The 111378-nt window shown below is 68.0% G+C and carries 103 protein-coding genes, 2 tRNA genes and 1 pseudogene (2 of these 106 cut by a window edge); 45 read left to right on the top strand and 61 right to left on the bottom strand.

The features are described from left to right. Together A3M1_RS0108625 and lpxK are read left to right on the top strand one after the other, a co-directional pair. On the top strand, positions 1 to 1206 hold the 3' portion of the coding sequence (locus tag A3M1_RS0108625) for a 3-deoxy-D-manno-octulosonic acid transferase (RefSeq protein WP_018388553.1). 90 nt of this gene lie to the left of the window's left edge; 1206 of the gene's 1296 nt are visible here — the last part of the coding sequence; the start codon falls outside the window, past its left edge; its stop codon occupies positions 1204 to 1206. A gap of 5 nt (positions 1207 to 1211) precedes the next feature. Next, positions 1212 to 2231 carry a tetraacyldisaccharide 4'-kinase gene (gene lpxK, locus A3M1_RS0108620; protein ID WP_026221226.1) on the top strand — a complete coding sequence of 340 codons (1020 nt, stop codon included), beginning with the start codon at positions 1212 to 1214 and terminating at the stop codon, positions 2229 to 2231. A 17-nt stretch (positions 2232 to 2248) separates the two neighbouring features. Here lpxK and A3M1_RS0108615 read toward each other — a convergent pair whose 3' ends face one another. Both A3M1_RS0108615 and xseA read right to left on the bottom strand, forming a co-directional pair. Next, positions 2249 to 2473 (bottom strand): DUF2093 domain-containing protein, encoded by a 225-nt coding sequence (locus A3M1_RS0108615; protein WP_018388551.1) that lies wholly within the window; start codon positions 2471 to 2473, stop codon positions 2249 to 2251. Between the two features lie 96 nt (positions 2474 to 2569). Next, positions 2570 to 4183: an exodeoxyribonuclease VII large subunit gene (xseA, locus tag A3M1_RS0108610; RefSeq protein WP_018388550.1), complete on the bottom strand. Its 1614-nt coding sequence runs from the start codon at positions 4181 to 4183 to the stop codon at positions 2570 to 2572. A 173-nt stretch (positions 4184 to 4356) separates the two neighbouring features. Here xseA and A3M1_RS0108605 point away from each other — a divergent pair, with 173 nt between their 5' ends. From A3M1_RS0108605 to A3M1_RS25835, 5 genes are all read left to right on the top strand, one after another. Further along, the gene (locus tag A3M1_RS0108605; RefSeq protein ID WP_018388549.1) at positions 4357 to 4686 is read left to right on the top strand and encodes a hypothetical protein; all 330 of its coding nucleotides are present in this window, start codon (positions 4357 to 4359) and stop codon (positions 4684 to 4686) included. Positions 4687 to 4774: 88 nt separating this feature from the next. Beyond that, positions 4775 to 5719, top strand: coding sequence for a glycine--tRNA ligase subunit alpha (locus A3M1_RS0108600; RefSeq protein WP_018388548.1), 945 nt, complete (start codon positions 4775 to 4777; stop codon positions 5717 to 5719). A gap of 29 nt (positions 5720 to 5748) precedes the next feature. Further along, positions 5749 to 7053 carry an MFS transporter gene (locus A3M1_RS0108595; protein ID WP_018388547.1) on the top strand — a complete coding sequence of 435 codons (1305 nt, stop codon included), beginning with the start codon at positions 5749 to 5751 and terminating at the stop codon, positions 7051 to 7053. 106 nt (positions 7054 to 7159) lie between these two features. Further along, complete coding sequence (glyS, locus tag A3M1_RS0108590) at positions 7160 to 9421, top strand: glycine--tRNA ligase subunit beta (protein WP_018388546.1); 2262 nt, start codon at positions 7160 to 7162, stop codon at positions 9419 to 9421. Between the two features lie 365 nt (positions 9422 to 9786). Further along, the gene (locus A3M1_RS25835; protein WP_018388545.1) at positions 9787 to 9963 is read left to right on the top strand and encodes a DUF3096 domain-containing protein; all 177 of its coding nucleotides are present in this window, start codon (positions 9787 to 9789) and stop codon (positions 9961 to 9963) included. A 121-nt stretch (positions 9964 to 10084) separates the two neighbouring features. On the opposite strand, the gene A3M1_RS0108580 is transcribed toward A3M1_RS25835, so the two are convergent. From A3M1_RS0108580 to A3M1_RS0108540, 9 genes are all read right to left on the bottom strand, one after another. After that, positions 10085 to 10957 carry a Cof-type HAD-IIB family hydrolase gene (locus A3M1_RS0108580; RefSeq protein ID WP_018388544.1) on the bottom strand — a complete coding sequence of 291 codons (873 nt, stop codon included), beginning with the start codon at positions 10955 to 10957 and terminating at the stop codon, positions 10085 to 10087. Continuing rightward, complete coding sequence (gene zwf / locus A3M1_RS0108575) at positions 10954 to 12498, bottom strand: glucose-6-phosphate dehydrogenase (protein ID WP_018388543.1); 1545 nt, start codon at positions 12496 to 12498, stop codon at positions 10954 to 10956. Before zwf ends, A3M1_RS0108580 begins: the two co-directional genes overlap by 4 nt. A 16-nt stretch (positions 12499 to 12514) precedes the next feature. Beyond that, positions 12515 to 13495: a phosphogluconate dehydrogenase (NAD(+)-dependent, decarboxylating) gene (gene gnd / locus A3M1_RS0108570; RefSeq protein WP_018388542.1), complete on the bottom strand. Its 981-nt coding sequence runs from the start codon at positions 13493 to 13495 to the stop codon at positions 12515 to 12517. A 168-nt stretch (positions 13496 to 13663) separates the two neighbouring features. Then, positions 13664 to 15493: a monovalent cation:proton antiporter-2 (CPA2) family protein gene (locus tag A3M1_RS0108565; protein ID WP_018964146.1), complete on the bottom strand. Its 1830-nt coding sequence runs from the start codon at positions 15491 to 15493 to the stop codon at positions 13664 to 13666. 241 nt (positions 15494 to 15734) lie between these two features. Next, a complete protein-coding gene (locus tag A3M1_RS0108560) occupies positions 15735 to 16022 on the bottom strand; it encodes a formate dehydrogenase subunit delta (RefSeq protein ID WP_198291125.1) in 288 nt (95 codons plus the stop codon). Beyond that, positions 16012 to 16860 carry a formate dehydrogenase accessory sulfurtransferase FdhD gene (gene fdhD / locus A3M1_RS0108555; RefSeq protein WP_018388539.1) on the bottom strand — a complete coding sequence of 283 codons (849 nt, stop codon included), beginning with the start codon at positions 16858 to 16860 and terminating at the stop codon, positions 16012 to 16014. Before fdhD ends, A3M1_RS0108560 begins: the two co-directional genes overlap by 11 nt. Before the next feature lie 16 nt (positions 16861 to 16876). Next, positions 16877 to 19732: a formate dehydrogenase subunit alpha gene (fdhF, locus tag A3M1_RS0108550; RefSeq protein WP_018388538.1), complete on the bottom strand. Its 2856-nt coding sequence runs from the start codon at positions 19730 to 19732 to the stop codon at positions 16877 to 16879. Between the two features lie 11 nt (positions 19733 to 19743). Continuing rightward, a complete protein-coding gene (locus tag A3M1_RS0108545) occupies positions 19744 to 21306 on the bottom strand; it encodes an NADH-quinone oxidoreductase subunit NuoF (RefSeq protein WP_026221225.1) in 1563 nt (520 codons plus the stop codon). 11 nt (positions 21307 to 21317) lie between these two features. Next, positions 21318 to 21791, bottom strand: a complete 474-nt coding sequence (locus A3M1_RS0108540; protein WP_018388536.1) for a formate dehydrogenase subunit gamma — start codon at positions 21789 to 21791, stop codon at positions 21318 to 21320. A 252-nt stretch (positions 21792 to 22043) separates the two neighbouring features. Between A3M1_RS0108540 and A3M1_RS0108535 the strand changes: the two genes are divergently transcribed. The 4 genes from A3M1_RS0108535 to A3M1_RS0108520 all read left to right on the top strand — a co-directional run bounded on the left by A3M1_RS0108535 (position 22044) and on the right by A3M1_RS0108520 (position 26955). Beyond that, on the top strand, positions 22044 to 23576 hold the full coding sequence (locus tag A3M1_RS0108535) for a YifB family Mg chelatase-like AAA ATPase (RefSeq protein WP_018388535.1): 1533 nt from the start codon (positions 22044 to 22046) through the stop codon (positions 23574 to 23576). A gap of 1208 nt (positions 23577 to 24784) precedes the next feature. Next, positions 24785 to 25861, top strand: a complete 1077-nt coding sequence (locus A3M1_RS0108530) for a GNAT family N-acetyltransferase (RefSeq protein WP_018388534.1) — start codon at positions 24785 to 24787, stop codon at positions 25859 to 25861. Positions 25862 to 26201: 340 nt separating this feature from the next. Further along, positions 26202 to 26624, top strand: coding sequence for an Hsp20 family protein (locus A3M1_RS0108525; protein ID WP_018388533.1), 423 nt, complete (start codon positions 26202 to 26204; stop codon positions 26622 to 26624). A 46-nt stretch (positions 26625 to 26670) separates the two neighbouring features. After that, positions 26671 to 26955, top strand: coding sequence for a DUF1150 domain-containing protein (locus tag A3M1_RS0108520; RefSeq protein WP_018388532.1), 285 nt, complete (start codon positions 26671 to 26673; stop codon positions 26953 to 26955). A gap of 108 nt (positions 26956 to 27063) precedes the next feature. Here A3M1_RS0108520 and gshB read toward each other — a convergent pair whose 3' ends face one another. The 3 genes from gshB to rsmI all read right to left on the bottom strand — a co-directional run bounded on the left by gshB (position 27064) and on the right by rsmI (position 29465). Then, positions 27064 to 28005 carry a glutathione synthase gene (gene gshB, locus A3M1_RS0108515; protein WP_018388531.1) on the bottom strand — a complete coding sequence of 314 codons (942 nt, stop codon included), beginning with the start codon at positions 28003 to 28005 and terminating at the stop codon, positions 27064 to 27066. 112 nt (positions 28006 to 28117) lie between these two features. Next, positions 28118 to 28525 (bottom strand): YraN family protein, encoded by a 408-nt coding sequence (locus A3M1_RS0108510; RefSeq protein ID WP_018388530.1) that lies wholly within the window; start codon positions 28523 to 28525, stop codon positions 28118 to 28120. Further along, a complete protein-coding gene (gene rsmI, locus A3M1_RS0108505; protein WP_018388529.1) occupies positions 28518 to 29465 on the bottom strand; it encodes a 16S rRNA (cytidine(1402)-2'-O)-methyltransferase in 948 nt (315 codons plus the stop codon). Before rsmI ends, A3M1_RS0108510 begins: the two co-directional genes overlap by 8 nt. 217 nt (positions 29466 to 29682) lie before the next feature. Between rsmI and A3M1_RS0108500 the strand changes: the two genes are divergently transcribed. Beyond that, positions 29683 to 30888, top strand: a complete 1206-nt coding sequence (locus tag A3M1_RS0108500) for a penicillin-binding protein activator (protein ID WP_018388528.1) — start codon at positions 29683 to 29685, stop codon at positions 30886 to 30888. 195 nt (positions 30889 to 31083) lie between these two features. Here the strand turns inward: A3M1_RS0108500 and hemW are convergent, their stop codons facing one another. Genes hemW through rph form a run of 3 tightly spaced genes read right to left on the bottom strand, consistent with a single transcriptional unit; the run spans position 31084 to position 33627 of the window. Continuing rightward, positions 31084 to 32259: a radical SAM family heme chaperone HemW gene (hemW, locus tag A3M1_RS0108495; protein ID WP_018388527.1), complete on the bottom strand. Its 1176-nt coding sequence runs from the start codon at positions 32257 to 32259 to the stop codon at positions 31084 to 31086. Beyond that, positions 32252 to 32917 (bottom strand): non-canonical purine NTP pyrophosphatase, encoded by a 666-nt coding sequence (locus tag A3M1_RS0108490; RefSeq protein WP_018388526.1) that lies wholly within the window; start codon positions 32915 to 32917, stop codon positions 32252 to 32254. The genes hemW and A3M1_RS0108490 overlap by 8 nt, the downstream gene beginning before the upstream one ends. Further along, on the bottom strand, positions 32914 to 33627 hold the full coding sequence (gene rph, locus A3M1_RS0108485) for a ribonuclease PH (RefSeq protein WP_018388525.1): 714 nt from the start codon (positions 33625 to 33627) through the stop codon (positions 32914 to 32916). Before rph ends, A3M1_RS0108490 begins: the two co-directional genes overlap by 4 nt. 215 nt (positions 33628 to 33842) lie before the next feature. Between rph and hrcA the strand changes: the two genes are divergently transcribed. Further along, a complete protein-coding gene (hrcA, locus tag A3M1_RS0108480) occupies positions 33843 to 34943 on the top strand; it encodes a heat-inducible transcriptional repressor HrcA (protein WP_018388524.1) in 1101 nt (366 codons plus the stop codon). Between the two features lie 80 nt (positions 34944 to 35023). After that, the gene (gene grpE, locus A3M1_RS0108475; protein WP_018388523.1) at positions 35024 to 35644 is read left to right on the top strand and encodes a nucleotide exchange factor GrpE; all 621 of its coding nucleotides are present in this window, start codon (positions 35024 to 35026) and stop codon (positions 35642 to 35644) included. Positions 35645 to 35700: 56 nt separating this feature from the next. Here grpE and A3M1_RS0108470 read toward each other — a convergent pair whose 3' ends face one another. The 9 genes from A3M1_RS0108470 to hisB all read right to left on the bottom strand — a co-directional run bounded on the left by A3M1_RS0108470 (position 35701) and on the right by hisB (position 42255). Further along, positions 35701 to 36663 carry a hypothetical protein gene (locus A3M1_RS0108470; RefSeq protein WP_018388522.1) on the bottom strand — a complete coding sequence of 321 codons (963 nt, stop codon included), beginning with the start codon at positions 36661 to 36663 and terminating at the stop codon, positions 35701 to 35703. Between the two features lie 53 nt (positions 36664 to 36716). Next, positions 36717 to 37358 (bottom strand): alpha-ketoglutarate-dependent dioxygenase AlkB, encoded by a 642-nt coding sequence (locus tag A3M1_RS0108465; RefSeq protein ID WP_018388521.1) that lies wholly within the window; start codon positions 37356 to 37358, stop codon positions 36717 to 36719. Positions 37359 to 37495: 137 nt separating this feature from the next. Continuing rightward, on the bottom strand, positions 37496 to 38455 hold the full coding sequence (gene coaA / locus A3M1_RS0108460; RefSeq protein ID WP_018388520.1) for a type I pantothenate kinase: 960 nt from the start codon (positions 38453 to 38455) through the stop codon (positions 37496 to 37498). A gap of 132 nt (positions 38456 to 38587) precedes the next feature. Beyond that, the gene (locus A3M1_RS0108455; protein ID WP_018388519.1) at positions 38588 to 38938 is read right to left on the bottom strand and encodes a phosphoribosyl-ATP diphosphatase; all 351 of its coding nucleotides are present in this window, start codon (positions 38936 to 38938) and stop codon (positions 38588 to 38590) included. After that, positions 38935 to 39735: an imidazole glycerol phosphate synthase subunit HisF gene (gene hisF / locus A3M1_RS0108450; RefSeq protein WP_018388518.1), complete on the bottom strand. Its 801-nt coding sequence runs from the start codon at positions 39733 to 39735 to the stop codon at positions 38935 to 38937. Before hisF ends, A3M1_RS0108455 begins: the two co-directional genes overlap by 4 nt. A gap of 20 nt (positions 39736 to 39755) precedes the next feature. Beyond that, the gene (hisA, locus tag A3M1_RS0108445; protein WP_018388517.1) at positions 39756 to 40490 is read right to left on the bottom strand and encodes a 1-(5-phosphoribosyl)-5-[(5-phosphoribosylamino)methylideneamino]imidazole-4-carboxamide isomerase; all 735 of its coding nucleotides are present in this window, start codon (positions 40488 to 40490) and stop codon (positions 39756 to 39758) included. Then, a complete protein-coding gene (gene hisH / locus A3M1_RS0108440; RefSeq protein WP_018388516.1) occupies positions 40487 to 41149 on the bottom strand; it encodes an imidazole glycerol phosphate synthase subunit HisH in 663 nt (220 codons plus the stop codon). Before hisH ends, hisA begins: the two co-directional genes overlap by 4 nt. Further along, complete coding sequence (locus tag A3M1_RS0108435; protein WP_018388515.1) at positions 41146 to 41643, bottom strand: DUF2628 domain-containing protein; 498 nt, start codon at positions 41641 to 41643, stop codon at positions 41146 to 41148. The genes hisH and A3M1_RS0108435 overlap by 4 nt, the downstream gene beginning before the upstream one ends. Positions 41644 to 41661: 18 nt before the next feature. Then, positions 41662 to 42255, bottom strand: coding sequence for an imidazoleglycerol-phosphate dehydratase HisB (gene hisB, locus A3M1_RS0108430; protein ID WP_018388514.1), 594 nt, complete (start codon positions 42253 to 42255; stop codon positions 41662 to 41664). 143 nt (positions 42256 to 42398) lie between these two features. On the opposite strand from hisB, the gene A3M1_RS0108425 reads away from it, so the two are divergent. From A3M1_RS0108425 to hslU, 4 genes and pseudogenes are all read left to right on the top strand, one after another. Beyond that, entirely contained in the window at positions 42399 to 43622 is a 1224-nt protein-coding gene (locus A3M1_RS0108425) for an MFS transporter (protein WP_018388513.1), read from the top strand. 56 nt (positions 43623 to 43678) lie between these two features. Beyond that, positions 43679 to 44224, top strand: a complete 546-nt coding sequence (hslV, locus tag A3M1_RS0108420) for an ATP-dependent protease subunit HslV (protein WP_018388512.1) — start codon at positions 43679 to 43681, stop codon at positions 44222 to 44224. Next, positions 44221 to 45309, top strand: coding sequence for a hypothetical protein (locus A3M1_RS0108415; protein ID WP_018388511.1), 1089 nt, complete (start codon positions 44221 to 44223; stop codon positions 45307 to 45309). The genes hslV and A3M1_RS0108415 overlap by 4 nt, the downstream gene beginning before the upstream one ends. Continuing rightward, a pseudogene (hslU, locus tag A3M1_RS25010) lies at positions 45306 to 46617 on the top strand (ATP-dependent protease ATPase subunit HslU). The gene A3M1_RS0108415 and the pseudogene hslU overlap by 4 nt, the downstream one beginning before the upstream one ends. Before the next feature lie 145 nt (positions 46618 to 46762). Here hslU and A3M1_RS0108405 read toward each other — a convergent pair. Genes A3M1_RS0108405 through A3M1_RS0108390 form a run of 4 tightly spaced genes read right to left on the bottom strand, consistent with a single transcriptional unit; the run spans position 46763 to position 49754 of the window. Then, the gene (locus tag A3M1_RS0108405) at positions 46763 to 47128 is read right to left on the bottom strand and encodes a helix-turn-helix transcriptional regulator (RefSeq protein ID WP_018388510.1); all 366 of its coding nucleotides are present in this window, start codon (positions 47126 to 47128) and stop codon (positions 46763 to 46765) included. Further along, positions 47125 to 47736, bottom strand: coding sequence for a Smr/MutS family protein (locus A3M1_RS0108400; RefSeq protein ID WP_018388509.1), 612 nt, complete (start codon positions 47734 to 47736; stop codon positions 47125 to 47127). Before A3M1_RS0108400 ends, A3M1_RS0108405 begins: the two co-directional genes overlap by 4 nt. After that, positions 47736 to 49013, bottom strand: a complete 1278-nt coding sequence (locus A3M1_RS0108395) for a murein transglycosylase A (RefSeq protein WP_018388508.1) — start codon at positions 49011 to 49013, stop codon at positions 47736 to 47738. Before A3M1_RS0108395 ends, A3M1_RS0108400 begins: the two co-directional genes overlap by 1 nt. Positions 49014 to 49025: 12 nt before the next feature. Then, complete coding sequence (locus A3M1_RS0108390; protein WP_018388507.1) at positions 49026 to 49754, bottom strand: Tim44/TimA family putative adaptor protein; 729 nt, start codon at positions 49752 to 49754, stop codon at positions 49026 to 49028. 476 nt (positions 49755 to 50230) lie between these two features. Between A3M1_RS0108390 and secB the strand changes: the two genes are divergently transcribed. Beyond that, on the top strand, positions 50231 to 50695 hold the full coding sequence (gene secB, locus A3M1_RS0108385) for a protein-export chaperone SecB (RefSeq protein ID WP_018388506.1): 465 nt from the start codon (positions 50231 to 50233) through the stop codon (positions 50693 to 50695). 43 nt (positions 50696 to 50738) lie between these two features. Here the strand turns inward: secB and dnaQ are convergent, their stop codons facing one another. Genes dnaQ through A3M1_RS0108360 form a run of 5 tightly spaced genes read right to left on the bottom strand, consistent with a single transcriptional unit; the run spans position 50739 to position 54392 of the window. Beyond that, the gene (dnaQ, locus tag A3M1_RS0108380; protein ID WP_018388505.1) at positions 50739 to 51437 is read right to left on the bottom strand and encodes a DNA polymerase III subunit epsilon; all 699 of its coding nucleotides are present in this window, start codon (positions 51435 to 51437) and stop codon (positions 50739 to 50741) included. Then, positions 51430 to 52062: a dephospho-CoA kinase gene (gene coaE / locus A3M1_RS0108375; RefSeq protein WP_018388504.1), complete on the bottom strand. Its 633-nt coding sequence runs from the start codon at positions 52060 to 52062 to the stop codon at positions 51430 to 51432. Before coaE ends, dnaQ begins: the two co-directional genes overlap by 8 nt. Next, the gene (locus A3M1_RS0108370; protein WP_018388503.1) at positions 52059 to 52904 is read right to left on the bottom strand and encodes a shikimate dehydrogenase; all 846 of its coding nucleotides are present in this window, start codon (positions 52902 to 52904) and stop codon (positions 52059 to 52061) included. Before A3M1_RS0108370 ends, coaE begins: the two co-directional genes overlap by 4 nt. After that, the gene (locus A3M1_RS0108365; RefSeq protein WP_018388502.1) at positions 52901 to 53533 is read right to left on the bottom strand and encodes a Maf family protein; all 633 of its coding nucleotides are present in this window, start codon (positions 53531 to 53533) and stop codon (positions 52901 to 52903) included. The genes A3M1_RS0108370 and A3M1_RS0108365 overlap by 4 nt, the downstream gene beginning before the upstream one ends. Beyond that, on the bottom strand, positions 53526 to 54392 hold the full coding sequence (locus A3M1_RS0108360; protein WP_018388501.1) for a pyruvate, water dikinase regulatory protein: 867 nt from the start codon (positions 54390 to 54392) through the stop codon (positions 53526 to 53528). Before A3M1_RS0108360 ends, A3M1_RS0108365 begins: the two co-directional genes overlap by 8 nt. Positions 54393 to 54733: 341 nt before the next feature. Here A3M1_RS0108360 and hemE point away from each other — a divergent pair, with 341 nt between their 5' ends. From hemE to A3M1_RS0108340, 4 genes are all read left to right on the top strand, one after another. Beyond that, positions 54734 to 55795, top strand: a complete 1062-nt coding sequence (gene hemE / locus A3M1_RS0108355) for a uroporphyrinogen decarboxylase (protein ID WP_018388500.1) — start codon at positions 54734 to 54736, stop codon at positions 55793 to 55795. 127 nt (positions 55796 to 55922) lie between these two features. Continuing rightward, the gene (gene hemJ, locus A3M1_RS0108350) at positions 55923 to 56348 is read left to right on the top strand and encodes a protoporphyrinogen oxidase HemJ (RefSeq protein ID WP_018388499.1); all 426 of its coding nucleotides are present in this window, start codon (positions 55923 to 55925) and stop codon (positions 56346 to 56348) included. A 244-nt stretch (positions 56349 to 56592) separates the two neighbouring features. Continuing rightward, positions 56593 to 57858 carry a transcription termination factor Rho gene (gene rho, locus A3M1_RS0108345; protein WP_018388498.1) on the top strand — a complete coding sequence of 422 codons (1266 nt, stop codon included), beginning with the start codon at positions 56593 to 56595 and terminating at the stop codon, positions 57856 to 57858. A 111-nt stretch (positions 57859 to 57969) separates the two neighbouring features. Next, positions 57970 to 58293 carry a hypothetical protein gene (locus A3M1_RS0108340; RefSeq protein ID WP_018388497.1) on the top strand — a complete coding sequence of 108 codons (324 nt, stop codon included), beginning with the start codon at positions 57970 to 57972 and terminating at the stop codon, positions 58291 to 58293. Between the two features lie 352 nt (positions 58294 to 58645). Here the strand turns inward: A3M1_RS0108340 and A3M1_RS0108335 are convergent, their stop codons facing one another. After that, the gene (locus tag A3M1_RS0108335; protein ID WP_018388496.1) at positions 58646 to 60667 is read right to left on the bottom strand and encodes a thioredoxin domain-containing protein; all 2022 of its coding nucleotides are present in this window, start codon (positions 60665 to 60667) and stop codon (positions 58646 to 58648) included. Between the two features lie 92 nt (positions 60668 to 60759). Here A3M1_RS0108335 and mnmE point away from each other — a divergent pair, with 92 nt between their 5' ends. From mnmE to A3M1_RS0108310, 5 genes are all read left to right on the top strand, one after another. Then, positions 60760 to 62157 carry a tRNA uridine-5-carboxymethylaminomethyl(34) synthesis GTPase MnmE gene (mnmE, locus tag A3M1_RS0108330; protein WP_018388495.1) on the top strand — a complete coding sequence of 466 codons (1398 nt, stop codon included), beginning with the start codon at positions 60760 to 60762 and terminating at the stop codon, positions 62155 to 62157. 223 nt (positions 62158 to 62380) lie between these two features. After that, entirely contained in the window at positions 62381 to 64237 is a 1857-nt protein-coding gene (gene mnmG, locus A3M1_RS0108325; protein WP_018388494.1) for a tRNA uridine-5-carboxymethylaminomethyl(34) synthesis enzyme MnmG, read from the top strand. A gap of 100 nt (positions 64238 to 64337) precedes the next feature. Next, positions 64338 to 65084 carry a 16S rRNA (guanine(527)-N(7))-methyltransferase RsmG gene (gene rsmG / locus A3M1_RS0108320; protein WP_018388493.1) on the top strand — a complete coding sequence of 249 codons (747 nt, stop codon included), beginning with the start codon at positions 64338 to 64340 and terminating at the stop codon, positions 65082 to 65084. Further along, the gene (locus tag A3M1_RS0108315; protein WP_198291124.1) at positions 65077 to 65937 is read left to right on the top strand and encodes a ParA family protein; all 861 of its coding nucleotides are present in this window, start codon (positions 65077 to 65079) and stop codon (positions 65935 to 65937) included. The genes rsmG and A3M1_RS0108315 overlap by 8 nt, the downstream gene beginning before the upstream one ends. Before the next feature lie 11 nt (positions 65938 to 65948). After that, complete coding sequence (locus A3M1_RS0108310) at positions 65949 to 66860, top strand: ParB/RepB/Spo0J family partition protein (RefSeq protein ID WP_018388491.1); 912 nt, start codon at positions 65949 to 65951, stop codon at positions 66858 to 66860. An 18-nt stretch (positions 66861 to 66878) separates the two neighbouring features. On the opposite strand, the gene holA is transcribed toward A3M1_RS0108310, so the two are convergent. Genes holA through leuS form a run of 3 tightly spaced genes read right to left on the bottom strand, consistent with a single transcriptional unit; the run spans position 66879 to position 71142 of the window. Next, positions 66879 to 67904 (bottom strand): DNA polymerase III subunit delta, encoded by a 1026-nt coding sequence (gene holA / locus A3M1_RS0108305; RefSeq protein WP_018388490.1) that lies wholly within the window; start codon positions 67902 to 67904, stop codon positions 66879 to 66881. A 6-nt stretch (positions 67905 to 67910) separates the two neighbouring features. Continuing rightward, on the bottom strand, positions 67911 to 68495 hold the full coding sequence (locus A3M1_RS0108300; protein WP_018388489.1) for a hypothetical protein: 585 nt from the start codon (positions 68493 to 68495) through the stop codon (positions 67911 to 67913). A 13-nt stretch (positions 68496 to 68508) separates the two neighbouring features. Continuing rightward, positions 68509 to 71142, bottom strand: coding sequence for a leucine--tRNA ligase (gene leuS, locus A3M1_RS0108295; protein WP_018964150.1), 2634 nt, complete (start codon positions 71140 to 71142; stop codon positions 68509 to 68511). A 232-nt stretch (positions 71143 to 71374) separates the two neighbouring features. Here leuS and A3M1_RS0108290 point away from each other — a divergent pair, with 232 nt between their 5' ends. Beyond that, positions 71375 to 72073 (top strand): YggS family pyridoxal phosphate-dependent enzyme, encoded by a 699-nt coding sequence (locus tag A3M1_RS0108290; RefSeq protein ID WP_018388487.1) that lies wholly within the window; start codon positions 71375 to 71377, stop codon positions 72071 to 72073. Between the two features lie 205 nt (positions 72074 to 72278). On the opposite strand, the gene A3M1_RS0108285 is transcribed toward A3M1_RS0108290, so the two are convergent. From A3M1_RS0108285 to htpX, 4 genes are all read right to left on the bottom strand, one after another. Next, complete coding sequence (locus A3M1_RS0108285) at positions 72279 to 73181, bottom strand: LysR substrate-binding domain-containing protein (RefSeq protein WP_018388486.1); 903 nt, start codon at positions 73179 to 73181, stop codon at positions 72279 to 72281. Between the two features lie 19 nt (positions 73182 to 73200). After that, positions 73201 to 74238, bottom strand: coding sequence for a YeiH family protein (locus A3M1_RS0108280; protein WP_018388485.1), 1038 nt, complete (start codon positions 74236 to 74238; stop codon positions 73201 to 73203). Positions 74239 to 74898: 660 nt separating this feature from the next. Then, positions 74899 to 74974, bottom strand: a tRNA-Thr gene (locus A3M1_RS0108275). Between the two features lie 131 nt (positions 74975 to 75105). Continuing rightward, complete coding sequence (gene htpX / locus A3M1_RS0108270; protein ID WP_026221217.1) at positions 75106 to 76098, bottom strand: zinc metalloprotease HtpX; 993 nt, start codon at positions 76096 to 76098, stop codon at positions 75106 to 75108. Positions 76099 to 76269: 171 nt separating this feature from the next. Between htpX and A3M1_RS0108265 the strand changes: the two genes are divergently transcribed. Beyond that, entirely contained in the window at positions 76270 to 76518 is a 249-nt protein-coding gene (locus A3M1_RS0108265; protein ID WP_018388483.1) for a DUF1674 domain-containing protein, read from the top strand. A 20-nt stretch (positions 76519 to 76538) separates the two neighbouring features. On the opposite strand, the gene arfB is transcribed toward A3M1_RS0108265, so the two are convergent. Genes arfB through A3M1_RS0108250 form a run of 3 tightly spaced genes read right to left on the bottom strand, consistent with a single transcriptional unit; the run spans position 76539 to position 78178 of the window. Continuing rightward, the gene (gene arfB, locus A3M1_RS0108260; RefSeq protein WP_018388482.1) at positions 76539 to 76967 is read right to left on the bottom strand and encodes an alternative ribosome rescue aminoacyl-tRNA hydrolase ArfB; all 429 of its coding nucleotides are present in this window, start codon (positions 76965 to 76967) and stop codon (positions 76539 to 76541) included. Next, positions 76964 to 77449: a cyclic nucleotide-binding domain-containing protein gene (locus A3M1_RS0108255; RefSeq protein ID WP_018388481.1), complete on the bottom strand. Its 486-nt coding sequence runs from the start codon at positions 77447 to 77449 to the stop codon at positions 76964 to 76966. The genes arfB and A3M1_RS0108255 overlap by 4 nt, the downstream gene beginning before the upstream one ends. 42 nt (positions 77450 to 77491) lie before the next feature. Then, positions 77492 to 78178 carry a response regulator transcription factor gene (locus A3M1_RS0108250; RefSeq protein WP_018388480.1) on the bottom strand — a complete coding sequence of 229 codons (687 nt, stop codon included), beginning with the start codon at positions 78176 to 78178 and terminating at the stop codon, positions 77492 to 77494. Positions 78179 to 78359: 181 nt separating this feature from the next. Between A3M1_RS0108250 and A3M1_RS0108245 the strand changes: the two genes are divergently transcribed. From A3M1_RS0108245 to A3M1_RS0108225, 4 genes are all read left to right on the top strand, one after another. Further along, on the top strand, positions 78360 to 78956 hold the full coding sequence (locus A3M1_RS0108245; protein ID WP_018964151.1) for a L,D-transpeptidase family protein: 597 nt from the start codon (positions 78360 to 78362) through the stop codon (positions 78954 to 78956). 581 nt (positions 78957 to 79537) lie between these two features. After that, positions 79538 to 79855, top strand: coding sequence for a hypothetical protein (locus A3M1_RS0108235; protein WP_018388477.1), 318 nt, complete (start codon positions 79538 to 79540; stop codon positions 79853 to 79855). Positions 79856 to 79898: 43 nt separating this feature from the next. Continuing rightward, positions 79899 to 80363 carry a hypothetical protein gene (locus tag A3M1_RS0108230; RefSeq protein ID WP_018388476.1) on the top strand — a complete coding sequence of 155 codons (465 nt, stop codon included), beginning with the start codon at positions 79899 to 79901 and terminating at the stop codon, positions 80361 to 80363. A 137-nt stretch (positions 80364 to 80500) separates the two neighbouring features. After that, positions 80501 to 80586 (top strand) — tRNA-Leu (locus A3M1_RS0108225). A 63-nt stretch (positions 80587 to 80649) separates the two neighbouring features. Here the strand turns inward: A3M1_RS0108225 and cysN are convergent. The 5 genes from cysN to A3M1_RS0108200 form a co-directional block, all read right to left on the bottom strand. Continuing rightward, positions 80650 to 82545, bottom strand: a complete 1896-nt coding sequence (gene cysN / locus A3M1_RS0108220) for a sulfate adenylyltransferase subunit CysN (protein WP_018388475.1) — start codon at positions 82543 to 82545, stop codon at positions 80650 to 80652. Continuing rightward, complete coding sequence (gene cysD / locus A3M1_RS0108215; RefSeq protein WP_026221216.1) at positions 82545 to 83453, bottom strand: sulfate adenylyltransferase subunit CysD; 909 nt, start codon at positions 83451 to 83453, stop codon at positions 82545 to 82547. The genes cysN and cysD overlap by 1 nt, the downstream gene beginning before the upstream one ends. A 414-nt stretch (positions 83454 to 83867) precedes the next feature. Then, positions 83868 to 87737 (bottom strand): autotransporter domain-containing protein, encoded by a 3870-nt coding sequence (locus tag A3M1_RS0108210; RefSeq protein WP_018388473.1) that lies wholly within the window; start codon positions 87735 to 87737, stop codon positions 83868 to 83870. Positions 87738 to 87953: 216 nt separating this feature from the next. Continuing rightward, entirely contained in the window at positions 87954 to 88901 is a 948-nt protein-coding gene (locus tag A3M1_RS0108205; RefSeq protein ID WP_018388472.1) for a GyrI-like domain-containing protein, read from the bottom strand. 391 nt (positions 88902 to 89292) lie between these two features. Then, positions 89293 to 89787, bottom strand: a complete 495-nt coding sequence (locus tag A3M1_RS0108200; protein WP_018964153.1) for a MarR family winged helix-turn-helix transcriptional regulator — start codon at positions 89785 to 89787, stop codon at positions 89293 to 89295. 138 nt (positions 89788 to 89925) lie between these two features. Here A3M1_RS0108200 and A3M1_RS0108195 point away from each other — a divergent pair, with 138 nt between their 5' ends. Continuing rightward, the gene (locus tag A3M1_RS0108195; protein WP_018388470.1) at positions 89926 to 90747 is read left to right on the top strand and encodes an alpha/beta fold hydrolase; all 822 of its coding nucleotides are present in this window, start codon (positions 89926 to 89928) and stop codon (positions 90745 to 90747) included. A gap of 128 nt (positions 90748 to 90875) precedes the next feature. Here A3M1_RS0108195 and A3M1_RS26305 read toward each other — a convergent pair whose 3' ends face one another. Next, on the bottom strand, positions 90876 to 91124 hold the full coding sequence (locus A3M1_RS26305) for a hypothetical protein (protein WP_198291123.1): 249 nt from the start codon (positions 91122 to 91124) through the stop codon (positions 90876 to 90878). 173 nt (positions 91125 to 91297) lie between these two features. On the opposite strand from A3M1_RS26305, the gene A3M1_RS0108185 reads away from it, so the two are divergent. Genes A3M1_RS0108185 through fghA form a run of 3 tightly spaced genes read left to right on the top strand, consistent with a single transcriptional unit; the run spans position 91298 to position 93583 of the window. Next, positions 91298 to 91579: a metal/formaldehyde-sensitive transcriptional repressor gene (locus tag A3M1_RS0108185; protein WP_018388469.1), complete on the top strand. Its 282-nt coding sequence runs from the start codon at positions 91298 to 91300 to the stop codon at positions 91577 to 91579. 28 nt (positions 91580 to 91607) lie between these two features. Then, on the top strand, positions 91608 to 92735 hold the full coding sequence (locus tag A3M1_RS0108180) for an S-(hydroxymethyl)glutathione dehydrogenase/class III alcohol dehydrogenase (protein WP_018388468.1): 1128 nt from the start codon (positions 91608 to 91610) through the stop codon (positions 92733 to 92735). A gap of 11 nt (positions 92736 to 92746) precedes the next feature. Next, complete coding sequence (gene fghA / locus A3M1_RS0108175) at positions 92747 to 93583, top strand: S-formylglutathione hydrolase (RefSeq protein ID WP_026221215.1); 837 nt, start codon at positions 92747 to 92749, stop codon at positions 93581 to 93583. Positions 93584 to 93639: 56 nt separating this feature from the next. Here the strand turns inward: fghA and A3M1_RS0108170 are convergent, their stop codons facing one another. The 4 genes from A3M1_RS0108170 to A3M1_RS25000 form a co-directional block, all read right to left on the bottom strand. Continuing rightward, positions 93640 to 97038 (bottom strand): TonB-dependent receptor domain-containing protein, encoded by a 3399-nt coding sequence (locus tag A3M1_RS0108170; protein ID WP_245261616.1) that lies wholly within the window; start codon positions 97036 to 97038, stop codon positions 93640 to 93642. Between the two features lie 116 nt (positions 97039 to 97154). Continuing rightward, positions 97155 to 98135, bottom strand: coding sequence for a FecR family protein (locus A3M1_RS0108165; protein WP_018388465.1), 981 nt, complete (start codon positions 98133 to 98135; stop codon positions 97155 to 97157). A 97-nt stretch (positions 98136 to 98232) separates the two neighbouring features. Continuing rightward, entirely contained in the window at positions 98233 to 98754 is a 522-nt protein-coding gene (locus tag A3M1_RS0108160) for a sigma-70 family RNA polymerase sigma factor (RefSeq protein WP_245261615.1), read from the bottom strand. A 93-nt stretch (positions 98755 to 98847) separates the two neighbouring features. Beyond that, positions 98848 to 99024, bottom strand: a complete 177-nt coding sequence (locus A3M1_RS25000) for a hypothetical protein (RefSeq protein WP_018964154.1) — start codon at positions 99022 to 99024, stop codon at positions 98848 to 98850. Here A3M1_RS25000 and A3M1_RS26675 point away from each other — a divergent pair. Beyond that, the gene (locus A3M1_RS26675; RefSeq protein ID WP_198291122.1) at positions 99023 to 99262 is read left to right on the top strand and encodes a hypothetical protein; all 240 of its coding nucleotides are present in this window, start codon (positions 99023 to 99025) and stop codon (positions 99260 to 99262) included. The genes A3M1_RS25000 and A3M1_RS26675 overlap by 2 nt on opposite strands. A gap of 309 nt (positions 99263 to 99571) precedes the next feature. Here the strand turns inward: A3M1_RS26675 and A3M1_RS0108145 are convergent, their stop codons facing one another. Together A3M1_RS0108145 and A3M1_RS27080 are read right to left on the bottom strand one after the other, a co-directional pair. Continuing rightward, positions 99572 to 100276: a L,D-transpeptidase gene (locus A3M1_RS0108145; RefSeq protein ID WP_018388461.1), complete on the bottom strand. Its 705-nt coding sequence runs from the start codon at positions 100274 to 100276 to the stop codon at positions 99572 to 99574. A 264-nt stretch (positions 100277 to 100540) separates the two neighbouring features. After that, the gene (locus A3M1_RS27080; RefSeq protein WP_018388460.1) at positions 100541 to 100666 is read right to left on the bottom strand and encodes a hypothetical protein; all 126 of its coding nucleotides are present in this window, start codon (positions 100664 to 100666) and stop codon (positions 100541 to 100543) included. A 321-nt stretch (positions 100667 to 100987) separates the two neighbouring features. Here A3M1_RS27080 and A3M1_RS0108135 point away from each other — a divergent pair, with 321 nt between their 5' ends. From A3M1_RS0108135 to A3M1_RS0108120, 4 genes are all read left to right on the top strand, one after another. Continuing rightward, the gene (locus tag A3M1_RS0108135; protein ID WP_018388459.1) at positions 100988 to 101914 is read left to right on the top strand and encodes a DUF3313 domain-containing protein; all 927 of its coding nucleotides are present in this window, start codon (positions 100988 to 100990) and stop codon (positions 101912 to 101914) included. Positions 101915 to 102868: 954 nt separating this feature from the next. Next, positions 102869 to 104386 (top strand): amidohydrolase, encoded by a 1518-nt coding sequence (locus A3M1_RS0108130; RefSeq protein ID WP_245261614.1) that lies wholly within the window; start codon positions 102869 to 102871, stop codon positions 104384 to 104386. 205 nt (positions 104387 to 104591) lie between these two features. Further along, a complete protein-coding gene (locus A3M1_RS0108125; RefSeq protein ID WP_018388457.1) occupies positions 104592 to 106391 on the top strand; it encodes a sulfatase-like hydrolase/transferase in 1800 nt (599 codons plus the stop codon). 85 nt (positions 106392 to 106476) lie between these two features. Further along, the gene (locus tag A3M1_RS0108120) at positions 106477 to 107388 is read left to right on the top strand and encodes a hypothetical protein (protein ID WP_018388456.1); all 912 of its coding nucleotides are present in this window, start codon (positions 106477 to 106479) and stop codon (positions 107386 to 107388) included. A 19-nt stretch (positions 107389 to 107407) separates the two neighbouring features. Here A3M1_RS0108120 and A3M1_RS0108115 read toward each other — a convergent pair whose 3' ends face one another. Then, the gene (locus A3M1_RS0108115) at positions 107408 to 107890 is read right to left on the bottom strand and encodes a hypothetical protein (protein ID WP_018388455.1); all 483 of its coding nucleotides are present in this window, start codon (positions 107888 to 107890) and stop codon (positions 107408 to 107410) included. A 114-nt stretch (positions 107891 to 108004) separates the two neighbouring features. Here A3M1_RS0108115 and A3M1_RS0108110 point away from each other — a divergent pair, with 114 nt between their 5' ends. Beyond that, positions 108005 to 109336 (top strand): HdeD family acid-resistance protein, encoded by a 1332-nt coding sequence (locus tag A3M1_RS0108110; protein ID WP_018388454.1) that lies wholly within the window; start codon positions 108005 to 108007, stop codon positions 109334 to 109336. Next, positions 109333 to 110490, top strand: coding sequence for an MFS transporter (locus A3M1_RS0108105; RefSeq protein ID WP_018388453.1), 1158 nt, complete (start codon positions 109333 to 109335; stop codon positions 110488 to 110490). The genes A3M1_RS0108110 and A3M1_RS0108105 overlap by 4 nt, the downstream gene beginning before the upstream one ends. A gap of 507 nt (positions 110491 to 110997) precedes the next feature. Here the strand turns inward: A3M1_RS0108105 and A3M1_RS0108100 are convergent. Together A3M1_RS0108100 and A3M1_RS0108095 are read right to left on the bottom strand one after the other, a co-directional pair. Next, positions 110998 to 111324, bottom strand: a complete 327-nt coding sequence (locus A3M1_RS0108100; protein ID WP_018964158.1) for a hypothetical protein — start codon at positions 111322 to 111324, stop codon at positions 110998 to 111000. 11 nt (positions 111325 to 111335) lie between these two features. After that, positions 111336 to 111378: the 3' end of a molybdopterin-dependent oxidoreductase gene (locus A3M1_RS0108095; protein WP_026221213.1), read on the bottom strand. Its footprint extends 1172 nt past the window's final position; the window shows 43 of its 1215 coding nt (coding positions 1173–1215); its start codon lies off the right edge, out of view — the gene reads right to left on this strand; the stop codon is at positions 111336 to 111338.

Below are 111378 nucleotides of genomic sequence, written 5' to 3'. Positions count from 1 at the left end.
CGGCTGAGGCGCGGCAAGGAGGACGGCACGCGGCTCACCGAGCGCTATGGCCGGGCCAGCGCGCCGCGCCCGCGCGGGCCGCTGGTGTGGGTGCATGGCGCCAGCGTCGGCGAGATGATCGCGGTGCTGCCGCTGATCGAGCGGCTGCGCGCGCGTGGCTTTCGCGTGCTGTTCACGTCCGGAACGCTGACCTCGGCGCGGCTCGCCCAGGCGCGGCTGCCGCCCGATGTGCCGCACCAATTCGTGCCGCTGGATTCGCCGCTCTTCCTGCGCCGCTTCCTCAAGCACTGGCGGCCGGACCTCGTCCTCCTGGTGGAATCCGAATTGTGGCCGAACCTCATCCTGGAGGTGAACGCCCGGTCGACGCCGCTGGTGCTGGTCAATGCGCGGATGTCGCCCTCCTCCTTCGCCAATTGGCGGCGTGTTCATGGCAGCGTGTCGGCGCTGCTGGCGCGGGTCGATCTGTGCCTGGCGCAGGGGGCGGAGGATGGCGAGCGGCTGCGCCAGCTCGGCGCGCCGCGCGTCACTGTGACCGGCAACCTCAAATTCGACGCCCCCCCTCCGCCGGTCGACATCGCCGCCTTCGACGCGCTGCGGCTGGCGACGGCGGGGCGGGTGGTGTTCGTCGCCGCCTCCACCCATGCGGGGGAGGAGGAAATCGTCATCGAGGCGCATCAGCGGCTCGTCAAGGAACTGCCGAATCTGCTCACCGTCATCGCCCCGCGCCATCCCGAGCGCGGCACAGCGGTGGTGCAGCTGGCGACGGCGGCGGGCTGCCCGGCGGTGCTGCGCAGCGACGGCTACCGGCCCGACAAGGGCACCGCCATCTATGTCGCCGACACGATCGGCGAACTCGGCCTATTCTACCGCCTCGGCCCGGTGGCGCTGCTCGGCGGCTCGCTGGTGCGCAAGGGCGGGCAGAACCCGATCGAGCCGATCAAGCTCGACACCGCGATCCTGCACGGGCCGCATGTGACCAATTTCAACGCGCTCTATGCCCGGCTCGACGAGGCCGGCGGCGCGGCGCTGGCAACCGATGGTCGCTCGCTGGCGGCCGCCATCTACATGCTGCTCGCCGACGGCGCCTCGCGGCAGAAGATGGTCGCGGCGGCGCAGGTCACGGTGGAGAGCTTCGGCGGCGCGCTGGAGCGCACGCTGGGCGCCATCGATCCCTATCTGGTACAGATCCAGCTGGAGAGGCATTGAATTTCATGCGGGCACCCGCTTTCTGGTGGCGTCGGGAACGCGGGCGGCTGGCACAGCTGCTGGCGCCGCTCGGCGCGCTGGTGGGCGGGGCGACGCTGGCCCGCCTGCGCCGACCCGGCATGGGCGTCGGCGTTCCGGTGATCTGCGTCGGCAACCCGACCGTGGGCGGGGCCGGCAAGACGCCGACCGTGATCGAGATCGCCCGCCGGCTCACCCTGCGCGGCCACAAGCCGGCGGTGCTCACCCGCGGCTATGGCGGCCGGCTGAAGGGCCCGGTGCGGGTCGACCCGCTGCTGCACGGCGCTGACGAGGTGGGCGACGAGCCCCTGCTGCTGGCCCGCAGCGCCCCCACCTTCGTCGCCCGCGACCGGCTGGCCGGCGCCCAGGCGGCGGCGCAGGCGGGGGCGGACGTGCTGATCATGGATGACGGCTTCCAGAGCCCGGCGCTGGCGAAGTCGCTGTCGATCCTCGTCATCGACGCCGGGGTCGGCATCGGCAACGGGCTTTGCCTGCCGGCGGGCCCCCTGCGCGCACCGCTCGCCCCGCAGCTGGAACGGGCGCAGGCGCTGCTCGTCATCGGCGAGGGCGCGCCCGGCGAGCGCGCGGCCCGCGAGGGCTATGCCGCCGGCATCGTGGTGCTGCGCGGCAGGCTGGCGCCGGAGGCGCAGGCGGTGGCGCGGCTGTTCGGCAAGCGCGTTCTCGCCTATGCCGGCATCGGCCGGCCGGCCAAGTTCTTCGAGACGCTGCGCACGCTCGGCGTGCTGCCTGTCGTGACGCGGGCCTTTCCCGATCACCACGTCTACACCGCCTCCGACGTGCAGGAGCTGCGCGCCCAGGCCGAGGCGATGGATCTCCTGCTCGTCACCACCGAGAAGGACGCCATGCGCCTCGCCGGCAGCGAGATCGGCCAGCATCTGATCGAGGTGTCCGACGTGCTGCCGGTGCGGATGGCGCTGGAGCCGCAAAGCGCCAAGGCGCTGGAGCGCATGCTGGGCGGGCTGGAAGCCGGCCCGCGCGAGCATTAGGCCGTTCCGGCCTTGTGTCAGCCCGGCTTGAGCCGGTCCGGATAGAGCCGCGCCAGCACCGCTTCCGGCGTGGCATAGGCTTCCTGCAGGTCCACGCTCCAATAGCGCAGCTCGTCGAGCGGAATGGCTTCGCCGGTCACGGCGCAGCGCACGAAAGTGCCCGGACGCACGACCCGGAAGTCGCCGTCGAGATAACGCACTTCGGCTTCACCCGAGGCGGAGAATCGTTCGAAGCGGTTCATGGTCCCGCTCATCCTGTCGGTTCGGTTGCCGCGACAATAAAGACCCGGCCGGGGGTCCGGCAAGCCCGTTGCCACTACGTATCGGCGGTGCGGCCCTCAGCTGTCAAACAAGGTGGGCTGGCGGGGCTGCTCCGGCAAGGGGGCCGGGCGCGCCTTCGCCGGCTTGCGCGCCGGGCGGGAAGGCGAGGGCGGCGCGTCAGGGGCGCTGGCTGTCGCCTGCACCGCCACGCGGCCGTCGCGGAACTCGATCTCCAGCGCGTCGCCCGCCTTTATGCCGGCCGCCGCGTGCACCGGCGCACCGGAGCCGGCGCGCACCAGCGCGAATCCCCGCGCGAGCACCCCCTTATAGGACAGCGCCGTCAACAGCTTGGCGACGCCATCGAGCCGGCGGGCACGTTCCAGCGCCTGCTGGCGCTGGCAGCGCTGCAGCCGCGTGCGCAGATTTTCCAGCCGCTCGCGGCCGCGGTCGCGACGGTCGCGCTGGGACTGCGCGATCAGGCGCAGCCGCGATTCGGCGCGGGTGAGGTGCAGCCGGTGGCCGGCGGTGGTCGCGCTCAGCCCGCGCGGCAGCCGGGCGGCCACGACGGCAACCCGCTCGCGCCGCCGGGCAAGGGCGGTGGTGAGAGTCGACGGCGTGAGGCGGCTCTCGGCGCGGGTGAGCCGCAGGCGGTGGGCGCCGGCATTGGCCTTCAGCGCCCTCGGCAGGCGCTGGCCGGCAATGTCGAGGCGCTGGCGCGGCACGGCGAGCACCGCATCGGCGCTCGGCAGCAGCCGGGCGAGCCCGCGCAGGTCGCTCCGGCGCCGCTCCAGCCCGCGAGCGAAACTGGCACGCAGCCTTGCGTGCAGCTGCGCCACCTCGGCGACGAGATCGGCCCGCACCGGTACCGCCATCTCAGCCGCCGCCGTCGGGGTGGGCGCGCGCAGATCGGCGGCGAAGTCGATCAGCGTCACGTCGGTCTCATGGCCGACGGCGGAGATCAGCGGGATGGCGCTGTCGGCCGCCGCCCGCACCACGCTCTCCTCGGAAAAGCCGAGCAGGTCTTCCAGCGAGCCGCCACCGCGCGCGACGATGATGACATCGGGACGGGGAATCGGCCCGCCGGGGGCGAGCGCGTTGAAGCCGCGAATGGCCGCGCTCACCTCGGCGCCGCACGTATCCCCCTGCACCCGCACCGGCCACACCAGCACATGGCGGGGAAACCGATCGTTCAGCCGGTGCAGAATGTCGCGGATCACCGCCCCGGTCGGCGAGGTGACGACGCCGATGACACGGGGCAGGAAAGGCGGGCGCCGCTTGCGCTCGGCCGCGAACAGGCCTTCGGCGGCGAGGCGGTTCTTGCGCTCCTCCAGCATCGCCATGATGGCGCCGGCGCCGGCGAATTCCAGCTGCTCGATGACGATCTGGTAGGAGGACTTGCCGGGAAAGGTGGTGATGCGCCCGATGGCGACCACTTCCAGCCCTTCCTCGGGCTTGATCCGCAGCCGGCCGAACACGCCCTTCCACACCACGGCGTCGAGCCGGGCATTGCTGTCCTTCAGGCTGAAATAGGCGTGCCCCGACGAGTGCGGCCCGCGATAGCCCGAGATTTCCCCGCGCACGCGCACATGGCCGAAGGAATCCTCCACCGTGCGCTTGAGCGCGCCGGAAAGTTCCGAGACGGTCCAGTCGGGGGCGTTGGAGACAGGCGATTCGTCGAGCGTGTCGGGCATGGGGAAGTGATAGTCGGATTCGTTCCGGGCGGGAACGGGGCGGCGGGGGCGTCAGATGACGTTAGTCCCGGTACACTTCTCGCTTCAACAACAATAGGTCTGGCGAATCTCTATTTTACGTATCAGAGTGATAAACTTACGTCGGCCGGTATGGCGTTGTGGCGGAGCATCAGATGATAGATATCGAAAAGCTGTTCGATCAGGCTATGTTCGAGGTATATCGCCGTGCCAAGATCGAGGCTGGGTACAATGCAACTATTTTCCTTCAAATGCTCACCGATAATGGCGGTCTTCGTACCGCAAAAACTCTGATTAACTCGCCCAAACCTTCAGATGGCTACACCGCACTCCATCTGCGAGGCCGGCTGGACCTCACGGTTGAGGCAGTCGTGATTGAGGATGAACGGTGGCATTCACTGTTCGATGATAGCGAACTGGCGCGCGCCCGGAAGCGTTTGCATGACTTTCAGTACAAGCCCCGTGCTCGTTCAAACCCAGATTAGGGTACGGCTGATGCGTTGCCGAGCTTGATCGTATGTCTTGCCCGGCCTAGGTTGCGCCGCCTTTTCAAGCCAACCGCCGGCTCATTCCATGATCGATCCCGCCCTGCCGCCGCATATGCGCCCCGACAACTCGTTCCAGGGGCTCATCCTCGCGCTCCATGCCTTCTGGGCGGACAAGGGCTGCGTGGTGCTGCAGCCCTACGACATGGAAGTCGGCGCCGGCACTTTCCACCCCGCCACGACGCTGCGCGCGCTCGGGCCGCTGCCGTGGAAGGCGGCCTATGTGCAGCCCTCGCGCCGGCCCAAGGATGGGCGCTACGGCAAGAACCCGAACCGGCTGCAGCATTATTACCAGTACCAGGTGATCCTGAAGCCCTCGCCCGCCGACCTGCAGGACCTCTACCTCGCCTCGCTGTCGGCCATCGGCATCGACCTCAACCTGCACGATGTGCGCTTCGTCGAGGACGATTGGGAAAGCCCGACGCTCGGCGCCTGGGGGCTGGGCTGGGAGTGCTGGTGCGACGGGATGGAAGTCTCGCAGTTCACCTATTTCCAGCAGGTGGCCGGCTTCGAGTGCGCCCCCGTCGCGGGCGAGCTGACCTATGGGCTGGAGCGCCTCGCCATGTATGTGCAGGGGGTCGAGAACGTCTACGACCTCAATTTCAACGGCCGCGAGGGTGACGAGAAGGTCACCTATGGCGACGTGTTCCTGCAGGCGGAAGAGGAATATTCCCGGCACAATTTCGAGCATGCCGACACCGACATGCTGTTCGAGCAGTTCCGCATGGCCGAGAGCGCGGCGGCGAAATATCTTGAAGCGGGCTGGGAAGACGGCACCAAGGCCCGTCACCTGATGGCGCAGCCGGCCTATGACCAGTGCATCAAGGCCAGCCACGTGTTCAACCTGCTGGACGCGCGCGGGGTGATTTCCGTCACCGAGCGGCAGAGCTACATTCTGCGCGTGCGCGAGCTGGCCAAGGCCTGCGGCGCGGCCTGGCTGGCCACCGCGGCAGGCGGCACTCCCGCGCCCTGATCCTCTCCAATCCGCCGGGAGCCGCGTCCATGTCCAGCCTCGACGTTGCGTCCTATCCCGATACCGGGCCCGCCGATACAGTGCCGGCCGGCCCGCGCGCGCTCCTCGCCGGGGCGCTCGGCAATGCGCTGGAATGGTACGATTTCGCCGCCTATGGCTTCCTCGCCGCCATCTTCGCCAAGAACTTCTTCCCGGACAGCGACGCCTTTGTCGGGCTGATCGCCGCCTTCGGGATTTTCGCCGCCTCCTTCGTCATGCGCCCGGTCGGTGGCATCGTCTTCGGCCATATCGGCGACCGCCATGGCCGGCGGCAGGCGCTGTTCATCTCCGCCGCCACCATGACCGCCTCGACGGTCGCCATCGGCCTGCTGCCGACCTATGCGGCGATCGGCGCGGCGGCGCCGCTGCTGCTGCTGGTGCTGCGGCTCTTGCAAGGCCTCTCCATCGGCGGCGAATACACCACCTCGGCCATCTTCCTCGCGGAGAACGCGGCCGTGCGCCGGCGCGGGCTCATCGCCTCCTTCGCCGGCTGCGGCGCGTCGGGCGGCACGCTGCTCGGCTCCATGGTGGGGGCCGCCACCGCGACATTGATGAGCACGGACGACCTCATCGCCTGGGGCTGGCGCATTCCGTTCCTGCTCGGCGTCCTGCTCGGCGGATTCACCCTTTATCTGCGCGGCTCCTCGCAGGAGCGGGCGGCGCCCGCGCGGCCGCGCCGCCCCGGCCGGCTGCCGCTGGTGGAGGCCCTGCGCGCGGACGGGCGGGAGATGATCCGCGCGGCGGTGCTCAACCTCACGCTCGGCGTCAGCTTCTACATGCTGTTCGTCTATCTCACGACCTATATGCAGCAGGTGGACGGGCTCACCGAGCGGCTGTCGCTGCAGATCAACACCATCAGCATGGTGGTGGTGCTGGGGCTGGCGCCGGTTTTCGCCGCGCTGTCGGACCGAGTGGGGCGCAAGCCGGTGATCTGCGGCGGGCTGATCGGCTTTGTGCTGTTCTCCTGGCCGCTGTTCCTCCTGCTGGATTCGGGCGATGCCTTCTCTGCCCTCGCCGGCCAGCTCGGCTTCGCCGTGCTGATGGCGGCCTATGCCGGGCCGATGCCCTGCGTGCTGGTGGAGATGTTCCGCCCCGCCACACGCTGCACCGCGCTCTCGCTCAGCTACAATCTCGCCCTCGGCCTTGCCGGGGGCACCGCGCCGATGGTGGCGGTGTATCTGGTCAACCGCGAACAGTTCGACATGGGGCCGGCCGCCTATCTCATCGGGGTCGCCGCGCTCTCGCTCATTGCCGCGCTGACGATGAAGGAAGGGCGCGGCCGCGCGCTTTCCTGAACGTGACGCCTCCCCTCGCGGGGCGCGACGTGCTAGGCGTCCCGCGACCTTCCCGCAAGGGCGCGCCCCGCACGGTGCCGCCCGCCAGCCGACGTGACGCAGCGCCATGCCCGATCTTCTGCTCGAACTGTTCTGCGAAGAAATCCCCGCCCGCATGCAGGCCGGCGCGGCGGAAAGCCTGCGCAAGCTCGTCACCGACGCGCTGGTGGAGCGCGGCCTCGTTTATGAGGGCGCCAAGGCGTTCGTCACCCCGCGCCGGCTGGCGCTGGCGGTGCACGGCCTGCCGGCGCAGCAGCCGGACACGCATGAGGAGCGCAAGGGCCCGCGCGTCGGCGCCCCGCAAGGCGCAATCGACGGCTTCCTGAAGGCCGCCGGCCTCGCCTCGATCGACCAGGCCCGCATCGAGAGCGACCCGAGGAAGGGTGAGTTCTATGTCGCCCACCTGCACAAGCATGGCCGCGCCACGCCCGAGGTGATCGCCGAGATCATCCCGCAGGTGATCCGCGCCTTCCCCTGGCCGAAATCGATGCGCTGGGGCAAGGGCTCGTCCAGCCCCACCACGCTGCGCTGGGTACGCCCGCTGCAGTCGATCCTGTGCACCTTCGGCCCCGAGACCGAGGAGCCGGAAGTGGTGGCCTTCGAGGTCGACGGCATCCGCTCCGGCGATGTGACGCGCGGCCACCGTTTCCTGTCCGAGGGCACGATCCGCGTGCGCCGGCTGGAAGACTGGATGGCGAAGCTGGAGGCCGCCTTCGTGGTGGTCGATCGCGAGCGCCGCAAGGACATCATCCTCAACGACGCCAAGGACCTCGCTTTGGCGCAGGGGCTGGAGCTGGTGGAGGATGCCGGCCTGCTGGAGGAGATTTCCGGGCTGGTGGAATGGCCCGTGGTGCTGATGGGGTCGTTCGACCCGGCCTTTCTCGACGTGCCTGACGAGGTGATCCGCGCCACCATCCGCATCAACCAGAAATGCTTCGTGCTGAGGGACCCCACCACGGGGCGCCTCGCCAACAAGTTCGTGCTGGTGTCGAACCTCGCCGCCAGCGATGGCGGCACCGCGATCATCGCCGGCAATGAGCGCGTCATCCGCGCCCGGCTGTCGGACGCCAAGTTCTTCTGGGAGACCGACCAGAAGACCAACGCCACCGTGCCTTTGGCCGAGCGGCTGGAGAAATTCGGCAACGTCACCTTCCACGAAAAGCTCGGCTCGCAGCTGGAGCGCATCCGCCGCATCGCCGCGCTGGCGAAGGCGCTGGCGCCTGTGGTGGGCGCCGACCCGGACCTCACGGAGCAGGCCGCGCTCTACGCCAAGAGCGATCTGCGCACGGAAGTGGTGGGCGAATTCCCTGAGGTGCAGGGGCTGATGGGCCGCTATTACGCCCGGCTTGAAGGTCTGCCCGAGGAAATCGCCGCCGCGGCGGAAGAACACTACAAGCCGCAGGGCCCGACCGACATTGTCCCCACCGCGCCGGTCTCCATCGCCGTGGCGCTGGCCGACAAGCTCGACACGCTGGTCGGCTTCTGGGCCATCGACGAGAAGCCGACGGGGAGCAAGGACCCCTACGCGCTCCGCCGCGCCGCGCTGGGCGTAATTAGGATTATGTTGGAGAACGAAGTAAGGGGCCGTTTGATAATCCCCGTCGCGAGAACAATTGGCATGCATCTGGCTGGAAAGAGATTCAACCAGCTAGCTCAGGCCGATCAGAAAATTAGCGAACTGGAACAGATCAATTTCGATCCTGAAAAAATTCGTGAGCTGAGGGACGTTATCGCAGATAACGTTCAGCCTAGCTCAGCTCTCGATTTCATCGACATGAGTAAGGATTTGGCTTTTGCTATTGGATCTGACCTTCTAGCCTTCTTTGCGGGTCGTCTTAAGGTGAGTCTCCGCGAAGCCGGCGCGCGCCATGACCTCGTCGACGCGGTGTTCGCCCTTCCCGGCCAGGACGACCTTCTCCTCGTGGTGAAGCGCGTCGAAGCCCTTGGCCGTTTCCTCGCCACCGAGGACGGTAAGAACCTGCTCGCCGGCAGCAAGCGCGCGGCGAATATCCTGCGCATCGAGGAGAAGAAGGACGGCGTCGCCTATGAGGGCGGCGTCGATGTGGTGCTGCTGCACGAGCCGGAGGAACGGGCGCTGGCCGACGCCATCGCCGCGCTCGGCCCGCAGATCGAACAGGCGCTGGCGCGTGAGGATTTCGAGGCCGCCATGGCGCTGCTCGCCGGGCTGCGCGCCCCGGTGGATGCGTTCTTCGAGAAGGTGACGGTGAATGCGGAGGACCCGGTGCTGCGGGTCAACCGCCTGCGCCTGCTCGCCGACATCCGCGCCGCCACCCGCTCCATCGCCGATTTCGACCGCATCGAGGGGTAGGGGCGCACACGCCCTCACCTGCGGCCCCTGCGCCCCACGCCGTCATCCCCGGGCTTGACCCGGGGATCCATGGCTTTTCAGCGCATTGCCGGCGCCCAAGATCGAAACCAACGCCTGCCGCACCGAGAACCATCCTGAGGCGCGCTGTGCGCGCACCTCAGGATGACGTCCCGATGGATGACCGCGAAGGGGCCACGCTGCCCCACCACACCGGCATCCCCTGGGCGAGGGGAGGTAGAGGGCACGGTCCTGACGGCCATTGGACGAATGACAACGGCCCCGCCCTGCCCCCGCTTGCGCCGGCGCGGGCGCGGAACCATCCTGCGCGCGGCGGCTTATGTCGCTACCACCCAGCGGAGCGTCCCATGGACATCAACATCATCGCCATTCAGCCGATCGTCGCGCTGATCGCCGGCATTCTCATCCTCATCATGCCGCGCCTGCTCGCCTATATCGTCGCCATCTATTTGATCTTCATCGGCATTTCCGGGCTGCTCGGCACCGGTGGGCTGGAGAATATCGGCCAGCGGCTCGGCATCTAACCCCAACTTCACGCGCGCCGCCGGGCTGACCGCCGCCGTCCGGCGTCGCCCGAGCGGACGGGACCGGGCGCCTGTGCCAGCCGCCCGGTCGATTGTTTGTCACGGTTGAGAGAGACGCGCGCTAGGCGCGCGGGCCGCGCGGCAGAACGAATCGGTCGATGGCGTGGGCGACGCCGTCCTCCTCATTGGTGAGGGTGACGAAATGCGCCTGCTCCTTCACCTCCGGCGCGCCATTGCCCATGGCGATGGCGAGGCCGCCCGTGCTGAACATGGGCAGGTCGTTCGACATGTCGCCGATAACAGCCACCTCGTCGAGCGCCACCCCATAGTGCCGGGCGAAGGCGCGCACCGCATAGCCCTTGTCGGTGCCGGGCGGCGTCATGTCGAGATATTTGGCCTGCGAGCGCCGCGCCGTGGCGCCCGCGCCCGCCAGCGCCTGCAGCTCAGGCTCGCTCGCCGCCAGCATGTCGAAATCGGTCGAGGAGAACACGATCTTGCCGGCGCGGGTGATGTGGTCGCCGAAATCCTCCACCACCGTCGGTGGGAACGCCACGGTGCGGGTCTCCCCGGCGACATAGGTGCTGTCGGGGTCGGTGACGAACCACTCATTGTCGGCGAACACCCAGATCGAGGCGCCGCGCGGCTTCATCAAGGCGATGCCGGCGCGGGCCGCGTCGGCCGCTACGAAGTGCTCTTCCACCACCGAGAAGTCGCGGCGCAGGATGGAGCCGCCATTGAAGCCGCCGAACAGATCGACATTCAGCGCCTCGACCATCAGCTTCATGCCGCGCGGCGGGCGGGCCGAGACGGCGGCGAAGGCGATGCCGGCGGCGTGGAGGCGGCGCACCGCCTCCACCGTGGCCGGCGCCACCTCCTTGGCCTTGTTCACCAGCGTGCCGTCGACATCCGACACCATGAGGCGGATGCGCGAGGAGGGGGCGCTAGCCGCGCCCCCGCGCTCGTCAATTGCCTCAGCGAGGTTCGATACGCTCATCGCGGGCGATCCCTTTCGAGCGGAAGCCACTGGAAGCCGTCCTGCGCCAGCATCACGTCCGACATGGCCGGACCGCTGGAACCGGCGGAATAGAACTGCACCTCGTTCTCGCCGCCGCTGACCGCCTCCAGGATCGGCTCCACCGCCTCCCAGCCGGCCTCGATCGTGTCGGCGCGCTGGAACAGAGTGGGGTCGCCGCACAGGCAGTCATAGATCAGCGTCTCATAGCCAGTGCTGGGCGCCGCCTTGAAGTAGTCGGCATATTTGAAGCTCATCTCGACATCCGAGAGCTTGACCTTGCGGCCGGGCACCTTGGCGGCGAAGCGCAGCGACACGCCCTCGTCCGGCTGGACATGGATGACCATCAGGTTCGGCTTCAGCGCCGTGGGCAAATGGCGGAACAGCACGCCCGGCGCCCGCTTGAACTGGATGGCGATCTCGGTGCGCCGCACCGCCAGCGCCTTGCCGGTGCGGACATAGAACGGCACGCCGTTCCAGCGCCAGGAATCGACGAAGCACTTCAGCGCCACATAGGTCTCGGTGCGGCTGTCGGGATGCACGTCCTTCTCGTCGCGATAGTCCTTCACCGCCTCGCCATTGACGAAGCCGGCGCGGTACTGGCCGCGCACCGCCGCGCCGATCGCCTCGCTCGGGCGCATATGGCGGATGGCTTCGATGACCTTGGTCTTTTCCGAGCGCACCGCGTCGGCATCGAAGGAGTTCGGCGGCTCCATCGCGGTCATGGCGAGCAGCTGGAACATGTGGTTCGGCACCATGTCGCGCAGCGCGCCTGTCGCGTCATAGAAGCCGCCGCGCTGCTCCACCGTCACCGTCTCGGCGGCGGTGATCTGGACATGGTCGATATATTCCTTGCTCCAGATCGGCTCGAAAATGCCGTTGCCGAAGCGCAGCGCCATCATGTTCTGAACCGTTTCCTTGCCGAGGAAATGGTCGATCCGGTAGATCTGGCGCTCGTCGGCCACCGCCAGAAGGCGCCGGTTGAGCGCCTTCGCCGACGGCATGTCGGAGCCGAAGGGCTTTTCCACCACGACATGGCGGAAGGCGCCCTCCGCCTCCTTCAGCAGCCCGGCGGCGCCGAGCTGCTCGGAGATGGTGGCGAAGAAGCGCGGCGCCACGGCGAGATAGAACACCGCATTGCCGGTCTGCGCCTTGCGCTGGTCCAGCCGCTCGCGGATGCGCCCATAGGTGGCGGGGTCCTCGAAATCGCCGGAGACGTAGAAGATCCGGCTGATCAGCCAGCGCCAGGTCTCGCCCTCGGGGTCGACCGAGCCCGGCAGCTCCCGCACCGCGTCGGTGAGGAAGGCGCGATAATCGTCCTCGCTCTGCGCGACATGGTCGACGCCGACAATGGCGAAGTCGTCGACCAGCACGCCCTCATGGGCGAGGTTGTAGAGCGAGGGCAGCAGCAGGCGCTTGGTGAGATCGCCCGAGGCACCGAAGATGAAAAAGGTCGAGGCCGGTGCCGGCGCCGTATCGGGCGCCAGCACCTTCTGGCCGAGAACGACGGACTCGCTTCCCATGGATCGCGTCCGCCGCTTACTTGGACTTGAATTCGGTGTGGCCACCGAACTGGAAGCGCATGGCCGACAGCAGCTTTTCGCCGAAGGTGTGGTCCTGGCGCGAGCGGAAGCGGGTGTAGAGCGCGGCGGAAAGCACTTCGGCGGACACCGCCTCCTCGATCGCCGCCATCACCGTCCAGCGGCCCTCGCCCGAATCGGCGACTTCGCCGGGGAAATCGCTCAGCTGTTCGTCCTTGGTCAGGGCGATGGCGGAGAGATCGAGCAGCCAGGAGGAGACCACGCTGCCGCGGCGCCAGACTTCGGAGACATCGGCGAGGTCGAGCGTGAAGCGCTCATTCTCGGGCAGGGCGGTCGAATCCTTGTGCCGGAGAATCTCGAAGCCTTCGGCATAGGCCTGCATCAGCCCGTATTCGATGCCGTTATGCACCATCTTGACGAAGTGGCCGGAGCCGGCCGGCCCGCAATGCATGTAGCCGCTTTCGACACGCGAATCGCGCCCTTCACGGCCCGGGGTGCGGGGAATGTCGCCAAGGCCGGGGGCGAGGGCGGCGAAGATCGGGTCGAGCCGGTCGACCGCTTCCTTGGTGCCGCCGATCATCATGCAGTAGCCGCGCTCCAGGCCCCACACGCCGCCTGAGGTGCCAACGTCGATATAGTGCAGGCCCTTGGGCTCCAGCTCGGCGGCGCGGCGGATGTCGTCCTTGTAGAAGGTGTTGCCGCCATCGATGATGACATCGCCCGGCGACAGAAGGCCGGCCAGCGTGGCGATGGTGCCCTCGGTCGGCGCGCCGGCCGGCAGCATCACCCAGATGGCGCGCGGCGCGTCGAGCTTGGCGACGAGATCGCCGAGGTCGGCGGCGGGCCGGTTGCCTTCGCCACCCAGCTCCGTCACGGCGGCCTCGTTGCGGTCCCACACCACGCAGTCATGTCCCGCCTTGGTGAGACGGCGCGCGATATTGCCACCCATGCGGCCAAGGCCAACGATTCCGAGCTGCATCTGCTTTTCTCCCCGATACGACGCCAGCGCCCGCGAACCCCGCGGCCCGGGCCGGCGCCCGTTGCATTCAAGCCGAATGTCTAGGCCAAGCCTATGCCGACCATGCGACAATTGGAACGGGTCGGGTGAGAAAGCGCCGCCATCGACCGGTAACGGCGCGATCACAACTCAGGAAGAGAACTCGGTTTCGTGCTTCAGCACGTCCTCGGCCTCGGGATTGAGCGGGCGCGCGGGACGCTCGGGAGCGATCAGCGGCTCGGGTTCCAGCGGCAGCGGCCCGCGATCCTCGCCCTCGGCGAGCTGCCGGCGCAGCCGTTCCAGGTCGCGCTGGCGCACATCGGCCACGGTGGCCTGCGCGGTGGCGGCGTCGATGCCATTGGCGCGCAGGGCGGCTTCACCAAAGGCGAGGGCCGATTCGAAGGTCTCGCGAATCTCGTAATCCACCCCGCGCCCGCGCAGCGCCACCGCATGGGTCCGGTCGAAGGCCCGCGCGTGCAGGCGCACATCGGGCATGTTCTGGCGGATGATCTCGACGATATGGTCGGTGGTCTGGCGCCGGTCGACACAGACGGCGACGACCCGTGCCCGCTCGGCGCCGGCGGCGCGCAGCACGTCGAGCCGGGTGCCGTCGCCGTAATAGATGCGGAAGCCGAAGCGGCCGGCGTTCTGGATCATCTCGACATCATTGTCGATGATCGTCACCTCCATCCCCTGCGCCAGCAGGCATTGCGAGACGATCTGGCCGAAGCGGCCGAAGCCGACGACCAGCACCGAGCCATGGGCGTCGCTGAAATCCTCGCTCGGCAGGGTGCTGGCGCGGCGATCCAGCCGCCGGGCCAGCTGCTCGCCCAGCAGCGCCACCGGCGGACCAAGCAGCATGGTCATGGCAGCGCAGGCGACCAGCATGTCGGACTGGCGCGAATCGATCAGCCCGAGCCCGAGGGCGAGCGGAAACAGCACGAAGGAGAATTCGCCCGCCGGGGTCAGCACCGAGGCGGAGCGCACCGCGTCAGCCCGCGTGCTGTCGGAAAAGCGGAACACCGCCCACACCGACACCGCCTTCACCAGCGTGACCAGCAAGGTGCCGATGATGAGCAGCGGCGCGTTGGCCAACACCACCGCCAGGTTCATAGACATGCCCACGCCCATGAAGAACAGCGCGATCAGCAGGCCGCGAAAGGCGTCGATATTGGCTTCCAGCTCGTGGCGGAAATTCGATTCGGAGAGCATGACACCGGCGAGGAACGCGCCCAGCGCCATCGACATGCCGGCCGCCGCCATCAGCGCCCCGGCCCCCAGCACCACCAGCAGCGCCGCCGCCGTCATCACCTCGCGGGCGCCGGAACGGGCGAGGATGCGGAACAGCGGGGTGAGCAGATAGCGCCCGGCGCCGACGATCAGCAGCATCGCCCCGACGATGATCGCCACATGCCTGGCTGAATCGAGGAAGCTGTGCTCCTCATGCGCGCCCTGCCCGAGAAAGGGCAGCAAGGCGAGCAGCGGCACGATCGCCATGTCCTGGAACAGCAGCACGCCGAAGGCCCGCTGGCCGTAAGGCTGGGCGAGGCCGCCCTTCTCCTCCAGCAGCTGCAGCGCGATCGAGGTGGCCGACAGCGCCAGCGCCATGCCGGCCACCAGCGCGCCGCGCCAGTCGAAGCCGTTGGCGGCATAATGGGTCAGCACCGCAATGGCAGCGCCGCTGAACAGAAGCTGCGCCGTGCCCAGCCCGAAGATCGCCCGCCGCAGCGCCAGCAGCCGCGAGACCTGCAGTTCCAGCCCGATGATGAACAGCAGCAGCACCACGCCGATCTCGGCGACGGTGATGATCCGCTCGGGATCGTCGAACGCCCCGAGGCCGGAAGGGCCTATGGCCACCCCGGCCAGCAGGTAGCCGACGATGGGCGACAGGCCGAGCCGGCGCGCCACCGGAACGGCGATGACGGCGGTGGCGAGAAACACCAGCGCCCCCAGCAGCAATCCGTGTCCGTCTTCATGCATGGACCCGCCATCCTCCGCCCGCTGCCCGGCACCACAGTAGAGGATCGGATGACGCGCGCCGATGGCGGAAGCGTGATGGTGCGGTGAAGAATTCGCGCGGCGGGCGGCAATTGCGTGAAAACGTGCGTTCCGGAAAAACGCTGGCGGCGCATGCCCTTACGGAAGTCGCGGCGCATGACGCCGACATGGAAAGGCCGGCAGCGCCCCGCGGCGTGCCGGCCCCCTGTTTGAATCGGCCGAATCAGTGGTGGTGCGCGGTCGGGCCGGGCACGTCGAGCGTCGGGCGCGGCGCGGGAATGGTGTCGCGGCTCACCTTGGGCAGCGAGCGCAGCGCTTCCAGCACGTCGGGCGCCAGCCCCTCGCCGCCGCCGGCGATATGGTCCTCGATCCGGGCGCGCATGCGCGGGTCCCAGAAATCCTTGATGTGCTTGGCGACGCCGGTGACGGTCTTTTCCCGGCCCTGCGGCTCGAAGAACTTGCCGATCTGGTTCGCCATGTAGACCAGACGTTCCATCGTGTTAGCCGACATGGGCGATACGCTCCTTCTCTGCCCCGTCCAGCACGATGCGATGGGGGTGGGTAAAGACTTCGAATCCGTCGTCGCGGGCGATGGCGACGAGGGTGATGCCCGCCTTCTCCGCCGTCCGCAGCGCCAGCGCCGTGGGGGCGGACACCGCCACCAGCACCGAGGCCCCGAGCATGGCGGTCTTCTGCACCATCTCGATCGACACCCGGCTGGTCAGCAGCACCATGCCGCCGCCCGCCTGATGCCCCTCGCGGACGAGATGGCCGACCAGCTTGTCGAGCGCGTTGTGGCGCCCGACATCCTCGCGCACCGCCACCAACCCGGTGGCGGGCTCCCAGAAGGCGGCCGCATGCACGGCGCGGGTCTGGTGGTTCAGCAGCTGCGCCGGCGGCAGCGAGGCCACGGCGCGGGAAATCTCAGTGGCGGAGAAGCGCGCCCCGTCCGCCACGGTGCGGGCGGGCTTCACCGCCAGCTCCAGGCTTTCCACCCCGCACAGGCCGCAGCCGGTGGGCCCGGCGATCTGCCGGCGGCGCGCCACCATCTGGCCGGCGCGCGCCTCGTCGAGCCACAGCCGCACCTCGACCCCGAGCACGCCGGCTTCGTCCTCGAATTCCAGCGTCTCGATCGACTGCACGTCGGCGAGGCTGTCGATCACGCCTTCGGTCAGGCTGAAGCCATAGCCGAAATCGTCGAGGTCCGCCGGCGTCGCCATCATCACGGCATAGGTGGAGCCGTTATGGACGATGGCGACCGGCGTTTCCTCGGGGATCGCCCGCTCGCCCACCGTCGCCCCCGAGGGGGTGACGGCCAGGCGCGAGACGCGGGCGACCGGCGCGATCATCGACGCAGGGCTCCGCTCACTCCGCCGCGACCGCGATGCGGCGGCTCTGGCGGGTGAACTCGTCATAGTCTTCCTGCCACTCGGACGGGCCGTTCGAGCGGGCGATCTGCACCGCCGTCACCTTGAACTCGGGGCAGTTGGTGGCCCAGTCCGAGAAGTCGGTGGTGACGACATTGGCCTGCGTCGTCGGGTGGTGGAAGGTGGTGTAGACCACGCCCGTCGCCACGCGGTCGGTGATCTGCGCGCGCAGGGTGGTGGAGCCGGCGCGGCTGTCGATCCGCACCCAGTCGCCGTCGCGCACGCCGCGCTGCTCGGCATCATGGGGGTGGATTTCCAGCACGTCCTCGGGATGCCAGGCCACATTCTCGGTGCGGCGGGTCTGCGCGCCGACATTGTAGTGGCTGAGGATGCGGCCGGTGGTGAGCAGCAGCGGGAAGCGCGGGCCGGAGCGCTCATCGGTGGCGACATATTCGGTGAGCACGAACTTGCCCTTGCCGCGCGCGAAGCCGCCAATGTGCATGATCGGCATGCCCTCGGGATTGGCGTCGTTGCAGGGCCACTGCACCGAGCCCATCTCGTCGAGCTTCTTGAACGACACGCCGGCGAAGCTCGGGGTGAGCGCGGCGATCTCATCCATGATCTGCGAGGGGTGGGTGTAGTTCCAGTCCATGCCGATGGCACGGGCCAGCATCTGGGTGACTTCCCAGTCGCCATAACCGTTCTTCGGCGCCATCACCTTGCGCACGAGCTGGATGCGGCGCTCGGCATTGGTGAAGGTGCCGTCCTTCTCGAGGAAGGTGCAACCCGGCAGGAAGACGTGGGCATAGGCGGCGGTCTCGTTCAGGAACAGGTCCTGCACGATCACCAGCTCCATCGCCGCGAGGCCGGAGGCGACATGATGCGTGTCCGGGTCGGACTGCAGGATGTCCTCGCCCTGGATGTAGATCGCCTTGAAGGTGCCGTCGACGGCGGCGTCCAGCATGTTGGGAATGCGCAGGCCGGGCTCGGGGTCGAGCGGGCGGCCCCACATCGCCTCGAAGGTGGCGCGGGTGGCGTCGTCGGAAATGTGGCGATAGCCCGGCAGCTCATGCGGGAACGAGCCCATGTCGCACGAGCCCTGCACGTTGTTCTGGCCGCGCAGCGGGTTCACGCCGACGCCGCGACGACCGATATTGCCGGTCGCCATGGCGAGGTTGGCGATCGCCATCACCGTGGTGGAACCCTGCGAGTGCTCGGTGACGCCGAGGCCGTAATAGATCGCGCCATTGCCGCCGGTGGCGTAGAGCCGGGCCGCGCCGCGGATCTGCTCGGCCGGCACGCCGGAGAGCTTCTCGACTTCCTCGGGCGAGTGGCGCGCATCGGCGACGAACTCGGCCCAGTCCTGGAATTCCTCCCAGTCGCAGAACTGGCGGACATATTCCTCGTTCACCAGACCTTCGGTAACGACGACATGGGCCAGCGCGGTGACGACGGCGACATTGGTGCCCGGCTGCAGCGGCAGATGGTAGTCCGCCGTGACGTGGGGCGAGCGCACGAGGTCGATGCGGCGCGGATCGATGACGATCAGCTTCGCGCCCTCGCGCAGCCGCTTCTTCATGCGCGAGCCGAACACCGGGTGGCCGTCGGTCGGGTTGGCGCCGATCACCAGGATGACGTCGGAATCCTCGACCGAATCGAAGTCTTGCGTGCCCGCCGAGGTGCCGAAGGCCTGGTTCAGGCCATAGCCGGTCGGCGAATGGCAGACGCGGGCGCAGGTGTCGACATTGTTGGTGCCGAAGCCGGCGCGGATGATCTTCTGGACGAGATAGGCCTCCTCATTGGTGCAGCGCGAGGAGGTGATGCCGCCGACCGACTTGCGGCCATAGGTGTCCTGGATGCGCTTCAGCTCGGAGGCGGTGTAGGCGATCGCCTCTTCCCACGACACTTCGCGCCACGGCTCGGTGACCTTGGAGCGGATCATCGGCTTGAGGATGCGGTCCTGGTGCATGGCATAGCCCCAGGCGAAGCGGCCCTTGACGCAGCTATGGCCGCGATTGGCCTTGCCGTCCTTCCACGGCACCATGCGGACCACTTCCTGGCCGCGCATTTCCGCCTTGAAGGTACAGCCGACGCCGCAATAGGCGCAGGTCGTCACCACCGAATGCTCGGGGGTGCCGATGTCGATCAGCCGCTTCTCGGAGAGGGTGGCGGTCGGGCAGGCCTGCACGCAGGCGCCGCAGGACACGCATTCCGAGGTGAGGAAGGCTTCCGACTGGCCGGGCGAGACGCGGCTGTCGAAGCCACGGCCGGAAATCGTCAGCGCGAAGGTGCCCTGCACTTCCTCGCAGGCGCGCACGCAGCGATTGCAGACGATGCACTTGGCCGGGTCATAGGTGAAGTACGGGTTCGACTCGTCCTTCGGCATCACCAGCTCGGAGGAGGGGGCGAAATGGTTGGCGCCCTCCATGCCGTAGCGCACTTCGCGCAGGCCGACCGCGCCGGCCATGTCCTGCAATTCGCAGTCGCCATTGGCGGCGCAGGTCAGGCAGTCCAGCGGGTGGTCGGAGATGTAGAGCTCCATCACCCCCTTGCGCAGCTGGGCGAGGCGCGGGGTCTGGGTGTGGACCTTCAGGCCCGGCGCCACCGGCGTGGTGCAGGAGGCCGGGGTGCCGTTGCGGCCCTCGATCTCGATCAGGCACAGGCGGCAGGAGCCGAAGGCTTCCAACGTGTCGGTGGCGCAGAGCTTGGGGATCTGCGTTCCCATCTCCATCGCCGCGCGCATGATGGAGGTGCCTTCCGGCACCGTCACTTCCATCCCGTCAATGGTGAGCGTCACCATCTTGTCGGTCTTGGGAGCGGGCGTTCCGTAGTCGATCTCATGGACGAGTGACATGGGGCGTCCTCCTATTCGGCGGCTTCGAGGACGACGCGCGGGGGCGCACCGAAATCCTCGGGGAAATGGTTCAGCGCACTCAGCACCGGATACGGGGTAAACCCGCCAAGGGCGCAAAGGGATCCGAGCTTCATCGTCTGGCAGAGGTCGGTAAGCGTCGCCAGGTTGGCGGTGACGCGCTCGCCGGCGATGATCTTGTCCATCAATTCGACGCCGCGCGTCGACCCGATGCGGCAGGGCGTGCACTTGCCGCAGCTTTCCACGGAGCAGAACTCCATGGCGAAGCGGGCCATCTTGGCGAGGTCGGAGCTCTCATCGAACACGACGATGCCGCCATGGCCGATCAGCGCGTCCTTGGCCGCGAACGATTCATAGTCGAAGGGCAGGTCGAACTGCCAGGTCGGCACATAGGCGCCGAGCGGGCCGCCGACCTGCGCGGCCTTGACCGGCTTGCCGGTGGCGGTGCCGCCGCCGATATCGTTCACCAGCTCGCCCAGCGTGATGCCGAAGGCGGTCTCGAACAGGCCGCCAAACTTCACATTGCCGGCGATCTGGATCGGCATCGTGCCGCGCGAGCGACCCATGCCGAAATCGGCGTAGAACTGCCCGCCATCGGCCAGGATATGCGGCACGGCGGTGAGCGAGAGCACGTTGTTGATGACGGTCGGCTTCTGGAACAGGCCCTTATGCGCCGGCAGCGGCGGCTTGGCGCGCACCGTGCCGCGCTTACCTTCCAGGCTGTCGAGCAGGGCGGTTTCCTCGCCGCACACATAGGCGCCGGCGCCCATGCGGACTTCCATGTCGAAGCTGTAGGGCGAGCCGGCGATGTTGGCGCCGAGCATGCCATTGGCCCGCGCCACCTCCACCGCCTTCTCCATCGCCCAGATGGCGTGCGGATATTCCGAGCGGGTGTAGACATAGCCCTTGGTGGCACCCACCGCGATGCCGGCGATGGTCATGCCCTCGATCAGCTCGAAGGGGTCGCCCTCCATGATCATGCGGTCGGCGAAGGTGCCGCTGTCGCCCTCGTCGGCGTTGCAGACGATGTATTTCTGGTCGCCTTTGGCGTCCGCCACCGTCTTCCACTTGATGGCGGTCGGGAAGCCGGCGCCGCCGCGCCCGCGCAGGCCGGAGGTCTTCACTTCCTCGATGATGCCCGCCGGGCCCAGCGTCAGCGCGCGCTCCAGCCCGCGATAGCCGCCATGGGCGCGGTAATCCTCGTAAGAAGCCGGGTCGATGATGCCGCAGCGGGCGAAGGTGAGGCGCGTCTGCTTGGCAAGGAAGGGGTGTTCCTCCGGCTTGCCGATGCGCAGCGCATGGTCGGCGCCGGTGAGGAAGCCGGCCGCGAACAGGCCCTCGACATCGCCGGCCTCGACCGGGCCATAGGCGATGCGGCCCTCATCGGTGACGACCTCGATCATCGGCTCCAGCCAGAGCATGCCGCGCGAACCGTTGCGCACGATCTCGACCGGCTCATTGCGGGCCAGCGACACGGCAGCGATGGCCTCGGCCACCTCGTCGGCGCCGCAGGCGATGGCGCAGGCGTCCTTGGGAACGTAGATGCGAATGGTCATGGAATCGGTGCTCACGACTGCGCCTCCGCGATCAGGGCGTCGAGCCGGCGCTCATTGAGCCGCGCCACGATCTTGCCGTCCAGCATGGCCGACGGCGCCGTGGCGCACAGGCCGAGGCAGTAGATCGGCTCGACGGTGACGCGCCCGTCCGCCGTGGTCTCGCCCAGCTTGCAGCCGAGCTTGTGCTCGGCATGCTCGGCCAGCGCGTCGCCGCCCGCCGCCTGGCAGGCCTCGGCGCGGCAGAGCTTCAGCACATGGCGGCCGGCCGGCTCGTGGCGGAAATCATGGTAGAAGGTGACGACGCCATGGACTTCGGCGCGCGAGACATTGAGCTTCTCGGCCAGCATCGGCACGACGGCGTCGGGAACGTGGCCGAACGTCTCCTGCACCGCGTGGAGCATCGGCATCAGCGGGCCTTCCAGATGAGCGAACTCATCGATGACCGCGCGGGCGCGCTCGTCGCTCCAGGGTTCGTAATGCGGCATTTCTCCCGTAGCCTTCTTTTAGAATTTTCCAAAGGTAAGGATGGTACGCACGGGAAGCGAAATCAATTCAGGTGTTCCGTGCCACGATAGAATTTTTCTATCATAAGGCTGCGCACCCCCTTCCCTAACGTTTTGTTCATCTTTCGCAGGGTTTGTTCCTGTATTGTTCTTGACGTCGGCGGCCGAGCCCGTATCGTGCCACCAGCGCGTTCGCCGGCTGGCGGTGCGCCAGGCTCCGTCAGGAGGGCGTCGATGGTCCAGCGCGTGGCAACGGTGGCGTTCGAGGGCGTCGAGACCCGCCCGGTCGACGTTCAAGTTCAGGTGAGCCCGGGCCTGCCGGCCTTCAATCTCGTCGGTCTGGCCGACAAGGCGGTCACCGAGGCGAAGGAACGGGTGCGCGCCGCCCTCACCGCCTCCGGCCTCGCCCTTCCCGCCCGGCGCATCACCGTCAACCTCGCCCCCGCCGACCTGCCGAAGGAAGGCAGCCATTACGACCTGCCGATCGCCCTCGGCCTGATGGCGGCGATCGGCGCCATCGGCCCCGACGCGCTGGACGGGTTCACCGTGGTGGGCGAACTGGCGCTGGACGGGCGCATCGCCGCCGTCTCCGGCGTCCTGCCGGCCGCCATCGGCGCCAATGCCCGCAATCATGGCCTGATCTGCCCGGAAGCCTGCGGGCCGGAGGCCGCCTGGGCCAGCCCTGACATGGCGGTGCTGGCGCCGCACTCGCTGATCCAGCTGGTCAATCACTTCGCCGGCCGCCAATTGCTCGCCCGCCCGGAGCCGCGCCTGGAGGCCGGCACGGCGCATCTGCCGGATCTGGCGGAGGTGAAGGGCCAGGAAACCGCGCGCCGGGCGCTGGAAATCGCCGCCGCCGGGCGCCACAATCTCCTGCTCAGCGGCCCGCCGGGGGCCGGCAAGTCCATGCTGGCGCAGCGGCTTCCCTCCATCCTGCCGCCGCTCACCCCATCCGAGCTGCTCGAAGTGTCGATGGTCGCCTCGGTCGCCGGCACGCTGCAGGGCGGCGCGCTCACCAGCCGGCGCCCCTTCCGTGCCCCGCACCATTCCGCCAGCATGGCGGCGATGGTGGGCGGCGGCATGCGGGCGCGCCCGGGCGAGGTGTCGCTGGCGCATAATGGCGTGCTGTTCCTCGATGAATTGCCGGAATTCGCCCCCGCCGTACTCGATTCGCTGCGCCAGCCGCTGGAGACCGGCGAGGCGGTGATCGCCCGCGCCAATCACCGCATCTCCTACCCCGCCCGCTTCCAGCTGATCGCGGCGATGAACCCCTGTCGCTGCGGCCGGGCCGGCGAGCCGGGGCAGACCTGCCGGCGCGGGCCGCGCTGCGCGGCGGAGTACCAGGCGCGCCTGTCCGGCCCGTTTCTCGACCGGATCGATCTGCATCTCGACGTGCCGGCGGTCGCGGCGGTCGATCTGGTGCGCCCCGGCCCGTCCGAGCCCAGCGCCGCCGTCGCGCGGCGGGTGGCGCAGGCGCGAATCGTGCAGCGCGAACGCTTCTGCGCGCTCGGCCGGCCGGACCTGTTCACCAATGCCGAAGCCAGCGGGCCGGTGCTGGAAGAGATCGCCACCCCGGACGCCGCCGGGTCGGCCCTGCTGGCGGACGCCGCCAAGCTCATGCGCCTCTCGGCACGCGGCTATCACCGGGTGCTGCGGGTGGCGCGCACCCTGGCCGATCTTGCCGGCGCCGAATCGGTCGGGCGGGCCCATCTCGCCGAAGCGCTCGCCTATCGCGCCGCCGCCGACCGCAACGCCGCGGCGGCCTGAGAGGGGAGATACGCCACGGGGCAGCGTGCCACGGCACACGCCTGGAGCACACCCAGCACGTCGGCGGCCGGGGCAGCGCGGCAGGCCGGCGGCCGCGCGAAAGGGAGTTGCGCCGCTAGGCGGAGCGCGCGGACCGTCGAAGCCTGTCAGGCGTGTGGGCCGATTAGGGAATTTTGAGACGCGGAGGGTCGGGACGTCGAGCGTCGGGACGTGGAAGGTCGGGGCCGGGAGACGCTGAGACCTCAGAAGGGGCCGTTGGAGTGGTCTTGATGGGAGCGTGGGGATCAGGTTCACGCGCATAGGGGACGGGGACGAGAGGACGGGCGTGCCATTCCGCGCCGTGTGGTCAGGGCTTGATGAAGGGCGTCCCACGGCGGCATCGCGGCGGCAAGGAGGCGCGAGGATACGCCTTGTCGCCGCTCGGCAACCGTTCGGAAAATGTCTGGCGGCCGCCCTCTCCGCCGCAGCCGGAGGCGAAGAGCCGGAGTCGTTCGCCGGGATATCTCCCCGCGCACGGACGGGACCCCGCCGCGCTTGCGTGCTGGCGTGACGGAGTAATTTGGAGAAGGGAACTCTCGCCCAGGATCGTTCCGGAAAACCTCGGAGGCCCGTCGCCCCGGCCCTCGCAAGGAGAGGAGAGCCGCGATCATTCGCCGGGTATGTCCCCGCTCACGGACACGACGGCGGCGTGTCGGGACGAGGCGGCGGGAAGCGTTTCCAGAGGGGCGCTCGCCGCGAACCGCGGCGGGTGTTGGGGAGCCGCGCGGCACGAGCAGGAACTGGCAAGCAGGAACTGGCGAGCAGGATTGGGAGAGCTGGACCAGACCAAGAGGACCGAGAGGACCAGACCAATGGAACCGGACCAAGCGGGCCGGGCCAAGAGGACCGGGCGAGCAGGCTTGGCACGCATCCGCCTCGCCCGCACGCCCTGTCCGCACACCCCGTCCGCACACCCCGTCCGCGCGCGACGGCCGGCCACCGGCGGTCACGTCTGCCGCTCAACTTCCCCCTCCTTGCCCCTCGCACCCCATCGAAATCGCTGGCGCGCACGAGCCGTCCGCTCCGCCGCACGGGCGTTGTCACCCCCCCTGCCGGCGGTCCGGCCTCCCCCTGCGGCAGGCCGCTGCGGTCGGGCTGTCACATGGGCGTCCGAGAAATGTGATTCCTGTCACAAAACGCTATAGTGAAGGCAGCGTGGGGGGTCGGTCATGACGCAGCTGTTCGCCGATGGGACTGTCGAGACACCGCCAGCGTCGCGTGTCGCCGCCCTCACCGCCTCGCTCGCCCCCCCCGGGCTGGCGGCCTGGCGCAGCTTCTTCACCCCCAAATTCAACGCCAAGCACGCGACGCCGGGCCCGAAGGGCGCCGCGCCGCTGCGGCTGGTGCCGGCAGCGTTCACCCCCTCCCGCCTGATGCCGGCGCTACGCTCCTATTCCGGCGTGCGCCATCGCGGCAGCCGGGGCGAACCCGGCCCGGCGGCGCTGGGGCGGATCGGCGCGCTGGAAGTGCGCCTGGCGGTGACGGCGGCGGATGTGCGCCGCGCCCAGCGCCTGCGCTACGAGGTGTTCTACGAGGAAATGTCGGCGACGCCCGCCGCCGCCATGCGGCTCACCCGGCGCGATGTCGACGCCTTTGACGGCATTTGCGATCACCTTCTGGTGCTCGACCACGACTCCTGCCGGATGGTGCGTGGCAAGCGCGTGCCGCGCGTCGTCGGCACGTATCGCCTGCTGCGCCAGGAAATCGCCGACCGCCACAATGGCTTCTACACGGCGAGCGAGTTCGACATCGCCCCGTTGCTGGCACGCCATCCGCACCGCCGCTTCCTGGAGCTCGGCCGCTCCTGCGTGCTCGCCTCCTACCGCAACAAGCGCACGGTGGAACTGCTCTGGCACGGCATCTGGGCCTATGTGCGCCGGCACGGCATCGATGTGATGTTCGGCTGCGCCAGCCTCGAGGGCTGCGACCCGCAGGCGCTGGCCCGCCCGCTCGCCTTCCTGCACCATTTCGCGCCGACCGATCCGGAATGGGCGGCGCAGGCGCTGCCCCGCCATGCCGCGCCGATGGACCTCGTCTCGGTCGAAGCGCTGGACGCCAAGGCGGCGCTGGCCGCTCTGCCGCCGCTGATCAAGGGATATCTGCGCCTCGGCGCCCAGATCGGGCGCGGCGCTGTCGTCGATCGCCAGTTCGGCACCACCGATGTGCTTATCGTGCTGCCGGTGGAGAAGATCAGCCCGCGCTATCTCGATCATTTCGGCGTCAATGGCGAACGCCACGCCGCCTGATCGAGGCGGGGGGCTGGCGGCCTTGAAGGCCTTTGCGAACACCTTCCGGTGCGCCGGAAGGTGAGCGGGGGCTCACCCCGGCGCCGCTGCCCGCCGCCAAGCCCCCGTCCCGCTGAGCCAGCTGTCCCCTCTCCCCCCGACAGCTGCCTGCCAGACTCCTGCCGCTCGGCCCGGCGCGCGCGAGCGGCGCCGCTCTGGCGCCCCGCCGCCTCCCTTTGCGTCGCTGATCGCCCGGCCCTCGTCTTGCGCGGAGGCGGGCGCTGTCCCATATCGCTTCCCAACGGGATGCCTGAACGGGGTCCCATCACACAAAGTCGCTTCAGACGAGGACTTTGGGAGCATGTCGCGTATTCCCTCGCTGTCGAGCCCCTTCCTGCTTGGCTTTGACGAGGTCGAGCGGGCGCTCGACCGTGTCATGAAAGGTTCCGACGGGTACCCGCCCTACAATATCGAGCGGGTGGCCACGTCCGAGCAGCCGGAAAAGCTCCGCATCACCCTGGCCGTCGCGGGCTTCACCCGCGAGCAGCTGGAGGTGACGGTGGAGGAGAAGGAACTCGTCATCCGTGGCCGCCAGAGCGAAGAACCCGGGCGGGTCTTCCTTCACCGTGGCATCGCCGCACGCCAGTTCCAGCGCGTCTTCGTGCTGGCCGAGGGCATGCGGGTGATCGGTGCCGAGCTGAAGAACGGCCTGCTCTGCGTCGAGCTGGTGCGGCCGGAACCGGAACGCATCGTCCGGCGTATCACCATAGCGACGGATGAATGACGGAGCCCCAAGCCGGTCTCGACTGTACGCAGAGGAGTAGCCGATCATGACCAACGAATTCCACATCGACCCCGCCTCCGCCGGTTCGGCGCTCGCCGGCGCCCTCACCGCGGAAGATTTCGCCAATCTCGGCGGCGGGCACATCGCCTATCTGCGCACCATCCGTTCCGAAGAGGCGGCGGAAATGTTCCCGCAGGCCCATCTCTCGCCCGGCCTCGTGCTGTTCACCCTGCACGCCGCCGATGGCACGCCGATCATGCTGACCGACAGCCGTGAGGCGGCGATCGCCAACGCGATGCAGAACGAGCTGGTGACGCTCAGCGTCCACTGAACTGCGCCGCGTGCGCGACGCAAAGACGGCACCGTCTCTTGCCGAGGCGGTGCCGTTTTCATGTCTGGCCGGCCGATGTGCGACAGGCGCGCCCGCTTCAGACGCGGGTCAGGCTCGCTTGGCCTCGATCATGTCCCACACGATCGGCGCGATGTCCGGCCCGCCGATCCGCTTGATGGCGCGGATGCCGGTCGGGGCGGTGACGTTGATCTCGGTGAGATGGCCGTCGATCACGTCGATGCCGGTGAGCAGCAGCCCGCGCGCCCGCAGCGCCGGGCCCAGCCGCTCGCAGATCTCGCGCTCGCGCGGCGTCAGGTCGGTTTCCGCCGCCGCCCCGCCGCGCACCATGTTGGAGCGCAGATCGCCCTCGCTCGGCACGCGGTTGACCGCGCCGGCGAACACCCCGTCCACCAGGATGATGCGCTTGTCGCCATGCTTCACCTCGGGGAGGAAGCGCTGCACCACCCAGGGCTCGCGGAAGGTGGTGGCGAACAGATCGTAGAGCGAGCCGAAATTCAGGTCGTCGCGGGTGAGGCGGAACACCGAGGCGCCGCCATGCCCATAGAGCGGCTTCATCACGATGTCGCCGAACTCGTCGCGGAACGCCTTGATCTCGTCGAGGTCGCGGGTGATCAGCGTCGGCGGCATCAAATCGGGAAATTCGGTGACGAAGATCTTTTCCGGCGCGTTGCGCACATGGGCGGGGTCGTTCACCACCAGCGTGCGGGGATGGATGCGCTCCAGCAGATGCGTCGCGGTGATGTAGTTCAGGTCGAAGGGCGGATCCTGCCGCATCAGGATCACGTCGAACGTGTCGAGCCGCACGCGCCTGGGCTCGCCGAGGGTGAAATGGCCGCCCTTCAGGTCGCGCACTTCCAGCGGCTGAACGGTGGCGAACACCTCGCCATCGCGCATCGCCATCCGGTCCGGCGTGTAATAGGCGAGCGCATGGCCGCGGGCCTGCGCTTCCAGCATCAGGGCGAAGGCGGAATCGCCCGCAATATTGATGCGGTCGATCGGGTCCATCTGGACGGCGACGTTGAGGCTCATGAGAGTTCCGTCTGCGACAGGAGGGAGCCGGCCGAAGGCGGGGTCGCCCGGCGGCATTCGCCTTCCTGTTTAATCGCTCGCGCGGCGTCGCGCCACGACCTCGTTTCCCCGCTCATTCCGCCTCGAAGGCGCCCGGCAGGTGCAGCGGCGGCGCGCCCGGCGCCACCAGCACCACGTCGAGCCGCATGTCGAGCTCGGCCAGCTCCGGGTGGCGGGAGAGATAGATTTCCGCCGCGCCGACAATGCGCCGGCGCTGGCGCAGCAAAATCGATTCGGCCGCGAAACGCAGTGAGGCCCGCGCCTTCACCTCGATGAACACCAGCAGCCCGTCGCGCCGCGCCACCAGGTCGATCTCGCCGCGCGGGGTGCGGGCGCGTCGCTCCAGAATGACGAAGCCCTCGGCTTCGAACAGGGCGGCGGCGGCGGCCTCCGCCGCCATGCCACGGGTGAAGGCGGCGCGGCGGCGCTGCTTCTGCGCGCCCTCCGGCGGTGCCCCCTCCGGCCGCGCCTCGTCAGCCATCGCCGCCCTGCAGCGCGAGCGCCCGGGCATAGACGGCGCGGCGCGGCAGGCCGGTCGCGGTCGCCACCGCCGCCGCCGCATCCTTGACCGAAAGGCTGGCGAGCGCCTGCTTCAGCGCCACGTCGAGATCGGCGGCGCTGGATTCCTCCGCCCCCGGCGGGCCGATCACCAGCACGATCTCGCCCCTGGGCGGGCCGGCCTCGGCATAGAAGGCGGCGAGCACGTCCAGCGTGCCGCGCCGCGCCTCCTCGAAGGTCTTGGTCAGCTCGCGGCACACCGCCGCCGGGCGGGGGCCGAGCCCCTCATGGAGGTCGGCGAGGCTTTCCGGCAGGCGCGGGCCGCTCTCATAGAGGATCAGCGTCGCCGGCAGCGTCTTCAGCTCGCTGATGCGGGTGCGGCGGGCGCCACTCTTGGGCGGGAGAAAACCCTCGAAGAAGAAGCGGTCGGTCGGCAGCCCCGCCGCCACCAGCGCGGCAAGGCTGGCCGAGGCGCCGGGCAGCGGAATGACGCGGTGCCCGGCCTCGATCGCCGCCGCCACCAGCTTGTAGCCGGGATCGGAGATCAACGGTGTGCCGGCATCCGACACCTGCGCCACCACGCCGCCTTCGGCCAGCCGTGCCAGCAGCCGGGGGCGCGCCTGCTCGGCATTGTGATCGTGATAGGCCACCAGCTTCGTTTCGATTCCGTAACGCTCCAGCAGCCGCCGTGTGATGCGGGTGTCCTCGCAGGCGATGATGTCGGCACCCGCCAGCGTCTCCAGCGCCCGCAGCGTCACGTCGCCGAGATTGCCGATCGGCGTGGCGACGATGTACAGGCCGGGTTGCGGGCGCGCGGCGGGAAGGCTGTGCGCGCCGATGCGGAAACGGCGGGCGGACGCCGTGTCGGGGGCGGGTTCGGCGGAAAGCGGATCGGGGGAAACGGCATCAATGGGAAGGGTCATGGCGGCGCATTGTAGAGAGCCCCGGCGCTGCCGTCATGCGTCTCGTGGCGCACTGGCGCGGGCTAAAATCGCCGGAAACCGGGCCGAACGGGTGGATATGTCGCGCTTTCGCCGCCCGCGCCCCGGCGGCGAGGTGACAGGGCGAGTCCCGCCGTCCTAAAAAGGGTCAGCGACGTCCGCCAGGGTGGCAGGCGCACAGCCGAGCCGAACGCACCGCATGAACGCGAAGGACACGGCCGCGATCCGCGCACGCCTCGCCCGTACCAGCCGGCGCGGCTTTCTCCTCATGGCCGGCGCGGCGGGACTGGCCGCCTGCTCCTCCGGGCCGGAGATGAGCGCGCCGCAGGCGGCGCTGCCACAGCCGCAACTGCCGCCGGACCCGAATGCCGGCCTTGGCACCGGCACCCCGATCGGCCTCATCCTGCCGCTCGGCGCCTCCGGCAATGCCGGCGCGGTGGCGCTCTCCTTGCGCAACGCGGCGGAGATGGCGCTGTCGGAATTCTCCGGCGCCCGCATCCGGCTGATCGTCAAGGATGATGGCGGCACCGGACCGGGAGCGCAGGCCGCCGCGCAGCAGGCGCTGGACGAGGGCGCGCGCGCCATTATCGGCCCGCTCTTCGCCCATTCCGTTGCCGCCGCCGGCCAGGTGGCGCGCCAGCGCGGCGTGCCGCTCATCGGCTTCTCTACCGATACCAATGTGGCGACGCACGGGGTCTATCTCCTCAGCTTCCTGCCGCAGACCGATGTCGAGCGGGTGATCCGCTACGCCGCCGCCAATGGGCGGCGCTCCTTTGTCGGGCTGGTGCCGGACAATGCCTATGGCTCGGTGGTCGAGGCCGCCTTCCGCGAAACCGTGCCCACCGTCGGCGGGCGCGTGGTCGGGCTGGAGCGCTATGGCGCCGGCCAGGCGGCGGAGGCCGCGCGCCGGCTCGCCGGCTCGGTGGCGCAGGCCGATGCGGTGTTCCTCCCCGACGCCGCCGACACCGTGCCGCAGATCGTGCAGGCGCTGTCGGCCTCGGGCGCCAGCCTCGCCGGCAAGCAGCTGATCGGCACCGGCCTGTGGGACGATGCCAAGCTGTTCGCCAATCCGGCGATGAACGGCGGCATCTTCGCCGCGCCCGACACGGCAGGCTTCCGCGCCTTCGCCGCCCGCTACCGGGCGCGCTTCGGCCGCGAGCCGGTGCGCACCACCACGCTCTCGCATGATGCGGTGTCGCTGATGGCGGCGCTGGTGAACTCCTATGGCGAGGCCGGCATCACCGACGCGGCGATCCAGAACCCCTCGGGCTTTTCCGGCGTCGACGGCATTTTCCGCTTCCGCGCCGATGGCACCAATGAGCGCGGGCTGGCGGTGATGCAGATTTCCGGCGGCACCACCCAGATCGTCAGCCCCGCCCCGCGCAGCTTCGCGCAGGGGATGTGAGGCGGAACGTTTCAGCCGCGCCAACGCGCACCGTCATCCTGAGGTGCGAGCCCAGCGAGAGCACCCGTCATCCCCGGGCTTGGCCCGGGGATCCACGACTGTTTAGCGGCGGCTGAAGAGAAGACGTGGATGGCCGGGCCAAGCCCGGCCATGACGATGTGCCCGGCCCTCACGCGCCAGATCACGCCGCCAGATTCACGCCGCCAGATCGGCGACGATGGCGTCGAGCACCGGCAGGCCGAGATCGGTGGCGCGCAGGCGCTCGTCCGGCAGCGCCTCGATCATGCCGTCTTCCAGCAGCGCCGCCACCCGTGCCGGGTCGAAGGGGCGGCCCGCCAGCCGGGCGAAGCGGCGGGCGTCGATGCCTTCCAGCAGCCGCAGCCCCATCAGCAGATATTCGTCGGCCTGCTCCGCGCGGGTGAGCTTCTCGTCGACGATGACGCCGTGCCCGGCGGCCTCGACCCGCGCCACCCATTCCTCCGGCCCGCGCTCGGTGGAGGTGGCGACCCGCGCCTCCGGTGTGTCGAGCCTTCCATGCGCGCCGGGGCCGATGCCGGCATATTCGCCATAGCGCCAGTACAGAAGATTGTGCCGGCTCTCGGCGCCGGGGCGGGCATGGTTGGAAACTTCATAGGCCGGCAGCCCGGCGGAGCGGGTGGTCTCCTGCGTCACGTCCCACAGCGCGCGGGCGGCCTCGCTGTCGGGCACGATCAGGCGGCCGGCGCGGTGCAGCGCGGCGAAGGGCGTGCCGTCCTCGATGGTGAGCTGGTAGAGCGAGAGATGCTCGCAGCCCTCGTCGATGGCGCGGCCGAGCTCGCGCGCCCAATCCTCCGGCGTCTGGCCGGGGCGGGCATAGATGAGGTCGAAGGAGACGCGCTCGAAGGCGGCGCGCGCCACCGCCACCGCGCCCAGCGCCTCCTGCGCGCTGTGCATGCGCCCCAGCGCCTTCAGCGCGGCATCGTCGAGCGCCTGCACGCCGAGCGAGACGCGGTTGACGCCGGCGGCGCGATAGCCGCGAAACCGCTCCGCCTCGACGCTGGTCGGGTTGGCCTCCAGCGTCACCTCGGCCCGCGCGTCGAGCGGCCAGGCGGCGTTGATGGCGTCGAGAATCGCCCCCACCGTGCCCGGCTCCATCAGCGAAGGGGTGCCGCCGCCGAAGAACACGCTCTGGGTGCGCCGCTGGCCGATGCGGGCGCGAGTGTGGGCGATCTCCGCCTGGAACGCGGCGACGAAGCGCGCCTGGTCCGGCGGGGCATGGCGGACATGCGAGTTGAAGTCGCAATAGGGGCATTTGGCCTTGCAGAACGGCCAGTGCACATAGACGCCGAAGCCGGGATCGAGCGGCGGCGGCGCCGGGGGGCGCTCAGTCAAAGGTCGCCCCGAGGCAGGCCTGCGCCAGCGCCATGAAGGCGCGCGCGCGGTGCGAGAGGCCGCGGCCGAGCGGCGGCAGGCCGTGCTTTTCGGCCCCCGACATCTCACCGAAGGTGAGCGGATTGTCTTCCGGCTGGCCGTCGGGCTGGAACATCGGGTCATAGCCGAAGCCGGCCGGCCCGCGCGGCGGCCAGACCAGTGTGCCGTTGACCACGCCCTCGAAATCCTCGACATGGCCATCCGGCCAGGCGAGGCACAAGGCGGAGATGAAATGCGCCTGGCGCAGATCGGGCAGTTCCGCACCAGCGTCGCGCAGCTCTTCCTCCACGCGGGTCATCGCCGCCATGAAGTCCTTCTCCGGCCCGGCCCAGCGGGCGGTATAGAGCCCCGGCGCGCCGCCCAGCGCATCGACGCACAGGCCGGAATCATCGGCGAAGGCCGGCAGGCCGGCGGCGGTCGCGGCGGCGATCGCCTTGATGCGCGCATTCTCGGTGAAGGTGAGGCCGGTTTCTTCCGGCTCGGGCAGGCCGAGCTCGCCAGCGGAGACGACGTCGACGCCATAGGGCGCGAGCAGGCCCGCCATCTCCTCCAGCTTGCCGGGATTATGGGTGGCGATGATGACGCGGCCTTCGAGCCGGCGGTGCGGGGCGGTGTTCATGCGACAGCCAGCTTCTGCAGGTCGACCAGCTTGGCCACGCCCTTGCGGGCAAGGCCGAGCATGGCGTCGAACTCTTCCTGGGAAAACGGCGTCTTCTCTGCCGTGCCCTGGATTTCGACAAAGCCGCCGGAACCCGTCATGACGAAGTTGACGTCGGTATGGGCGTCGGAATCCTCGGCATAGTCGAGATCGAGCCGCGGCTCGCCATCGACGATGCCGCAGGAGACGGCGGCGAGATGATCGCGCAGCGGGATGGTGGAGAGCATGCCGCGCGACTTCATCCAGCTCAGGCAGTCATGCAGCGCGATCCACGCCCCGGTGACGGAGGCGGTGCGGGTGCCGCCATCGGCCTGGATCACGTCGCAATCGACGGTGATCTGCCGCTCGCCGAGCTTTTCGAGATCGACCACGGCGCGCAGCGAGCGGCCGATCAGGCGCTGGATTTCCTGGGTGCGGCCGGAAGGCTTGCCGGCCGTCACCTCGCGGCGGGTGCGCTCATGGGTGGCGCGCGGCAGCATGCCATATTCCGCCGTCACCCAGCCGCGCCCCTGCCCCTTCAGCCAGGGCGGCAGGCGCTCTTCCAGCGTGGCGGCGACCAGCACATGGGTCTCGCCGAACTTCACCAGGCATGAGCCCTCGGCATGGCGCAGCACGCCGCGCTCGAAGCTCACGGCACGCATCTCGTCGGGAAGGCGGCGGGAAGGGCGCATGCGGCGGGTCTCCTGATCGGCGGGCGGCGGGGCAGTTTAGCCCAGCCCTGTGGCCGGACCTTGTAAGGGTGGCGCGGGCCCGGTGCAATCGCCGGGCGCGGAGTCTTGACCCGGCGCCGGGCGGCACGCGACCGCGCCCGCTTGTACATGGGCGGCGAATACCGAGATAATAGCCACCCCTGAACGGGTAGACGACACAAGGGACCAACGCGGCGATGCCCCTCGACCCATTTCTGGCGGCCACCGCGCCTTCGCTGGCGCGGCTCGACGAGCGTTCGCGCGAGATCTTCCGGCAGATCGTCGAAACCTATCTCGCCACCGGCGAGCCGGCGGGGTCGCGCAACATCTCCCGCCTCATTCCGATGACCCTGTCGCCGGCCTCGGTGCGCAATGTGATGGCGGACCTTGAGGCCGCCGGCCTCATCTTCGCGCCGCATACCAGCGCCGGCCGGCTGCCGACCGAGCGCGGGCTGCGCTTCTTTGTCGATGCGCTGCTGGAAATCGGCGATGTCTCGGAGGATGAGCGCAACTCGATCGAGACGCAGGTGCGCGCCGCCGCCCGCGCCCAGACGGTGGACGGGGTGCTGGCCGAGGCCTCCAACCTGCTCTCCGGCCTGTCGCGCGGCGCCGGCGTCGTCACGACAGGCAAGACCGATGTGCGCCTGAAACATATCGAATTCGTGCCCCTCGACGCCACCCGGGCGCTGCTGATCCTCGTCTCCGACGATGGCGAGGTGGAAAACCGCCTGGTGCCGCTGCCCAAGGGCCTGCCGCCCTCGGCGCTGGTGGAGGCGACCAATTTCCTGTCCTCGCTGACGCGCGGGCGCACCCTGACCGAGCTGCGGGCCGAGGTGGAGCGCACGCTCGCCGCCCGCCGCGCCGAGCTCGACGAAGTGACGGCGCGGGTGGTGGAAAGCGGCATGGCCAGCTGGTCCGGCGGGGAGAAGGCCGACCGGAGGCTGATCGTGCGCGGGCAGACGCGGCTGCTGCAGGATCTGCGCGCGATCGAGGATCTGGAGCGGGTGCGCCTGTTGTTCGACGATCTCGACGCCAAGCAGGAGGTGGTCGACCTGCTCGGCCGGGCCGAGGACGCGCAGGGCCTGCGCATCTTCATCGGCTCGGAGAACAAGCTGTTCTCGCTCTCGGGCTCCTCCACCATCGTCGCGCCCTATCGCGACGGGCAGGGAAGGGTGGTCGGCGTGCTCGGGGTGATCGGCCCGACACGGCTCAACTATGCCCGCATCGTGCCGATGGTCGACTTCACCGCCCGCGTCGTCAGCCGCGTTCTCGGCGGGCCAGGCTCCGACGCGGCTTGATTTTTGCGCCGTCCAACCCGATATGGCGGGCGTCCGGGTGGCCCACCGCCCGGGCAAATCCATTCTTCGACGAGGTATTCATGAGCGACGAGAACCGCACTCCGGCTGACCAGCCCGACATGGCCGATCAGACTGTCGACGCCGAGAACGGCGCTGCGGGCGCGCCGGACGATCTCGCCGCCGCCTTCGCCGCCGAGAAGGAGCGGCTGGAGGCCGAGATCGTCGCGCTCAAGGACAAGTTCCTGCGCGCCTTCGCCGAGGCCGACAATGTGCGCCGCCGCGCCGAGCGCGAAGTGGCGGACGCCAAGATCTATGGCATCACCGGCTTCGCCCGCGACGTGCTCACCGTGGCGGATGATTTCGAGCGCGCGCTGGGCGCCATCGACGCCGAGGCCCGCGCCAAGGCCGAGGGCACGCTGAAGACCCTGCTGGAGGGCATCGACCTCACCGGCCGCGCCCTGATTCAGGCGCTGACCAAGCATGGCGTGGCGCGGATCGAGGCGGAAGGCGCCAAGTTCGACCCGAACATGCATCAGGCGATGTTCGAGGTGCCCAATGCCGAGGTGCCGTCCGGCACCGTCGTGCAGGTCATCCAGCCCGGCTACAAGCTCGGCGAGCGCGTGCTGCGCCCGGCCCTTGTCGGTGTGTCCAAGGGCGGCCCCAAGGCGCCGCCGGCGGAAGCCCCGGCCGCCGAGGGCTGAGAGCCCGACCGTAAAAGGGCCCTTGCGAGGGCCCTTTTTTGTTGCCGCGCCGAAGCTCAGCGCAGGGCGACCCCGTCGCGCAGGGCCCGCATGGCGCCGTAATCGGCGTCGAAATTCTCCGTCGGCGCGACGCCGACCATGCGCAGATAGCCGGTGCGGCCGAAGCTCAGCCATTGCGCCACCTTCACCGGCTGGCCGGTCTGCTGGTCCACCGCATTGGCGATCAGCTCGAAGCCGGGCTGGCCGCCGACGCGCAGCGGGCCGCCGCGCTCGACGCGCAGTTCCTTGATGCCGGGCACGCTGGTGATCGCCCGCTTGGCCGCGGCCTCGCGCTCTTCCTCGCGGATTTCGCCGGGGCCGACGGCGACGATGAAGAAGGACTGGGTCTGCGGCCCGCCTTTATCTGCCGCGCCGGCCGCGCCGGTTTCCGGCTTGGTGAGCAGCACGGCGCTGGAGCCGATCACCTTCATCACCTTGTAGCCCTCGGTCTCGGCGACGGTGAAGGGCAGCTTGGCCAGCATCTCCTCGGTGCTGGGCGGGGCGCGGAAGACCACGGTCTTGAGCGCTTCCTCAACCTTGGCGTCGGGGTAGCGGGCGGCGGAAGCCTCGGGGAACTGCACCGTCACCATGCCGGTCTGCTCCTTGGCGCCGGCGATCAGGATCCACTTCTTCAGCGCCCCGGCGCCGACGGTCTGGAAGCCCTTCAGCAGCACGGCCGGCACGCCGTCGGCCAGCGTCACGTCGCGGCGCTGTTCCACCGTCACGCCCTGCTTCTGCAGTTCCTCCGGCGCGAAATTCGAGGTGATCTCGGCGAAGGCGGGCTTGGGCATCTCGAGAACGAGGATCGAGGCGCTGGCGGCGCGGTCCTGGAAGCCGGGCACGCCCGGCACCGGCACCATGCCCTCCGGCGGCACCATGCCGATCGTGCCGTCATTGGGATAAATCGTCTGGGCGGAGGCGGGGAGGCCGAGCACTGCCAGAGCAAAGGCGGCGGCGGCAAAGCGGGCAACAAGGCGCATTCGCAATCCTTCAAGCTTAAGGAAGCCGTAACTTCGCCCTTTCTGAGGGTTCATCAAGGCCGAATTTCGCCCGCCGGTGCCGCATGGACGCGCCGTAACGTCAGATTGATCCGTCCGGGCTGCTTGAGCAGGGTCGAGCTGCCCGGGTAGATGCGATCAATGCCGTGAAAGGCCAGCCGCGCCGGTCCCGCCAGCAGCAGCGCGTCGCCCGAGGCGAGGCGAAGCGAGCGGGTTGGGTCCTTGCGCGCCGTGCCGCCGATGCGGAACAGCGCGGTGTCGCCCAGCGACAGCGACAGGACGGGCGCGGAAAACTCCTCCTCGTCCCGGTCCTGGTGCAGCCCCATGCGGGCCGTGGGGGCGTACCAGTTGATCAGGCAGGCTTCCGGGGCGGGCGCCGCGCCGGCGAGCGCGTCCCAGGCGCGGGTCAGCGCCGGGGGAAAGGGCGGCCAGGGCCGGCCGGTTTCGGGATGCGTCGGCTGGTAGCGATAGCCCGTCACGTCAGACACCCAGCCCAGCGGCCCGCAATTGGACATGCGGACCGAGAAGGGCTTTGCCGTGCGCGGCATAAGCGGGGTGAACAGCGGGGCCTCGACGAGGATCTGGCGCAGCTCCTCGGCCAGCGCCTCCTGTGCCGCGCGGTCGAGCCAGCCCGGCCAGTAGCGGCAGCCGGGCACGATGTCGACCGCCGCACTCATCTTTCACCCGCCATCCCGGACGGAAGGAGGCCGAGCCGGGATCGACCGCGCCAGAAGGGCCGGCGCAATGCCGGCGATCCCCGCTCTCCGCTTCGCGCCGGCCGGGATGACGGCATGGCGTGGCGTCCGGCCGCCATTCACAGCTTCCTCAGCGAAACCGCCTCGACCTCATGATCGCCGCCCTTGCGCAGGATCAGGTCGGCGCGCTGGCGGGTGGGCAGAATGTTCTCCTGCAGGTTCAGCAGGTTGATCGAGCGCCAGATCGCGCGGGCGGTGGCGTCCGCCTCGGCAGCGGTCAGGCTGGAATAGCGGTGGAAATAGGCCTTGGGATCGAGAAAGGCGGTTCCGCGCAGCCGCATGAAGCGCTCGACATACCAGCGCTCCAGGATGGTCTCGTCGGCGTCGATATAGACCTTGAAGTCGAAGAAGTCGGAGACGAAGGGAATGCCCTTGCCATCCTTGGGCGGGCGGCTGGTTTGCAGCACGTTCAGCCCCTCGACGATGAGGATGTCCGGCTGGTCGACCTCCACCATGAGGTTGGGCGTCACGTCATAGTCGAAATGGCTGTACACCGGCGCCCGCACCGGCCGGCGGCCGGCCTTGATGTCGGTGAGGAAATGCAGCAGCGCCGGCAGGTCGTAGCTCTCGGGAAACCCCTTGCGCCCCATCAGCCCTTCGCGTTCCAGAATCGCGTTCGGCAGCAGAAAGCCATCGGTGGTGACGAGCGCCACTTTCGGCGTGTTGGGCCAGCGGGCCAGCAGCGCCTGCAGCACGCGCGCGGTGGTGGATTTGCCCACCGCCACCGAACCGGCGACGCCGATGATATAGGGCATCTTGCCGTTCTGCTCGGGGCCGAGAAACTTCTGCATCTGGCGGAACAGCTTCTGCGTCGCCCCGACATAGATCGACAGCAGCCGCGACAGCGGCAGGTAGATCTCCTCGATTTCAGGGGTCGACAGCCGGTCGTTGAAACCCTGCAAGCGCTGGATTTCGTCCGCCTTCAGCGGCTGGGGCGTGTCGGCACGCAAAGCCGCCCATTCGGCGCGGCTGAAATTACGGAAGGGCGAGAGCCCCGCCCCGTCGAGCTTCAGGTCCATGGCAGCGTTTCCCGGCTCGCCCGGACATTCAAAGCGCCAGGCGTTGGTCGACCGTATACCACTAAAGGAGGAGACGTGATACCGCCCGCGCAAGGCCCGGGGGCCGCGCCAGAAGCGAGGGTCCCGGCGCCCTTAGCCCTTGGGGCGGGACGCCTTTTCCTCCAGGCCGGACTGGTTCGTCCGGCGGCCGAGCTCCGCATACACGTCATCCAGCGACACGCCGCGTGCCTGAAGCAGCACGGCCAGATGGTAGAGAAGATCGGCGGTTTCGGAAATGACCGCTTTGGTATCGGTGCCGACAGCCGCGAGCGCCGTCTCCACCGCTTCCTCGCCGAGCTTCTGGGCGCATTTGGCGACGCCCTTGGCGATGAGCGTGCGGGTATAGGACGCCTCGCTCTCGCTCGCGGCGCGGGCGGCGACGATGGCGGCGAGGTCTTCGAGCGTCACGCGGGCAGGCATCTCGCGGGCAGGGGAGGCGTTCATCGGCCGGTCTCCTCAATGTCGCCACCGCCGCTCCGGACGGGAAGCCCGGCGGCGCCGAGCGCCTGCTTGGCCGCGCCGATGGTGAAGGTGCCGAAATGGAAGATCGAGGCCGCCAGCACCGCCGAGGCGCCGCCCTCGCGAATGCCGTCGACAAGGTGGTTGAGCGTGCCCACCCCGCCCGAGGCGATCACCGGCACCGTCACCGCATCGGAAATCGCGCGGGTGAGCTTCAGGTCGAAGCCCTCGCCGGTGCCGTCACGGTCCATCGAGGTGAGCAGGATTTCGCCGGCGCCGAGCGCGACGACCTCTTTCGCGTATTCCACCGCGTCGATGCCGGTGCGGTTGCGCCCGCCATGGGTGAAGATCTCCCAGCGGTCCGGCTCGCCCTCGGCGGACACCTTCTTGGCGTCGATGGCGACGACGATGCACTGCTCGCCGAATTTTTCGGCCGCCTCGCGCACGAATTCCCGCCGGTTCACCGCCGCGGTATTGATCGACACCTTGTCGGCGCCGGCGTTCAGCAGCGCGCGGATGTCCTCCACCGTGCGCACGCCGCCGCCCACGGTGAGCGGCATGAAGCACTGTTCGGCGGTGCGGCTCACCACGTCGATCAGCGTGCTGCGGGCCTCGACGCTGGCGGTGATGTCGAGGAAGCACAATTCGTCGGCGCCGGCGGCGTCATAGGCCTTGGCCGCCTCCACCGGATCGCCGGCATCGCGCAGATCGACGAATTTCACGCCCTTGACGACGCGGCCGTCCTTCACGTCGAGGCACGGGATGACGCGGACCTTGAGCATGGACGTCTCGCCTTTCCCGCTCATGCCGGCAGGCCGGCGACCAGCGCCAGCGCCGCGCGGGGATCGAGCCGCCCATCATAGAGCGCGCGGCCGGTGATGGCGCCTTCAAGCTTGGCCGCGCGCGGCTCCAGCAGCGCCGTCACGTCGTCCATCGAGGCCAGCCCGCCCGAGGCGATGACCGGAATGGAGATGGCGTCGGCCAGCGCGATGGTGGCGTCGAGATTGAGCCCCTTCAGCAGGCCGTCGCGGGCGATGTCGGTGTAGATGATGGCGGAAACGCCGGCATCCTCAAAACGCTGCGCCAGTTCCAGCGCCGTGAGGTCTGAGGTCTCCGCCCAGCCTTCCACCGCCACGCGCCCGTCCTTGGCGTCCAGCCCCACCGCGACGCGGCCGGGGAAGCGGCGCGCCGCCTCCTTGACGAAGGCCGGGTCGCGCACCGCCGCCGTGCCGAGGATGACACGGGTGATGCCCTTTTCCAGCCAATCCTCGACCCGGGCGATGTCGCGTATGCCGCCGCCGAGCTGCACCGGCATGCCCACCGCTTCGAGAATGCGCTCCACCGCCGCCGCGTTCACCGGCTGGCCGGCGAAGGCACCGTCGAGATCGACGATGTGCAGGTAGCGGAAGCCCTGTGCCTCGAACTGCGCCGCCTGCTGGGCGGGGTCATGGTTGAAAATGGTGGCGCGTGCCATGTCGCCCTGCTGCAGGCGCACGCATTTGCCGTCCTTGAGATCGATGGCGGGAAAGAGGATCACGGCGCCCACTTCAGGAAATTGGCGAGAAGGGCGAGGCCGAGGCGCTGGCTCTTCTCGGGATGGAACTGCGTTCCGGCGAGGTTGTCGCGGCCGACCATGGCGGTGACGGCACCGCCATAAGAGGTGGTCGCGATCACATCGCCCGCACGCGCGGCGTTGAGGTGATAGGAATGGACGAAATAGGCGTCGAGCCCGTCCTCGCCGGTGGGAATGCCGGCCAGCAGCGGGTGCGGGCGGGCCACGTCGAGCGAATTCCAGCCCATATGCGGGATCTTCAGCGCGGCATCGCCCGGCTCGATCTTGACCACCTCGCCGTCGATCCAGCCGAGGCCGGCGGTGTCGCCATGCTCGCGCCCGCGCGTCGCCATCAATTGCAGCCCGACGCAGATGCCGAGAAAGGGCTGGCCGCGCGTCATCACCGCCTCGGTCAGCGCCTCCACCATGCCCGGCACGGCGTCGAGCCCGCGCCGGCAATCGGCATAGGCGCCCACCCCGGGCAGCACGATGCGGTCGGCCCGGCGCACCACGTCAGGATCGGCCGTCACCAGCACGCTCTTGCCGCTGCCGCCCTCGCGCGCGGCGCGTTCCAGCGCCTTGCCGGCGGAATGGAGATTGCCGGAGCCATAGTCGATGAGGGCGACGGGCGCGGGGGGAATCATCGGGCGGCCTCCGGGAACAGGCCCAGCACGCCGGCCTGCGCCGGCCGCGCCGCAGCGTGGATGCGGGCGCCGCCCATGGGGGGCAGCGGAACACGGGCGGCGGCGACCTCGCCGAGCCGGGCGTCGAAATAGCGCTGCTCGGCCGCCTCCAGCTTCGGGGCCACCACGCAGCCGGCCTCCTCATAGCCCTTGCCGAGCAGCTTGGCACGGCGCAGGCCCGGCAGGCCGACCGCCACCGCGATATTGGCCACCAGCAGCAGGGCGAAGGCGCGGTCGGCAAGGTCGAGCCCGAGAATGGCCGCGATCACCGCGCCCTGCGCCAGCACATAGACGATGAAAGCCAGCCAGAGGCGGTGCCGCAGCAGCACCAGCGGGGCGAAGAGCAGCGCGCTCCAGGACAGGCGTTCGGGCACGAAGACGAAGCCATCCGCCCAGTTGAGGGTGGAGCGCCGCTCGCCGTCTTCCTCGGGCTCAAAAACCGTCCAGACCGTCATGATGTCTCCAGCCCCGGTTCAGCCGCCAAGGCTGCCCTTGGTGGACGGGATTTCCCCCGCTGCCGCCGGGTCGATCGCCACCGCCGCGCGCAGGGCGCGGGCCAGACCCTTGAAGCAGCTCTCCGCAATATGGTGCGCGTTGGCGCCATAGAGAGTCTCGACATGCAGGGTCAGCCCCGCATTCATCGCGAAGGCCTGGAAGAATTCGCGCACCAGCTCGGTGTCGAACTCGCCGATCTTCGCCACGGCGAATTCGGTGCGGAACACCAGGAAGGGCCGGCCTGAGATGTCGAGCGCGACGCGGGTCAGCGTCTCGTCCATCGGCAAATGCAGGCTGGCATAGCGGGTGACGCCGCGCATGTCGCCGAGCGCCGCCTTCACCGCCTGGCCGAGCGCGATGCCGACATCCTCCACCGTGTGGTGGAAATCGATGTGCAGGTCGCCCTTCGCCTCGATCTCCATGTCGATGCGCGAATGGCGCGCCAGCAGGTCGAGCATATGGTCGAAAAAGCCGACGCCGGTCGCGATCATCGCCTTCCCCGTGCCGTCGAGATCGACGGAGAGGCGGATCTGCGTTTCCTTGGTGGCGCGGGTGATGCTGGCCGTGCGCATGGCGAGGGGCTCCCGGAAAGAGCGCGCGTCTTAGCAGCTAAAGTGTGGAGAGGCCATATGCGCAGCCTTTCCCCCCGTGCAAGGCTGGCGCGCGGGGAGAAAGGCCATCATCATCCCGGTCTCCGCGCATGGGAGCTCTTTCGATGGACCTGGCCACGCTGCGCACGCGCGCGCCCCTGTTCCTCGCCGTCTTCATCGACATCTTCTCCTTCGGCCTGATGTATCCGCTGATCGTCGCGCTCTTCGAGAGCCCATGGTTGACGAGCGCCTATGGTCCGGCGACGCGCGACACGCTGCTGTCACTGGCCTTCTCCCTGTTTCCGATCGGCATGTTCTTCGGCTCGTCGCTGCTCGGCGACCTGTCGGACGCGCTGGGCCGCCGGCGCACCCTGATGATCTGCATGGGCGGGCTGGCCGCAAGCTACGCGCTGATGGCGGTGGCGCTCTCCGTCGGGCATCTCTGGCTGTTCTTCCTCGGCCGCCTCTCCTCCGGGCTGATGGCCGGCACCGCGCCTATCGCCCAGGCATCGGTGGTGGACGCCGTGCCGCCGGACCAGCGCAGCGCCGCGATGGCGCAGATCGTGCTGGTCAACACGATCGGCATGGTGGCGGGTCCCGCGATCGGAGGGCTGCTCGGCCATTTCGAGCTGCGCCTGCCGCTCATCGTCGCTCTGCTGCTCTGCGTCGCGACGCTCGTCAGCCTCAACTCGGCGCATTTTGCCAGGGATGAGTCGCGCCGGGCCCTCGTGCTCGACTGGAGGCAGCCCTTCCGCCTGCTGGCGCGGATCGGGGACCGGCCGGCGATCCTCATGCCGGCGACGTCCTTCTTCCTCTTCCAGCTCGGTTTCCTCATCTACTACACCTTCATCCTCATCGAGATGCAGCGCTCCTATGGCTTCACGACGGCCGGGCTTGGCCTGTTCTCCATGGTGATGGGCATCGGCTGCGCGGTCTCTTCCGCCGTCGGATTCGCGCTGGTTCGCGCGCGGCTCGGCAGCGACAAGGCGACCGCCCTGGTCGGCCTCGCCCTGTGCGGCCTCTGTCTCATCGTGAGCGCGCTGCCCCTGCCGGCCTGGGCTCAGGTGGCGCTGGGCTTCCTGTCGACCGCCAGCAACATTCTCGCCTTCATCACCCTGCTCGCCGCCATCTCCTCGGCGGTGGACGAGAGCGAGCGGGGCTGGGCGCTCGGCATCGCCAATGCGGGGGTCGCGCTTTCTGTCCTCATCGCCGGGCTGCTGAGCAGCCTGCTGGTGGTGCTGCCGGCCGATGCGTTCCTCGCGGCCGGGGGCGTCATCGTCCTGATCGCCCTCCTTCCCGGCCTCCGGCTCGCCGGGCCGACGGCCGCCGCCGGTCCCGAGTTGCGCTGACGCGTTGAAGACTTAAGTAAGGGCGCACGTGACGCGCCCTCGATACAGAGCCCTTGATGACCCATTCCCCCGATACGATCTACGGCACCACCATCGTTTCCGTCCGCGCTGACGGGCGCGTCGCCATTGGCGGCGACGGGCAGGTGACGCTCGGCAACACGGTGATGAAATCCAACGCCCGCAAGGTGCGCCGGCTCGGCAAGGGCGATGTGATCGGCGGCTTCGCCGGCGCCACGGCGGATGCCTTCACGCTGTTCGAGCGGCTGGAGGCCAAGCTGGAGCAGTATCCCGGCCAGCTGCAGCGCGCCTGCGTCGAGCTCGCCAAGGACTGGCGCACCGATCGCTATCTGCGCCGGCTGGAGGCGATGATGATTGTCGCCGACGCCAATGTCACTTTGGTGCTCACCGGCACTGGCGACGTGCTGGAGCCGGAAAACGGCATCGCCGCCATCGGCTCGGGCGGCGGCTTCGCGCTCGCGGCGGCCCGCGCCCTCTCCGACAGCGGCCGGGACGCCGAGGCCATCGTGCGCAAAAGCCTCGCCATCGCCGCCGAGATCTGCATCTACACCAACCACAATGTGGTGGTGGAGACGATCGGGTGAGCATTTCCGACAATACCGTCCTCATCGCGACCGAACGCGGCGTCATCACGCCGGAGCAGGCCGAGCGGCTACGCGCGCTGGAGGCGGAGCTGGTTCCCACACGCGACGCCGCCCTCCCGCCGCCGGAGGATGACGAGCGGCTGCGCTTCATCACCGGCTTCGGCGACATCTTCGTCACTATCGGGCTGGCGCTGTTCCTCGGCGCGCTGGGCTATTTCGGCGATAGGCTCGGCGCGGCCGGCATGTGGGCCGCTATCGGCGCGGCCAGCTGGCTGCTGGCGGAGTTCTTCACCCGCGTGCAGCGCATGGCACTGCCCAGCATCGTGCTGCTGGTGGTGTTCTGCGCGTCGGTTTTCATGGCGTCGTCCACCTGGCTCGGCAGCACCATGCCGCTCATCCCGAGCCTCGCGACGCTCGGCGAAGATCCGCTCACCCTGGCGCTGGCCGGTCTGGCGACGCTGGCCGCCGCGATTCTGCATTATTGGCGCTTCCGGGTGCCGATCACCCTGGCCGCCGGCGCCGCCGCGCTGGTCGCGATCGTGGTCGGCCTGGTGGCGGCCGCAACACCCGGCGGCCTCGCGGCGGTGATCAATCCGGTGCTCATGCTCTGCGGCCTCGGCGTCTTCGCGCTCGCCATGCGCTTCGACATGAGCGATCCGCAGCGGCTGACGCGGCGGACCGACATCGCCTTCTGGCTGCATCTTCTGGCGGCGCCGCTGATCGTGCATCCGCTGATTCGCGGCTTCATCTGGCCGGAGGGCGCGCCCGGCGAGGCCAGCGCGCTGCCGATGCTGGCGGTGTTCGCCGGGCTCGGCGTGGTGGCGGTGCTGATCGACCGCCGCGCGCTGCTGGTCTCCGGTCTTGCCTATGCCGGCTTCGCCTTCGCCTCGCTGATCGAGGTCAGCGGCTTTGCCGATAGCTCGACGCCGCTGAGCCTGTTGGTGCTCGGCGCCTTCATCCTGCTGCTCAGCGCCCTGTGGCACCCGCTGCGCCGGGCCGTGCTCGCCCTGCTGCCGGCCCGGCTGGCGCGGCGGCTGCCGCATCCGACCGTCCTTCCCACCCCACATATTGCATCATCATCATGACCAGCTTCTCGCCCCGCGAAATCGTCTCCGAGCTCGACCGCTACATTGTCGGCCAGCACAAGGCCAAGCGCGCGGTCGCCATCGCGCTGCGCAACCGCTGGCGCCGCCAGCAGCTGGAAGGCCAGCTGCGCGAGGAGGTGCTGCCGAAGAACATTTTGATGATCGGCCCCACCGGCGTCGGCAAGACGGAGATCTCCCGCCGCCTCGCCCGGCTCGCCGGCGCGCCCTTCCTCAAGGTGGAGGCGACCAAGTTCACCGAGGTCGGCTATGTCGGGCGCGATGTCGAGCAGATCATCCGCGACCTGGTGGAGATCGGCATCGGCCTGGTGCGCGACGTGCGCCGCAAGGGCGTCGAGGCCAAGGCGCATCTGGCCGCCGAGGAACGGGTGCTCGACGCGCTGGTTGGCGCCACCGCCTCATCAGGCACTCGCGAGAGCTTCCGCAAGAAGCTGCGCGACGGGCTGATGGACGACAAGGAGATCGAGATCGAGCTCACCTCCAGCGGTGGCCAGGGCATGCCGATGTTCGAGATTCCCGGCATGCCGGGGGCGCAGATGGGCGCGGTCTCGCTCGGCGACATGCTGGGCAAGGCCTTTGGCGGCCGCTCCAAGCCCCGCCGCGTCAACGTGAAGGACGCCCATCCGCTGCTGCTCTCGGAGGAAGCCGACAAGCTGATCGACCAGGACGCCATCGTGCAGGAGGCGATCCGCTCGGTGGAGGAAAACGGCATCGTCTTCCTCGACGAGATCGACAAGATCTGCCGGCTCGGAGCGGCGCGGCGGCGCTGATGTCTCCCGCGAGGGCGTGCAGCGCGACCTGCTGCCGCTGATCGAGGGCACCACCGTCTCCACCAAGCACGGGGCGGTGAAGACCGACCATATCCTGTTCATCGCCTCCGGCGCCTTTCACGTCTCCAAGCCCTCGGACCTGCTGCCCGAACTGCAGGGCCGGCTGCCGATCCGGGTTGAGCTGGAAGCGCTGACCCGCGAGGACTTCACCCGCATCCTCACCGAGACCGAGGCGAGCCTCGTCAAGCAGTCGGTGGCGCTGATGGGCACGGAAGGGGTCGAGCTCGTCATCACCGAGGACGCGGTGGCGGCGATCGCCGACATCGCCGTGCAGGTGAATGCGAGCGTGGAGAACATCGGCGCCCGGCGTCTGCAGACGGTGATCGAGCGGGTGCTGGACGATCTGTCCTTCACCGCCCCGGACCGCGCCGGCGACAAGGTGGTGGTGGATGGCGACTATGTGCGCGAGCGCGTCGCCGACCTCGCCGGCAACACGGATCTCAGCCGCTATATTCTTTGATTCGGACCCGGAACGAGACCCGAGCCGGCTGAGGGTTTCACGTGAAACGGGGCAGTCCGGCAATGACGCTGGAAACACCGCCGTCATGCTGAGGAGCGGGGCGCGAGCCCCGTGTCTCGAAGCACGCAGGCCATGTTCCGCCCCGCTACCCCGGGCGCCGCAAGATCTTCAGCCGGCCAAGCAATTCGGCCACCGCTTCGGGCGGCAGGGTGGCGATCTCGCGGGCGAGAAGGTTCGCCAGCTCCGTCGCCTCGGGCGCGAGGCCTGACGTGTCCACCACCACGCGCGGGTCGGAAAGGTCGGCCAGCGCCCGCAGCGCTTCCGCCTCGTCCCAGATGACGTTGAAATAGGCCATGATGCGCTGGAGCATCAGCCAGGTCGGCTGGCCGCGCTTGCCGTGTTCCAGCGCCGAGAGATAGGCGGCGGAGACGCCGATCGTTTCCGCCATCTGGCTCAGCGTCACCCCGCGCTCGGCCCGCAGCTCGCGCAGGCGGCGGCCGAAGGGCGTCACGGCCGGCCTCCGCGCAGCCGCCGCACCCGCACATAAAGCGCGCCTTCACCGCCATGGCCGCGCCCGGCGGTCTCGAAGCCGAGCACCACGGTGCGCAACTCCGGCGCGCCGAGCCATTGCGGCACCAGCCGGCGCAGCACGCCGCGCCCGCCCTCGCCGGCGAGCACGCTCATCGCCTCGCCCTTGCCTGTTATGACAAGCACCAGCCCGTGGCCTGAGCCCTGCGCCGCACGCAGAAAGCCGATCAGCCTTCCATGCGCGGCGGCCTGGGTCATGCCGTGCAGATCGAGCCGCGCATCCACCTCCGCGCCGCGCGACAGGCGGCGGCGCAGCTTCGGCTCCAGCGGGGCGAGCGGCAGCGGCGCGGGGGGCTTCGGTGCGCTCTTGGGAGCGGAGGGTACGGCCTTGGTCAGCCGGGCGGGCTTCTCGGAGGCCGGCTCCGCCGCTGCCTCGACCACGCCGCCGGTCTCCGCCGAGGCGAGAGTGGTGCGCTTCACCGGGCGGATCGGTCGGATCGAGCGCGTCACATGCTCCCACAGCGCCTTTTCCTCGGTGTCGAGAGGACGGCGCCGGCGCGAACGCCCGCCCGAATCAACAGGCCCCGCCATCACGGCGTCTCCGACACGGCGGCGGGAAGCGGCGCCTCGGGCGCGCTCGCCGGCCTCGGCTTCGGCAACGGCACCCGGGCGCGGGCGGGATCGAGCGCGCGCGGCAGCAGCACGGTGAAGCGGCCGGGATGCTGGATGCGCCCAGCCAGCCTGCCCGCCTCGTCGCCGGCACCGAAGAAAATGTCGGCGCGGGCCGGGCCGACAATGGCCGAGCCGGTGTCCTGCGCGATCATCAGCCGCGCGAAGGGTTCGCTGGCCCCTTCCGGCCCGGTGGGCAGCGCTGCGTCGAGATAAAAGGGTGTGCCGTAGACGTGGATCACCTTGTCCACCGCGATCGAGCGCCCCGCCATCAGCGGCAGGCCCTGCGCGCCCACCGCCCCGTCCTCGGCCTTCAGCTCACGAGCGATGCGGAAAAAGATGTAGGAACGGTTTTCCCGCATCAGCGCGCGCCCTTCCTGCGGGTGCGTGGCGATATAGGCGCGGATGGCGTCCATCGACATCTTCTCGCGCGGCACCAGCCCGCGCTCGATCAGCAGCCGGCCGATCGGCGTGTAGGGCTGGCCATTATGGCCGTCATAGTTCAGCCGCAGCACCTCGCCATCGGGCAGGCGCACCCGCACCGAGCCCTGGATATGAGCGAAGAAGGCATCGGCCGGGTCGCGGATCCAGGCGACCACCGCCCCGTCGTCGCCGAGCGCCCCGTCCTCGATGGCGGCGCGGTCGTGATAGGGCACCAGCGCGCCGTCCACCTTGCGGAAAGCGCCGCTCTTATTGCTCGGCGGGCCGCCACCGGGCGGCGATTCGATGACGAGATCGGCCGGACGGGCATAAAGCGGTGTAGCGAACTCGCCCGAGCGCGTGCGCGAGCCCTCGACCTCCGGCTCGTAATAGCCGGTGAGAAAGCCGTTGGCCTGTCCCAGCGCGGTGATGGTGTAGGGGCGGAACTGCGTCTCGAAGAATTTTCGCGCTACCGCGTCGCTCGGTTGCCTCGGCAGCCGCGCCGCCCGGGCGCAAATCGGCCGCAGGGCGGTGAAGACCGGGCGGGGCGGGGTGACGCGATCACCCTTGCGGGCGATCGCACCGCAGCTGCGGCGGAAGGCGGCGAGAGCCTTGGCATGGTCGTCCTGCGCCCAGCCGGGCAGGTCGGCAAAGCGGCTCGGCTCAAGCACCGCCTGCGGAAACAGCGGCGCCGGCGCGGCGCGCGCCGGCCCGGCCCCGAGAAGAAGGGCCCCGGTCAGACTTCCGGAAAGGGAAAGGATGAGAAGAAAAGCGCGCACCGCGCCATCTTCTCACGAAGCCGCTTCGGTGGCGACAAGCTTCCAGTTGGGGTCGCGGGCGCCCAGCTCCCGGGCGAAGGTCCACACATCGGTCACATCGGCGACCTGCTCGGCATCGCCATCGACCACGCCGCCGTGCTTGTCGCGGGTGACGGAAATCAGCTGCGACAGGAAGCGCACGGTGATCTGCGCCGAGCGTCCACGGGCGTCGGCCTCGATGATATCGGCCTTCTCGATGCCGACGAACTGCGTCTCCATCGTCTCGCCGCGCTGCTCGCGCTCGGCGATGGCAGCGGCGAAGCCCTCGAACACGTCGCGCGCCAGCAGGTCCTTGAGCGCGGCGCGGTCGCCATGGGCGAAGGCGACGACGATCATCTCATAGGCGGCGCGGGCACCGGTGAGGAAGTGCTTGGCGTCGAAGTCGCGCTCCTGCGCGGCGATGGCGTCGAGGCCATTGGCCACCGCCGAGCCGACCTCGGCGATTCCGGCCCAGCGCGCCGGCGCGGGTTCGGCATCTTCCAGCGGCTCCACAGGCGCGGGCACGGCCGGCTTGTCATTGGCCGGGCCGGGGAAATTCACCACCTTGTCGGTGGCGCCCACCGGCGCCTTGGCGGCATCGCGGCGCGAATAGGGGTCGTAGGGCGGCCGCTCGCGCCCCGTACGCTGTCCCAGCACGCTCCGCAGCCGTATGAAAATGAACACGGCGAGGGCCAGGAAGATGATCGTATAAATATCGAACACGTCGCAGTTCGCCGCTGTTGGCCCCGCCGGAGCCGTTCCGGCGCGGGACTGTACATCATGTGGTGCCGACGCGGCTTCTTCCAAGGAAGAACCGACCCGTTCACATGACCTATTTACGACGTCTGGCCGATTTCGCCACCCCGTCCCTGCCCCAAGGTCATCACATCGGGCGGAACAGCGGGGCGGAACAGCGGGGCGAAACAGCACGGCCGGACATCCACCCGCACAGTAGAGCAAGCCGGCGGCTTCCGCCAAGCGGCGTGGTTCGCGGTGCCGTTCGCGGCGAGGTTCGTGGCTTGGCCCGCTGGCATGGCAGGACACATGGAAAACGGCGCCGCACCGCGCTTGTGAGCCGCATCCAACCGTGTTAGCGACACCCGCCCCTTGAAAGACCGGCTGCGGCGGGACCACCGACCCAGCGGCACCATCGCCGGCGCCCCGGATGGCGGAACCCGGCGAACCCCACGGAGAAACCTATGGCTGAGACCGACAACGCCCAGATGCCGACGCTGCAGGTGCTGACGCAGTACACGAAAGACCTGTCCTTCGAGAATCCTGGCGCGCCGGAATCGCTGGTCGTGAAGGGCCAGCCGCAGATCGGCATCCAGATCAACGTCAATGCCCGGCCGATGCGCGAAGGTTCGGAATATGAAGTCGAGCTCAAGGTCGAGGCCAAGGCCGAGCTGAACGGCAAGACGCTGTTCGCGCTGGAGCTGGCCTATGCCGGCATCTTCCGCGCCCAGAACGTGGCGCAGGAAACCATCCATCCCTTCATCCTGATCGAATGCCCGCGCATGCTGTTCCCCTTCGCGCGGCAGATCGTCGCCGACACGGTGCGCAATGGCGGCTTCCCGCCGCTGATGATCGATCCGGTCGATTTCGTCACGCTGTATCGCCAGCGCATGGCGCAGCAGGCGCCGAGCAACGTGCTCGCGTCCTGACGCCGGCCTTTCGAGCCTGATCTGAACAGCACGGCCGGCGGCGTCAGCTTCCGGCCGTGTAGTCTTTCCAGATGGCGTTCTCGCCCAGCGTGGCGATGAAGGCGGCATGGGCGGCGGCCTCCGCCTCGTTGCCGCGCGGCGCCAGCGGCCGCGGGCGCTGCATCGGGCTCGTCACCTGGCCCTCGATCACGATGACGGTGGCGTCCGAGGCAGTCAGGCTCAGCGCCGTCTGCTTGCCGCCGCACAGTTCGGCATAAACCTCCGCCAGCAATTCGGAATCCAGCAGCGCCCCGTGCTTGGTGCGGCGCGAGCTGTTGATGCCGTAGCGGTTCATCAGGTCGTCGAGACGATTCGACGCACCCGGATGCCGCCGCCGCGCCAGCGAGAGTGTGTCGACCACCCGGTCGAAGGTCAGCGCCGGCCGGCCGATCTTCGCCAGCTCCGCATTGAGGAAGCCGATATCGAAGGCGGCGTTGTGGATGACCAGCGGGTCGCCGGCGATGAAGGCGAGGAAGTCGTCCGCCACCTGGGCGAAGAGCGGCTTGTCGGCGAGAAATTCGCTCGACAGCCCATGCACGTTGAACGCCTCCACCGGCATGTCGCGCTGGGGGTTCAGATAGACATGGTAGACCTGCCCCGTCGGGATGCGGTTGAAGATCTCGACGCAGCCGATTTCGACCAGCCGGTCGCCGGTGAGCGGGTTGAGGCCGGTGGTCTCGGTGTCGAGCACGATCTCACGCATCGCCGTCTCCTTGTTCTGCGTCCGCGCCGCGCGCCGCCCGCAGCTGGTGCAGCAGCTCTGCCATAGCGGCCCGGGCCGGGTCGAGCCCCTGGCTGGTGTCGAGCACAAAATCGGCGCGCCGGCGCTTCTCGGCATCGGGCATCTGCCGGGCGAGGATGGCGGCGAAGGTTTCTTCGCTCATGCCGGGCCGGGCCATCACCCGGGCGCGCTGCACCTCTTCCGGCGCCGTCACCACAAGCACGGCGTCGACCCGGCCCTGCGCCCCGGTCTCATACAGCAGCGGAATGTCGAGCACGGCGATGGGTTCGCCCGCCGCCGCCGCCTGTTCGAGAAAGGCCTTTTCCCGCGCCCGCACCAGTGGGTGGACGATGGCTTCCAGCCGCTTCATCGCGTCGTCGTCGCCGAACACGCGGGCGCCCAGAAGCGCGCGGTCGACCCGCCCCTCCACCACCACGCCGGGAAACGCCGCACCCACCGGGCCGACGCCTTCCGCGCCATAAAGCGCATGCACCGCCGCATCGGCATCGTGCACCGGCACGCCGAGCGCGCGGAAAATCTGCGCCGTAGTCGATTTGCCCATGCCGATCGAGCCGGTCAGCCCCAGCCGGAAGGGGCGCGCCCTCACGCCAGTTGCCCCTTGGCCTTCAGATCATCGATCGCCAGCGCCCGCAGCTCCGGCGTCACCTCCGGGCGCACGCCGAACCAGCGCGCGAAGCCCGGCACCGCCTGGTGCAGCAGCATGCCGAGCCCGTCCACAGTGGCGAGGCCGCGCGCCTTGGCCGCCCGCAAGAGCGGGGTTTCCAGCGGCACATAGACGATGTCCGTTACCAGCGCGTCCGGCGACAGGGCGGAAAGGTCGATATCGAGCGGCGGCTGGCCCTTCATCCCCAGCGAGGTGGTGTTGACCAGCAGCCGGCAGCCGATCAGCCGCCCGCCAAGGTCGCGCCAGTCGATCGGCAACACCCGCGGGCCGAACTGGTCGCGCAACGCTTCGGCCCGTGCCCGCGTGCGGTTGGCCACCACCACGCGATCGACGCCGCGCTCCAGCAGACCGTAGACAACAGCCCGCGCCGCGCCGCCGGCGCCCAGCACCACCGCCTCGCCGAGCGCCCGCGCCCAGTCCGGCTCGGCGGCGTCGAGATTGGCGAGAAAGCCATGCACATCGGTATTGGCGCCGTGAAGCGCGCCATCCTGCAGCCAGATCGTGTTGACCGCGCCCAGCGCCGCCGCCACCGGATCACGCGCGACACAGGCGCGGAAGGCAGCTTCCTTGTGCGGCACGGTGACATTGCCACCGACGAGGCCAGAGGCGGCGAAATCGGCGAGAAAGCCGTCAATATTCTCAGGCGCGACATCGCGCACGCCATAGGCGCCATCAATGCCGTGCTGGGCCAACCAGTAGCCATGGATCAGCGGCGAGCGCGAATGGCTGACGGGATGGCCGATAATCGCCACGTTGCGGGTCACAGCAGAAGTCCTTCGGAGCGGAGAAAGCCGAGCAGCGGCAGCAGCGGCAGTCCCAGTATCACCGAATGGTCGCCCTCGACACGGGCGAACAGATGAATGCCAAGCCCCTCCAGCTGGTAGCCGCCAACGCTGGAGAGCACCGCATCGCCGGCCGCCTCGAGATAGGCCTCAAGCGCGGCGTCATCGAGCGGGCGCAGGGTGAGATGGGCGCTTTCCACCGTCGCCCACAGCACCGCGCCGTCGCGCGCCACCGCGACCGCCGAATGCAGGGCATGGGTGCGGCCGGCCAGACGGGCGATCTGCGCCTTCGCCGCCGCCCGGTCCGCCGGCTTGTGGAAGGCCTCATCGCCCAGTGCCAGCGTCTGGTCGGCACCAATCACCAGCCGCCCGTGATGCTCGCTTGCCCCCGCCAGCGCCTTGGCGCGGGCAAGCTCCAGCGCGACGGCAGGCGGCGCGGCGCCGCCCTCCACCGCCTGCGCCTCAATCGCCCGCTCATCCACCTCAGCCCTCACCACCGCGAAGGGCAGGCGGGCCGCCTCCAGCAAGGCGCGGCGGGCCGCGCTCTTGGAGGCCAGCAGCAGCGGCGCCGTCCCGCGCCAGAGGCCGTTGTCGCCTTCGGTGTCAGCCATTGGGATTCTCGGTCAGTTTGCGCCGGCGCTCCTGCAGCAGGGCGATGATCGCCGCCGCCGTCTCCTCGATGGAGCGGCGGGTGACATCGATCATCGGCCAGCCATGGCGGGCGCAGAGCCGGCGGGAAAAGGCGATTTCCTCCGCCACCGCCTGGCGGTCGGTATAGGTGTCGGCCGCCTGCGCCGCGTTCAGCCCGAGCAGCCGGTTGCGGCGGATTTCCACCACCCGGTCGGCGCTGGCGAGCAGGCCGACGATCAGCGGCCGCTTGAGATCAGCCAAGCCCGGTGGCACCGGCAGGCTCGGCACCAGCGGGATATTGGCGGTCTTGATGCCGCGATTGGCGAGATAGATGCTGGTCGGCGTCTTGGAGGAGCGGGAAATGCCGAGCAGCACCACATCGGCGGCTTCCAGCCCGTCCACATGCTGGCCGTCATCATGCATGACGGTGAAGTTCATCGCGTCGATGCGGCGGAAATAATCGCCGTCGAGCTGGTGCTGGCCGCCGACGCGCGGTTCCGGCACACCGCCGAGATAGGCCTGGAACAGCTGCACCACAGGCGCCAGTACGGAGAGCACCGGCACGCCATGGTCGCGGCAATAGGTCTTCAGCCGATTGCGCAGTTCCGGATCGGTGAGGGTGTAGAGCACGATGCCGGGGAATTCATCGATCGCCTGCACCACCTTGTCGAGCTGCTTGTGCGAGCGCACCAGCGGGTAAATGTGCTCGATCGGCTTCACATCATACTGCGCCGCCGCCGCCCGGCCGACGCTGATCAGCGTCTCGCCGGTGGAATCCGACACGAGATGGAGGTGGTAGTAGCTCTCCGACGGGCGGGCGGAATCAGTCACCCCGGTCATCCACAGGCCTGTGCATAGGATGGGAACAAGCCATGCCCTTTGCCCGTTCGCAAGGGGAGGGCTGGGGACAGCGGCCGTTTTCCTCCACAGGTGACACCCTGTGCGCTTTATCAAGGCGCATGCGGCGAACTGCGTGGATAACACCGCACGCGGCGGCTAAGCCCTTAAACCGGCTGAATTTTGGATTCATCCGCGGCCGGCGCGCCAGCGCCTAGGCTGGGGGCGTATTGTGGGCGGGGAGGAACATCTCTAATCCCCTGCTCACTACACAGACAACCTTCGATTCAAAGTGCTTAAAGAAGTATGAAGAGGCAGGGGACAAACGGATGGAAAGCGCCGGAATGGAAAGCACCACGGCAGGGGCCAGCGTGAAGAACGAGCCGATCCTGCTGCAGGCGCTGGACGGACAGGTGCCCAGCCGCACGCCGATCTGGATGATGCGCCAGGCCGGGCGCTATCTCCCGGAATACCGGGCGGTGCGCGAGAAGGCCGGCGATTTCCTCACCCTCTGCTACACGCCCGATCTCGCGGTCGAAGTGACGCTGCAGCCGATCCGCCGTTTCGGCTTCGATGCGGCGATCCTGTTCTCCGACATACTCGTCGTGCCGCACGCGCTCGGCTGCCCGCTGACCTTCGAGGCCGGGGAAGGGCCCCGCCTCGTGCCTGTGACGAATGGTGCCGAGCTTGCCGCGCTGCGCGAGACGCTGGACCCGGACAAGATCGACCGGGTGCTGGAAGCGGTCACTCGCATCCGCGCCGAACTTCCCAGCGAGACCGCGCTGCTCGGCTTCTGCGGCGCGCCGTGGACGGTGGCGACCTACATGATCGCCGGGCGCGGCACGCCGGACCAGGCACCGGCGCGGCTCGCCTCCTTGCGCGATCCCGATTTCTTCACCGCGCTGATCGACCGGCTGGTGGAAACCTCGGCGCGTTATCTCATCGGCCAGCTCAAGGCCGGCGCCGATGCGGTGCAGATCTTCGACAGTTGGTCCGGGGTGCTCGATCCCACAAGCTTCCGCCGCTGGTCGATTGAACCGATCGCCCGCATCGTCGCGCTGGTGCGGGCTGAAGTGCCCGGCGCGCGGATCATCGCCTTTCCCAAGGGCGCCACATTGTCCGGCCTCACCGCGATGGTGCAGGCATCAGGCGTCAATGCGGTGGGGCTCGACTGGACGGCCGACCGCCCGGCGACGCGCTATGCGTTGGGGGGCAAATGCGCGCTGCAGGGCAATCTCGATCCACTCACCCTGATCGCCGGCGGCCGGGCACTCGACGCCAGCATCGACGCCATCCTGGCGGATTTCCGCGGCGCCTCGCATGTGTTCAATCTCGGCCACGGCATCCGCCCGGAAACGCCGATCGCCCATGTCGAGCAGATGATCGCCCGGATTCGCGGCGGCTGACGACTTGGACGCCGTCATGGCCGGGCCTGACCCGGCCATCCACGTCTTCGCTATGGGCCGAGGTCGGACAAGTCGTGGATGCCCGGCCCGAGGCCGGGCATGACGTTGTGCAGGGAACGGGGTGTCGATGCTCTACGACTGGATCAAGGCGCTGCATGTGATCGCCATCATCTCCTGGATGGCGGCGCTGCTCTACATGCCCCGGCTGATGGTCTATCACTGCGACGCGCCCCAAGGCTCGCCGCAGTCGGAAACCTTCAAGGTGATGGAACGGCGCCTGCTCAAGGCGATCGCCCGTCCCGCCATGGCGGTGAGCTGGCTGGCCGGGCTGTATCTCGCCTGGCAGGGCGGATGGTTCGTCTCCGGCTGGTTTCACGTGAAACTGGCGCTGGTGCTGGGCATGACCGTCGCGCAGGAATATCAGGCCCGCTGGGTGGCCGATTTCGCCGCCGACCGGAACACGCGGCCGGCGCGCTTTTTCCGGATCATGAACGAGGTGCCGACGCTGCTGATGATCGGCATCGTCATCATGGTCATCGTAAAGCCGTTTTAAGCCGCTCAAAGCTTGTGACGGCGCACTTGCGCCGAATCGTGCCTTTGCCTATGGTGCGCGAACTCCACGAAGCTGGCTGTCGCTCCGTTCAGACGGGCATCTCCCCGATGCCGCACGGTGTGCCGGACAAGAAGCCGATCCCCTCGGCCTGGGTCCGCAGACCAGCGCTTCCCACCTTTTGTCGTTTCGGCGGGTGTTTTCCCGACCGGCTACGTCCACATTAGACATATCGAGGCCCTTTCCCATGGGGGAAATGAAGCTCCAGGACCTCAAGTCCAAGAACCCCGCCGAACTTCTCGTGGTTGCGGAGGAGCTTGAGGTCGAGAACGCCAGCACGCTGCGCAAGCAGGAGCTGATGTTCGCCATTCTCAAGCAGCTCGCCGCCAAGGACACCGACATCATCGGTGAGGGCGTGGTCGAGATCCTTTCCGACGGTTTCGGCTTCCTGCGCTCGCCGGACGCGAATTATCTGCCCGGCCCCGATGACATCTATGTCTCGCCGAGCCAGATCCGCCGCTTCGGCCTGCGCACCGGCGACACGGTCGAAGGCCAGATCCGCTCCCCGAAGGATGGGGAGCGCTACTTCGCCCTCCTCAAGGTCAACACGATCAATTTTGAGGACCCGGACAAGATCCGGCACAAGATCAACTTCGACAACCTGACCCCGCTCTATCCCGACGAGCGGCTGAAGCTGGAAATCGAAGACCCGACGCGCAAGGATTTCTCCGCCCGCGTCATCGATGTCGTGGCGCCGATCGGCAAGGGCCAACGCGGCCTGATCGTCGCCCCGCCGCGCACCGGCAAGACCGTGCTGCTGCAGAACATCGCCCAGTCCATCACCACCAATCATCCCGAGTGCTACCTGATCGTGCTGCTCATCGACGAGCGGCCGGAGGAAGTCACCGACATGCAGCGCTCGGTGAAGGGCGAGGTGGTCTCCTCCACCTTCGACGAGCCGGCCCAGCGCCATGTGCAGGTCGCGGAAATGGTGATCGAGAAGGCCAAGCGCCTCGTCGAGCACAAGCGCGACGTGGTGATCCTGTTGGATTCGATCACCCGCCTCGGCCGCGCCTACAACACCGTCGTGCCGTCGTCGGGCAAGGTGCTGACCGGCGGTGTCGACGCCAACGCGCTGCAGCGCCCCAAGCGCTTCTTCGGCGCGGCGCGTAACATCGAAGAGGGCGGCTCGCTCACCATCATCGCCACCGCGCTGGTCGATACCGGCTCGCGCATGGACGAGGTGATCTTCGAGGAGTTCAAGGGCACCGGCAATTCCGAGGTCATTCTCGACCGCAAGGTGTCGGACAAGCGGGTGTTCCCGGCCATCGACATCACGCGCTCGGGCACCCGCAAGGAAGAGCTGCTTGTGCCGGCCGACGTTTTGAAGAAGATGTACGTCCTGCGCCGCATCCTGAACCCGATGGGGACGGTCGACGCGATCGAGTTCCTGGTCGACAAGCTGCGCCAGACCAAGACCAATGGCGACTTCTTCGACTCGATGAACACGTAAGGCGAAAACACAAGGCAAGCACGCCCACGGCGAAAACGCCGGGGCGAGGCCGCTGGGAGGCGGGGCATGCGGGCAGGGCGGATCACTCGGCTTTCGTTGATATCGCTTCCTGTGGCGCTGCTTCTGGCGCTGCCGGTCCAGGCCGGCGTCGCCGAGCGCGAACCGCCCATGGCCGAGCTGTGGCTCTTCGTCATCGGTATCGCCGCGCTGAGTTGGGTCATGGCCTGCCGGCGCTGGTGGCTGCCCCTTGCTGTGTGGCTGCCCACCGCCCTGTTCGTCGCCAGCCTCATCGCCGATTTCGCCGACCCGGTGATCGGGCCGGCGGTGCGCGAGGAACTCGGCCTCGCCTATGTCCTGCAGGCGGACCTTGCCGGCGCGCTGCTGCTGGTCGTGCCGCTCATGCTGGCCAATATCCGCTTCAGCCGAAAAGACTGACGCCGCCGGCGTCCGGTGCGCCCCGCGGTGTCGGGAGGGCGATCTTTGCGCCGACGCATTTGATCCGACATTTTACGGCGATAAATAGTGCGCCCGTGCACGTTTCGTAGCCGAAACAATACACTCCACAAATGACTCAGGGCGGCCAAACGGGGTCACGTCCGATCCATCCATCGTAAAAGTCCTTTCGCCTGCCAGCGGCCATTTCTGTTGAAATGCGGGCCGGTGGGGGTTTTTGCCCCCAACTTATCCACAGGACTGTCCACAGGCGGGCGCGACGGGCGCAAATCCGCGCCAAGCCCGCGTCCCGGCGCCCATTGCCGGCGCGACCCGAGGCGTCACGCCCTCGCGCTCAGCCGCCACGCACCACTTCCGCCAATCGATTCGATTCCGTAACGGGAAGCGAACACACCGCGCCGGCGCAGACAAAGGCGGCGGCGCCCCCTCCCGCGCCGGCCGCGAGACTTTCCGCCTTGGCGCGGGCCGGATGATCGGCCGGCAGCGCCGCCGGGTCTTCCACCCGCTGCAGGGTGATGTCGACGCGCGGCAGGCGGCGGGCGGTCTCCGCCAGCGCGTCGGCGGCCTCGCCCGCGCCGATAATCACGATCTCCGGCGCCCGCAGCCGGCTGTCGAGCGCGTTGAGCAGGCCGGCATGGCTGTAGAGATTCGGCGCGGCGCGCGGCAGCAGGGCGTCGAACAGAAGGTCGGCGCGGGCGCGATAGGCGTCATCTCCGGTCAGCGCGGCGAGCCGAACGAGGTTGCGGGCGATCAGCGCCTGCGGGTTGGTGACGGCATCGTCAGCGGTCGCTTCGGGCCGCAAAATCAGCCCCTCGGCATCGTCGGCCGTGAGGTAATAGCCGCCTTCCTCGCTCGCATGGTGCGTCTCCAGCTGAGCCTGCCAGGCGACCGCCTGGTCGAGATAGTTCCGCTCGCCGGTCGCCTGGTGCAATGCAAGCGCCGCGCCGATCATCGCGGCATAGTCGCTGGCAAGGCCGGGGAACACCAGCCGCCCCGCGCGCCAGCTATGGCCGAGCCGCCCGTCCTTCACCATCGATTCGGCGATGAAACGGAAGGCGCCGGCGGCCAGCTCCACCCATTCCGGCCGCCCAAAGCGCGGCGCCGCGCCCACCAGAGCTGACATCATCAGCCCGTTCCAGTCGGCCAGCACCTTGTCGTCGCGGCCGGGCGGCACCCGCTTTTCGCGCACGGCCAGCAGCTTGTCGCGCAGCAGGGCGAGGCGCACCTCGTCGGCGCCGGAGCGCTCCATCTCCTTCAGTCGATTCGGGATCGAAACGCCTTCCCAATTGCCGAAGGGCACAATGTCGTAATGCCGGGCGAAGAATTCCGCGTCCTGCGCCCCAAGCGCGTCCAGCACCTGCTTGAGGGTCCAGACGTAATAGCGGCCCTCATGGCCTTCGGAATCGGCGTCGAGGCTGGCGGCGAAGGCGCCGCCTTCGGTCAGCATTTCCCGTTGCAGCCAGCCCACCGTCTCATCGGCGCGGGCGCGGAAAAGCTCGGCCAGCGTCTCGCTATAGGCGAGGCCGAGCAGGTCGAGGATCTGCGCATTGTCGTAGAGCATCTTCTCGAAATGCGGCACCAGCCAGCGCTCGTCGACGCTGTAGCGGGAATAGCCGCCGCCAATATGGTCGTAGATGCCGCCCTCGCTCATGCCATCAAGCGCGTGCAGCGCCGCGTCGCGCAGCTTCGTTCGGCCGGTACGCTCCCAGCCGCGCCACAGCAGCTCAAGGAACGGTGTGTTGGGGAATTTCGGCGAGCCCTGTAGCCCGCCATGCTCGGTATCCATGATGCCGAGGATCCGCCCGGCGATATCGTCCAGCTCATGGGTGCCGATCACCACCTGGCCGGCGGGCCGGGCCTTCTGCCGCAGCCGGTCCAGCAGGGCGGCGCGGTTCTGGGTGATGCGCGGATCGCCCGAGGCATAGGCGCCAGCCATGGTCTTCAGCACCTCGGTAAAGGCGGGCTGGCCATAGCGCGCTTCTTTCGGGAAATAGGTGCCGCCCCAGAAAGGGGCGCCTTCCGGGTCGAGGAACATGGTCATCGGCCAGCCGCCCTGCACGCCGAGCTGCTGCAGCGCGGCCATATAGATCTGGTCGACCTCCGGCCGTTCCTCGCGATCGACCTTGATGTTGACGAACAGCTCGTTCATCACCGCCGCCGTCGCCTCGTCCTCGAAGCTCTCATGCGCCATCACATGGCACCAGTGGCAGGCGGCATAGCCGATGGAGAGCAGGATCGGCCGGTTGCTGCGCCGGGCCTCCGCGAAGGCGTCCGGCGTCCATTCCCACCAGTCGACGGGGTTGTCCTTGTGCTGGAGCAGATAGGGGCTGGCGGCGGCGGCGAGCTGGTTGGGCAAGATGTCGCTCCGGCTGGGGACGGGGTATCGTGGCGCGGCGGCGGGCGCTTCTTGCAAGCGACGCGGCCGATTCAACAGATAGGGCGTAGCGGGTGGACGTGCAGGAAAAAAGCGCAATCGACATAACCGCCACTGACAAAGGCGCCGCCGTCGCCGCTACCGACACCATCGCGGCGGTGTCCTCCGGCAGTGGCGGCGCGGTGGCCGTCATCCGCCTGTCCGGCCCGCAGGCCGGGGCCGTTCTGGTGGCGCTGGCCGGCCGGCTGCCCGAACCGCGCCGGGCGCATCTGGCGCGGCTGCGCCACCCCATCTCCGGCGACGTGCTCGACCAGGGGCTGGCGCTGTGGTTCCCCGGGCCGCGCAGCGCCACCGGCGAGGACATGGCCGAATTGCAGATCCATGGCGGGCGCGCCGTCGTCGCCGCCGTGCTCGGCGCGGTGCTCAGCGTTCCCGGCCTGCGGCCTGCGGAAGCCGGCGAGTTCACCCGCCGCGCGTTCCTCAATGGGCGGATGGACCTGACCGAGGCCGAGGGCCTCGCCGACCTGATCGGGGCGCAGACCGAAGCGCAGCGCCGGCTCGCCTTCGCCCACGCCTTCGGCCATCTCGGCCAGCGCGTGGAGGAGTGGCGCCGCCGCCTCATCCGCGCCATGGCGCTCATTGAGGCCGGCATCGATTTCGCCGACGAGGACGATGTGCCGGCGGGGGCGCGGGCGCTGGCGCGGCCGGAAGTGGAGGCTCTCCACGCCGAACTCACCGCCGCGCTGGCCGACCGGCGCGGCGCGCTGGTGCGGGAAGGCGCGCTCATCGCCATTGCCGGCCTGCCCAATGCCGGCAAGTCGTCGTTGATCAACGCGCTGGCGCAGCGCGACATCGCCATCGTTTCCGACGAGCCGGGCACCACGCGCGACCTGCTGGAAGTCGCGCTCGACCTCGACGGCCACAAGGCGACGCTGGTCGACACCGCCGGCCTGCGTGAGGCGGAAAGCAAGGTGGAAGCGGAGGGCATCCGCCGCGCCCGCGCCCGGATGGCGCAGGCCGATCTCGTGCTGTGGGTGCACGACGTCTCGGTGGGACCCGCGCCCGAGGCCTCTCCCTCCATCGAAACAGAGCGCCCGCTCTGGCTGGTGGCGAACAAGATCGACCGGGCCGGGGATGCGCTGTCGCCGGAAACCGGCTGGGCGGCGCGGGGCTTCAAGGTCTCGGCGGCGAGCGGGGAGGGGCTGGAGGCGCTGACCCGTGCGCTCGGCGGTTTCATCGCAGCGCGGGCGGAAGGCGAGCACCCGGCGCTGATCCGCGCCCGTCATCGCGCCAGCGCGCGGGAAGCGGATGCACATCTCGCTCTCGCGCTGGAGCACTGGGAGCGGCTGGACGACGAGCTTCTGGCCGAGGAGCTTCGCCTCGCCGCCCGGGCGCTCGGCCGCATGACCGGGGCGATCGGGGTCGAGGATCTTCTCGATGTCGTGTTCCGCGAATTCTGCATTGGCAAATAGCCCCCAAGCAGGGGTCGGATTCACGTGAAACAGAGCCGCCGCCGAGGCCGATTCGTAAACGAAATGTTTCACGTGAATCAGGTCGCCGCCTTGTCCCCAGCCGGCCGAAGCATCGGGCTGGCTTGACGGCGGGGCAAATCGCTGGCTGAAGAGGCCATCCCTTCGCCCGCCGAGATGCGCGCGCCCGTTTTCGCGGCGCGACAGAAGCCTGCGAGCCTGCCCTATGACCGCTCCCGCACACTCTTTCGACGTCGTCATCATCGGCGGCGGCCATGCCGGCACCGAGGCCGCCGCCGCCGCCGCGCGGCTGGGCGCCCGCACCGCGCTGGTAACGCACGCCCATGCGACGCTCGGCACCATGTCCTGCAACCCGGCGATTGGCGGGCTCGGCAAGGGGCACCTGGTGCGCGAGATCGATGCGCTGGACGGGCTGATGGGCCGCGTCGCCGACCAGGGCGGCATCCAGTTCCGCCTGCTCAACCGCCGCAAGGGGCCGGCGGTGCGCGGCCCCCGCGCCCAGGCTGACCGCAAGCTCTACGCGCAGGCGATGCAGCGGGCGATCGATTCGCAGCCGAACCTATCGGTGGTCGAGGGCGAAGCCGACAGCCTGATCCTGCAGGAAGGGCGCGTCACCGGCGTGGTGCTGGCGGATGGGCGGCGCCTGATGGCGGGTGCCGTCGTCGTTACCACGGGCACCTTTCTCAACGGGCTGATCCATATTGGCGACCAGCAGATCCCGGCGGGGCGGATGGGGGAGGCGCCGGCGCGCGGCCTCTCCACCTCGCTCGCCGCGCTGGGCCTGCGGCTCGGCCGGCTGAAGACCGGCACCCCGCCGCGCCTCGATGGCCGCAGCATCGACTGGGCCGGGCTGGAGATGCAGGAGGGCGACACGCCCCCCGAGCCGTTTTCCTCGCTCACGCAGGCGATCACCAATCCGCAGGTGAAGTGCGGCATCACCCGCACGACGCCGGAAACCCATGCGGTGATCCGGGCCAATATCGCCCGCTCGGCGATGTACTCCGGCAATATCCAGAGCGTCGGCCCGCGCTACTGCCCCTCGATCGAGGACAAGATCGTCCGCTTCGGCGAGCGGGAAGGGCACCAGATCTTCCTGGAGCCGGAGGGGCTGGACGATCCCACCGTCTATCCCAACGGCATCTCGACCTCGCTGCCGGAGGACGTCCAGCGCCTGCTGCTGGCGACCATTCCGGGGCTGGAACGGGTTCAGCTTTTCCGTCCCGGCTACGCCATCGAATATGACCATGTCGACCCGCGCGAGCTGGAGCCGACGCTGGAAGTGCGCAAGGCGCCCGGCCTATTCCTCGCCGGCCAGATCAACGGCACAACCGGCTATGAGGAGGCGGCGGCGCAGGGGCTGGTCGCCGGGCTGAACGCGGCGCGGCGGGCAGGCGGGCAGGACGGCGTCACCTTCGACCGGGCGGAAGCCTATATCGGGGTGATGATCGACGATCTCGTCACGCGCGGGGTGAGCGAGCCCTACCGCATGTTCACCTCACGGGCGGAGTATCGCCTCTCGCTGCGGGCCGACAATGCCGACCAGCGCCTCACCGGCAAGGGCGATGCGCTCGGCCTGGTCGGCGCGGCGCGGCGGGTGCACTTCGCCGCGCGGCGCGAGGCGCTGGCGCGGGTGTCGGCCTGGAGCCGCTCGGTGTCGATCACCCCGGGGGAGGGCGACGCGCATGGGCTGACCCTGAACCGCGACGGGCAGCGGCGGACGGCGTTCGATCTGCTCTCCTACCCGCATGTGAGCTGGGCCGATATTTGCCGCATCTGGCCACAGGCCGGCGGCGAGGACGCCCGCATTGGCGAGCAGGTGGAGGTCGATGCGAAATACGCCGTCTATCTCCACCGTCAGGAGGCCGACATCGCCTCGTTCCGCCGCGACGAGGCGGCGGAGCTGGCGGAGATGGATTATCGCGGGCTGGCCGGTCTCTCCAACGAGATCAAGGCCAAGCTGGAATCGATTCGCCCCCGTACCATTGGCCAGGCCGGCCGCATCGACGGCATGACCCCGGCGGCGCTGGCGCTGCTGGCGGCGCATGCCCGCCGAGTGTCGTGATCGGCAGTGTCGTGATCGGCGCATGTCGTGACCGGCGGCAATCGCCTTTCCGCACCGTCTCTCCCGCTGATCCGGCGCCGCGACTGCGGTAGAATGCGTCATGTCCAAGAACGATTCGTCCGATCGCACCCGCGCGCTGAGCCTCACCCCTGTTTCACGTGAAACGGAGCAGCGGCTCGACATCATCGTCGCGCTGCTGGAAAAGTGGCAGCGCACCATCAATCTGGTCGCGGCCGCCTCGCTGCCGCAGCTGTGGACCCGCCATGTCGCCGATTCGCTTCAGCTGGTGCCGCTGGCCGGCGAGGCCACGCGCTGGGTTGATCTCGGCTCCGGCGGCGGCTTCCCCGGTCTGGTCGTGGCGGCGGTGCTGGCGGAACGGCGGGACGCCGATGTGACGCTGGTGGAGAGTGACAGCCGCAAGGCCGCCTTTCTGCGCGAGGCGGCCCGGCTGGCCGAGCTGCCCGTTACCGTGCTGCCGTCGCGAATCGAGCAGGTCGCGGCGGTGCTCGCCCCCGGCGTCGAGGTGGTCTCGGCCCGCGCGCTTGCGCCTTTGCCGCGACTGCTGGAACTGACGGCGCCCTTCCTTGCACAGGGGGCGACGGGGCTGTTCCTCAAGGGACAAGATGTTGATAACGAATTGACCCAGGCAGCTAAATCTTGGAGAATCGAGGCTGAGATCAGGGCGAGCCTGACCGATGGCGGCGGGCATGTGCTGATCGTCCGCAACGCGGTCCCGCTGGGGCCGGATACGGCCGGCGGCAATCGTTCGGATCGCAGTTCGGATGACACGGGTTCGGGCGGCAGTTCGGTCGGCAAGGGAATTTCGCAGGGTGGACATCATGGATGAGGCTTCGCTCGCTCCGGCCGCGCCCCGGCCGGTTCCCCGCGTCCTGGCCCTGGCCAACCAGAAGGGCGGGGTCGGCAAGACCACGACGGCGATCAATCTCGGCACCGCCCTCGCGGCGATCGGCGAGACGGTGCTGATCATCGATCTCGACCCGCAGGGCAACGCCTCCACCGGGCTCGGCATCGACCGCCGCAGCCGCCGGGTGTCGACCTATGATGTGCTGACCGGTGAGATCGAGCTGCGCGACGCGGCGCTGGAGACGGCGGTGCCGCGGCTGCACATCGCGCCCTCTACCATGGACCTGTCCGGCCTTGAGCTGGAGTTGGCCGGCCAGCGCGACCGCGCCTATCGCCTGCGCGACGCGATCCGCCGCCTCAACGGCCCGGCCGAGCAGTTTGAACGGGACCGGAACGATATTGATTACACCTACGTTCTGATCGACTGCCCGCCCTCGCTCAATCTCATCACCGTCAACGCCATGGCGGCCTCGAACGCCATTCTGGTGCCGCTGCAATGCGAGTTCTTCGCGCTGGAAGGTCTCTCCCAGTTGCTGAAGACGGTGGAGCAGGTGCGCACCACGCTCAACCCGGAACTGTCCATCCACGGCATCGTGCTGACCATGTTCGATGCGCGCAACAATCTCTCCACCCAGGTGGTGGACGATGTGCGCCAGTTCATGGGCGCCAAGGTCTATGAGACCATCATCCCGCGCAATGTGCGGGTGTCGGAGGCGCCGTCCTATGGCAAGCCGGTGCTGCTCTACGATCTCAAATGCGTCGGGTCGCAGGCCTATCTTCGTCTCGCATCCGAAATAATCCAGCGCGAGCGCAGCCTGCGCCTCGCGGCGGCGTAGGGGAGGGGGCGATGGCCATGGCGGAAGACGGCGGCCGCTCGCGGCTCGGGCGCGGCCTTGCGGCGCTGATTGGCGATATGGGCGAGGACAGTGGCGCGGCCAATGACCGGGGCCGCATCGGCGGCGGCGCGCGCAAAGTGCCGCTCGCCTTCTTGCGGGCCAATCCGCGCAACCCGCGCCGGACCTTCGCGGAGGGCGATCTCGACGATCTCGCCGCCTCGATCCGCGAGCGCGGCATCATCCAGCCCATCGTCGTGCGCCAGGTCGCCGGCGAGCGCGAGGCGTATGAGATTGTCGCCGGCGAGCGCCGCTGGCGCGCCGGCCAGCGCGCCGGCATCCATGAGGTGCCGATCGTCGTCGTCGAAGTGGACGACCGCGAGGCGCTGGAAATCGCCATCATCGAGAATGTCCAGCGGGCCGATCTCAATCCGCTGGAAGAGGCGGCGGGCTATCAGTCGCTGGCCGACCAGTTCGGCTATTCGCAGAGCGATCTCGCCCGGGTCATCGGCAAGAGCCGCAGCCATGTCGCCAACACGATGCGGCTGCTGCGCCTGCCGGAAACGGTGAAGCAGTTCCTCGCCGATGGAAGGCTCTCCGCCGGCCATGCCCGCGCGCTGCTGACCCAGGACGACCCGGAGGCGCTGGCGCAGGCGATCGTCGCCCAGGGGATGAATGTGCGCGCCATCGAGGCGCTGGCGCAGGAGCTCAATGTCGCCAAGGCGGAAGCCGCCGGCAAGCCGCCGAAAAAGCCCAAGCTCCACCCTGCGCTCGACGCCGACACCGCCGCGCTGCAGCGCCGGCTCTCCGACGAGCTGGGCCTTGCGGTGACGCTGAAGCATGATGGCGAGGCGGGTGAGATCCGCATCCGCTATTCCTCGCTCGACCAGCTGGACGAGGTCTGCCGGCGGCTGGCGGGAATCTGAACGCCCGGCCCTGAGGCCTCAGCCGCGTTTCGCCTGCCCGGCCACCTGCAGCAGCGCGCGCTCGGCGATTGCCGGGCCCAGCGCCGCGTTGCGCCGGGCGGCGAGCAGCGCGTCGTCGAGCGCGAACAGCGCCGTCTCCAGCCGGGCCACGCTCCAGCCGCGCAGCGCCTTCTCGACAAACGGCTTGCGGCGGAAATGGATCGCCGGCCGGGCGCCTTCCAGCGCGCGCTCGACACTGCCGCCCGCTTCAATGGCAAGCCGCATCTGGTGCAGCGCCTGCGCCGTGCGGCACACCGCCCCCAGCACGATGTCGGCCCGCATGCCCTCGCCGGTCGCCTTGGCGAAGGCGCTCGCCATGTCAGCCGGCTGACCGGCGAAGGTGGCGTCGGCGATTTCGTCCAGCGCCAGGCTGGAAGCGTCGCCGACAATGGCGCGCACATGGGCGCTTGTTATGCGCGGCTCGCCGGTGGCGTAGAGCAGCAATTTGGCGATTTCGCCGCGCGAGGCCATGCGGTCGCCGCCGAGCAGGGCGAGCAACTCGCCGCGGGCATCGCGGTCCAGCGCCATGCTGGCCTCCGCCATCATGGTGTCGACCAGCCGGGCGAGATCACGCTCGCTATCGGCATAGCAGGCGATCGCCAGCGCATGCGGCGAGGCCTCGCAGAGCGCGCGCAGCCCCATACCGCGCTTGAGGTCGCCGGCCTCGATGACGATGATCGCCTGTTCCGGCGGCGCCGCCAGCAGCGCCTCGACCGCCGGAACGACATTTTTGGAACCGGCCCGCAGCGAGACCACCCGCCTTCCGCCGAACAGCGCCAGCGTGCCGGCCTCATCGACCAGCCGGCCGGGATCGCCTGAAATCTCGTCGCCATCCAGCCGGACCATGCCGAAAGGATCGTTGGAGCCGGCGGAGGCGCGGGCGAGATAGGCGCGGGCGCGCTCGCGCACCAGCCCGCTATCGGGACCGAACAGCAGGACGACAGGGCGCAGCGGATCGAGGCGGCTCAGCGTCGCCTCGACATCACCCGGCCGGACGGCGACCATGACGGCTCAGCTCTTGGGCGCGGTCGTGACAGGTGCGGTGGCGCCCGGGCCGGTGGGGCGGGAACCGGCGGTCAGGAAATAGGAGGCCAACTGGCTCTTGATGGTCTCGGCGACCACCGTGGCGGAGCGGTTCTCGGCGTCGCGAATGGCGCGGTTGCGGGCGAAGCGCTGATAGCCGCTGTCCAGCGAAGCCTTGCCGGAGGCCTGGCCGATACGCAGCGGCGTCTTGGTGTTGCCGGTCTCGAAGAGCTGCCATTTGACGTCGACCGAGACGATTTCCACTTCCGGCAGGCCGGTGAGCGGGCTGACGACGGAGGCCTCCGCCGTGGTGCTGCGCACATCGAGGTTCAGCCGGTAGGGCGCCCCCGCCGGGTTGCCGGCGCCGCCGGTCAGCGCGAAGATCAGGTCGTTGCGCACCTCGTCGCCGACCCGGCCGGCGACGAAGACCACTTCGATATCGTTGAAGCTCCGCTGCAGCGCCGAGCCCTCGCCGGGCGTGGTCTCGGCATACATGGGCTGGAAGCAGCCGGCCGCGGAAAGGGCGAGCAGTCCCGCCCCGGCGAGACCGAGCAGGCGGCTTCGTGCGGGCATCGTGTTCCTCCGGTCAGGCGACGACATTCACAATCCTTTGCGGCACCACGATGATACGCTTCGGGGCGCGCCCGTCGAGTGCCTGCGCGATGAGATCGAGGGCGAGCACCGCCTTCTCCACCTCGGCGGGGCTGGCATCCTTCGGCACCACGATCTCGCCGCGCCGCTTGCCATTGATCTGAATCGGCAGCGTAACGGTGTCGTCGACCAGCAGATCGGCCTCGACCTGCGGCCAGCCGGCCTCGGCCATCAGCCCGGTGCCTGCCAGCACCTGGCCGCATTCCTCGGCGAGGTGCGGCACCATGGGCGCCACCACGGCGGCGAGGAAGGTCGCGGCCTCGCGCAGGGCGAAGGCGAGATCGGGCGCCACCGTGCCGGAAGCCGCGCCGGTGCGGGCGCTGGAGAGCGCCTCGGCGAACACATTGGCGAAGGCGTGCACCCGCGCCACGGCGACATTGAAGCGCAGCCGCTCGATATCCTCCGCCACCTGCGCCGCCAGCCGGTGTGAGGCCCGGCGCAGGGCGATCGATTCGGTGCCGAAATCAGCCGGCCGTGCCACAGGGTCCGGCGCCAGCGCCACCGCGTCGCCCACCAGGCGCCACAGCCGCTGGACAAAGCGCCAGGCGCCCTCGATGCCGGCGCTGGTCCATTCGCTGTCGCGCTCGGGCGGGGTGTCGGCGAGCATGAACCAGCGGGCGCAATCGACGCCATAGGTGTCGGCGACGATCTCCGGCGGCACCACGTTCTTCTTCGACTTCGACATCTTCTCCGGCGCGCCGATGGTGACGGGCTCGCCCGTGCCCACCTTCACCGGCCGGCCCTCGCCGTCGCGCTCGACCTCCTCGGGGAACAGCCAGCGGCCTTCGGCGTCCTTGTAGGTCTCGTGGACGATCATGCCTTGCGTGAACAGCCCGGCGAAGGGTTCGGCCACCGAGACGCGGCCGAGCTTCTTCAGCGTGCGGATGAAGAAGCGGGAATAGAGCAGATGCAGGATCGCGTGCTCGATGCCGCCAATATACTGGTCCACCGCCAGCCACTGGTCGGCGGCGCCCTTCTGCAGCGGCGCGGTGCCGGGCTCGGCGGCGAAGCGGGCGAAATACCAGGACGAATCGACAAAAGTGTCCATGGTGTCGGTCTCGCGCCGGGCCGGCGCGCCGCAGTTCGGGCAGTTCACATGCTTCCATGTGGGGTGCCGGTCCAGCGGGTTGCCCGGCTGGTCGAAGGTCACGTCCTCCGGCAGCTTCACGGGAAGCTGATCCTCGGGCACCGGCACCGGGCCGCAGCTGTCGCAATGGATGATCGGGATCGGGCAGCCCCAGTAGCGCTGGCGCGAAATGCCCCAGTCGCGCAGGCGGTAGTTCACCGCCCGAGCGCCGACGGGCGCGTTGCCGAGAATCTCGTTCTCCAGCCTCAGCGCCACCTTCTCCTTCGCCGCCGGCACGGTGAGCCCGTCGAGGAAGCCGGAATTGAACAGCACGCCCTCGCCCTCATAGGGGCCGTCCGCCACCGAGAAGCTGGCGGGATCGATATCGGGCGGCAGCACGACGGGCGTGATCGGCAGGCCGTATTTGCTGGCGAAATCATGGTCGCGCTGGTCATGCGCCGGGCAGCCGAAAATGGCGCCGGTGCCGTAGTCCATCAGCACGAAATTGGCGACATAGACCGGCAACTCCGGCCCGCCCAGCGGGTGGCGCACCTTCAGCCCGGTGTCGAAGCCCATCTTTTCCTGGGTCTCGATCTCGGCGGTAGAGGTGCCGCCGCGCCGGCATTCCTCGACGAAGCTCGCCAGCGCGGGATTGCTCGCCGCGAGCGTCTCGGTGAGGGGATGGCCGGGCGAGAGCGCCAGGAAGGCGGCGCCGAACAGCGTATCCGGCCGGGTGGTGTAGACCTTGATCTCGGTTGGCAGGCTTTCGGGCAGCCCCGCCGGCGCATCGGCCAGCACGAAGCGCACATGCAGCCCTTCGGAACGGCCGATCCAGTTGCGCTGCATCAGGCGCACCTTGTCGGGCCAGCGCTCCAGCGTGTCGAGCCCGGCGAGGAGTTCCTCGGAGGCATCGGAGATGCGGAAGAACCACTGCGCCAGCTTGCGCCGCTCCACCAGCGCGCCGGAACGCCAGCCACGCCCGTCGATCACCTGCTCATTGGCGAGCACGGTGTTGTCGACCGGGTCCCAATTGACCTCGCTCTCGCGGCGATAGGCGAAGCCGCCCTTGAGGAAATCGAGGAAGATGCGCTGCTGCTCGCCATAATAGGAGACGTCGCAGGTGGCGATCTCGCGCGACCAGTCGAGCGAGAGGCCGAGCAGCTTCAGCTGCTCGCGCATGGTGGCGATGTTCTCGTAGGTCCACTTGCCCGGATGGGTCTTGCGCTCGATCGCGGCGTTCTCCGCCGGCAGGCCGAAGGCATCCCAGCCCATGGGGTGCAGGACATTGAAGCCCTTCATGCGCTTGAAGCGCGCCACCACGTCGCCCATCACATAGTTGCGGCCATGGCCGATATGGATGCGCCCCGAGGGGTAGGGGAACATTTCGAGCACGTAGTATTTGGGACGCGGATCGTCGTTGCGGGTGCGGTAGATCCCGCGTTCGTCCCAGATCTTCTGCCAGCGGGGCTCGGCCTCGCGGGCGTTGTAGCGCTCGGTGCTCATGAACAGGCTTCTTGGATCGGCAAACATCGAAAAAGGGGCGCAAACCTTCACGAAAAGGTTCACGGATGGCGCCGGACTAGGCACCAAACCGCGTTCCCGGTCAACCTTTTCGCTGCGTTGCGGGGGAGGGCGGGCGCGGGCGGGGCGGCCCGGCGCATATTCACGCGCGCGCGCATTCCCGCGACGGTGCGATTGGCGTATCGAGGGCGTCGGGATCAGCAGGAGAGCCAGCATGGAGCCGGACCGGACCGAGGACGTTTTTGCGCGCGAGGTCACCGCACGTCTCAACGAGGTGCGCGCGCGCATCGCCCAGGCCTGCGACGATGCCGGGCGCCCTCCCGCCAGCGTGCAGCTGGTCGCCGTCTCCAAGACCTTCGGGGCCGAGCATATCGCGCCCGTCATCAAAGCCGGCCAGCGCGTGTTCGGCGAGAACCGGGTGCAGGAATCGGCAGCGAAATGGCCGGCGCTGCGCGCGGCCCATCCCGATCTCGAACTGCACCTGATCGGTCCGCTGCAGAGCAACAAGGTGCGCGAGGCGCTCGCCCTTTTCGACGTGATCCAGACGCTGGACCGCCCCTCGCTCGCCGCCGCGCTGGCGAAGGAACTGCGCCGCGAGGGCGCCCCACCGGCGCCGCGCCTGCTGGTGCAAGTCAATACCGGCGAGGAGCCGCAAAAGGCCGGGGTCGCCCCCGGTGAGGTCGATGCGTTTCTGGCCGAATGCCGCGAGGTGCACGGGCTGGTGATCGACGGGCTGATGTGCATTCCCCCGGCCGACGAGCCGGCCGCGCCGCATTTCGCCCTGCTGGCGAAGATCGCCGCCCGCCACGGGCTGAAAACGCTCTCCATGGGCATGAGCGGCGATTTCGAGACCGCCATCACGCTGGGCGCCACCCATGTGCGGGTCGGCAGCGCCATTTTCGGCACCCGCTAGGCGCCGCGCTCAGCAGACGGAGGCCCCGGCGTCCCAGCAGGAAGAAGCTGAGCCCGAACACGCCGGGCGCCCGTTCCAGCAGGTGCCAGAGCGCCGGCAGGCCGGAAAGGCCGCCAGATGCTGCGCAATCGCGGCGTTCGCCGCGCGGCCGCGCCGCCCGTCGATGATCTCAGGAGCCGCGCGTTTCCCGGGCCGGCGCGGCGCCTCAGCCGGCGCTCTCGGGCGTCCCCGGCGTGGCCGCGAGGTCGAGAAAGGCCTGCGCCGCCTTGGTGGCGTAGCGTTCGCGGTGGCGCAGCGAGAGGAAGGGGCGCGAGGGCAGGGGGTAGTCGATCAGCGCCATGGTGCCGGCGCGGATGGCGCCTTCCACCACGCGGCGCGAGATCACCGTCACCCCGCTGCCGGCCTCCACCGCCGCCCGCACCGCTTCATTGGAGGGATAGTCGAGCACGACGCGCAGCGCGCCGGGGGCAAGGCCCGCCTCCTGCAGATAGGATTCGAAGATGGCGCGGGTGCCCGATCCCGGCTCGCGCAGCACCCAGGGGCCATCCGCCAGCTCGGCCGGGGAGGTGGGCGCCCGCCAGTGCCAGGGATGCGTCACCGGCGCCACCAGCACCATCTCGTCCTCGGCCACCGGCGCGGCGAGCAGCACCGGCGCCTCGACCTCCCCCTCGATGAAGCCGAGATCGGCGGCGCCGTCCTGCACCAGGGCGGCGACGAAATCGGTGTTGCCGATGACGAGGCTCACCAGGACGCCGGGATAGCGGCGGCGGTAGCGCTCGATCAGCGGCGGCAGCCAGTAATTGGCGACCGTCTGGCTGCCCGCCAGCGCCAGCGATCCGTGCACCAGCCCGGCGAGGTCGGCCAGCACCTTCTCGGCGGCGCTGGCGCGGGCGAGCACGGCGCGCGCCTCCGGCAGAAACAGCCGCCCCGCCTCGGTGAGCACGATGCCCCTGCCGACCCGGTCGAACAGCCTTGTGGCGTGGCGCGCCTCCAGCGCCGCGATCGCCGCGCTGGTGGCCGAGGGGGTGAGATGGATGTCCCGCGCGCCCTGCGTGATGTGCTCGCGCTCGGCGACGGCAACGAAAATGCGTAGCTGCTCCAGGGTCATCCGCCGTCCTCGGCCTCGCTCAGGCGGTCATCTTTACCAGAGCGAGGGCGAACAGGGCGATGAAGACGAAGCCGGCGAGGCCGAGAAGAAACGGCCGCAGCCCCTTGGCGCGCAGCTTGGCGATGTCGGTTTCCAGCCCCATCGCCGCCAGCGCCATGGAGAGCATGAAGGTGGTGGCCAGCACCAGCGCAGCTTTCATCTCCGCCGGCATCGTCACCACGCTGTTCAGCCCCACCATGGCGAGAAAGCCGAGCACGAACCACGGCATGGGCGGGCGGGCGCGGCTGGCACCATGGCCGAGCCGGGTGGCACGGCGGGCGGCGATGAGCCCGAGCCCGATCACCATCGGCGCCAGCAGCATCACGCGGGAGAGTTTTGCAATGGTGCCGAACTCGCCCGCGGCCGGCCCGCCCTGATAGGCGGCGGCCACCACCTGGGCGATCTCGTGGATCGAGGCGCCGGCCCACAGCCCATAGGCGTGCGGCGACAGGCCGAGCACGACCGGGAGCAGCGGATAAAGGAACATCGCCACCGAGCCGAACACGGTGACGCAGGCCACCGCATAGGCGACATCCTCATCCGGCGCGCGCGTCACCGTATTGGTGGCGATCACCGCCGAGGCGCCGCAGATCGAGGTGCCGGCGGCGATCAGCTCGGCCAGCCCACGCTCGACCCCGATCAGCCGGCCGAACCAGGTGATGAAGAGGAAGGTGGCGACCAGCGTCAGCGCGATCACCGCGATGCCGGTGGCGCCCACTTCGGCGATCTGCGCGGCGGTGAGCTGGAGCCCGAGCAGCACGATGGCGGCGCGCAGGATGCGCCGCATGGCGAAGGCGACGCCGGGCTTGGCCCGCACCGGCGTGCCGATGAGATTGTGGAAGCCGATGCCGATCATGATGGCGAGAATCATCGGGCTCAGCACCCCGACCATGGGCAGCTGGCGCAGGCCGAAGGCGAGGCCGGCAATGCCCGCTGTCAGCGCGAGGCCGGGCAGGATCGCGGTGGGATGCGCCTTCGCCACCCTGTGGCCCTCGGCCCTCTCGACATGCGCGACCATGATGCGTCTCCCCTTGCGGCAACGTCCCTTGATCGCAGGGGAAGATCGTTCGATCCAGCGCATTATATCGCACAAATCGTTCGATAAAATCGGAGAGTTGAACGCATTGCCGCTGTCATCCCATGAGCGACGAAGACCAGGCATGGCACTGACCATTAGCGGCGAGGGCGGTCTGGGGCGCAGACCATGCCCGGCGCTGACCCTCGACTTTCCTCTCCCCCACGGGGAGAGGGAGAAGAACGCCCCACCCCTCCGTCATCCGTCCCGCCTACCATCGTCATCTCCGGGCTTGACCCGGGATCCCCGGCTTGGCGCGGCCGGACGGCTGGATCCCCGGGTCAAGCCCGGGATGACGGCCGGAAGGCGGATATGGGAGCGAGGTGCGCTGGTCCTGCGTGCTCCAGTTTGCCCTCTCCGTCCCAACCGTTCCCCCTCATGGCCGGGCTCGACCCGGCCACCCAGACTTGGGCTGAGAGGGGGCGGGACCGCTGGGTCCCCGGGTCAGGTCCGGGGATGAGGGAGTGCGTGTGGTCCGCCTCGCTCCCTGGAGGGACGAGCCGCGCGTCGCGGAGATGGGCGTGCGGCAGAAAGGGGGGCGTGATGCTTATACGGGGAAGGGTCTTGCGGCCATAAGGCGCCGGAACGGCGCGGAGGCGGAAATGGTGCCGCTTGTCAGACTCGAACTGACGACCTCCGCATTACGAATGCGATGCTCTACCAACTGAGCTAAAGCGGCACGCGCGGCTCTGATAGCCGCGAAGCGCGGCTTTTTCAAGCGGGCGGCGGCCTCAGCCGCGCGCATTGCCGGCGAAAGTGCTTCCGCCGGCCCCTGCGGGGCTTTTCCGCCAAGCCCCGCGCCAGCCCCGATCAGCCCCAGGGCCCGCGACGCTCTCCGCCGCCGGCGTCGCGGCGGCCCCAGGGATTGCCCGACCGGCGGCTCGAGAGCCGCGCCGTGCCGGACCCCGCCCACGGCCCGCTTTGCGGTGCGGTGGTGGAGGCATAGCCGCCGCTCGCGCCCATCTGCTGCGCCAGCGCCTGCAGCGCGGCGATGCGGTTCTCGGTGGCGGGGTGGGTGGAGAACAGGCTGTCCATTCGCTCGCCGGACAGAGGGTTGATGATGAACATGTGCGCGGTGGCCGGGTTGTGCTCGGCCGGCATGTTCGGCACGGCGTGCGCGGCATTGGAAATCTTCGCCAGCGCCGAGGCGAGCCACATCGGCTGGCCGCAGATCTCAGCCCCCAGCTTGTCCGCCTCATATTCGCGCGAGCGCGACACCGCCATCTGCACCACCATGGCGGCGAGCGGGGCGAGGATCATCATCGCGATGGTGCCGATAATGCCGAAGCCGCTATTATTGTTGCGGTTGCCGCCAAAAATCATCGCGAAGTTCGCCAGCATGGAAATGGCGCCCGCCAGCGTGGCGGTGATGGTCATGGTCAGCGTGTCGTAGTTTTTCACATGCGCCAGCTCATGCGCCATGACGCCGGCGACTTCCTCGCGGGAGAGCGAATTGAGCAGGCCGGTGGTGGCGGCCACCGCCGCATTGGCCGGGTTGCGGCCGGTGGCGAAGGCGTTGGGTTGCGGGTTGTCCATGATGTAGACGCGCGGCATCGGCAGCTGCGCCCGGGCGGCCAGCTCCTCCACCATGGAATAGTAATCGGGCGCGCTGGCACGGTCGACCTCGCGGGCGCCGTACATCGACAGCACCATGCGGTCGGAATTCCAGTAGCTGAACACATTCATGCCGGCCGCCACCAGCAGCGCGATCAGCATGCCGCCCTGGCCGCCGATCATGAAGCCGACGCCCATGAACAGCGCCGTCATGCCCGCGAGCAGGATCGCCGTACGGAAATAGTTCATCGTTCCCTCATCCGCCGCAGGGTGCGGCCTGTCGGTCCAGAAAATGGGATGGTCCCGGCGGGCGCGCAAGATTGCCGGCCCGATCGCCGGCAGCATCGCCCGCGCGCATCATGCCGTTGCGGGAGGTCGCCGCCCTTGACGCGGGCCGGGGGGCGGTGGTTCCAATGAGGCATGAGCCAGATTGATCACACTGCACCGACACTCCACCTCACTGGCCTCACTGGTCAGTCCGATGGCGCCGATTCGGCCGCCCCGCGCCGGCCGCTTTCCCCCGCCGCCGAACGGGCGCTGGCCGAGGCCGCCGCCCGCCGCGCCGCCGCCACCCCGGTGGCCGGGCCTAGGGAAATCGATGGCCGAAACGGGCCGGAGCCGGTGCGCTATGGCGACTGGGAAGTGAAGGGAATCGCGACGGATTTCTAGGGGGTTAGGGCGGGTGCGCCCTATTCGTCCGGTCCGCCGGGCCGGTCGCGGCGCAGCGATTTGACCCCCGCCCGCTTGGCCTTGCCCTCCAGCCGGCGGATTTTCGAGCCGAGCGTCGGGCGGGTCGGGCGGCGGGTGATCGGCACGATCGCCGCCTCGCGCACCAATTCGACCAGCCGGGCCAGCGCATCCGCCCGATTCTGCTCCTGCGTCCGGTAGCGCTGGGCCACCAGAACCAGCACGCCCTCCTTGGTCAGGCGTCGCCCGGCGAGGCGGGAGAGGCGCTCTTTCACGTGATCCGCCAAGGTCTTGGAGCCGCGCACGTCGAAGCGCAGCTGCACCGCGCTTGACACTTTGTTGACGTTCTGGCCGCCCGGACCGGAGGCGCGAACGAAGGTTTCCTCGATCTCGTCCTCGTCGAGCCAGACCCGCGGCGTGACCGGAATCATGGCCGCCGCAGGTCCTCGATCGCCTCCAGCCGCTCGCGCACCCGTTCGAGATCGGCAAGGGTGGCGGAGACGCGCTCGCTCAGCCGCTGCGTCAGCTCGCGGGCGGCGTCGGGATAGCTTTCCAGCGTGCGCAGGAACATGTTGCGGGGAATACGCAAAACCTCCGCCGGCTCCAGCGCGGTGGCGGTGGCGGGCCGCCGCGTCTCGGTGAGCAGCGCCATTTCGCCGATCAGCGCCCCTTCGCCGACGCGCGCGCTCTGCCCCGGCCGGGCCGCCAAATGCGGGTCGTCCGGCGCGACCGCCAGGCTGCCCTCCTGCACCACATAGGCGCAATCGGCCGGCTCCCCCTCGTGGAAAAGCACCTGCCCGCGTGTCAGCGCGAAATGCTCGACGCTGATGGCGATAACGCGCAAAGCCTCACGCCCCATCAATGCGAGCGTCGGCACACGTTCCAGAAAGGCGATGTCGTCCTCGATGGACATTCGGCGGGCGAAACTCCAAGGCAGGACGAATCAATCGGCCTGTCAGGGCAGCAATTTGTACCCCCCAGCCTCGGTGGCAAGCAGGCTGGGGTGAGACGGGTCCTTCTCAATCTTCTGGCGCAGGCGATATATATGCGTCTCAAGGGTATGCGTCGTCACGCCTGAATTATAGCCCCAGACTTCTTGCAACAGTATTTCGCGCGCCACCGGCTTCTTTCCCGCCCGATAGAGGTAACGAAGTATGGCGGTTTCTTTTTCGGTGAGGCGAATCTTGGAGTTGCGCTCGGTCACCAGCATCTTGGCGCCGGGCCGGAACGTGTAGGGCCCGATGGTGAACACCGCGTCCTCGCTCGCCTCATGCGAGCGCATCTGAGCCCGGATGCGGGCGAGCAGCACGGCGAAGCGGAACGGCTTGGCGACGTAGTCATTGGCGCCGGCTTCCAGCCCCATGATGGTGTCGCTGTCGGTGTCGTGGCCCGTGAGCATGATCACCGGCGCCTTGAAGCCGTTCTGCCGCATCACGCGCACGGCTTCCCGGCCGTCCTTATCCGGCAGGCCGACATCCATCAGCACCAGATCGACCCGTGTCGATTCGACTTCGCTGATGGCGGCCGTGGCGCTGTCGACCGAGACCACTTCGAATTCGTCATAGAGCGAGAGCTGCTCGACCAGCGCTTCGCGCAGATCCTTGTCGTCATCGACCACCAAAACTCGCAGAGCGTTCGCCATATCGCTTTCCCGAATATCCGCGTTCCCGAGAGGCCGCTGGCCGAAGCCCTTGTCCGTGGCGCCTCGCGCGTCCACTCTCACGCAAGGCTGGAGTGAAATGCCGTATGTCCCGAGTAGGCAGGCGAAACGCATTCGGCAAGCGCCGAGCACTTGCGAGACGAAGGTGCTGCCGGTTCGTGACGTGATCGTGAACGGAAATGGCGTGAAGAAGAAGACCCTTCGCACAGAAACACACGGGAAATCCCGCTTCGCCTCCCGCCTGCGTGTCGCCATGCGCCCGGCCGGTCACGTTCACGGCCGCCAGCGCGGCTGGCTCATTCTCCATGGACGCCCGATTCCCGTCGCCCTCGGCAGGGCCGGAGTTCGTGCCGACAAGCGCGAAGGCGATGGCGCCACGCCACGCGGCATTTGGCATGCGCGTGAGGTGCGCTACCGGGCCGATCGTGGCATGCGGCCGATCACCGGCCTGCCGGTGCTGCGGACCCGCCGCGCGGACGGCTGGTGCGACGAACCTGGCGACGGGCGCTACAACCGCCCAGTATGCTTGCCTGTCAGGGCATCGCATGAAGCGATGTGGCGGGATGACGGGCTCTACGATCTGGTCGTCGTACTCGACCACAACAGCCGTCCCCGCCGCTCCCGGCGCGGTTCCGCCGTGTTCCTGCACATCGCCCGGGGCACTTTCGAGCCGACGGCGGGTTGCGTCGCCTTTCGCCCGGCCGATCTCCGACGCCTTCTGGCGCGTCTCACCCCGGCGACGGCGATCGAGATCATTTAGGCGAACGGCCGCCAGGGGAGCAGCGCTCCCAAGGCGGCCGTCGTCGTCACATCGTCGCGGCTCTGGCTGGATCGGCGCTAGCGGTACACATACCAGCAGCGGCGCACCGGCCGGCCCCACCTGTCGCGCCGAACAGCGCACACCCGCCGCCGCCGGCGCCGGCGGTGGCGTCGACCGGGCGGCACGCCGGGCGGTCCCCACTGCGTCGGCTCCACAGGCGTACCGTCGGGCGTGCGGCCCGCCGGCTCGATCTCAGGCGTGCCCTCGGGGGCGATGTCCTTGAGCTGGTCCAGTACCATAGCCTGTGCAGGCGTGAGGAGCGTCCCGACGGCGACGCCCGCTCCCAGTGCCCCGGCAAGACCGAGTAAAAAGCCCCGTCTGTCCATGTCGTTCTCCACTCTTCCACCCCGCGCGCCTATGGGCCGCTGGCCCGGATCAACGCGGTGCGGGGTAGATGGTTCGCCGACCATGATCAGGATGGACATTAATCACGGCGTTCCGGCGGCGGGCAGCCTGTATCGGCTCTTGCCGGCTGCGGGGGCGCGCGCGATAGTCAGCGCAGCGAATCGCAGAGGTCGGACATGACAGTCTTCGGCACCAAGGTCTTGAAGTGGATGATGCGCGCGGCTCTCGCCGTTGCCATCGCCCTGCCTCTGCTGGCGGTGAGCCCGCCCGCGCAGGCGAGCAATTCGACCGGCGCGCTCATTGGTGGCCTGGTCGCCGGGGCGCTGGTTGGTTCGGTGGTCACGTCCGCCGTGAACCAGCCGAAGACCTATTATTACGCCCCGCCTCCGCCGCCTCCGCCGGCCTATTACCCGCCTCCGCCGCCCCGTCCTGTCTATGGTCCGGGCTATTGCGGCGCGCCGCCCTATCCGCCGTGCCGCACGCCGGTCTACTGAGACGCACCGTTCGTTCCTTCCGGTCACGCACCAGGGCACTCCCATGCTGAAGACGGCCGCTACCGCGCTCTGCCTGATCCTCGGCCTCGCCGCCGCTCACGCGCAGGATTCATCCGGCGCTTCCTCCGGGCCTTCCGCCGCCGTACCCCCAGCTGCCGCGGCGGACGACGCACTGCCGCCCCCGATCGCCTGCACCTTCGAGAAGGTGTTCGTCTGCGAAGCGGCAGGCTGCAATCCCTCTCAGGAACTCGGCACAATCGACCTCCCCGCGCGCTTCCTGATCCATTTCGGCGAGCAGATCATCGCCAGCGTGTCGGACGACGACCTGCCGCATATCAGTTCGATCCAGAGCGTGATCGGCGATGGCGACACGCTGATCCTGGACGGCAATGACAACATGGCCGCCTGGGCGATCGAGCTGTCTCCGTCCAAGCCGGAGGCGACGCTGACGACGCTGGCGGGCGGAAAAGTGCTGACCGCCTTCGGCACCTGCAAGCCGGCATCCTGAAGGCTGACGGCGGCGCTTCATCCGGGCGCCCATGGCGAAGATCGCCAAGGGCCGCTTTCGAAAGCGGCCCTTCCACCTTGAAGAGCCGGCTTTTCACTTGGCGGCGCGGTTCATTTCGTTATAGAGAACCGCACCGCGCGGGCGTGGCGGAATGGTAGACGCGACGGACTCAAAATCCGTTTCTGGTGACAGAGTGTCGGTTCGAGTCCGACCGCCCGCACCAGCCACCGGCCTCGGAACACTGCAGGTCTCGAGATGAAGCCCCTCCTTGCTGTGCAGGGGCCGCTCAGTTGAGATATCCCCTCTCCAGTAGAAACGCGAAGATGTGCTCGGCCGCCGCCTCTGCGGCCAGCGCCCCGCTCTCTATCGTGATCTCTGGGTCGAGCGGCGGCTCATAGGGGCTGTCGATGCCGGTGAAGTTCTGGATCTGTCCGGCCCGGGCCCGCTTGTACAGCCCCTTCACGTCGCGGGCCTCGGCCACGTCCAGCGGCGTGTCGACGAAGATCTCGACGAATTCGCCGGTCTCCAGCAGCTCGCGCGCCATCTGGCGTTCGGCCCGGAAGGGCGAGATGAAGGAGACGAGCACGATCAGCCCGGCGTCCACCATCAGCCGCGCGACCTCCGCCACGCGGCGAATGTTCTCCACCCGGTCGGCATCGGTGAAGCCGAGGTCCTTGTTCAGCCCGTGGCGGACATTGTCGCCGTCGAGCAGATAGGTGTGGCGACCCAGCGCGTTGAGGCGCTTCTCGACAAGGTTGGCGATGGTGGACTTGCCGGCGCCGGAGAGGCCGGTGAACCATAGCACTGCCGGCTTCTGCAGCTTGAGGCCGGAGCGGCTGGCCTTGGACACGTCCAGCGCCTGCCAGTGCACATTGGTTGCCCGCCGCAGGCCGAAATCGACCATGCCGGCACCAACCGTCTGGTTGGTCATGCGGTCGATGACGATGAAGGCGCCGGTCTGCGGAATTTCGGCGAAGGGGTCGAGCGCGATCGGCTCATGGGTGGCGATGTTGACCACCGCGACATCGTTGAGCGCCAGCGTCTTGGCGGCCAGCTTCTGGAAGCTGTTCACGTCGATGCGGTGCTTGATCTCCGTCACTGACATGACGACGGTGCGCGTGCCGATCTTGATGAGATAGGGGCGGCCGGGCAGCAGCACGTCCTCATGCATCCAGATCAGATGGGCGGCGAACTGGTCGGAGACTTCCGGCCGCGCATGCGCCGCCGCGATCACGTCGCCGCGCGAGGCGTCGATCTCATCTTCCAGCGTCAGCGTCACCGCCTGGCCGGCGCCCGCTTCGGGGAGTTCGCCATCGGCGGTGACGATCGCAGCGACCCGCGAGGTCGCGCCGGAGCCCGCGACCACCACCGCCTCGCCGACCCGCACCGTGCCGGAAGCCACCGTGCCGGAGAAGCCGCGAAAGTTCAGGTTCGGCCTGTTGACCCACTGCACCGGCAGGCGGAACGGGCGCGTCTGCGCCACGCTTTCCACATCCAGCGTGTCGAGATGGTCGAGCAGGGAGGGGCCCTGATACCAGGGCGTATTGGCGCTGCGGGCGATGACATTGTCGCCGTGGCGCGCCGAAATCGGAATCGGCACCAGCGTACGGAAGCCGAATTGCGCGGCAAAGGCGCGATACTCGGCGACGATCTGGTCGAAAACCGCCTGCGAATAGTCCATCAGGTCGATCTTGTTGACCGCCAGCACCACGTCCTTCAGGCCCAGCAGCGCGACGATGAAGGAATGCCGCCTTGTCTGGGTGAGAATGCCCTTGCGGGCATCGACGAGAATCACCGCCACGTCCGCATTGGAGGCGCCCGTCGCCATGTTGCGGGTGTACTGCTCATGGCCGGGCGTGTCCGCGACGATGAATTTGCGCCGCTCGGTGGCGAAGAAGCGATAGGCGACATCGATGGTGATGCCCTGCTCGCGCTCGGCCGCCAACCCGTCGACGAGCAGCGCGAAGTCGAGGTCCTCGCCGGCGGTGCCGTGCTTGCGCGAATCGGAGGCGAGCGTCGCCAGCTGGTCCTCGAACAGCAGCTTGGTGTCGTACAGCAGCCGGCCGATGAGGGTGGACTTGCCGTCATCCACGCTGCCGCAGGTGAGGAAGCGCAGCAGGCCCTTGCCCTCATGGCGCGCGAGATAGTCGGCGGTGCTGAGGGACGCGATCGCCTCGTTCATCAGAAATACCCCTCGCGCTTCTTCTTTTCCATCGAGGCGGCCTCGTCATGATCGATCAGGCGGCCGGCCCGCTCGGAGGTGCGGGCGAGCAGCATCTCGCCGACGATGGCCTCCAGCGTGTCGGCGTCGCTCTCGATGGCGGCGGTGAGCGGATAGCAACCGAGCGTGCGGAAGCGCACGCGCTTCATCTGCGGCACCTCGCCCGGCGCCAGCGGCAGGCGCTCGTCATCGACCATGATGAGTTGGCCGTCGCGTTCCACCACGGGCCGCTCGGCTGCGAGGTAGAGCGGTACGATGGGGATGTTCTCGGCGAGGATGTACTGCCAGATGTCGAGCTCGGTCCAGTTGGACAGCGGGAACACGCGGATCGATTCACCCGGGCGGACGCGGGCATTGTAGAGGTTCCAAAGTTCCGGGCGCTGGCTCTTGGGATCCCAGCCATGGCTGGCGGTGCGGAAGGAGAACACCCGCTCCTTGGCGCGGCTCTTCTCCTCGTCGCGCCGGGCGCCGCCAAAGGCGGCGTCGAAGCCGTGCAGCGTCAGCGCCTCCTTCAGTGCCTCCGTCTTCATCACGTGGGTGTAGAGCGAGGAGCCATGGTCGAACGGATTGATGCCCTTGGCGACCCCGTCCTGGTTGGTGTGAACCAGAAGCTTGAAACCGAGCCGAGCCGCCGTGGCATCGCGGAAGGCGATCATCTCGCGAAATTTCCACGTCGTGTCGATGTGCATAAGCGGAAAAGGCGGTGGCGACGGATAGAACGCCTTGGCCGCGAGATGCAGCATGACGGCGGAGTCCTTGCCGATTGAATAGAGCATCACCGGGTTGGCGAACTCCGCCGCCACCTCCCGCATGATGAAGATGGATTCCGCTTCCAGACGCCTCAGGTGCGTCATCCGTTCTGACGACATCAAACCCGCCTATCTCTCGAGACTTCCACCGCCTTGTGCGGTGGGGTGAATGTCGGCTTCCCCGTTCGGCGCGCCGGCGGGGTCGCGCCCATCCGTCGACGAGAACGATGCCTGGGCCGCATCTCGCGGCAAGGCGCAGAACACGTGTCAGATGATCGTGCCGAGACAACTCTCACTCTGTTCTTAGACAGGCAAAGCGGTAGGGTCAATATCCCACAGGGCAGAATTGGTAACCAGAAAAACTCCAGCAAAAAATCGTAATCAAAATCGAAACCCGAATCCGCGCTGCGATACAGGGGGTCGTCTGGCCCCCGTGGAGCCCACGGCCGCAGCGATCAAGCTGAATGGCGGCGGCAGCGCCATGGAGCAGGGCGCTTCAGGTCGCGCGCCCCGACCGCAGGAACGCCTGCGGCTTCAAAAGCGCCAGCTCAGGCCGGCCTCGAAGCCACTGTCGACTAGGCCCGAGCCAAAGGCGCCCGAATAGGACAGGTCGAGCTGCGCCGTCGCCGACAGCGGCAGGGAGAGGCCGCCCTCAAGCACCAGCACATCCTCCGCCACGGGCACACCGAGAACGGAAAACGGCACGGTGCCGGCAAAGCCGAGGGTGGCCTGCGGATCGGTATCGCCGAAGGCGTGGCGCCAGCCGGCCATGCCGGTGAAGCGAGCCTGCACGGCGCCCAGGGCGGCATCGGCGGATGCGCGCAGCCCCAGCGTGGTGAAGGTCACGGCCGCATCGCCGGCCGTCCCCGAAAGCGCTGCCGCTCCTCCGCTCTCGTTGAAATCACCGCTGGAGACGTTGACATAGGCCAGTCCGGCAAAGGGTTCCAGCTCGGCCGACCCGACCGTCAGCCGCCAGCCGGCCTCAAGAAAAGCCTGCGCCGTATGGCTGTCATAGACGCCGCTCAGGCGTTCGGCGAAGCCGGGAAAGGCGATCTGGCGCGTGGTGTCGACTTGCTGATAGGTGTAGGCGGCACCGAGGCGCAGAGCCAGCGCACCGAACTGGCCGCCGCCATAGAGGCCCGCATGCCCATCGTCGCTGTCGGCGGTGGCGCCGCCGGGGTCGAGGCGGTAGCGGCTCTGTCCATAGCCGGCGAAGGCACCGAGGCGAAACGTCTCGCCGATCCTGCGATCGGCGCCGATGACGAAACCGCCAATTGTGCGGTCGAACCCCGAGGCATCGCCGTCGCTGTCGAACGTGCCCCACGAGCCATAGGCTTGGCCCCACATCGTCGCCGCCGGGTCAGCGAAGGCCTGCTGAAGCCGGCCCAACGCGGCGTCGCGCACGAAGCGGCTGTCTTCGAGCGCGGCGCTTTGCGCGCTGGCGTAAATGTCGCCTGAGAGCTGATCGAAGGCGATACGGGCGGCGAAATCGGACAGTTGCGAACCGACCGCTTCATGCAGAAGGCCCCCGCCGGGCAGGCTGTCCAGCGCTGCGGCGGTGGCCCGCTGGTTCGCCGTCCAGGCGGCGGCGGTGAAGGCCCGGTCCTGGAACACATCGAGATACACCGCCGTATCATCGGCGCTGACCTCCACCGCATAGAAGGCCGAGATCGAGGTGTCGCCCACGAGCGTGTAGGCGCCGGTAATGCCGCCGCCGGCGGTGAGCACGGTTAAACGGGTGCCGACCGGCGTGACGCCGCCAAGTCCGTCGACGCTGAGCTGTGCGCCGTCCGCCAGCGTGGCGGTGCCGCCGACCGCGATGAGGTCGGCCCGGCCGCCCGCAACCTCCACGGCATAGAGAGCGCCCGCCGCCTGATTGAAATCGCCGGCAACCGTCACTGTCCCGATGGAGGCACCTGGCGCTACCGTGGCGCCGGAAGCAAGGCTCAGCGCCGCGACCCCTCCCTTCCCCGCCAGCACGGCGCCCTCCGCCACGCTGACGGGCCCGCCGAGCGTTCCCGCCAAGGCCAACGTGCCAGCCTCGATAGTGGTCGTGCCGGTGAAGGCGGTGGCGTCGCCGGCATAGGTCAGCGTGCCGCTACCGGTCTTGAGAAACGTTCCTGTGCCGCTCAGCCTATTGCTGAGGCGGCCGGTTCCGGTCTGGTCGAGCACCAAAGTACCCTCATTGACAATCGCGCCGCTGCCGAAGCTCGTCGCCGATCCGATAAGCGTCCCGGTGTGGATGGTGGTGGTGCCGGTGTGGGCGTTGACGCCGGTAAGGGTGGTGATGCCCGCATAGGCGTCGACCGTCAGCGCCCCGGAGAGATTGGCGTCGATCAGGCTGTCGCTGTTCGTATGGTTCAGCACCAGCTGCGCGCTGGCTCCCTGCTGCACCGAGAGCGTCCCGGCCTGCAGCGTGCCCGCCGCCGTCGCCGCATCCCCGGCAGTGGCGCCGATGACGATGAGGGCCGAAATGCCGGCATTGTCGTCCTGATCGGCATCGCCGACCCAGACACGATCGGCCATCAGGGTTCCGCCGTCGGAAAGGGTCAGTACGCTTGGCGTTACCCCGCCGAGCGCGAGCATGCTGCCAGCCTCCAGCCTCGATTCGCTGCCGGTCACGGTGATCTCGGAGGTGCCGCCGAGGGCATCGAGCAAGGAGGCGACCACCCGCCCGCCATTCTCGACCTGAAGCCTGCCCCGCCCGCCCTCGCTGCCGATGGAGAGCTCGCCGTTGACGGTCCAGCGCGAACCTGTGCCCGCTATACTGACGAAACCGTCTGAACCGGGGCCGGCGCCCAGCGCCGTGGCACCGGTGACGAGCGTGCCGCCGGCCTCGACCACCACCTCGCCGCTGCCGCCGAAGCCGATATAGAAGCTGTCGGCGACGGTGAGTGAGGCGCCGGCGCCGATGCCGATGGCGCCGTGGCTTTGCGCCTCATAGCCGACCACGGCGACATTGGCGCGGACGGAGGCGCCCGCGTCGATGCCGAGTTCACCGTCGCCGCCATCGCCGACATAAAGCACGCCGTCGACGCTCCAGCTGGAGCCGGCGCCGGAGAGATCGACAATGCCGATCGTGCCGAAGGAAGCGCCGATCACGCCGTCGCCGGAACGCAGCGACGCGCCCTCCGCCACGCGCAGCGAGCCATAGCCTTCATAGCCGACCGCGACCGCCTGCGAGGTGGTCCAGCTAGACCCGGGCCCCGTGATCTCGACCCGCGCCGGGTCAAAGAGATCGACGCCGACCAGAAGCTCCGTACTCGTGGCGGTGGCGCCATTAAAGACCGAGACGATGCCGCCGGTTTCGACACGGACCGTGCCGCTGCTGTCCCAGCGTGAGCTCTCGCCCCCAACCTCGACAAGGCCGGTTGAAAATTCGTCGCCGACCACGGCGTTGGCATTGGAGACGCTGCCGCCGTCGCTGATCGCCAGCGTTCCCTGCCCGCCGCCCGTCGCCACTGTGAGATCGCCGGCGATCGTCCAGTGCGAGCCGGTGCCCTGTATGGCGACCTGCCCGTCGCTGTTGGCATTACCGATCAGGGCGGTTGTGGCGGTGACGGCGCCGCCCGAGGCTACCACCAGCGACCCCGCTCCCAGCGCGCCGACGATGAGAACGCCATCGACGTCCCAGCGCGAGTCTGGGCCATCGACGGTGACATTTCCGGTCGCCGCGCTCACGCCGTCGCCGATATTGGCCTGGCCCGAGGTCATAACCGCCCCGTCCAGTACCGATACCGTGCCATTGGTACCAATGGCGAGCGAGCCTTCGACCCGGAACGCCGAGCCTGTCCCACTAACCATGACCTCGCCGCTGGGCGACAGCAGGCCGGCCACCACCGTGTCGCCGGTGGTCATGACGCCGCCATCCGCGATCGTCAGCCGGGCGGATCCCAGTCCGCCCAGCGCGAGGCTGCCGGCATTGTTCCATTGCGAGCCGATGCCTGTGACCTCGACCGAGCCGGTCGCGCTGGAACCGGCCACGCCGAAGCTGGCGTCGGCGGAGGTGAGTATCCCGCCTTGCTCCACCACAAGGCTGCCATTGGCATCGAAGGCCACGGTGAGGGTGCCGGACATGTCCCAGCGGGACCCGGCCCCCGATAGAAGAACTTCCCCCGCCCCGGCCTGTCCCACCGTGCCGGTCGCACCAGAAACCGTGGCGCCGGCCAGGATGTTCAGTGTGCCCGCGCCGCTGGCGCCGACGACGACGGCGCCGCTATTGGACAGCACGGTGCCGGGGTCGGTGACGGTGAGGTTGCCCGTCATCCCTCCAAGCCCGACGCTGGTGTTTTCATAGGAAGGCGTGGCGCCCTGGTCGATCTGGACAGCGCCGGTTACGTTGAGGTCCTGGGCGCGTGCCGCACCTGCGGCGAAGGACAGCGCCGGCAGTGAGAGGGTGGCCATCAGGGCGCATTTCGAGGCGGCGCGAACAGCGTAAAAGCCCGGCCGCAATGGACGTGTGTGCCTCGTCTCGTTCCTGCCCATCAAAGCCCCTCCCTGCGCATTCGGGTGTCAGCCGGCATCGGCCCTCCCGCCTAACAGAAGGAGGCGGGGCCTGTTTGATCGTTCTTGCTCTTTGCCGGCGCTGTGCCGGCCCCGATGCGCGACGACAACAGTCGATCAGGGCGAGCACGGCACCAGGACGCTGGCGTGGATACCCCCGGCCCCCCGCCAGGGCGGAGTGCGGTACATCTCATAGGCGGGAGCCTCGCCGAGCGCCCGCCGATGGCGCGGCAACCACACCGCGCACACGCCGAACACCGCTTCCGGGATCAGCTGATAGGGGCCTTCCACATCCAGCCGGACAAATGAGCCGGCGTGCACGCTCAGACGCCGCAGCGGGGCGCGCAGGGCGGGAAAGGTGGAAACTGTGTCCACCACCGCGCAGTCATAGCGGGTCTGTCCCGGCGCGGTGAAGCCAGGGTCGTCATGGAGAATGCCCATCGCGGTCATCGTCTCTAGCGGCAGTCCGGCCGCCTTCAGAGCCGCCGCAAAGTGCTGCCAATGGGCGGGAACCTGCGTCAGCGGCCCGTGAAAGCGCATGCCGATGAGCGGCAGCGCCCCCAGCCGGACCGGGGCCGCCGGCTCGACGAGATCGACATGCAGCCGCTGCGGCAGCGGCGCCTGAGCCTGCGCCATAGCCCGCAAACGGTTCGGCGCCATGGCGAACTGGCGGGAGAAGGCACGAGTGAACGCCGCCTGGCTGCCATAACCACAGCGCAGTGACGCCTCGATGATCGGGGTGGACGACCGGCAGATCAGTGCAGCTGCATGGGCCAACCGGGTGCGGCGCACATAGGCGCCATACGTTTCCCCCATGAGTTCGGCGAAGCGGCGATGGAAATGGAACGGGCTCAGGCCAACCCGCTCGGCCGCCGCCTCTATGGTGCGTGGTGCGCCCATGTCACTCTCGATCCAGTCGAGCGTCGACAGCAGGAAGCCGGTTTCGACCCGTACCGGCGGCGCGAGGGGCAGCGGATCGGTCCAGAGCTCGGTGAGCGCCAGTGCTTCGCCGGCACGCGGTTGCGCGCACCCAAGCGGCGAGGGCAGACCTCTCAGCCCGTTCATCCGACGAAGGGGTGGGCTGGAGGGCGCAGAACGGCAAGCGGGAGGCTTTGCTTGCGCCGGATCGGGAGCGCCGGCGGGGAGCTCCGCTGCCCGGCAAAGACCGCCTTGTCCATCCCGCACGCGCTCCGTTCGAGCTTTCGACTCGACAGAGCTAAATGAACTTCCAGATGGGCGGAGGTAATAATCGCCCAAATCGACAACGCCGTCCCGTCGACAGCGCTGCCGAGGGCGCATCGCGCCCGCATTATCCGTCGAAGGGCTGCAGCCGCTCCAGCAACGCCGGGGCGTAGCTCGATTTCGTGCACCGCGCTTCTATCGTGGACGCGCGACCGCCGGTTCCGGCTCGGGTCTCGACCTCGCCAATGCCGCCACCTTTCGTCTCGATGCGCGCCTAAGCCTCGCGTTGGGCGTGTAGCCGGTCGCGAATGGCGTCGATGGCGGTCCGCAGGGCGTCGATGGTCTGCCCGTCCTGTCCCACCGCCGCCTCGACGCAGCGCATGATGCCGCCGGCCTCCGCCTTCAGCGCTGTGCCCGCCGGCGTCAGATGCAGCAGCACCTCGCGCTCATCCCGGGGGTTGCGGGTGCGGGTGACCAGCCCGGCCGCGTCCAGCCGTTTCAGCAGCGGGGTGAGGGTGCTGGAATCGAGGAAGAGCGTGCGACCCAGCTCCTTCACATTCTGCCCGTCGCGGTTCCACAGCGTCACCATGACAAGATACTGCGGATAGGTGAGGCCGAGCCGGTCCAGCAGCGGGCGGTAGAGCTGGGTGAAGGCGTGGCCGGCCGCATAGATGGAAAAGCAGAGCATGCCGGTCACGTCCACCGCCGGGGCGGCGGTCGGGTTGTCGGCGCGCTGGGCGCGGTCAGGACTATCGGGCGTGTGGGTCATCAGGATCTCCTGGCTCATCAAATAATTTGTACGCGATGCATTTGCAAGCGATTGACAGTTCGGCGCGGCGCAGCTAGTTATATCGCATCCAAAGGAATCGTTCACAAATCAATCGTGATCAAGTCAAAGGAGAGCGTCATGAGCAGCTTCACCACCACCGACGGCACCCGTCTCTTCTACAAGGATTGGGGCTCGGGCCAGCCCATACTGTTCGCCCATGGCTGGCCGCTCTCGTCCGATGCCTGGGACCAGCAGATGCTGTTCTTTGGCCAGAACGGCTACCGCGTCATCGCCCATGATCGCCGCAGCCATGGCCGTTCCGACCAGACCTGGGACGGCAACAACATGGACCAGTACGCCGACGACCTGGCGGAACTGATCGAGGCGCTGGACCTGCGTGACGTGGTCCTCGTCGGCCATTCCACCGGCGGCGGAGAAGTCGCCCACTATATCGGCCGGCATGGCACGGCTCGGGTGGCCAAGGTGGTGCTGGTCGGCGCGGTACCGCCGCTGATGCTGAAGACCGAGGCCAACCCCGCCGGAACCCCGCTCGCCGTGTTCGATGGCATCCGCGAGAGCACCGCCAAGAATCGTTCGCAGTTCTTCTTCGACCTCACCGTGCCGTTTTACGGCTTCAACCGGGAGGGCGTTCCCGCCAATGACGGCCTGCGCGAGAATTTCCGCCGTATCGGCCTGCAGGGCGGCATCAAGGGGCAGTATGACTGCGTTCATGAATTCTCCGAGGTCGACTACACCGAGGACCTCAAGCGTATCGACCGGCCGACGCTGATCCTCCATGGCGACGACGACCAGATCGTGCCGATCGACGCCTCGGCCCACCTCGCCGCACAGATCGCCCCGCAGGTGACGCTGAAGGTCTATCCCGGCGGCTCGCATGGGCTGGCGGAAATCGAAGCCGACCGCTTCAACGCCGACGTGCTGGCCTTCATCCGCAGCTGAGCGCGCCACCGCGCAAATCGGCGTCTTCGATCACGGCCGCCACCCGCGAGGGTGGCGGCCGATTTGTCGTTGGTGGGGATGGCTCTGGGCGCTTCCTCAGCGCGTCTTCACATTCGTGGCCGGCGCCGTCAGCTCGGCGCGCTCCAGTCGCTAAGCTGGGCATAGAGCGCGTCGCGCAGCTTCCTCATGTCTCGGTTCATGGCGCCGAGATGGGCCGGGCTCTGCCCGGAAGCCTCAAGCAGCGCATCGCCAAGGCACCCCGCCTGACCCCTCAGCGCGCGCCCCTGATCGGTGAGGGCGACGACGACCTGGCGTTCATTGTCTGGGTTGCATGGAGAGCCAGTGCTGCCGCCCGGTGAGGCAGAAGGCGAGCTCACCGAAAGTTCACAGACAACATCCTCGGCAAGCGGCGCCTTGGCTACGCCTGCCGAGCCGTTTCGGGGCCCTTGCCGTGACGCGGGGCTGGGGCCCAATCTCCCTTGCGCCTATACTCCCTCCAGTATAATCAACCTTCCGAACCGTCGCGACCAACAGCATGCAGGGTGCCCGAGTGCCCCATTCGCCGGATGACAAGAAGCGCGCCCTGACGCGGCTGCGCCGCATCAAGGGCCAGGCTGAAGCGCTGGAGCGGGCGATCGAGGCGGAGGCCGAATGCGGCGTTCTGCTGCAGCAGATTGCCGCCCTTCGCGGCGCCGCTGGCGGCCTGATGGCCGAGGTGCTCGACATCCACCTGCGCGAGAGCATCGGTCATGCCATCGGCGCGGCGGGTGCGACGCCCGCGACCGACGAACTCGACGCCATCATGAAGATCCTGCGCACCTATTTGAAATAGCCGCACCAGATCCGAGAGGGAGAAGTCCATGAAATCGCGTGCCGCCGTCGCCTGGGAAGCCAAGAAGCCGCTGACCATCGAGACCATCGAGATCGGGGGCCCAAAGCCCGGCGAGGTGCTGGTCGAGATCATGGCCACCGGCGTGTGCCACACCGATGCCTACACGCTGGACGGGCTGGATTCCGAGGGCAAGTTTCCCGCCATTCTCGGCCATGAGGGCGCGGGCATCGTGCGCGAGGTCGGGGCCGGCGTTACCTCGCTGAAGGTCGGTGATCACGTTATCCCGCTCTACACGCCGGAATGCCGGCAGTGCAAAACCTGTCTGTCGCAGCGCTCGAACCTGTGCACCTCGATCCGCGCCACTCAGGGCCTGGGCCTGATGCCCGACCGCACGACGCGCTTTTCCTGCGAGCGGGTGGGCGCCCAGAGCGGCGAGATCTTCCACTATATGGGCTGCTCAACCTTCTCGAACTTCACCGTACTGCCGGAAATCGCGCTCGCCAAGGTGCGCGAGGACGCCCCCTTCGACAAGATCTGCTACATCGGCTGCGGTGTCACCACAGGCATCGGCGCGGTGGTCTATACCGGCAAGGTATGGCCCGGAGCGAACGTCGTCGTCTTCGGCCTCGGCGGCATCGGCCTCAACGTGATCCAGGGCGCCCGCATGGTCGGTGCCGACAAGATCATCGGCGTCGACATCAACCCGGCCAAGGTCGAGATGGCCCGCAAGTTCGGCATGACCGACTTCATCAACCCGCTCGATGTCGGCAATGACAAGGTGGTCTCGGCGATCCAGGACCTCACCGATGGCGGCGCGGACTTCACCTTCGACTGCACCGGCAATGTAGACGTCATGCGCCAGGCGCTGGAGGCCTGCCATCGCGGCTGGGGCACCTCCATCGTCATCGGCGTGGCGCCGGCGGGGGCTGAGATCGCCACCCGGCCGTTCCAGCTGGTGACCGGCCGCAACTGGCGGGGTTCCGCCTTTGGCGGCGCGCGCGGGCGCACCGACGTGCCGAAAATTGTCGACTGGTACATGGAGGGCAAGATCAACATCGACGACCTGATCACCCACACCATGCCGCTCGACGAGATCAACACCGCCTTCGACCTGATGCACGAAGGCAAGTCGATCCGTTCCGTGGTGATCTACTGATGGGCGCGTTGATGGAAACGATCAGCACCGCGAAGTCGCATGGTGGCGTGCAGGGCGTCTATCGGCACCAGTCGAAGACCACCAGCACGCCGATGACCTTCGCGGTCTTCGTGCCGCCGCCGGCGGCCGATGGCCCCGTGCCGGTGCTGTGGTATCTGTCGGGTCTCACCTGCAGCCATGCCAATGTGATGGAGAAGGGCGAATACCGCGCCGCCGCTGCCGCCCAGGGCGTCATCATTGTCGCGCCGGACACCAGCCCGCGCGGCGAAGAGGTGGCGGATGAGCCCGGCAATTGGCAGTTCGGCTCGGGCGCCGGCTTTTATCTCGACGCCACGCAGGCGCCCTACGCCACGCATTACCGGATGTATTCCTACATCGTCGAGGAGCTTACCGCCCTCATCGCCGCTGAATTCCCGGCGGATATGAGCCGGCAAGGCATTTTCGGCCATTCCATGGGCGGGCACGGCGCGCTCACCATCGCGCTGAAGCATCCGGACCGCTTCAAGAGCTGCTCGGCCTTCGCGCCGATCACCGAGCCGAGCACGGCGGACTGGTCTCGCCCGGCGCTGGAGAAGTATCTCGGCACGGATGCACGCGCTTGGCGCGCCTATGACGCGGTGGCGCTGATCGAGGACGGAAAGCGCTTTCCCGAATTCCTGGTCGACCAGGGCTCGGCCGATCCGTTCCTGGAGACCGGGCTGCGGCCGCAGCTTCTGGCCGCCGCCTGCGCCGCCGCCAGCATCCCCCTCACGCTCAACCTGCGCGAGGGCTATGACCATTCCTATTTCTTCATTTCCACCTTCATGGCCGACCACATCGCCTGGCACGCCGCCCGCCTCGGCCGCTGAGGCTGCCCCGCCCCCCGCTCCGGCCCGATCAGGCCATGGCGGGGGGAACCAGCCTCTCAGAAGCGGTAATTCAGGCCGATCTTGATCGCCTGGAACGACGCCGAGTTGGAGGCGTCGCGGCCGTCGGCGATGGTGGAGGTGCCGGCGTAATTCCTCGTCTCGTAGACCGGCTTCTCGATGATGTCGCAGAACCTTCCGCCCCTCGTGGCGCACCCGAATTCGCTGCGGACGGCCCACACTGTGCCGATCTGAGTCGTGGTTGAGTAGGGCCGGGTGACGCCTGAGCGCGCTTTGTTGAAGGCGAAGCTCTCGGCCCCAAAGCCGGCAAAGGCATACTCGGCCTTGACCGACCAGCGGTCATTGATGGCGTATTCCGCGCCGCCGCCGGCGGAAAAGCCGGTGCGGGTCTGGCTTGCTGATTCCGTGAAGCTCAGATTGGTCCGGCTCCCTCCCGGATTGGAGGCAGTGGCGGAGGCCGAGATGTACTGGGCGCGGTCCTCGGTCTCCTGCAGGAAGGCTACACCGACTGTGCCATAGATCAGCCACTGGTCGTTCAAGGCATAGCCGAGCTTGGCGCGCACCGTGCTCATCCAGTCGAAGGAATAGTCGGTCTGCGCCTCCGGCATGCGGTTGTTGATCAGATTGGGCCCTTCGGTCGCGCCGAGCACGTTGGAACTGCCGATGTCGAGAGAGCTGACATCGGCCTCGATGCCGAACACGACATTGTTGGCGAACTGGTAGTTATAGCCGATCTGCCCGCCCCACAGACCGCCGCTGAAATCTTCATTGGCGGATTCACTGAAAGCCCGCCGCGCGTAGCTGCCATCCGCCAGCGTCGTGGTGCCGCTGATCGAGCCGAAGCCATAGCCGAACGAGCCGCCGGCATAGAGGCCGGTCCAGCGCTCGCCATTCGCCCGCAGGCCGAAGGGGAGCGGTGCGATCGGCTCCTCGCTGCCGAAGGTGCCGGTGAGCGTGGCCATGAAGGTGCGGCCGGGGGCCGGCATGTCGGTGTTGTTCAGCGCGTCGACATAATAAGTGTCGAGCAGGTTCTGCACGCTAACATCAAGGGTCAGGTGGCTATTCAGCTTCCACTGGGCGAAGGCGTCGACGACCGTGTAGGGCTCCCACACCTTTGTCACCCAGGTGAAGAACCCCCCATCCTCGGCCACCGGCACCAGCCGCTCACTCATATAGCTGACGCGGCCGCCCAGCGTCAGCCGATCGTCCATGAACCGGGCGCCGGCCGTCACCGAGGCGGTGAAGCGCGGGGGAATCTGGTTGGTGAGGTAGTCGGCGGAAAGCGTGTAGTCGGTGCAGACGCCGTTCTGCTGGCAGGATTCGAAGTCGGTGTAGTAGTTGAGGCCGAACTCGGTGAAGACGGCGCCGGCATCGTAGCGTCCGGAGAATTCGACGCCCTTAAAGCGGACATAGTCGTAGTTGAACAGCCCCATATTGCCGTCAAACTGACGGCCGATATAGTTGTCTGTGGTGTTGTCAAAATAGGCGAGCTTCAGCCGCAGCTTGTCGCCCGGCAGCAGTACGTCGTCACGCAGTAGGTTGGTGCCGAACTCCCAGTTGCTGGCCTCTTCCGCCTGAAGGTCCGCGTTGAAAATCTGGTCGCTGCGGGTCTGGCTGGTTTCGCGCACGCTCGGCGGGCGGATGCCGCTCTGGTACTGGCCATAGATCTGCCAGCCCGCGACCGGTGTCACCATCACGCTGGCGCTGGGGCTCAGGCCATCACCGGAGTAGCCGGTGAACGGGTCTCCCTGGACATTGTAGGTGGTTACGCCGTTGAAAGAGGTGTTGTAGGTCAGATATTCCAGCCCGGCCGAAAGTTCGAGCCAGGTGGTGGGCTCCCATTTCACCCGGGCGAAAAGCGCGCCGATCTCGCGCTCGCCATTGGCCGGAATGGCCCAGAGCGCCACGTCAGAGAAATCATAGGTCTGCGTCGGCCGCGCGTTCTCATAGACGTAGCTACCGCCATAGCTCAGCGCCACCGGCATGCCCGCCACCGAAAAACGCGAGGTGTTGCTCGCGTTGACGCCGACATTCTGCGACTGCTGGTCCAGCTCCTCCACCTCGCCAAGCGACATGAAGACGTTGGTCTCGTCGGTGTTCGAGACATAGGTGTCGAGCCTGAAGTCGACGAGATCGGTGCTGGTTGGCGTGTAGTGATAGCGCAGCGTGGCCTGATTGATCTCCACCGAGGAGAGTGGCAACTGGTCGGTAACCCCATTGCCCGCCGTGATGACCGAGGGTGACACCTCGCCGAACTCGTTGCCGTAATAGAGATAGCCGATCTGCAGTTCCTGCTCGTCGGTGGGGCGGAATGTAGCCTTCAGTAGCGCCGAGGTCACGTCTTCGGAGGTGTTGTAGACCAGCTGGCCATGGCCGTAATTCGACAGCGGCACCTCGTTGCCGAGATAGTCGGTCGTGGTCAGGGAACCTTGTGTGCCGGCAAAGTAATTGCCGGACTTGCGGCGGACAAAGGCGCCGATGGCGTCAACATTGTTCTCACGCACAGCGAGGGCGAAGCTACCATTGGTGATGTCGGCCCCGTCCGGGTCGCCGAACGCTGGCTCACTCGCCCCTATGACAGGGGTGGCGGAATTGGTGGCGAGACCGGCCCGCGCGCGTACGCCCCAGCGCTCGCCGGCCTTGAGGATGTCCTCGACGTTCAGCGTCTCCATGGCGATGGTGCCGCCAATGGCGCCGGCCACCGCGCCGTCCGGCCCCTTGGTGATGGTGATGCCGGAAATGAGATCGGGATCGACATAGGTGCGGCTGTCGATGCCGGAATAGCCGCGATAGGAAGAGGTCGATTGCTGCGAGCCGTCGATCGTGGTGGCGACGCGGTTCTGGCCCTGCAGGCCGCGAATATTCGGGTCGATCGAGGCGCCGTTATTGCCGCCGCCGGAAATGACGCCGGGCGTGCCCTGGAACAGCGCGCCGGCGGTCTGCGGCGGGAAGCGCTCGATTTCCTCGGAGGAGATGTAGTTGGTGGAGCCGGCCGTCTCGAAGGGCAAGTCGGCCGCCGCGCCGGCGCCGGTGACGTCGATCGTGCCGAGCTCGATCGCGCCGTCAGCGCCCTGCATAGCTTCGCTGAGCGGGGCGTCTTCCCCCGGCACGTGGATCGTCACGGAACGGGGCCCGACGAAGCGCCAGCCTATCCCCGTCCCGGCCAGCATGATGCGCAGCGCCTCTTCCGGCGGGTAAAGCCCGCTCACCGGCCGGGACATGATCTCATAGGCCTTGGAGCCGGAATACAGCACCTGAAGCCCGGCGCGCACCGACAGGTCGGCAAGGGCGCGCGGCACCGGCATGGAGGCGATGGTGAGGGCGACGCTCGGGCCGCCACCTTGCGCATGGGCGTAAGGCGTCCGGGCGGGAAGGGCCGCCAGTGCGGTTCCCGCCAGAAGGCACAGGGTGAGCATACGCAGGCGTCGGGTAGACATCATCCTCATCGTCGGTCCCACATGTTCTGCCAGAGCCGGGTGGACGGCATCGGCGAGATCCCCAGTGGGTATGACGAAGGCGGCGGGCGGACTCCCCCAGTGTGCCGTTCACAAAATCATCCGATGACGATCAGCGCGTTGGTCAGACGCAGCGACGAGACGCCGAGCGTCGCTTCGATCATGTCGATGACGGAAGCGGGATCGCTTGTGTCGAACACACCGGTGACGGGGAGCGCCCGCACCCGCTCGCTGAGGATCAGGATGCGGCCGCGCTGGTAGCGGTTCAGTTCCCCAATCAGCTCGCCGAGCGGGGCGCGGAAGAACACCATCTGCCCCCGGCGCCAGGCGGTCGCTGTGTCTGCCGGGAACGGCCGGACCTGACCGAGGCCACTGGAGGTGAGTACCCCTTCCTCACCGGGGGAAAGGCGCAGCGAGGCGTCGGGATCGGCGGCGGCGGTCAGGCTGACGGCGCCCTCTACCAGGCCGACCTCGGTGACATCGTCCCGCAGCCGCACATTGAAGCTGGTGCCGGTGACGCGCACCTCGCCCTCGCCGGTCGACACCAGGAAAGGTCGCTGCGGATCAGAGGCGACCTGAAAGAACGCCTCGCCGCGGAACAGCCGAACCCGGCGCTGTCCGGGTTTGAGGTCAACGGCGAGAGCGGTGTCGGTGTTGAGTTCGACCACCGAGCCGTCGTCCAGCTGGATCGTCCGGTGTTCGCCGATCGCGGCGATGTGGTCAGCGCGCAGATCATCCAGCCCGCCGCGCCGCACCCATTCAGCTCCCCCCAGCGAGAGACACAGCAACAGGCCGGCCACTAGGCCGCGCCCCAGCCTTCGGCGCGGCGCGGCGCTCTCGACCAGCGCCGTGATGGCGGCCTCGTCGCGTCGCCCACCGGCCGCCCCGCCCATGGCCGCCCATAGCCGTTCCGCCTGCTCATAAGCCTCGAAATGGGCGGGATCGTCGGCGAGCCAGGCCTGGAACGCCGCGTGGGTCTGGGCATTGGCAGCGGGCTCGCGCAGGCGCGCATGCCAGCGGCTGGCCGCTTCGAAGGTGGTGTCGGCATGTGTGTGGGGGCCGGGCCGGGGTGCAGTCATCAAACAACGATCCGGAATCGAGCGGGCGGGCCGACCGTGGCCCACCGATATAGACGAAGCCGCAGCGGCCTGTCCCCCAGTCGCGCCCCGCGCCCGCTCAGATCGCCCGTCCGGCATTGCGCAGGGCCTGACGGCACTGCATCATGGCGCGGGCGATGTGCTTCTCCACCGTCTTGTCGGACAGGCTGAGACGAACGGCGATCTCCTTCATGGTTAGGCCGTGATCGCGCGACAGCAGAAAAACGGCGCGGCATTTCGAGGGCAGTTCATCGATAGTGCGGCGCAGGAGGGCGAGTTCCTGCACACCCTGCAGCGTCTCGTCCGGCAGTGGCACGGTGCAGGCGACCTCGCAATCGGCCAGATCCGTTCCGGAGAAATAGCGCGCCCGCACCCTCTCGCGCCGCAAATGGTCGAGCGCCATATTGGTGGCGCAGCGGGCGAGATAGGCCTGCTTGTTCTCGGCTTCGGCAAAGGCGTTGCCCCGCAGCAGGCCGACGAACACGTCCTGCACCAGATCTTCCGCCGTGCTTGGGCTTCCGACCAGCCGACGCATCGCCCGCATCAAGCGATCATGCTCGGTGCGGAACAAATGGCCAAGGTCGGAGGCGAGAGCCAGCACGGGCAATCCTATGACTCCAGCAAGCGGCGCCCAGCGCGCCGTGAAACACTCTCTACAAAAAGTTATATTGTCTAGCAATATCAACAGTTTAAATCAATTCCAGAGTGGGGCGCGATCTTGCGACATCCGCCTCGGGGTCGCGAGGCAGAAGGGCGTCCCGTCCACCGGATCGTTGATGACCCCCGCCGCAACGCCGAACACGTCGCGGATCGTCGCGGCGTTGACGACCTGGCGTGGCGGCCCCGAGGCTGCGAGGATGCCGTCCTTCATGAACACCATCGTGTCGGGCGGTGGCGCTGGCCGGGTTGATGTCGTGCAGCACCGCCGCCGCGATCTTGCCGTTGGCGCGGACGACACGGTGCATGAGGGGGAGCACGTCCAGCTGGTGGGCGATGTCGAGAGAGGTGGCCATCTCCTTAAGCAGGAGAATGTCGGTCGCCTGAGCCAGCGTCATCGGGATCCGCGACAATCGTCGGCTGTTGCTCGACGTGTTCCACACGGTCAATAGTGGGCTCGACCCGCTGGCGCAGATCCGCGGCCAGGCCGGCGCCAAGGCCAGCGCCATCGGGCCATGTCCCCATCGCCGACCATGCGGGAGGCCGCGAGCCCGGGAGCGCCGGGATTGATTTTCACGAGGTTCGGCGCGCGCCCGCAGAAGTGGGATATGACGACCGAATCGGCTGCGAATACAGCCCGCGCGGCGCGACGGTGGAAGAACTCATATGGCTCGCCCAGGAATCAGCGCAAACACCTGGCGAGGGACCGTTGGCGCTGCACCGCCCGGGACAAGGATGAACAGCCGACCCGCCGGGAACGTTCAGGCCGGCAGGACCACGACCTTGGTCTTGACCGGGGTGTTGTCGTAAAGCTGGATCATGTCCTGGCTCAGCAGGCCGACGCAGCCGCTGGTCACACCGGAGCCGATCGATTCGGGATCGCTGGTCGCGTAGATCGTGTACAGCGTGTAGACGCCGTTCTGATAGAGATGCAGCGTGCGCGCGCCGAGCGGATTGTCGAGGCCGCCCGGCATGCCTCGGGCATATTTTGCCACTTCGGGCTGGCGCTTGATCATTTCCCTGGGCGGCGTCCAGGTCGCCCATTCGCTCTTGCGCCCGACATAAGCGTCGCCGCTCCACAGGAACCCCTGGCGACCGACATTGGCCCCGTAGCGGGTCGCCATGCCGTCTTCCTCGACGCGGTAGACGTAGTAATTCTTGGGGTCGACGATAAGGGTTCCCGGCGCCTCCTCCGTCTCGTAGCGGATGGTGCGGCGGAAATATTTCGGATTGACCTTGCTGACATCGACGGCCGGGATCGGGAATTTCTCCTCCGGAACAGGGCCATAGACCTTCGCCGCCTCGGCGAGGCTCATCCCGTCGGGATTGGCGCAGCCGCCCAGCCCGAGCGCTCCAAGGCTGATCGCCGAGCCGGCCAGAAACGACCGGCGGCTGAGCCGCCCCGCCCGCTGCCGAGCGTGCTCGTCCATCGTGCCGGCATCGGCGGTGCGACCGTGGCTGATCATATATGAGCTTCCCGTGCTGTTCGCGAAAGAGAGGCCGGGGGGGCGGGCCGCCTGCTGTTCGCCGGGATGAGTTAGCTCTTGCAGGGCCTCGCTGGCAAGCGCAGCCCTGCCCTGCGCTTTCGCGCAGGGTCCGGCCATCAGGGCGCCATGATGGCGCAATGCCGCTGCGCTTGCAGCGCTACGCTCCCCTCATAAGCGCGCAGCGCGATGGCGCGACCAGCGCTGCAGCGCCCAGGGACCGACCGCGAAAATGGTCGCGAGCACTCACGGAAGGATCGAGATGTGGCTCTGGAACAGAGTGCCTAGCTCGCCGCCGCTGATGGCCAGCCCGTTACGCAGGTTCACCTCCATCACGTTGCTGAGCACGAAGCCGAGGATGATCGGCGCCATGTCGAAGCCGGAGCTTGCGCAGCAGCCAACCCATGCAGCCGACACCCAGCATGAGCAGGACAGCCGCGAGCGGGTGCAAAGAGCGTCGTGACATCCTTTTCAGCGAATTAAGACGCATGGACGCATTCAGACATCCAATGGCCGATTTTACCCCACAACGTCCTCTATTAGTACTTATGTGCAGTACGCATCGGCACGGTTCGATATCGAGGGCGTTAAATGCGCGGCCATTCTGGTATGGAAGAAGAATACTCCGGTATAATAGAGCTTGTTGGAAGAGCCTCCATAATCTCGGAACGCTCTTTCGCATCTCGGCGTGGCGTGGTCGCGGCGCGCGCGGAATTGATGCGCCGGGCCCGCCCGCACGCCGCGATACGATCGCTTCTTAGCACCGGCTGTGTCGGTCTGCTCGCCATTGCCGGCACCATGGGCGGCTGCGCCCCCGCGCCACTGGTGCAGGGCGTCGGGCTTTCGACCTATGACGCCATGGTGCCCTCCGATGGCGTTCTCACGAAATCGCGCCTCGCGGTGAACAAGGAGCAGGTTCTCGCCGCGAGGACGGTCCGGATCGTGCCGACGAGCTTTCCCTCCCAGATCGCCCCGAAGCTGACCAGCGAGCAGAGGACGTTGGTTGCCAACAGCGTCAACCGCGGGCTTTGCGTCAGCCTGAGCGATCGCTTCAAGGTGGTCCCGCCGGACGAGGCGGCCGATCTCACCGTGCAGGCCCATGTCACCCAGGCGACCGAAACCGACGAGGTCGCGGCCGGTATTTCGGCGGCCACCTCGTTCGGCATGAATTTCGTCGACCTCGGCGTCCCGGTGCCGACGCCGCGCATTCCCATCGGCATGGGCAATCTGTCGATGGAGGCGGCGGCCACTGACCCGTCCGGTCGGCAACAGGCATCCATGCTGTGGGCCCGGGGGGCGAACGCCTTCTTCAGCTCGCCCCGGGCCTCAAAAGCGAGCGACGCCTATGAGCTCGCGGATGCGTTCGGCGAGGATTTCGGCGCTCTTCTGGTCAAGGGCGAGAGCCCGTTCGGCGCTTCGGGGATCGATCTGCCCTCGGCGCAGAAAATCAACTCAGCGATGGGCCTGCCACCCAAATACGACGCCTGCGAGCGCTATGGCCGATACCCCGGCCTCGCCGGCGTGGTCGGCAGCCAGCTTGGCCTGCCACCGGAATGGACCGACAAGGGCGCCAAGCCGGCGGCGCCGGCAGAGCCGGCCGCCGTCGCGGAAGCGCCATGAGCCGGCTAAATTCCGTCCGAGAGTGCTGGTAAGGCGCTGTCTGAAGCTGAACGAAAGCCAGGCTCACGACGGGGGCCGGCCTCCGACATGATGAAAACGGTCGAGCGGGGAAACATCCGCCTCGCCAACAGGGCTCATGACAGTGACGCCTTGCGCGAAGAGAGGGTCGGGCGCGGTGCATGGGCCAATGTCCGCGCCATGCCCAACCGCGCCGTTGCGGCATCGGGTGAGCCGCGAGGCGCGCCGGTTGAGCATTGAGCCGGCATTGGCGTCGCCCTCTTGATCCGGAGCCGACCTCATGAGCCTTGGTCGCGCAAGCTGACAAGTGTGTTTGCAACAGTCAAAGCGCGGAACCGGATACCTAGGCGGTCGGTCAAATCCTATTGCGGCCGCCTATCAGTGATAATAGGTTTGCTTGTTGATTAGGGAGCTATGATGAAAGAATAGCGAACACCTATATCTGAGAATTTTTTTCTCAAATTGAGATATAGTGCAGAATTTGAGCGATGCTAGGCTTTCCACAGTCCAGGGGGTTGCGTGCGACTGGATATGGCCTAACGAGGGGCGCGCCCCTTTTAGGGCGATAATATCGGTCTCCGGCGATGGCCGGGGTGGTTTCGTACGTGCGGTCCATGCGCGTCGGGAGGGGTGAAAATGTGCACTGCATGTGACTGGGCACCGTATTTCGAGGGTTTTGGTCGAGGTCGGGCAATGAGCCGGCGTGCTGTGTTGCGCGGAGGCGCGGCAATCACGGCGGCGACGGCTCTGGCGCCGGTCTTTTTGGCCACCGATGCGCGCGCTGAGGAGCCTAAGGCGGCAACCGACGGGCCTGCGGATTTCGTGTTCCACAACGGCCCGGTCTACACGGTCGCGGGAGCTGCGCCTTGGGCCGATGCGGTCGCCGTTCGTGGCAATACCATCGTGCATGTTGGTGATGCGGATGGGGCGATGGCAATGGCTGGCCCAAAGACGCAGGTGATCGACCTCAAGGGCCGGCTGCTGATGCCCGGCTTCGTCGAAGGCCACACCCACCCCTTCCTCGGCGCCTTTCTCACCTCCGGCCTTGATCTTCAGCTCGCCAATCTCGATGAGGTGCTGGCGGCCATCAAGGCCTACGCCAAGGAGCACCCCACGGGTCCGATCCGTGGCTTCGGCTGGCGTGTCGACATGTTCCCACCCGAAGGGCCGAACCGCGCCGAGCTCGACGCCATCCTGCCGGACCGGCCCGCCTTCTTCTTCGCTATTGACGGGCACAGCCTGTGGGTCAATTCCAAGGCGCTTGAGATGGCCGGCGTCACCCGCGACACGCCTGATCCCATTCCGCGTTTCAGCTATTACGCCCGCGACCAGAAGGGCGACCCGACCGGCTATGTGCTGGAGGTGAACGCCGTGCTCGGCCTCGTGAACGCGGTGGAGCCAATTACCGGCGATTCAATGGGCACGCTGCTGGAAGGCTGGCTGCCGAAGGCCGCTGCGGCGGGCATCACCACTGTCTTCGACGCCGGCGTGCCCCCCATCGGCAGCGACCAGGCCGCCATGTTCGCGCTCTATGTGGATGCCGAGAAGCGCGGCGTGCTGCCGTTCCGTGTATCCGCAGGGTATACGGTGAAGTCACCGCCCATCGACAAGGCCGTGGAGACGCTGACTGACATCCGCCGGCGGATCGGCAGCGAACTGGTCAAGGTCGACACGGTGAAGATCATCGGCGACGGCTCGCAGGCCGGTTACACAGCCTGGCTGATCGAGCCCTATGCCGACAAGCCGGACTCCACCGGCGGCTCGCCCTTCACCGAGGAACAGTGGCACCAGCTCATCGCCATGGTGGATGCAGCCGGCTTTGATGTGCATGTTCATGCCTGCGGCGAGCGCACGACGCGGGTGGTGCTCGATTCGATCGAGAAGGCCGTCGCCGCCAATCCGGCGCGGAACCGGCGCCACACCATCGCGCATCTGGTCTATGTCGAGGATAGCGACATGCCGCGCTTCCCCAAGCTCGGCGTCATCGCCGAGTTTTCGGCCAACTGGTCCTCGGCTGATCCCGACACGCTGGAGAACATGGTGGCGCGCTATGGCCAGCCGCGCGCCAGCAAGATGTACCGCACCCGCAGCATCCTAAAGGCAGGCGGGCGCGTCTCCTTCGGCACCGACTGGCCGGCGGCAGGCTATTTCTCGACCTATGAGCCGTTGAAGTCGATCCAGGTTGGCGTCACCCGCCAACTCATCGGGCTGAAGGATGCGCCGGTGCTGAGCCCGGCGGACGAGCGGCTGACAGTGGAGGAGGCGATCCACGCCAACACGATGGGCGCCGCCTACCAACTGCGCATGGATGATGCGGTCGGATCGATCGAAGTGGGGAAGCGCGCGGACCTTATCGTGCTCGACCAGAACATTCTCGCGATCGAACCGCACGAGATCCACAAGACCAAGGTCGAGCTCGGCATGATGAACGGCACCATCCGGCACAAGGCGTGAGGCCTGAGCCCTCTTCCTGCTGAAACAGCTCAGGCGGGCACAACGTGCCCGCCTCTCGCTCTTCCATCAAAAGTCACCCGGCTGTGCCGGAGAGGTCATCTGAAAGGCCCTCGCATGAAACGTCTTCTTGCTTTGGTGATGCTCTTGCTGCCTGGTAAGCGTGTCTGCGCCTGCCGTTTGCCCTCCTTCCGCTGAGGCCCAGTCGATGTCCCAAGAAGATACACCCGGCCGCATCTCCCGCCGCGACCTACTCGGAAAGGGGACGGCGACAATCCTCGGTGCCAATCTGCTGCCGGGCATCGCGCCCGCCGCAGCCGAGGCCGCGACCGCACCGGCACAGCCTATCGTCGCGCCGGATTCGCCGCCGGGCGGCTACAACATCCTGTTCATTCTCGTCGACCAGGAGCACTTCTTCCCGCAATGGCCGTTTCCCGTGCCGGCGCGCGAGATGCTGAAGCAAAAGGGCGTCACCTTTGCCAACCACCAGGCGGCGTCATGCGTCTGTTCGCCGGCGCGCTCCGTGATCTATACCGGCCAGCATATCCAGCATTCCGGCGTCTTCGACAATCTGAACTATCTCTGGCAACCCGACCTCTCGACGTCGATCAAGACGATCGGCCACCGCATGAGTGAGCTCGGCTATTACGCAAGCTATCAGGGCAAGTGGCACATGAGTGCCAATCTCGACCAGACCAAGGTCGCGGTCGACGCACCGATGGCGGACTACCGCGAAATCATCCAGAGCTACGGCTTCGACGGTTTCTTCGGCGTGGGTGACCTTATCGACAGCGGGCTGGGCGGCTATACGTTCGACGGCTTCACTGCCGACCGCGTCGCGAGCTGGATGCGGCGCGAGGGTGAGGAACTGCGCGCCAAGGGCCAGCCCTGGTTTCTCGCCGTGAACTTCGTCAATCCTCACGACGTGATGTACATCAATTCCGACCTTCCCGGTCAGGTTGTGCAGGGCAAGAGCGCTGCCATCGACATCTTCCCAACGCCTGAGGACAAGCTTTACCAGGAACGCTGGGACGACCTGCCGCTGCCGTTCAACCGCAGCCAGCCTCTCGATGCGCCGGGACGTCCGAAGGCGCACGCCATCTACCAGCAGATCCAGGACATGATGGTTGGCGCGTGGCCCGATGAGGACCGTCGCTGGCATGTTCTGCGTAACTACTACTACAATTGCATCCGTGACTGCGACCGGCAGGTCATGCATGTCCTCAAGGCGCTTGAGGACAACAACATGCACAACAACACCATCGTGGTGTTCAATGCCGATCATGGTGAGCTCGCCGGCCATCACCAGATGCGCGGCAAGGGCAACTGCACCTACAAGGAGCAGAACCATGTGCCGCTCATCGTCTACCACCCCGCCTATCCCGGCGGCGTGACCTGCGAGGCCATCACCTCGCAACTGGACCTCGCCCCCACGCTGATCGCCCTCACCGGCGCCGACCCGACGGCGCAGGCCAAGGCTGCCGACGGGCTCAAGGGGCACGACTTTTCAGGCCTGCTGAAGGCGCCTACAGTGGCAAAGGTCGATGCGATTCGACCAGCCTCGCTGTTCAACTACAACATGCTCTCCTATCAGGACGTGACCTGGGCCGAGCACTTCGTGAAGATGACGTTCTCCGGCGACATCGCGAACAGCCAGAAGATCCAGACTTATCTCAAAAACGACCCGGACTTCGCCGAGCGGGTCGGCATCCGTTCGATCTTCGACGGACGCTACCGCTTCTCGCGCTATTTCGGGCAGACCGACTTTAATACACCGACCACGCTGGAGGACCTCGTCGCCAGGAACGACCTGGAACTCTATGATCTGCAGGAAGACCCCGGCGAGATGAACAACCTCGCCATGGACACCGTCAAGAATGGCGAGCTTCTGCTGGCGTTGAACAAGGTCGCCAACGACCTCATCGCCGCCGAGGTCGGTATCGACGATGGATCGTTCCTGCCGATCAAGGACGGCAAATGGTACTTCCCGTCGAAGAGTGAGCGTTAGCCTCCGCGCCATGCCGCATCGAGTGGGGAAGCGAAGGCAAAAGCGAGGCTGGCAAGGGCCTCCGGCTGGCGCGCTGGCGGCCTGCGTGTGGCTGGTCGCCGGCTTCGAGGCGGTCGCGCAGGAATGCGGCAGCTGCGGCACTGAGGTGGGGAGCGCTTCTTCGGAGGCCGCGCAGGCCTCGCAGCCCATGACGAACTTCTTCGGCAATTCGCGCTACCTGCAGGCGATCAGCGAGCAGGTGAACCTCAGTCGGCAGGGCGGGTCCCTGCCCTTCACCCTGTCGGGAAACGTACAGGCCTGGACCAGCGGCCCTCCGCAGGAAGACCTCTACACCGAGAGCGCCCAGCTTGCCTACAAGATGACCGACGAGTGGACCCTGCTCGGCCAGCAGCTGTACCAGCAGCAGGCCAAGATCGAGCTGTGGAACTTCGTCGGCGGGTTCGGCTATCAGCCCACCGAGAATGTCAGCGTGAACGTGATGGCAGGCTTCGGCGTCCACACGGCCTACACCTATCAGTGGGCGACCTATATCTCGCCGCAATATACGCTGCCGATCACCATCGCCGGGGAGAAGCGCATCGCGCTCGGCGCCAATATCACGGTGGAGAAATACGAGCTCGGCACGTTCTACCAGCTGCAGCCGCGCGTGAGCCTCCGGCCTGCGGCGTGGCTGCCGCAGCTGCAGATCGCTTATGCCTTCGGCGCGTTCGACAATGCCACCGAGGTCACGAAAACCCAGTATTACCAGCCGCAGGCGGTGAGCGGCTGGTCGCTGACCGCCGTCTTCCATCCCTTCGAGCCGATCTATGCGGTGGTCACCTATCTCCCGGAAAACCGCAATTACATTGCCGGCAACTATGTCGTGCAGAACACAATCAGCGCCACGCTGCACCTGAACCTGACCCCGTCCCTGCGCACATCGCTGTTCTATCAGGACACCTGGTATCAGGGCGGCGGCGATGAGGCGTTCGGCGGCAGTGTCAGCGTGGCCTTTTGAAGCTCACCCCGCCAGCACCCTATTTCAGGCCCGCGAGGGAGCGCGCCCTAGCGACGGCCTTCATACAGCCGGCCTCGTCGCCCGCTGCCTGCAGGTTCAACGCCTCGTTCAAGGCGCCGGCGGCCCCGGTTTCAGGCTCCTTCAGGCCGGCCGCCGCCAGAGACGAGGGCGTGGGCTGATGGGAATCCTGCGCGGCGATACTCTGGTCCTGCGTCTTGGGCTGGGCTGGCCCTTCTGTCGACGACGGCTTCAGCTCGCGCTGCGCCTTGGCGATGGCCTCGACACAGGTCTCCCAAGTTTCCGCGCGCGCCGGTTGCGCCAGTCCCACGACGCCGAGAGACAACAAGGTGGCAGCCACGAGACTGCGATGCGCTGCGAAAGTCGACCTGAACGACACGGATGCGATCTCCCGGTGAACGAACACGAGGGAGACTTCCTTACATCGCTCCCGCTTCGCCATCCAGCGGGCGCCGGCCACCTGCCGGCCGGGCGGTGCCCGCAAGCGCGTCCCGTTCGCTGGAACGCACGATCTCGCCTTCCGCCGAACCCGCCGCAGGGCTAAGAAAGTGCACCGCGTGAGCGAACAGAAGCCCCCAGAAGAGACGGCATCCAGGCCATGTTCAAACTGTCCTTCCTGCTGATCGGCACGCGTGCGTTCCGGGCGCAGTGGTATGTATTGTGCGTCATCGGTGCTGTGCTCATGGCCGGCGCCTTCTATCTGGCCTTCCACGCCCCGGCTGGCCTCGTTGTCCTCACCGGACGGGCCATCGGCGTCGTTTTCCTGCTGATGGGGGCCGGCAACCTTCTGCAGTTTTTCAGCCAGATACGCAGCGTGCGGGGCGCCGTGGCGCTCGCCAGGGCGGTCTGCCTCATCGCCGCCGGTGCGTTTGCCATCCATTGGCCGGCCCATGCGGAAGACGTGCTTGCGGCCCTGTTCTGCGTCGTATTCATCGCGGACGGCCTCGGGCGCATCGGGGTGGGGCTGCTCTTGCGGCTGCCCGATCTACGGTGGCGCGTGACCTATGGCTCGGTGCAACTCGCCTTCGCGCTTGTCTTCCTGGCCGGATGGCCATTGCCGCTGGAGCGGAGCGTCGCGCTGTGCGTCGGCTTGATCTTCGCCTTCAGGGGCTGGCTGCTGATGCGGCTCGGTCTGCTGTTTCGGAAGCTGGATGAGGATTCGACGATCCTCCATCTGCCAATGTTCGCCACACGTGGCTGGTATGCCCGCTCGCCGGACCACGCCGAGGCCGCCACGGCGACAGTGGCCTTTCCGATGATTGTCCATGTCTGGACTCCCGCCGGCTCTGCGGACGTGCCGCACCGCCGTCTCCTGCTCGACCGCTATATCGCGGCCGTCAACGCGGACGGTATGATCTCCACCGGCCATTCCTCGCTGGAGATGCCACCCTCGCTCTATATCAGCCACTACCCGGCCGTCGAAATGGACCGCTCGGGCGAGGATTTTGTCGGCGCCCTGCGCAGCACGGCGGAGAACGACGTGCCGGGTCATTTCCAGCCCTCCTATGCCGAGGAGGCGGCAGGATGGTGCGAGGCCGATGGACGGGTCGAGTTCCACAACTACAGTCCCCGGCAGCTGGAGGCGTTCTGGGCCCGCTATCAGCAGGACGACACCTACAACCTCACCAACCGCAACTGTTCGGTAGTGGTGGCGCAGGCGCTCGACGCGGCGTTGGAAGGCACGCTGGCGACGCGCAGGCCGTGGCTGCAACTGCTTACATTGCTGACCAACCCGGAGATCTGGGTCGGCGCGCTTATAAGGGCCCGCGCCAATGTCGGCACCTGGACCCCCGGCCTGGTGCTGGACTACGCACGCACCTTGGCGCGGATCGTGGAGCGGCGCGAGGTTTCCCGGTTCGACAGCCTCGCGCGCTTCGCCCGGCGCCTTGGCTTGGCTGGCCCGGCTAACCGGCAGGGGTCGACCCCGTGACTGTCCCGACGTCCGGCCGCTCCACCTTGCTCTCGCAAGCGGCGGTCATCGCGACGGCCAGCATGTTCGGTCTGACCTACAGCCTCAGCGCCGGTCTCATCGCCTTCGGTCTCGCCGATCAGGGGTGGGGCGAGGCAGTCATCGGCGCCAACGCCGCCATGCATGCGGCCGGCGTCATCATCGTGGCGTTGCTGCTGCCGCGCATCGTCCCGTTCTTTGGCATGCGCCGGCTTGTGCTGCTGGCGCTCGTTACGGCGGGCGTCGTGCTGGCCGCCTTTCCCGTGCTGCCTTTCATCGCGCTGTGGTTTCTGCTGCGGCTGCTTCTCGGTATGGCTTCAGAGGTCCTTTTCGTTCTTTCGGAAACGTGGACCAACAGCCTGAGCCGGGAAGAAACACGCGCCCGCGTCATGGCGGCTTATACGGCCGCGCTCTCCATCGGCTTCGCCGCTGGGCCCTTTATCCTGTCGCTGGTCGGGACGACGGGTTATCTGCCCTATCTCGCAGGCGCCGGCGTCGCCCTCGTCGCGGTTTTCCTGGTCGCCTCGCCCAAAATTGAAGCGCCGGATTCCGGTGAGGCCCCCACCGGCAACCCGCTAAGGTTTCTTCGCCTGGCGCCGGTGGCCATCGCAGCCACGATGCTCAATGCGGCGCTGGAGACCTCGGGACTCTCATTCCTCGCCATCTACGCCATGCAGCTCGGCTGGCCGGAGACGGAAGCGACGCAGCTGATGACGGTGATGATGGTTGGAGCCATCGTGTTGCAGCTTCCCATCGGCTGGCTCGGCGACAAGATGGACCGGGTCAAGCTGGTGGTCGCCCTCGCGGTCGCCGCGGCGCTCGGCGCCCTGATCTGGCCCTTCGCTCTTGGCCACCCTTGGCTCACCTACACATTGCTCTTCCTTTGGGGGGGAGCCTTTGTCGGAATCTACACGCTGATGCTTGCCGTGGTTGGAAGCCGGTTTCACGGATCGGAGCTCATCGGCATTTACGCCGCGATGGGCCTGATGTGGGGGCTCGGGGCGTTCCTTGGCCCGATCGCGGCAGGCCTGGCCATGCAATGGTCGGCAAACGGCCTTGCCTTCTTCGCGGCCGCCGTGTGCGCAACCTTCGCCGCCTTCGTGGCTGTCGTGGGCCAGAAAGGCAGAGCCGCATAACCTCCAGGCCCCGGCTTAACCGACGGCGGACGAGGAATGTCACCGCACGCGTTTGTTCTCCAGCCATAGCCATGGAGACGCCCTGCAACGCCGAGCAGAAGGCTGCCGGGCTCGTCAGATAGCGGTCGCGGGCGTGGCGGTTGGCTCTTCTTCGCCGGCCGGCCCCGGGGCGTCGCCGATGTGTTCGCGCTGCGTTTGTCGTACCGCCGCAACCTTAAGCCGGCGACAGCTGCCAGCTGCTGGCGCACCATGCCTGAGCGGACATCGAAGAAGCCTCCCTAGTCGTCGGTAACCAGATAGTCGTGCGCCTCCCCGTAGTCCATCTGCTGGAGGTGGCGCACGTCGGTTCCTGCAGGCGCACCGGCAAGAGGGGACGCTGCCGTTACTACGCCTGCTCCAGTCCGAGCGCTTGGCAGCGATCCTCGCCAACCTCGCTCGCGGCGCGGAAGCCGGGCACACCCCGGCATCACGCGCCACTTCGCCGAACGAAAATCGATATGAGCGGGGTCAGTAAGTCTTGGCGAGATAGTCGGCGATCGCCTTCGCGTCCTCCTCGCTCACGGGGGCGTGGTAGACATGAACCATCTTCTGCACCTCGCTTTGCCAGAAGGCTGCGCCTTTGCCGGGGGGCTGCGTGTTGATGTAGTCCACCGAGTGGCAGACCATGCAATTGTCCTGGGCGGCTTCGAAGCCGGGCTGGGGACCGGGGCGCAGTTCGGCCGTCTCATCGGGAAGCTCGTAGCTGAGCGGCGTCGCGCCGGCGGCTCCGGTCAGAGCGAGTGCGAGAGATAGTCCGGCGAGCAGGCGAAGGCGGCTCGTGCTGGTTTTGATCATGATGCCCACCTCTAGACGGCGACGACGGACGTGGCTTCGACGACGTTGCGCATG

It is taken from the genome of Ancylobacter sp. FA202 (assembly GCF_000380205.1).
Taxonomy (GTDB): Bacteria; Pseudomonadota; Alphaproteobacteria; order Rhizobiales; family Xanthobacteraceae; genus Ancylobacter.
This window is presented reverse-complemented; position numbering and strand designations above follow the sequence as displayed.

What these genes read in the sequence shown, in the direction of transcription:
- lpxK (WP_026221226.1), top strand. Translation starts at nt 1,212, where the DNA reads ATGCGGGCACCCGCTTTCTGGTGGCGTCGGGAACGCGGGCGGCTGGCA.
- A3M1_RS0108615 (WP_018388551.1), bottom strand. Translation starts at nt 2,473, where the DNA reads ATGAACCGCTTCGAACGATTCTCCGCCTCGGGTGAAGCCGAAGTGCGT.
- xseA (WP_018388550.1), bottom strand. Translation starts at nt 4,183, where the DNA reads ATGCCCGACACGCTCGACGAATCGCCTGTCTCCAACGCCCCCGACTGG.
- A3M1_RS0108605 (WP_018388549.1), top strand. Translation starts at nt 4,357, where the DNA reads ATGATAGATATCGAAAAGCTGTTCGATCAGGCTATGTTCGAGGTATAT.
- A3M1_RS0108600 (WP_018388548.1), top strand. Translation starts at nt 4,775, where the DNA reads ATGATCGATCCCGCCCTGCCGCCGCATATGCGCCCCGACAACTCGTTC.
- A3M1_RS0108595 (WP_018388547.1), top strand. Translation starts at nt 5,749, where the DNA reads ATGTCCAGCCTCGACGTTGCGTCCTATCCCGATACCGGGCCCGCCGAT.
- glyS (WP_018388546.1), top strand. Translation starts at nt 7,160, where the DNA reads ATGCCCGATCTTCTGCTCGAACTGTTCTGCGAAGAAATCCCCGCCCGC.
- A3M1_RS25835 (WP_018388545.1), top strand. Translation starts at nt 9,787, where the DNA reads ATGGACATCAACATCATCGCCATTCAGCCGATCGTCGCGCTGATCGCC.
- A3M1_RS0108580 (WP_018388544.1), bottom strand. Translation starts at nt 10,957, where the DNA reads ATGAGCGTATCGAACCTCGCTGAGGCAATTGACGAGCGCGGGGGCGCG.
- zwf (WP_018388543.1), bottom strand. Translation starts at nt 12,498, where the DNA reads ATGGGAAGCGAGTCCGTCGTTCTCGGCCAGAAGGTGCTGGCGCCCGAT.
- gnd (WP_018388542.1), bottom strand. Translation starts at nt 13,495, where the DNA reads ATGCAGCTCGGAATCGTTGGCCTTGGCCGCATGGGTGGCAATATCGCG.
- A3M1_RS0108565 (WP_018964146.1), bottom strand. Translation starts at nt 15,493, where the DNA reads ATGCATGAAGACGGACACGGATTGCTGCTGGGGGCGCTGGTGTTTCTC.
- A3M1_RS0108560 (WP_198291125.1), bottom strand. Translation starts at nt 16,022, where the DNA reads ATGTCGGCTAACACGATGGAACGTCTGGTCTACATGGCGAACCAGATC.
- fdhD (WP_018388539.1), bottom strand. Translation starts at nt 16,860, where the DNA reads ATGATCGCGCCGGTCGCCCGCGTCTCGCGCCTGGCCGTCACCCCCTCG.
- fdhF (WP_018388538.1), bottom strand. Translation starts at nt 19,732, where the DNA reads ATGTCACTCGTCCATGAGATCGACTACGGAACGCCCGCTCCCAAGACC.
- A3M1_RS0108545 (WP_026221225.1), bottom strand. Translation starts at nt 21,306, where the DNA reads ATGACCATTCGCATCTACGTTCCCAAGGACGCCTGCGCCATCGCCTGC.
- A3M1_RS0108540 (WP_018388536.1), bottom strand. Translation starts at nt 21,791, where the DNA reads ATGCCGCATTACGAACCCTGGAGCGACGAGCGCGCCCGCGCGGTCATC.
- A3M1_RS0108535 (WP_018388535.1), top strand. Translation starts at nt 22,044, where the DNA reads ATGGTCCAGCGCGTGGCAACGGTGGCGTTCGAGGGCGTCGAGACCCGC.
- A3M1_RS0108530 (WP_018388534.1), top strand. Translation starts at nt 24,785, where the DNA reads ATGACGCAGCTGTTCGCCGATGGGACTGTCGAGACACCGCCAGCGTCG.
- A3M1_RS0108525 (WP_018388533.1), top strand. Translation starts at nt 26,202, where the DNA reads ATGTCGCGTATTCCCTCGCTGTCGAGCCCCTTCCTGCTTGGCTTTGAC.
- A3M1_RS0108520 (WP_018388532.1), top strand. Translation starts at nt 26,671, where the DNA reads ATGACCAACGAATTCCACATCGACCCCGCCTCCGCCGGTTCGGCGCTC.
- gshB (WP_018388531.1), bottom strand. Translation starts at nt 28,005, where the DNA reads ATGAGCCTCAACGTCGCCGTCCAGATGGACCCGATCGACCGCATCAAT.
- A3M1_RS0108510 (WP_018388530.1), bottom strand. Translation starts at nt 28,525, where the DNA reads ATGGCTGACGAGGCGCGGCCGGAGGGGGCACCGCCGGAGGGCGCGCAG.
- rsmI (WP_018388529.1), bottom strand. Translation starts at nt 29,465, where the DNA reads ATGACCCTTCCCATTGATGCCGTTTCCCCCGATCCGCTTTCCGCCGAA.
- A3M1_RS0108500 (WP_018388528.1), top strand. Translation starts at nt 29,683, where the DNA reads ATGAACGCGAAGGACACGGCCGCGATCCGCGCACGCCTCGCCCGTACC.
- A3M1_RS0108490 (WP_018388526.1), bottom strand. Translation starts at nt 32,917, where the DNA reads ATGAACACCGCCCCGCACCGCCGGCTCGAAGGCCGCGTCATCATCGCC.
- rph (WP_018388525.1), bottom strand. Translation starts at nt 33,627, where the DNA reads ATGCGCCCTTCCCGCCGCCTTCCCGACGAGATGCGTGCCGTGAGCTTC.
- hrcA (WP_018388524.1), top strand. Translation starts at nt 33,843, where the DNA reads ATGCCCCTCGACCCATTTCTGGCGGCCACCGCGCCTTCGCTGGCGCGG.
- grpE (WP_018388523.1), top strand. Translation starts at nt 35,024, where the DNA reads ATGAGCGACGAGAACCGCACTCCGGCTGACCAGCCCGACATGGCCGAT.
- A3M1_RS0108470 (WP_018388522.1), bottom strand. Translation starts at nt 36,663, where the DNA reads ATGCGCCTTGTTGCCCGCTTTGCCGCCGCCGCCTTTGCTCTGGCAGTG.
- A3M1_RS0108465 (WP_018388521.1), bottom strand. Translation starts at nt 37,358, where the DNA reads ATGAGTGCGGCGGTCGACATCGTGCCCGGCTGCCGCTACTGGCCGGGC.
- coaA (WP_018388520.1), bottom strand. Translation starts at nt 38,455, where the DNA reads ATGGACCTGAAGCTCGACGGGGCGGGGCTCTCGCCCTTCCGTAATTTC.
- A3M1_RS0108455 (WP_018388519.1), bottom strand. Translation starts at nt 38,938, where the DNA reads ATGAACGCCTCCCCTGCCCGCGAGATGCCTGCCCGCGTGACGCTCGAA.
- hisF (WP_018388518.1), bottom strand. Translation starts at nt 39,735, where the DNA reads ATGCTCAAGGTCCGCGTCATCCCGTGCCTCGACGTGAAGGACGGCCGC.
- hisH (WP_018388516.1), bottom strand. Translation starts at nt 41,149, where the DNA reads ATGATTCCCCCCGCGCCCGTCGCCCTCATCGACTATGGCTCCGGCAAT.
- A3M1_RS0108435 (WP_018388515.1), bottom strand. Translation starts at nt 41,643, where the DNA reads ATGACGGTCTGGACGGTTTTTGAGCCCGAGGAAGACGGCGAGCGGCGC.
- hisB (WP_018388514.1), bottom strand. Translation starts at nt 42,255, where the DNA reads ATGCGCACGGCCAGCATCACCCGCGCCACCAAGGAAACGCAGATCCGC.
- A3M1_RS0108425 (WP_018388513.1), top strand. Translation starts at nt 42,399, where the DNA reads ATGGACCTGGCCACGCTGCGCACGCGCGCGCCCCTGTTCCTCGCCGTC.
- hslV (WP_018388512.1), top strand. Translation starts at nt 43,679, where the DNA reads ATGACCCATTCCCCCGATACGATCTACGGCACCACCATCGTTTCCGTC.
- A3M1_RS0108400 (WP_018388509.1), bottom strand. Translation starts at nt 47,736, where the DNA reads ATGGCGGGGCCTGTTGATTCGGGCGGGCGTTCGCGCCGGCGCCGTCCT.
- secB (WP_018388506.1), top strand. Translation starts at nt 50,231, where the DNA reads ATGGCTGAGACCGACAACGCCCAGATGCCGACGCTGCAGGTGCTGACG.
- dnaQ (WP_018388505.1), bottom strand. Translation starts at nt 51,437, where the DNA reads ATGCGTGAGATCGTGCTCGACACCGAGACCACCGGCCTCAACCCGCTC.
- A3M1_RS0108365 (WP_018388502.1), bottom strand. Translation starts at nt 53,533, where the DNA reads ATGGCTGACACCGAAGGCGACAACGGCCTCTGGCGCGGGACGGCGCCG.
- A3M1_RS0108360 (WP_018388501.1), bottom strand. Translation starts at nt 54,392, where the DNA reads ATGACCGGGGTGACTGATTCCGCCCGCCCGTCGGAGAGCTACTACCAC.
- hemE (WP_018388500.1), top strand. Translation starts at nt 54,734, where the DNA reads ATGGAAAGCACCACGGCAGGGGCCAGCGTGAAGAACGAGCCGATCCTG.
- hemJ (WP_018388499.1), top strand. Translation starts at nt 55,923, where the DNA reads ATGCTCTACGACTGGATCAAGGCGCTGCATGTGATCGCCATCATCTCC.
- rho (WP_018388498.1), top strand. Translation starts at nt 56,593, where the DNA reads ATGGGGGAAATGAAGCTCCAGGACCTCAAGTCCAAGAACCCCGCCGAA.
- mnmG (WP_018388494.1), top strand. Translation starts at nt 62,381, where the DNA reads ATGACCGCTCCCGCACACTCTTTCGACGTCGTCATCATCGGCGGCGGC.
- rsmG (WP_018388493.1), top strand. Translation starts at nt 64,338, where the DNA reads ATGTCCAAGAACGATTCGTCCGATCGCACCCGCGCGCTGAGCCTCACC.
- A3M1_RS0108315 (WP_198291124.1), top strand. Translation starts at nt 65,077, where the DNA reads ATGGATGAGGCTTCGCTCGCTCCGGCCGCGCCCCGGCCGGTTCCCCGC.
- A3M1_RS0108310 (WP_018388491.1), top strand. Translation starts at nt 65,949, where the DNA reads ATGGCCATGGCGGAAGACGGCGGCCGCTCGCGGCTCGGGCGCGGCCTT.
- holA (WP_018388490.1), bottom strand. Translation starts at nt 67,904, where the DNA reads ATGGTCGCCGTCCGGCCGGGTGATGTCGAGGCGACGCTGAGCCGCCTC.
- A3M1_RS0108300 (WP_018388489.1), bottom strand. Translation starts at nt 68,495, where the DNA reads ATGCCCGCACGAAGCCGCCTGCTCGGTCTCGCCGGGGCGGGACTGCTC.
- leuS (WP_018964150.1), bottom strand. Translation starts at nt 71,142, where the DNA reads ATGAGCACCGAGCGCTACAACGCCCGCGAGGCCGAGCCCCGCTGGCAG.
- A3M1_RS0108290 (WP_018388487.1), top strand. Translation starts at nt 71,375, where the DNA reads ATGGAGCCGGACCGGACCGAGGACGTTTTTGCGCGCGAGGTCACCGCA.
- A3M1_RS0108285 (WP_018388486.1), bottom strand. Translation starts at nt 73,181, where the DNA reads ATGACCCTGGAGCAGCTACGCATTTTCGTTGCCGTCGCCGAGCGCGAG.
- A3M1_RS0108280 (WP_018388485.1), bottom strand. Translation starts at nt 74,238, where the DNA reads ATGGTCGCGCATGTCGAGAGGGCCGAGGGCCACAGGGTGGCGAAGGCG.
- htpX (WP_026221217.1), bottom strand. Translation starts at nt 76,098, where the DNA reads ATGAACTATTTCCGTACGGCGATCCTGCTCGCGGGCATGACGGCGCTG.
- A3M1_RS0108265 (WP_018388483.1), top strand. Translation starts at nt 76,270, where the DNA reads ATGAGCCAGATTGATCACACTGCACCGACACTCCACCTCACTGGCCTC.
- arfB (WP_018388482.1), bottom strand. Translation starts at nt 76,967, where the DNA reads ATGATTCCGGTCACGCCGCGGGTCTGGCTCGACGAGGACGAGATCGAG.
- A3M1_RS0108255 (WP_018388481.1), bottom strand. Translation starts at nt 77,449, where the DNA reads ATGTCCATCGAGGACGACATCGCCTTTCTGGAACGTGTGCCGACGCTC.
- A3M1_RS0108250 (WP_018388480.1), bottom strand. Translation starts at nt 78,178, where the DNA reads ATGGCGAACGCTCTGCGAGTTTTGGTGGTCGATGACGACAAGGATCTG.
- A3M1_RS0108235 (WP_018388477.1), top strand. Translation starts at nt 79,538, where the DNA reads ATGACAGTCTTCGGCACCAAGGTCTTGAAGTGGATGATGCGCGCGGCT.
- A3M1_RS0108230 (WP_018388476.1), top strand. Translation starts at nt 79,899, where the DNA reads ATGCTGAAGACGGCCGCTACCGCGCTCTGCCTGATCCTCGGCCTCGCC.
- cysN (WP_018388475.1), bottom strand. Translation starts at nt 82,545, where the DNA reads ATGAACGAGGCGATCGCGTCCCTCAGCACCGCCGACTATCTCGCGCGC.
- cysD (WP_026221216.1), bottom strand. Translation starts at nt 83,453, where the DNA reads ATGTCGTCAGAACGGATGACGCACCTGAGGCGTCTGGAAGCGGAATCC.
- A3M1_RS0108210 (WP_018388473.1), bottom strand. Translation starts at nt 87,737, where the DNA reads ATGGCCACCCTCTCACTGCCGGCGCTGTCCTTCGCCGCAGGTGCGGCA.
- A3M1_RS0108205 (WP_018388472.1), bottom strand. Translation starts at nt 88,901, where the DNA reads ATGAACGGGCTGAGAGGTCTGCCCTCGCCGCTTGGGTGCGCGCAACCG.
- A3M1_RS0108200 (WP_018964153.1), bottom strand. Translation starts at nt 89,787, where the DNA reads ATGACCCACACGCCCGATAGTCCTGACCGCGCCCAGCGCGCCGACAAC.
- A3M1_RS0108195 (WP_018388470.1), top strand. Translation starts at nt 89,926, where the DNA reads ATGAGCAGCTTCACCACCACCGACGGCACCCGTCTCTTCTACAAGGAT.
- A3M1_RS0108180 (WP_018388468.1), top strand. Translation starts at nt 91,608, where the DNA reads ATGAAATCGCGTGCCGCCGTCGCCTGGGAAGCCAAGAAGCCGCTGACC.
- fghA (WP_026221215.1), top strand. Translation starts at nt 92,747, where the DNA reads ATGGAAACGATCAGCACCGCGAAGTCGCATGGTGGCGTGCAGGGCGTC.
- A3M1_RS0108170 (WP_245261616.1), bottom strand. Translation starts at nt 97,038, where the DNA reads ATGTCTACCCGACGCCTGCGTATGCTCACCCTGTGCCTTCTGGCGGGA.
- A3M1_RS0108165 (WP_018388465.1), bottom strand. Translation starts at nt 98,135, where the DNA reads ATGACTGCACCCCGGCCCGGCCCCCACACACATGCCGACACCACCTTC.
- A3M1_RS26675 (WP_198291122.1), top strand. Translation starts at nt 99,023, where the DNA reads ATGAACACCATCGTGTCGGGCGGTGGCGCTGGCCGGGTTGATGTCGTG.
- A3M1_RS25000 (WP_018964154.1), bottom strand. Translation starts at nt 99,024, where the DNA reads ATGAAGGACGGCATCCTCGCAGCCTCGGGGCCGCCACGCCAGGTCGTC.
- A3M1_RS0108145 (WP_018388461.1), bottom strand. Translation starts at nt 100,276, where the DNA reads ATGATCAGCCACGGTCGCACCGCCGATGCCGGCACGATGGACGAGCAC.
- A3M1_RS27080 (WP_018388460.1), bottom strand. Translation starts at nt 100,666, where the DNA reads ATGGCGCCGATCATCCTCGGCTTCGTGCTCAGCAACGTGATGGAGGTG.
- A3M1_RS0108130 (WP_245261614.1), top strand. Translation starts at nt 102,869, where the DNA reads ATGGCTGGCCCAAAGACGCAGGTGATCGACCTCAAGGGCCGGCTGCTG.
- A3M1_RS0108125 (WP_018388457.1), top strand. Translation starts at nt 104,592, where the DNA reads ATGTCCCAAGAAGATACACCCGGCCGCATCTCCCGCCGCGACCTACTC.
- A3M1_RS0108110 (WP_018388454.1), top strand. Translation starts at nt 108,005, where the DNA reads ATGTTCAAACTGTCCTTCCTGCTGATCGGCACGCGTGCGTTCCGGGCG.
- A3M1_RS0108100 (WP_018964158.1), bottom strand. Translation starts at nt 111,324, where the DNA reads ATGATCAAAACCAGCACGAGCCGCCTTCGCCTGCTCGCCGGACTATCT.